The organism is Sporosarcina sp. FSL K6-3508 (assembly GCF_038615825.1).
Lineage (GTDB): Bacteria > Bacillota > Bacilli > Bacillales_A > Planococcaceae > Sporosarcina > Sporosarcina newyorkensis.
The window spans coordinates 2737501-2852843 of record NZ_CP152016.1 but is presented as its reverse complement, the minus strand read 5'-3'; the positions used below and the strand labels follow the sequence as shown (position 1 = coordinate 2852843).

General features: G+C 41.8%; 111 protein-coding genes (1 of these 111 running past the window's edge). 60 read left to right on the top strand and 51 right to left on the bottom strand.

Going from position 1 to position 115343, the window contains the following annotated elements; all coding sequences use genetic code 11:
- Nucleotides 1-3192, top strand: the 3' portion of a protein-coding gene (locus MKX97_RS14235; RefSeq protein ID WP_342536274.1) for a chromosome segregation protein SMC. 12 nt of this gene lie to the left of the window's left edge; 3192 of the gene's 3204 nt are visible here — the last part of the coding sequence; the start codon falls outside the window, past its left edge; its stop codon occupies nucleotides 3190-3192.
- A gap of 40 nt (nucleotides 3193-3232) precedes the next feature.
- On the opposite strand, the gene MKX97_RS14230 is transcribed toward MKX97_RS14235, so the two are convergent.
- Complete coding sequence (locus MKX97_RS14230; protein ID WP_009498570.1) at nucleotides 3233-3445, bottom strand: hypothetical protein; 213 nt, start codon at nucleotides 3443-3445, stop codon at nucleotides 3233-3235.
- 116 nt (nucleotides 3446-3561) lie between these two features.
- On the opposite strand from MKX97_RS14230, the gene MKX97_RS14225 reads away from it, so the two are divergent.
- The 5 genes from MKX97_RS14225 (at nucleotide 3562) to MKX97_RS14205 (ending at nucleotide 9249) form a co-directional block, all read left to right on the top strand.
- A complete protein-coding gene (locus MKX97_RS14225; RefSeq protein WP_221838297.1) occupies nucleotides 3562-4194 on the top strand; it encodes an alpha/beta hydrolase in 633 nt (210 codons plus the stop codon).
- Nucleotides 4195-4295: 101 nt separating this feature from the next.
- Nucleotides 4296-5090 carry a VLRF1 family aeRF1-type release factor gene (locus MKX97_RS14220; RefSeq protein WP_078818452.1) on the top strand — a complete coding sequence of 265 codons (795 nt, stop codon included), beginning with the start codon at nucleotides 4296-4298 and terminating at the stop codon, nucleotides 5088-5090.
- Between the two features lie 135 nt (nucleotides 5091-5225).
- Nucleotides 5226-7583, top strand: coding sequence for a penicillin acylase family protein (locus tag MKX97_RS14215; protein ID WP_342536273.1), 2358 nt, complete (start codon nucleotides 5226-5228; stop codon nucleotides 7581-7583).
- 137 nt (nucleotides 7584-7720) lie between these two features.
- The gene (locus tag MKX97_RS14210) at nucleotides 7721-9016 is read left to right on the top strand and encodes a purine/pyrimidine permease (RefSeq protein ID WP_342536272.1); all 1296 of its coding nucleotides are present in this window, start codon (nucleotides 7721-7723) and stop codon (nucleotides 9014-9016) included.
- A gap of 11 nt (nucleotides 9017-9027) precedes the next feature.
- Entirely contained in the window at nucleotides 9028-9249 is a 222-nt protein-coding gene (locus MKX97_RS14205) for a hypothetical protein (RefSeq protein ID WP_078818449.1), read from the top strand.
- A gap of 56 nt (nucleotides 9250-9305) precedes the next feature.
- On the opposite strand, the gene MKX97_RS14200 is transcribed toward MKX97_RS14205, so the two are convergent.
- Together MKX97_RS14200 and MKX97_RS14195 are read right to left on the bottom strand one after the other, a co-directional pair.
- Entirely contained in the window at nucleotides 9306-9461 is a 156-nt protein-coding gene (locus MKX97_RS14200; RefSeq protein WP_176132597.1) for a hypothetical protein, read from the bottom strand.
- A 1-nt stretch (nucleotide 9462) separates the two neighbouring features.
- A complete protein-coding gene (locus MKX97_RS14195) occupies nucleotides 9463-9639 on the bottom strand; it encodes a hypothetical protein (RefSeq protein ID WP_340760227.1) in 177 nt (58 codons plus the stop codon).
- Between the two features lie 151 nt (nucleotides 9640-9790).
- Here MKX97_RS14195 and MKX97_RS14190 point away from each other — a divergent pair, with 151 nt between their 5' ends.
- The 8 genes from MKX97_RS14190 to MKX97_RS14155 all read left to right on the top strand — a co-directional run bounded on the left by MKX97_RS14190 (nucleotide 9791) and on the right by MKX97_RS14155 (nucleotide 18270).
- Nucleotides 9791-10345: a DJ-1/PfpI family protein gene (locus MKX97_RS14190; RefSeq protein ID WP_342536270.1), complete on the top strand. Its 555-nt coding sequence runs from the start codon at nucleotides 9791-9793 to the stop codon at nucleotides 10343-10345.
- 245 nt (nucleotides 10346-10590) lie between these two features.
- Complete coding sequence (locus MKX97_RS14185) at nucleotides 10591-12903, top strand: penicillin acylase family protein (protein ID WP_342536269.1); 2313 nt, start codon at nucleotides 10591-10593, stop codon at nucleotides 12901-12903.
- Between the two features lie 110 nt (nucleotides 12904-13013).
- Nucleotides 13014-14036, top strand: coding sequence for an NADPH dehydrogenase NamA (gene namA / locus MKX97_RS14180; protein WP_342536268.1), 1023 nt, complete (start codon nucleotides 13014-13016; stop codon nucleotides 14034-14036).
- Between the two features lie 138 nt (nucleotides 14037-14174).
- Nucleotides 14175-14498, top strand: coding sequence for a PadR family transcriptional regulator (locus MKX97_RS14175; RefSeq protein WP_078818445.1), 324 nt, complete (start codon nucleotides 14175-14177; stop codon nucleotides 14496-14498).
- A complete protein-coding gene (locus MKX97_RS14170; protein ID WP_078818444.1) occupies nucleotides 14495-15361 on the top strand; it encodes a permease prefix domain 1-containing protein in 867 nt (288 codons plus the stop codon). The genes MKX97_RS14175 and MKX97_RS14170 overlap by 4 nt, the downstream gene beginning before the upstream one ends.
- A 15-nt stretch (nucleotides 15362-15376) precedes the next feature.
- A complete protein-coding gene (locus tag MKX97_RS14165) occupies nucleotides 15377-16405 on the top strand; it encodes a hypothetical protein (protein WP_342536267.1) in 1029 nt (342 codons plus the stop codon).
- A 188-nt stretch (nucleotides 16406-16593) separates the two neighbouring features.
- The gene (locus tag MKX97_RS14160; RefSeq protein WP_342536266.1) at nucleotides 16594-17400 is read left to right on the top strand and encodes a DUF2935 domain-containing protein; all 807 of its coding nucleotides are present in this window, start codon (nucleotides 16594-16596) and stop codon (nucleotides 17398-17400) included.
- A 138-nt stretch (nucleotides 17401-17538) separates the two neighbouring features.
- Nucleotides 17539-18270 carry a YqcI/YcgG family protein gene (locus MKX97_RS14155; protein WP_342536265.1) on the top strand — a complete coding sequence of 244 codons (732 nt, stop codon included), beginning with the start codon at nucleotides 17539-17541 and terminating at the stop codon, nucleotides 18268-18270.
- A 34-nt stretch (nucleotides 18271-18304) separates the two neighbouring features.
- Here MKX97_RS14155 and MKX97_RS14150 read toward each other — a convergent pair whose 3' ends face one another.
- The 3 genes from MKX97_RS14150 to MKX97_RS14140 all read right to left on the bottom strand — a co-directional run bounded on the left by MKX97_RS14150 (nucleotide 18305) and on the right by MKX97_RS14140 (nucleotide 21019).
- A complete protein-coding gene (locus tag MKX97_RS14150; RefSeq protein ID WP_078818440.1) occupies nucleotides 18305-19123 on the bottom strand; it encodes an STAS domain-containing protein in 819 nt (272 codons plus the stop codon).
- A 69-nt stretch (nucleotides 19124-19192) separates the two neighbouring features.
- On the bottom strand, nucleotides 19193-20218 hold the full coding sequence (locus MKX97_RS14145; protein ID WP_342536264.1) for a nitronate monooxygenase: 1026 nt from the start codon (nucleotides 20216-20218) through the stop codon (nucleotides 19193-19195).
- A 117-nt stretch (nucleotides 20219-20335) separates the two neighbouring features.
- On the bottom strand, nucleotides 20336-21019 hold the full coding sequence (locus MKX97_RS14140; protein ID WP_342536263.1) for a hypothetical protein: 684 nt from the start codon (nucleotides 21017-21019) through the stop codon (nucleotides 20336-20338).
- Between the two features lie 126 nt (nucleotides 21020-21145).
- Between MKX97_RS14140 and MKX97_RS14135 the strand changes: the two genes are divergently transcribed.
- Both MKX97_RS14135 and MKX97_RS14130 read left to right on the top strand, forming a co-directional pair.
- Entirely contained in the window at nucleotides 21146-23338 is a 2193-nt protein-coding gene (locus MKX97_RS14135) for a YhgE/Pip domain-containing protein (protein WP_342536262.1), read from the top strand.
- A gap of 77 nt (nucleotides 23339-23415) precedes the next feature.
- Nucleotides 23416-23748: a hypothetical protein gene (locus tag MKX97_RS14130; RefSeq protein WP_078818437.1), complete on the top strand. Its 333-nt coding sequence runs from the start codon at nucleotides 23416-23418 to the stop codon at nucleotides 23746-23748.
- A gap of 75 nt (nucleotides 23749-23823) precedes the next feature.
- On the opposite strand, the gene MKX97_RS14125 is transcribed toward MKX97_RS14130, so the two are convergent.
- Entirely contained in the window at nucleotides 23824-24231 is a 408-nt protein-coding gene (locus MKX97_RS14125; RefSeq protein ID WP_009498544.1) for a YugN family protein, read from the bottom strand.
- Between the two features lie 140 nt (nucleotides 24232-24371).
- Between MKX97_RS14125 and MKX97_RS14120 the strand changes: the two genes are divergently transcribed.
- On the top strand, nucleotides 24372-25391 hold the full coding sequence (locus MKX97_RS14120; protein WP_342536261.1) for a YsnF/AvaK domain-containing protein: 1020 nt from the start codon (nucleotides 24372-24374) through the stop codon (nucleotides 25389-25391).
- 86 nt (nucleotides 25392-25477) lie between these two features.
- Nucleotides 25478-25702, top strand: a complete 225-nt coding sequence (locus MKX97_RS14115; protein ID WP_221837031.1) for a hypothetical protein — start codon at nucleotides 25478-25480, stop codon at nucleotides 25700-25702.
- A gap of 193 nt (nucleotides 25703-25895) precedes the next feature.
- Here MKX97_RS14115 and MKX97_RS14110 read toward each other — a convergent pair whose 3' ends face one another.
- A complete protein-coding gene (locus MKX97_RS14110) occupies nucleotides 25896-26393 on the bottom strand; it encodes a TspO/MBR family protein (protein ID WP_340760201.1) in 498 nt (165 codons plus the stop codon).
- A gap of 51 nt (nucleotides 26394-26444) precedes the next feature.
- Nucleotides 26445-28028, bottom strand: coding sequence for an amidohydrolase (locus MKX97_RS14105; protein WP_342536260.1), 1584 nt, complete (start codon nucleotides 28026-28028; stop codon nucleotides 26445-26447).
- 150 nt (nucleotides 28029-28178) lie between these two features.
- Between MKX97_RS14105 and MKX97_RS14100 the strand changes: the two genes are divergently transcribed.
- Both MKX97_RS14100 and MKX97_RS14095 read left to right on the top strand, forming a co-directional pair.
- Nucleotides 28179-28481, top strand: coding sequence for a DUF1805 domain-containing protein (locus tag MKX97_RS14100; protein WP_340760197.1), 303 nt, complete (start codon nucleotides 28179-28181; stop codon nucleotides 28479-28481).
- Between the two features lie 281 nt (nucleotides 28482-28762).
- On the top strand, nucleotides 28763-29458 hold the full coding sequence (locus MKX97_RS14095; protein ID WP_342536259.1) for a polysaccharide deacetylase family protein: 696 nt from the start codon (nucleotides 28763-28765) through the stop codon (nucleotides 29456-29458).
- A 202-nt stretch (nucleotides 29459-29660) separates the two neighbouring features.
- On the opposite strand, the gene MKX97_RS14090 is transcribed toward MKX97_RS14095, so the two are convergent.
- Both MKX97_RS14090 and MKX97_RS14085 read right to left on the bottom strand, forming a co-directional pair.
- Nucleotides 29661-29897, bottom strand: a complete 237-nt coding sequence (locus MKX97_RS14090) for a hypothetical protein (RefSeq protein ID WP_078818431.1) — start codon at nucleotides 29895-29897, stop codon at nucleotides 29661-29663.
- Nucleotides 29898-29931: 34 nt separating this feature from the next.
- Entirely contained in the window at nucleotides 29932-30123 is a 192-nt protein-coding gene (locus tag MKX97_RS14085) for a hypothetical protein (protein ID WP_342536257.1), read from the bottom strand.
- 653 nt (nucleotides 30124-30776) lie between these two features.
- Between MKX97_RS14085 and MKX97_RS14080 the strand changes: the two genes are divergently transcribed.
- Nucleotides 30777-34613: an AAA domain-containing protein gene (locus tag MKX97_RS14080; protein WP_342536256.1), complete on the top strand. Its 3837-nt coding sequence runs from the start codon at nucleotides 30777-30779 to the stop codon at nucleotides 34611-34613.
- A gap of 18 nt (nucleotides 34614-34631) precedes the next feature.
- Nucleotides 34632-35372, top strand: a complete 741-nt coding sequence (locus MKX97_RS14075) for a hypothetical protein (RefSeq protein WP_342536254.1) — start codon at nucleotides 34632-34634, stop codon at nucleotides 35370-35372.
- A gap of 340 nt (nucleotides 35373-35712) precedes the next feature.
- Here MKX97_RS14075 and MKX97_RS14070 read toward each other — a convergent pair whose 3' ends face one another.
- Entirely contained in the window at nucleotides 35713-35892 is a 180-nt protein-coding gene (locus MKX97_RS14070; protein ID WP_078818426.1) for a hypothetical protein, read from the bottom strand.
- A gap of 198 nt (nucleotides 35893-36090) precedes the next feature.
- Here MKX97_RS14070 and MKX97_RS14065 point away from each other — a divergent pair, with 198 nt between their 5' ends.
- The 3 genes from MKX97_RS14065 (at nucleotide 36091) to MKX97_RS14055 (ending at nucleotide 38233) form a co-directional block, all read left to right on the top strand.
- Entirely contained in the window at nucleotides 36091-36786 is a 696-nt protein-coding gene (locus MKX97_RS14065) for a DUF421 domain-containing protein (RefSeq protein ID WP_078818425.1), read from the top strand.
- A gap of 158 nt (nucleotides 36787-36944) precedes the next feature.
- Nucleotides 36945-37433 carry a general stress protein gene (locus tag MKX97_RS14060; protein ID WP_221837040.1) on the top strand — a complete coding sequence of 163 codons (489 nt, stop codon included), beginning with the start codon at nucleotides 36945-36947 and terminating at the stop codon, nucleotides 37431-37433.
- Nucleotides 37434-37672: 239 nt separating this feature from the next.
- Nucleotides 37673-38233 carry a hypothetical protein gene (locus tag MKX97_RS14055; protein ID WP_078818423.1) on the top strand — a complete coding sequence of 187 codons (561 nt, stop codon included), beginning with the start codon at nucleotides 37673-37675 and terminating at the stop codon, nucleotides 38231-38233.
- Between the two features lie 27 nt (nucleotides 38234-38260).
- Here the strand turns inward: MKX97_RS14055 and MKX97_RS14050 are convergent, their stop codons facing one another.
- The gene (locus MKX97_RS14050) at nucleotides 38261-39010 is read right to left on the bottom strand and encodes an HAD-IIB family hydrolase (protein ID WP_342536252.1); all 750 of its coding nucleotides are present in this window, start codon (nucleotides 39008-39010) and stop codon (nucleotides 38261-38263) included.
- Complete coding sequence (locus MKX97_RS14045; RefSeq protein ID WP_221837045.1) at nucleotides 38979-40196, bottom strand: glycosyltransferase; 1218 nt, start codon at nucleotides 40194-40196, stop codon at nucleotides 38979-38981. The genes MKX97_RS14050 and MKX97_RS14045 overlap by 32 nt, the downstream gene beginning before the upstream one ends.
- 146 nt (nucleotides 40197-40342) lie before the next feature.
- Here MKX97_RS14045 and MKX97_RS14040 point away from each other — a divergent pair, with 146 nt between their 5' ends.
- The 3 genes from MKX97_RS14040 (at nucleotide 40343) to MKX97_RS14030 (ending at nucleotide 44069) form a co-directional block, all read left to right on the top strand.
- Complete coding sequence (locus tag MKX97_RS14040) at nucleotides 40343-41623, top strand: CDP-glycerol glycerophosphotransferase family protein (protein ID WP_342536250.1); 1281 nt, start codon at nucleotides 40343-40345, stop codon at nucleotides 41621-41623.
- A gap of 253 nt (nucleotides 41624-41876) precedes the next feature.
- Complete coding sequence (locus tag MKX97_RS14035; protein ID WP_078818419.1) at nucleotides 41877-43235, top strand: sodium-dependent transporter; 1359 nt, start codon at nucleotides 41877-41879, stop codon at nucleotides 43233-43235.
- Nucleotides 43236-43409: 174 nt separating this feature from the next.
- On the top strand, nucleotides 43410-44069 hold the full coding sequence (locus MKX97_RS14030) for a 3D domain-containing protein (protein ID WP_245799535.1): 660 nt from the start codon (nucleotides 43410-43412) through the stop codon (nucleotides 44067-44069).
- A gap of 90 nt (nucleotides 44070-44159) precedes the next feature.
- On the opposite strand, the gene MKX97_RS14025 is transcribed toward MKX97_RS14030, so the two are convergent.
- Nucleotides 44160-44786: a superoxide dismutase gene (locus MKX97_RS14025; protein WP_078818418.1), complete on the bottom strand. Its 627-nt coding sequence runs from the start codon at nucleotides 44784-44786 to the stop codon at nucleotides 44160-44162.
- A 253-nt stretch (nucleotides 44787-45039) separates the two neighbouring features.
- Here MKX97_RS14025 and MKX97_RS14020 point away from each other — a divergent pair, with 253 nt between their 5' ends.
- The 7 genes from MKX97_RS14020 (at nucleotide 45040) to cax (ending at nucleotide 54088) form a co-directional block, all read left to right on the top strand.
- Nucleotides 45040-46977 carry an alkaline phosphatase family protein gene (locus MKX97_RS14020; protein WP_342536249.1) on the top strand — a complete coding sequence of 646 codons (1938 nt, stop codon included), beginning with the start codon at nucleotides 45040-45042 and terminating at the stop codon, nucleotides 46975-46977.
- Nucleotides 46978-47181: 204 nt separating this feature from the next.
- Nucleotides 47182-48207, top strand: a complete 1026-nt coding sequence (locus tag MKX97_RS14015; protein ID WP_078818416.1) for an ABC transporter ATP-binding protein — start codon at nucleotides 47182-47184, stop codon at nucleotides 48205-48207.
- Nucleotides 48182-49201, top strand: coding sequence for a dipeptide ABC transporter ATP-binding protein (locus tag MKX97_RS14010; RefSeq protein WP_221837058.1), 1020 nt, complete (start codon nucleotides 48182-48184; stop codon nucleotides 49199-49201). Before MKX97_RS14015 ends, MKX97_RS14010 begins: the two co-directional genes overlap by 26 nt.
- Nucleotides 49198-50820, top strand: coding sequence for an ABC transporter substrate-binding protein (locus MKX97_RS14005; RefSeq protein ID WP_342536248.1), 1623 nt, complete (start codon nucleotides 49198-49200; stop codon nucleotides 50818-50820). Before MKX97_RS14010 ends, MKX97_RS14005 begins: the two co-directional genes overlap by 4 nt.
- Before the next feature lie 88 nt (nucleotides 50821-50908).
- Nucleotides 50909-51913, top strand: a complete 1005-nt coding sequence (locus MKX97_RS14000) for an ABC transporter permease (RefSeq protein ID WP_078818413.1) — start codon at nucleotides 50909-50911, stop codon at nucleotides 51911-51913.
- 17 nt (nucleotides 51914-51930) lie between these two features.
- Nucleotides 51931-52827, top strand: coding sequence for a nickel transporter permease (gene nikC / locus MKX97_RS13995; RefSeq protein ID WP_078818412.1), 897 nt, complete (start codon nucleotides 51931-51933; stop codon nucleotides 52825-52827).
- Nucleotides 52828-53041: 214 nt separating this feature from the next.
- The gene (cax, locus tag MKX97_RS13990; RefSeq protein WP_342537513.1) at nucleotides 53042-54088 is read left to right on the top strand and encodes a calcium/proton exchanger; all 1047 of its coding nucleotides are present in this window, start codon (nucleotides 53042-53044) and stop codon (nucleotides 54086-54088) included.
- 51 nt (nucleotides 54089-54139) lie between these two features.
- On the opposite strand, the gene nspC is transcribed toward cax, so the two are convergent.
- Genes nspC through speD form a run of 6 tightly spaced genes read right to left on the bottom strand, consistent with a single transcriptional unit; the run spans nucleotide 54140 to nucleotide 60493 of the window.
- Nucleotides 54140-55276 carry a carboxynorspermidine decarboxylase gene (gene nspC / locus MKX97_RS13985; protein ID WP_342536247.1) on the bottom strand — a complete coding sequence of 379 codons (1137 nt, stop codon included), beginning with the start codon at nucleotides 55274-55276 and terminating at the stop codon, nucleotides 54140-54142.
- A 10-nt stretch (nucleotides 55277-55286) separates the two neighbouring features.
- Entirely contained in the window at nucleotides 55287-56486 is a 1200-nt protein-coding gene (locus MKX97_RS13980; protein ID WP_342536245.1) for a saccharopine dehydrogenase family protein, read from the bottom strand.
- 16 nt (nucleotides 56487-56502) lie between these two features.
- Complete coding sequence (gene speB / locus MKX97_RS13975) at nucleotides 56503-57363, bottom strand: agmatinase (protein WP_342536243.1); 861 nt, start codon at nucleotides 57361-57363, stop codon at nucleotides 56503-56505.
- Entirely contained in the window at nucleotides 57353-58204 is an 852-nt protein-coding gene (speE, locus tag MKX97_RS13970) for a polyamine aminopropyltransferase (RefSeq protein ID WP_342536242.1), read from the bottom strand. The genes speB and speE overlap by 11 nt, the downstream gene beginning before the upstream one ends.
- Nucleotides 58201-59676: an aminotransferase class I/II-fold pyridoxal phosphate-dependent enzyme gene (locus tag MKX97_RS13965; RefSeq protein ID WP_342537512.1), complete on the bottom strand. Its 1476-nt coding sequence runs from the start codon at nucleotides 59674-59676 to the stop codon at nucleotides 58201-58203. Before MKX97_RS13965 ends, speE begins: the two co-directional genes overlap by 4 nt.
- Nucleotides 59669-60493: an adenosylmethionine decarboxylase gene (gene speD, locus MKX97_RS13960; protein WP_342536241.1), complete on the bottom strand. Its 825-nt coding sequence runs from the start codon at nucleotides 60491-60493 to the stop codon at nucleotides 59669-59671. The genes MKX97_RS13965 and speD overlap by 8 nt, the downstream gene beginning before the upstream one ends.
- A gap of 388 nt (nucleotides 60494-60881) precedes the next feature.
- Between speD and MKX97_RS13955 the strand changes: the two genes are divergently transcribed.
- Complete coding sequence (locus MKX97_RS13955) at nucleotides 60882-61289, top strand: PaaI family thioesterase (RefSeq protein WP_342536240.1); 408 nt, start codon at nucleotides 60882-60884, stop codon at nucleotides 61287-61289.
- Between the two features lie 68 nt (nucleotides 61290-61357).
- Here MKX97_RS13955 and MKX97_RS13950 read toward each other — a convergent pair whose 3' ends face one another.
- The 4 genes from MKX97_RS13950 to MKX97_RS13935 form a co-directional block, all read right to left on the bottom strand.
- Complete coding sequence (locus MKX97_RS13950; RefSeq protein WP_078818406.1) at nucleotides 61358-61513, bottom strand: DUF1540 domain-containing protein; 156 nt, start codon at nucleotides 61511-61513, stop codon at nucleotides 61358-61360.
- Between the two features lie 198 nt (nucleotides 61514-61711).
- The gene (locus tag MKX97_RS13945) at nucleotides 61712-63445 is read right to left on the bottom strand and encodes an AAA family ATPase (protein ID WP_342536239.1); all 1734 of its coding nucleotides are present in this window, start codon (nucleotides 63443-63445) and stop codon (nucleotides 61712-61714) included.
- A gap of 305 nt (nucleotides 63446-63750) precedes the next feature.
- Entirely contained in the window at nucleotides 63751-64263 is a 513-nt protein-coding gene (locus tag MKX97_RS13940) for a GDYXXLXY domain-containing protein (RefSeq protein WP_176132594.1), read from the bottom strand.
- 16 nt (nucleotides 64264-64279) lie between these two features.
- Nucleotides 64280-65353: a DUF2157 domain-containing protein gene (locus MKX97_RS13935; RefSeq protein ID WP_009498500.1), complete on the bottom strand. Its 1074-nt coding sequence runs from the start codon at nucleotides 65351-65353 to the stop codon at nucleotides 64280-64282.
- A 323-nt stretch (nucleotides 65354-65676) separates the two neighbouring features.
- Here MKX97_RS13935 and MKX97_RS13930 point away from each other — a divergent pair, with 323 nt between their 5' ends.
- Together MKX97_RS13930 and cysI are read left to right on the top strand one after the other, a co-directional pair.
- Nucleotides 65677-67497: an assimilatory sulfite reductase (NADPH) flavoprotein subunit gene (locus MKX97_RS13930; RefSeq protein WP_040759814.1), complete on the top strand. Its 1821-nt coding sequence runs from the start codon at nucleotides 65677-65679 to the stop codon at nucleotides 67495-67497.
- 24 nt (nucleotides 67498-67521) lie between these two features.
- Nucleotides 67522-69249 (top strand): assimilatory sulfite reductase (NADPH) hemoprotein subunit, encoded by a 1728-nt coding sequence (gene cysI, locus MKX97_RS13925; protein ID WP_078818404.1) that lies wholly within the window; start codon nucleotides 67522-67524, stop codon nucleotides 69247-69249.
- A gap of 260 nt (nucleotides 69250-69509) precedes the next feature.
- Here cysI and MKX97_RS13920 read toward each other — a convergent pair whose 3' ends face one another.
- From MKX97_RS13920 to MKX97_RS13895, 6 genes are all read right to left on the bottom strand, one after another.
- Entirely contained in the window at nucleotides 69510-70178 is a 669-nt protein-coding gene (locus MKX97_RS13920) for an NAD(P)-dependent oxidoreductase (RefSeq protein WP_342536237.1), read from the bottom strand.
- Nucleotides 70159-70920: a sirohydrochlorin chelatase gene (locus MKX97_RS13915; protein ID WP_342536236.1), complete on the bottom strand. Its 762-nt coding sequence runs from the start codon at nucleotides 70918-70920 to the stop codon at nucleotides 70159-70161. The genes MKX97_RS13920 and MKX97_RS13915 overlap by 20 nt, the downstream gene beginning before the upstream one ends.
- The gene (cobA, locus tag MKX97_RS13910) at nucleotides 70917-71693 is read right to left on the bottom strand and encodes a uroporphyrinogen-III C-methyltransferase (RefSeq protein WP_342536235.1); all 777 of its coding nucleotides are present in this window, start codon (nucleotides 71691-71693) and stop codon (nucleotides 70917-70919) included. Before cobA ends, MKX97_RS13915 begins: the two co-directional genes overlap by 4 nt.
- Before the next feature lie 12 nt (nucleotides 71694-71705).
- Entirely contained in the window at nucleotides 71706-72302 is a 597-nt protein-coding gene (gene cysC, locus MKX97_RS13905) for an adenylyl-sulfate kinase (protein ID WP_221837077.1), read from the bottom strand.
- Nucleotides 72303-72314: 12 nt separating this feature from the next.
- Nucleotides 72315-73457, bottom strand: coding sequence for a sulfate adenylyltransferase (sat, locus tag MKX97_RS13900; RefSeq protein ID WP_342536234.1), 1143 nt, complete (start codon nucleotides 73455-73457; stop codon nucleotides 72315-72317).
- A 67-nt stretch (nucleotides 73458-73524) separates the two neighbouring features.
- Nucleotides 73525-74235, bottom strand: a complete 711-nt coding sequence (locus MKX97_RS13895) for a phosphoadenylyl-sulfate reductase (protein ID WP_009498491.1) — start codon at nucleotides 74233-74235, stop codon at nucleotides 73525-73527.
- 1013 nt (nucleotides 74236-75248) lie between these two features.
- Between MKX97_RS13895 and MKX97_RS13890 the strand changes: the two genes are divergently transcribed.
- From MKX97_RS13890 to MKX97_RS13880, 3 genes are all read left to right on the top strand, one after another.
- On the top strand, nucleotides 75249-75965 hold the full coding sequence (locus tag MKX97_RS13890; protein WP_009498490.1) for a YebC/PmpR family DNA-binding transcriptional regulator: 717 nt from the start codon (nucleotides 75249-75251) through the stop codon (nucleotides 75963-75965).
- Between the two features lie 285 nt (nucleotides 75966-76250).
- The gene (locus tag MKX97_RS13885) at nucleotides 76251-76547 is read left to right on the top strand and encodes an antibiotic biosynthesis monooxygenase (RefSeq protein ID WP_340760128.1); all 297 of its coding nucleotides are present in this window, start codon (nucleotides 76251-76253) and stop codon (nucleotides 76545-76547) included.
- A gap of 332 nt (nucleotides 76548-76879) precedes the next feature.
- A complete protein-coding gene (locus MKX97_RS13880) occupies nucleotides 76880-77350 on the top strand; it encodes a peptide-methionine (S)-S-oxide reductase (RefSeq protein WP_221837080.1) in 471 nt (156 codons plus the stop codon).
- Nucleotides 77351-77407: 57 nt separating this feature from the next.
- Here the strand turns inward: MKX97_RS13880 and MKX97_RS13875 are convergent, their stop codons facing one another.
- Nucleotides 77408-77782: an SLAP domain-containing protein gene (locus MKX97_RS13875; RefSeq protein WP_009498487.1), complete on the bottom strand. Its 375-nt coding sequence runs from the start codon at nucleotides 77780-77782 to the stop codon at nucleotides 77408-77410.
- A 202-nt stretch (nucleotides 77783-77984) separates the two neighbouring features.
- Between MKX97_RS13875 and MKX97_RS13870 the strand changes: the two genes are divergently transcribed.
- The 3 genes from MKX97_RS13870 (at nucleotide 77985) to MKX97_RS13860 (ending at nucleotide 80440) form a co-directional block, all read left to right on the top strand.
- A complete protein-coding gene (locus MKX97_RS13870) occupies nucleotides 77985-78452 on the top strand; it encodes a low molecular weight protein-tyrosine-phosphatase (RefSeq protein ID WP_342536233.1) in 468 nt (155 codons plus the stop codon).
- A complete protein-coding gene (locus tag MKX97_RS13865; RefSeq protein ID WP_342536232.1) occupies nucleotides 78449-79150 on the top strand; it encodes an RluA family pseudouridine synthase in 702 nt (233 codons plus the stop codon). The genes MKX97_RS13870 and MKX97_RS13865 overlap by 4 nt, the downstream gene beginning before the upstream one ends.
- A gap of 75 nt (nucleotides 79151-79225) precedes the next feature.
- Nucleotides 79226-80440: a carboxylate--amine ligase gene (locus tag MKX97_RS13860; RefSeq protein ID WP_342536230.1), complete on the top strand. Its 1215-nt coding sequence runs from the start codon at nucleotides 79226-79228 to the stop codon at nucleotides 80438-80440.
- A 219-nt stretch (nucleotides 80441-80659) separates the two neighbouring features.
- Here MKX97_RS13860 and MKX97_RS13855 read toward each other — a convergent pair whose 3' ends face one another.
- Complete coding sequence (locus MKX97_RS13855) at nucleotides 80660-82396, bottom strand: methyl-accepting chemotaxis protein (RefSeq protein WP_342536228.1); 1737 nt, start codon at nucleotides 82394-82396, stop codon at nucleotides 80660-80662.
- Nucleotides 82397-82692: 296 nt separating this feature from the next.
- On the opposite strand from MKX97_RS13855, the gene MKX97_RS13850 reads away from it, so the two are divergent.
- Complete coding sequence (locus tag MKX97_RS13850) at nucleotides 82693-83736, top strand: peptidoglycan bridge formation glycyltransferase FemA/FemB family protein (protein WP_340760115.1); 1044 nt, start codon at nucleotides 82693-82695, stop codon at nucleotides 83734-83736.
- A 38-nt stretch (nucleotides 83737-83774) separates the two neighbouring features.
- Nucleotides 83775-84959: a DEAD/DEAH box helicase gene (locus tag MKX97_RS13845; RefSeq protein ID WP_009498481.1), complete on the top strand. Its 1185-nt coding sequence runs from the start codon at nucleotides 83775-83777 to the stop codon at nucleotides 84957-84959.
- A gap of 223 nt (nucleotides 84960-85182) precedes the next feature.
- Here MKX97_RS13845 and MKX97_RS13840 read toward each other — a convergent pair whose 3' ends face one another.
- The 4 genes from MKX97_RS13840 to MKX97_RS13825 all read right to left on the bottom strand — a co-directional run bounded on the left by MKX97_RS13840 (nucleotide 85183) and on the right by MKX97_RS13825 (nucleotide 88529).
- Nucleotides 85183-85950, bottom strand: coding sequence for a GNAT family N-acetyltransferase (locus MKX97_RS13840; protein WP_342536227.1), 768 nt, complete (start codon nucleotides 85948-85950; stop codon nucleotides 85183-85185).
- 540 nt (nucleotides 85951-86490) lie between these two features.
- On the bottom strand, nucleotides 86491-87240 hold the full coding sequence (gene map, locus MKX97_RS13835; RefSeq protein ID WP_009498480.1) for a type I methionyl aminopeptidase: 750 nt from the start codon (nucleotides 87238-87240) through the stop codon (nucleotides 86491-86493).
- 95 nt (nucleotides 87241-87335) lie between these two features.
- A complete protein-coding gene (locus tag MKX97_RS13830) occupies nucleotides 87336-87677 on the bottom strand; it encodes a hypothetical protein (RefSeq protein ID WP_009498479.1) in 342 nt (113 codons plus the stop codon).
- Between the two features lie 114 nt (nucleotides 87678-87791).
- Entirely contained in the window at nucleotides 87792-88529 is a 738-nt protein-coding gene (locus MKX97_RS13825; protein ID WP_009498478.1) for a hypothetical protein, read from the bottom strand.
- 232 nt (nucleotides 88530-88761) lie between these two features.
- Between MKX97_RS13825 and MKX97_RS13820 the strand changes: the two genes are divergently transcribed.
- Complete coding sequence (locus tag MKX97_RS13820) at nucleotides 88762-89307, top strand: GNAT family protein (protein ID WP_009498477.1); 546 nt, start codon at nucleotides 88762-88764, stop codon at nucleotides 89305-89307.
- A 648-nt stretch (nucleotides 89308-89955) separates the two neighbouring features.
- Here MKX97_RS13820 and MKX97_RS13815 read toward each other — a convergent pair.
- From MKX97_RS13815 to MKX97_RS13805, 3 genes are all read right to left on the bottom strand, one after another.
- Nucleotides 89956-90531, bottom strand: coding sequence for a carbonic anhydrase (locus MKX97_RS13815; protein WP_009498475.1), 576 nt, complete (start codon nucleotides 90529-90531; stop codon nucleotides 89956-89958).
- A 107-nt stretch (nucleotides 90532-90638) separates the two neighbouring features.
- A complete protein-coding gene (locus MKX97_RS13810; protein WP_009498474.1) occupies nucleotides 90639-90779 on the bottom strand; it encodes a hypothetical protein in 141 nt (46 codons plus the stop codon).
- Nucleotides 90780-90886: 107 nt separating this feature from the next.
- Entirely contained in the window at nucleotides 90887-92122 is a 1236-nt protein-coding gene (locus MKX97_RS13805; RefSeq protein ID WP_342536226.1) for an aminopeptidase, read from the bottom strand.
- A 182-nt stretch (nucleotides 92123-92304) separates the two neighbouring features.
- Here MKX97_RS13805 and motA point away from each other — a divergent pair, with 182 nt between their 5' ends.
- Both motA and motB read left to right on the top strand, forming a co-directional pair.
- The gene (motA, locus tag MKX97_RS13800; RefSeq protein WP_040759806.1) at nucleotides 92305-93120 is read left to right on the top strand and encodes a flagellar motor stator protein MotA; all 816 of its coding nucleotides are present in this window, start codon (nucleotides 92305-92307) and stop codon (nucleotides 93118-93120) included.
- Nucleotides 93104-93871, top strand: coding sequence for a flagellar motor protein MotB (motB, locus tag MKX97_RS13795; protein WP_009498471.1), 768 nt, complete (start codon nucleotides 93104-93106; stop codon nucleotides 93869-93871). Before motA ends, motB begins: the two co-directional genes overlap by 17 nt.
- 28 nt (nucleotides 93872-93899) lie before the next feature.
- Here motB and MKX97_RS13790 read toward each other — a convergent pair whose 3' ends face one another.
- Together MKX97_RS13790 and MKX97_RS13785 are read right to left on the bottom strand one after the other, a co-directional pair.
- The gene (locus MKX97_RS13790; protein WP_009498470.1) at nucleotides 93900-94121 is read right to left on the bottom strand and encodes a DUF1128 domain-containing protein; all 222 of its coding nucleotides are present in this window, start codon (nucleotides 94119-94121) and stop codon (nucleotides 93900-93902) included.
- A gap of 83 nt (nucleotides 94122-94204) precedes the next feature.
- The gene (locus MKX97_RS13785) at nucleotides 94205-95560 is read right to left on the bottom strand and encodes a sodium:alanine symporter family protein (protein ID WP_340760097.1); all 1356 of its coding nucleotides are present in this window, start codon (nucleotides 95558-95560) and stop codon (nucleotides 94205-94207) included.
- A gap of 219 nt (nucleotides 95561-95779) precedes the next feature.
- Between MKX97_RS13785 and MKX97_RS13780 the strand changes: the two genes are divergently transcribed.
- Both MKX97_RS13780 and MKX97_RS13775 read left to right on the top strand, forming a co-directional pair.
- Nucleotides 95780-96220, top strand: a complete 441-nt coding sequence (locus tag MKX97_RS13780) for a YtxH domain-containing protein (protein WP_078818392.1) — start codon at nucleotides 95780-95782, stop codon at nucleotides 96218-96220.
- A gap of 35 nt (nucleotides 96221-96255) precedes the next feature.
- On the top strand, nucleotides 96256-97203 hold the full coding sequence (locus tag MKX97_RS13775; RefSeq protein WP_009498467.1) for a YihY/virulence factor BrkB family protein: 948 nt from the start codon (nucleotides 96256-96258) through the stop codon (nucleotides 97201-97203).
- Nucleotides 97204-97322: 119 nt separating this feature from the next.
- Here MKX97_RS13775 and MKX97_RS13770 read toward each other — a convergent pair whose 3' ends face one another.
- The 5 genes from MKX97_RS13770 to MKX97_RS13750 form a co-directional block, all read right to left on the bottom strand.
- On the bottom strand, nucleotides 97323-99227 hold the full coding sequence (locus tag MKX97_RS13770; RefSeq protein WP_342536225.1) for a heavy metal translocating P-type ATPase: 1905 nt from the start codon (nucleotides 99225-99227) through the stop codon (nucleotides 97323-97325).
- A 230-nt stretch (nucleotides 99228-99457) separates the two neighbouring features.
- Nucleotides 99458-100990, bottom strand: a complete 1533-nt coding sequence (locus MKX97_RS13765) for a fumarate hydratase (RefSeq protein ID WP_342536224.1) — start codon at nucleotides 100988-100990, stop codon at nucleotides 99458-99460.
- A 23-nt stretch (nucleotides 100991-101013) separates the two neighbouring features.
- Complete coding sequence (locus MKX97_RS13760) at nucleotides 101014-101184, bottom strand: SE1561 family protein (RefSeq protein ID WP_171805944.1); 171 nt, start codon at nucleotides 101182-101184, stop codon at nucleotides 101014-101016.
- Between the two features lie 378 nt (nucleotides 101185-101562).
- On the bottom strand, nucleotides 101563-102363 hold the full coding sequence (gene pdaA / locus MKX97_RS13755) for a delta-lactam-biosynthetic de-N-acetylase (RefSeq protein ID WP_009498463.1): 801 nt from the start codon (nucleotides 102361-102363) through the stop codon (nucleotides 101563-101565).
- Between the two features lie 112 nt (nucleotides 102364-102475).
- Nucleotides 102476-103372: a TIGR01777 family oxidoreductase gene (locus tag MKX97_RS13750; RefSeq protein WP_078818388.1), complete on the bottom strand. Its 897-nt coding sequence runs from the start codon at nucleotides 103370-103372 to the stop codon at nucleotides 102476-102478.
- Between the two features lie 93 nt (nucleotides 103373-103465).
- On the opposite strand from MKX97_RS13750, the gene recX reads away from it, so the two are divergent.
- Both recX and MKX97_RS13740 read left to right on the top strand, forming a co-directional pair.
- Nucleotides 103466-104278, top strand: coding sequence for a recombination regulator RecX (gene recX, locus MKX97_RS13745; RefSeq protein WP_342536222.1), 813 nt, complete (start codon nucleotides 103466-103468; stop codon nucleotides 104276-104278).
- Complete coding sequence (locus MKX97_RS13740; protein WP_342536221.1) at nucleotides 104268-104600, top strand: YfhH family protein; 333 nt, start codon at nucleotides 104268-104270, stop codon at nucleotides 104598-104600. The genes recX and MKX97_RS13740 overlap by 11 nt, the downstream gene beginning before the upstream one ends.
- Before the next feature lie 37 nt (nucleotides 104601-104637).
- Here MKX97_RS13740 and MKX97_RS13735 read toward each other — a convergent pair whose 3' ends face one another.
- Nucleotides 104638-105621, bottom strand: coding sequence for a metal-dependent hydrolase (locus MKX97_RS13735; protein WP_342536220.1), 984 nt, complete (start codon nucleotides 105619-105621; stop codon nucleotides 104638-104640).
- Between the two features lie 364 nt (nucleotides 105622-105985).
- On the opposite strand from MKX97_RS13735, the gene mutY reads away from it, so the two are divergent.
- The 4 genes from mutY to MKX97_RS13715 all read left to right on the top strand — a co-directional run bounded on the left by mutY (nucleotide 105986) and on the right by MKX97_RS13715 (nucleotide 110225).
- Nucleotides 105986-107032 (top strand): A/G-specific adenine glycosylase, encoded by a 1047-nt coding sequence (gene mutY, locus MKX97_RS13730; RefSeq protein WP_342536219.1) that lies wholly within the window; start codon nucleotides 105986-105988, stop codon nucleotides 107030-107032.
- A gap of 72 nt (nucleotides 107033-107104) precedes the next feature.
- Nucleotides 107105-107428, top strand: coding sequence for a gamma-type small acid-soluble spore protein (locus tag MKX97_RS13725; protein ID WP_040759802.1), 324 nt, complete (start codon nucleotides 107105-107107; stop codon nucleotides 107426-107428).
- 201 nt (nucleotides 107429-107629) lie between these two features.
- Nucleotides 107630-108178 carry a DUF402 domain-containing protein gene (locus MKX97_RS13720; protein ID WP_009498455.1) on the top strand — a complete coding sequence of 183 codons (549 nt, stop codon included), beginning with the start codon at nucleotides 107630-107632 and terminating at the stop codon, nucleotides 108176-108178.
- A gap of 301 nt (nucleotides 108179-108479) precedes the next feature.
- Nucleotides 108480-110225, top strand: a complete 1746-nt coding sequence (locus tag MKX97_RS13715; protein ID WP_342536218.1) for an ABC transporter ATP-binding protein — start codon at nucleotides 108480-108482, stop codon at nucleotides 110223-110225.
- A gap of 52 nt (nucleotides 110226-110277) precedes the next feature.
- On the opposite strand, the gene MKX97_RS13710 is transcribed toward MKX97_RS13715, so the two are convergent.
- Together MKX97_RS13710 and MKX97_RS13705 are read right to left on the bottom strand one after the other, a co-directional pair.
- Nucleotides 110278-111360, bottom strand: coding sequence for an aromatic acid exporter family protein (locus MKX97_RS13710; protein ID WP_342536216.1), 1083 nt, complete (start codon nucleotides 111358-111360; stop codon nucleotides 110278-110280).
- A 61-nt stretch (nucleotides 111361-111421) separates the two neighbouring features.
- Complete coding sequence (locus MKX97_RS13705; RefSeq protein WP_009498452.1) at nucleotides 111422-112723, bottom strand: glutamate-1-semialdehyde 2,1-aminomutase; 1302 nt, start codon at nucleotides 112721-112723, stop codon at nucleotides 111422-111424.
- A 175-nt stretch (nucleotides 112724-112898) separates the two neighbouring features.
- Here MKX97_RS13705 and bcp point away from each other — a divergent pair, with 175 nt between their 5' ends.
- From bcp to perR, 3 genes are all read left to right on the top strand, one after another.
- On the top strand, nucleotides 112899-113372 hold the full coding sequence (gene bcp / locus MKX97_RS13700; RefSeq protein ID WP_078818382.1) for a thioredoxin-dependent thiol peroxidase: 474 nt from the start codon (nucleotides 112899-112901) through the stop codon (nucleotides 113370-113372).
- Between the two features lie 11 nt (nucleotides 113373-113383).
- A complete protein-coding gene (locus MKX97_RS13695) occupies nucleotides 113384-114328 on the top strand; it encodes a D-2-hydroxyacid dehydrogenase (RefSeq protein ID WP_342536215.1) in 945 nt (314 codons plus the stop codon).
- Between the two features lie 137 nt (nucleotides 114329-114465).
- Nucleotides 114466-114909, top strand: a complete 444-nt coding sequence (gene perR, locus MKX97_RS13690) for a peroxide-responsive transcriptional repressor PerR (RefSeq protein WP_078818380.1) — start codon at nucleotides 114466-114468, stop codon at nucleotides 114907-114909.
- Between the two features lie 32 nt (nucleotides 114910-114941).
- Here the strand turns inward: perR and MKX97_RS13685 are convergent, their stop codons facing one another.
- On the bottom strand, nucleotides 114942-115310 hold the full coding sequence (locus MKX97_RS13685) for a YgzB family protein (RefSeq protein ID WP_009498447.1): 369 nt from the start codon (nucleotides 115308-115310) through the stop codon (nucleotides 114942-114944).
- Nucleotides 115311-115343: the final 33 nt, after the last annotated feature.

Sequence of the window (115343 nt, the reverse complement as noted above, 5' to 3'; positions counted from 1 at the left end):
CGATTACGGTATTCGGGTATTCGAGATTACGATGCGGAAGAGATGATTTTAGAAAATGCGAACGAACATATTCTCATCACAGGACCCAATGGTGCGGGAAAGTCGACCATCTCATTTTGCATGGGTGCGGTTCTGCGTTCCAGTAAGGTCGAAATCGAAGGTTTGAAGTCGCAAAATATTTCGGAAGACGAGACATGGAGAGCGGCGATCCATTTTTTATTCAAGAACGAAGGGTTATCTCGTATTGATGGCCCTCTTTTCATTGAATTCCGTCTAATATGCGAGCAACCGCCGAAGCAGCCAATCAAACTGCGCTACGAAGTTCATGACGGCGATGAAATGGAACAGCTGGAATTGCGGCAAACCTATCGCTCAGGTGACGCCAATAAAAATAATCTCAGTGCATATAAAAGAGAGCTGCAATTCAAATATAAAATTCATCCCGATCTATACTATTTAATTTGGTACCAGCAAGAAGTTAACCAATTTTCGGTCATGGCTCCTGAAGAACGGTTCCGTATCTTTAGTGAAATGCACGGTATTGATCGGATTCAAAAAGATTGGGAGACGAGTCTGGAAATTGTAAAAGAGGCACGGGAAGCTTATGTCATCGCAACGAATCAACAAAAGCAACATGAGTTTACTTTATCAGTCGCCAGAAACAATAAAGATCGCTTCAAGAACAATCAAAAACGAATTGTTGAGAATGGGATGCTGTTTGCATCAACCACTTATGCACTTCAATTAGGTGCTGAGAATGAACGCAAAGAGGTCGAAAAATATATCGAAGAGCGCAAACTGGAGTTAGAGGAAGTAGATGATCAGGCACAGGAATTCGTTGAAAAACTAGAAGAAAAGAATTCAAATACTCAACAGTTACAGGAGAAACAACAAGAAGTGGGGGAGCTGCTGGAAGAATCCAAAGTACAATCCAATGAGCAAGAAGAAAAAATAGAAGAAGTGAGGGAGGAAGTCGACACCTTACAAAGTGAATTAAGTACTCTGCAAGAAGCGTATTCGAAATTACCTTATCCAGAAGTAGAAACAAGGAATCGACTCGCTGCGGCGAACGACCAAGTTGAGACGTTAACGAGAAAAGAGGAACAGCTCAAGCCGCTGACTGACAAAGCAGGGCATTCAATAGAAGAGTACCGGCAAAGACAATCAAAATTACAAGCAACTATTGAACAGTGGGAAGAAAATAGTCAGATTCACACAGAAATAATGAATCGCTATTTGTCGAGCTATCAATTAGAAAAAGATCTTGCTGACTTAAACCATTCCTTACAAGAAAGAAAACAGCTGCTAGAACAGAAACAGGCTGAACATCGCATATTCAAAGACGAATTGGCAATGTTGGAAAAGAATCAAATTGAATCTGAGCGGCAGCAAGAAGCCATTCGCCATATGAAAGAACAAAATATCAAAGCGTTCACTTTACGTCATTTCATTAAGTTGATGGACCGAACACCAATTGAAAATGAGCGTCTTTTCGATACAATTAAATACACCATTTTTTACGATGCGGCAAGCTGTCAGCCGATCAATGATCTTTATCATGTCTCATTGAAAAAACTCATTCCGAATCGGGTTATTATAGATTTACCTAATCTTGGTTTGCAAATGCAAGAAGGGCTTTCTCAAAAAGAACAAAATCATGCAACACGTGTTCTTTGGTGGATTGAACAGTTTTTTACTTCGGAACAGCCAACGATTCAAAAAAATTGGTTGGTCGATACGCGTGGAACAAGGGGTCCGCAAGAACGGAATACGTATATCTTAAGTAAACGAGCTTTGGAAGAAAGAAAAAAGTTTCTTATACGGAAAATTGAAGAAATGCAAAAGGAAATTGATACACTCTCTCTGCAGTCAAATGAAGACAATGAAACTTTTCGTGTATGGAATGCGGATGTTCAAAAAGTAAGGGAAGCAGAAGCCTTTCTTTCGTTAAAGGCAGACCAGCAATACCGTATCGAACAGCTTGTGCAGTTGAAAACAGAGCAAATTCATTTAGTTGTACAGAAAAAAGAATATGAAACAGAAACGAAAGAGATTTGGAAGGAGAAGATTAAACAAGAGGGCGTGGTCAGTGTATTGCTAGAATACTTGGCAGTCTATGAACAATTCGGCCAGCACTCTGAAAAAATTGAACGTTTACAGAAACAACAACAGTTGTTAAAGCATTTAAAACAAGAGCTAATTGTATTACGAAATAAAGTTGAAGCATATGAAGATGAATTGGATCGTCTTCAAGATAGTTTAAGACAACTGCAAAGAGAGATTATCGACTTGAAAGATCAAGCAGAAGCAAATCAACGAACAAAAAAGCAGATTGCCAATCAACTGTCTGAAAAAGAAGATGAACGAATCGCATTGTCCAAAGACGAGACGAAGCAAAAAGAACAATTGAATGATCTCAGATTACTCGTGCCGGAATTAGTGGATCAAGCTTTAATGGAAGAACAGCTGCAAGAATCCAAATATACTCTCACAGTCAAACAAAACCAGGCGATGGTTGGTTTTGAAAATGCACGTAATGAACAGGGAATCGATCAGAACGCGATAGAAAATTTTCTGACGTTGGAACAAGAGGTGCTACGCAAGGAAGAGGAGTTGCATTCAGCGAAGAATCTTCTGGAAGAAAACGAAGAACGTGCTATTCAAAATGAACATCGATTGGAAACAGCGATTGAGATGCAAGTAACGAAGATCAACTTACTCTTCCAGCAATATATGGGAGAATTTCAATTCGAAAGTCAAATTAAATTTGAGAAATTTACGGATAAAAAAGACAGGCCGGTCTTCAAATTATTTATTTATGTGCGTAAAGAAGGGCATCTGGGAAAGTTTGAGGATGTGAGCTTAAAAGCCAGAGGCGGGCGAGTGGGTAAAGGCGTTTCAGGGGGAGAAGAATCATTAAGTTCTTTATTATTTGCGCTCTCACTTCTCCAAAATTTAGAGAACCAGGCAGGTTTTATAGTTCTGGATGAATTTGACAGTGCCTTGGATGAAACACGAAAAGCTACGGTTTTTAAAATGTACGCCAATAAATTGCAAAGAAAACTGATTATCCTTTCTCCAAAAGCACATGATAATGACTACTATAATCAATTCTCTAAAGCGTTTATTATTTCTCATGACCCAAAGGAAATGAAAAGTAAGGTCAGGGGAGTTCAAATCCGTAAAAAATAACTGCCGCTAACTGAAAATCAGTAGAGCGGCAAGTTGCCGATCATCTTTTGTTGGAAGATTGATTCTTATCATGATTTGTTTTGTTATTTTTGTTTTTGGCCTTTGCATCGAATTCGGCGGATAATTCTTCATTTAAATTGTCGTTCGGATTATTGTTGTTACTATTGCTGGCGTCTTTACTTTTGTTTTGATACGTATCTAATGGATTGTGAGTTCGTTCATTCATTGTTTTCTTGTTGTTTTTATTCCCCATGACGGCACACCTCCTAAAGAGTACTATGGACAGAATCAGGCGTTTTATTCTAGAGGATGTCGCTTCCATAGGTATTCGGAAAAATTATAGTGGATAAATATTAAAGAGGTGATCGCGTGAATGATCAAGTTCTTTTGCTTCATGGTTTCAATAAAAATTCTCGTGATATGAAGACACTTTCTACTTATTTAGAAGAACAAGGCTATCATTGCCGCTCCCTCAATCTTCCGTTAACACGTCTTGAATTTGATAAGTCTGTCCTTTTAGTGGAACAAGTGTTGAGTGAAATGGCGTTGCATAAGGATGCAAGAATTCACTTGGTTGGGCATAGTACAGGCGGGTTGTTAATACGAAAAGTTCTAAAAGAAACTGATAACCTGGCAGCGATCGGTCGATGTGTCCAAATTGCTACACCGAACCATGGCAGCCAACTTGCGTATGTTGCAAGCAAAATAGTCGGTTACACACAATATTTCAGAACGTTGCGCTCCCTGCATACCACCTATATAGAACAATTGAATTTATCAAATGATCCTCCTTGTCCTATTGGAGCAATTGCCGGGACACGAAATCATTTATGGCTCGGAAAATTACTGGAAGGTGATAATGACGGACGCATCGAATTAGCTTCCGTTCAGTATCCTGGATTAACGGATTTTATTTCAGTGCCTTATGGACATAAAGAAATCCACCACCAAAGGGAAGTTGCAGATCTGACTGTGCGCTTTTTAAAGCTGGGACAATTCTGACCTTTCAAATGTGCACATATAGAGTTTGAAAAAAAGTACTCTTGTAATTCCACGCTCAGTGGGCATGCTATAACTGAGGGAATGATGAGGAGGATGATCGGATGAATGTAAGCGAAGAATTAAAAAAGCTGAAGGCGTTTCGCTGTGATGATCGGTGTGTACTATCGGTGTACTTGAATACGAATCCTGCAGATCCTGACCAGCAACAAGCTGCTTGGAGAATTCATCTGAAGTCTGGATTGAAGCGGCTGGATGAATATCTTGTCGCTTCTGGTGATGAAAAAGAGTTGACTGCTTTTCGCTTGGTGAAAGACAAAGTCATGAAAGAAATTGAGCATAACCAGGGAGAATTGGCGAAAGGAGCCGTAATTTTTGCGGCGGCCGAGCCGGAGATTTGGTCTGTTCATTTTGTCCAAGTAGCAGTCAAAACAAGTTTTCATTGGGAAAATCATGCGATGACGGACGAACTGGAGTATATGTTAAAAGCATACCCTGAGTCAGGAATTGTACTCCCAAGTTACGGAGAGGTCCGAATTCTGGACACTGCGATGGGAAGGATCCGAGATGAGACGGTTTATGAATTTGACTCCGGTCTTGACGTCTGGAAAGAGCAGAAAGGGGTTAAGTCTTCAATCCAGCGTGGCGTAGGAGGACATACAGACGAATTTGACCAGCGTCTAAGAGCGAACCTTGGACGTTTCTATAAAGAGATGGGATCAATCGTCGGGAAAATGAAATCCAAAAGGGGCTGGAAGGAAGTTCATGTTGCAGGTGAGGCAGAACTCGCCAAAAGTTTTGCTTCCACCTTGCGAGAGAAACCAGAAAGTTGTATACACAAGAACTTCGGCAGAACGAAAAACGATCAAATCATCCAAAAAATCTTTGAATCCCGCTAATGATTTACGACATACTGCTTATTCATGACATAAGCAGTATGTCTTTTTTATTTTAGCGCTGTTCCCATTATTAAAGGAATATACAAATAATTCTAGAATACTATCATAGTATGATAGTTAAAAGGGGGATGGAAAATGGGGCGCGGAAGAAAGATCACATTATGGAGTATCAGTTTGTTGGCGTTAATAGCTGTTATTTTTGCTATATTTGCAAACGCTTACATATCGAAGTCGAAACCTTTAATCGCCGGTGAGCATCAGGTGACATTTGTGGATCAAGATGTAGTGATCACACGAGATAAGGATGGTGTACCACATATTAAAGCACAGTCTGATGAGGATCTTTACCGTGCGCAAGGATACGTGCAAGCGCAAGACCGCTTATTTCAAATGGATTTAGCCCGTCGACAAGCGAGTGGCCGGTTAGCAGAAGTGATAGGGGAGGAAGCTGTTGCTAATGATAAGCTCTTCCGCACATTTAGTTTGCGGGCAGCCGCAGAAGCTTCATATGATGGCTATAGTGATCAAGCAAAAGAGGTGTTGAACTGGTATGCAGAAGGTGTCAATGCATTTATTAACGAAGCGAAAGACACGCACAAGCTATCCTATGAATTTAAACTTCTTGGGTACGAACCAGAAACCTGGACTCCGGAAGATTCATTAACGATTGGCAAATATATGGCCTATGACTTGGGCGGTAAATGGCAGCCGCAAGCATTTCGACATTGGGCTCTGAATGCCTTTTCTGAGGAGAAAGCAAAAGAGTTATTCATTACGTATCCTGAAAACGCAGAGTCAATCATGGCAGCAAATAAAGAGAACCAAGTGGAAGTAGCGGGAAGATTTCTCCCGGAATTATCACCTCCTGAATTCAATGGCAGCAATAACTGGGTTGTCTCAGGAGAAAAGACTGCTTCTGGCATGCCACTCCTGGCGGATGACCCGCATCTCGGGTTGAGTACGCCTTCCATCTGGTATCAGATGCATTTGCAATCACCCGATCAAAATGTAGGCGGTGTAATTTTTGCGGGAATACCGGGAATTATACTAGGCCACAATGAAGAGATTGCATGGGGCGTCACAAATGTCGGTCCTGATGTACAAGATCTTTATATTGAGATCCCGCATCCAAGTGAAAAAGGAAAGTTTCGCTACGACGACAAATGGGAGCAAGCTGAAGTCCGTGACGAAACAATTCGGGTTAAAGACGGCAAAGACATTCCATTTGAAGTCGTGGTGACCAGACATGGTCCGATCATTTCAGATGTAATTTACAAAGAGGAAGATCCGGAAGCTTTGTTTTCGATGCAATGGACGGCACTTGAGCCGACAACGGAATTGGAAGCCATTATGAAGATGAATAAAGCGGCCGATTGGGAGAGCTTTGAGAAAGCCTTAGAGAACTTTCATGCACCTGCACAGAACTTTGTTTTCGCCGCAAAAGATGGAACAATTGCATACAAAGCGAACGGTCGAATCCCTATACGTAAACAAGGTGATGCGCAATTAGCTGTGCCTGGCGCTTCTTCCGAATATGGTTGGGAAGGGTATATTCCATATGACGAACTTCCGCGCGTAGTGAATCCAGATGAGGGATTCATCGCAACGGCAAATAATGAAGTAGTTGATGATTCGTATCCTTATCATATAACGAAATTTTGGGCGCAGCCTTACAGATATGAACGGATTGCAGAAGTGCTGAGAGAAGGTGATGAATTCACGGCAGAAGATATGATGAAGCTGCAGATGGACCAAAAGAATCTTTACGCAGCAGAGTTTTTGGACTCGATGATTGGATCAGTTGAAAAGAAAGACCAAGACGGAAACTATCAAGGGAGTATAAAATTACTGAAAGATTGGGATCAAGTCGATTCGAAAGAAAGCAGTGCACCTCTTATTTTCCATAAATGGATGAGACAGTTGCAGTTTGAGATGTTCCAGGATGACATGCCGGAAGATGTCTTTGCATTGATGCCAGGTAAAGGGCAGATTACAGATGAACTTTTACGCAAGGGTTACAATGGCGAAGCAAGCGTCTGGCTGAATGAGCAAAAAGGCGTTGATCAATGGGTGTATTCCTCCTTCATGAATGCGATCAAAGAAATTGAAGCAGATTTCGGTAATAAGCCGGAAAAATGGCAGTGGGGTGATTTTCATCAATTAACTTTTCCTCATTCGTTGGCTAGTGCATCGCCGATATTCGAGAAGCTGTTAAATCCCAAAAAGCAACCGATTGGCGGATCGAATATAACGGTGCAGGCGGCTGCTTTTAAAGATGATGGATCAGTGAACCATGGGGCGTCTTGGCGATTTGTAGCGGACTTGAATGATCTGTCGAAGACGTATCATATTGTCGGACCGGGACAAAGCGGGCACATGAAGTCCAAGTGGTTTCATGATCAGGCAGAGGATTGGGCGTTAGGTGATTTCCATGAGACGATTTTGACAGGAGAAGTGTCAAATGGACGCGTGTTGACATTGAAGGCTGAATAAAACAGCAGACACAGACGGACAGCCGAAAATGGCTGTCTGTTTGTGTCTGACTGTTGTAAAACTAAAACATAATGGCTGCTTGCGTGGTATACTGAAATACATCAAAATTTGCACGGTTACATCGGGGGAATTATCAAATGAAACATCTAGCAGGCGGCATCCAATGGACAGTCTTTCTTATCGCATCCTCTATTGCAGCACCTATAGCAATTGCACACGTATTCGGCATGGATGCGGTAGCAACCTCACTATTCATGCAGCGAACCATTTTCGTACTCGGCATCGCCTGTCTCATTCAGGCATTTTTCGGTCACCGTATGCCAATTAACGAAGGGCCTGCCGGATTATGGTGGGGAATTTATGTAGTGTATGCCGGTATGGTTGGCATCTTTTATTCCACTTCAACAGATGCACTGCAAGCATTGCAAAGCGGCATGCTCTATAGTGGTGTTCTATTTATAATTTTGGCAGCTACCGGAGTCATCACGAAAATGAAGGCACTCTTTACTCCTGCGATTACATTTACTTATTTATTGTTGCTGATTTTACAGTTAAGTGGAACATTTATTAAAGGCATGATGGGCGTGGAGGAAGCGGGAGATCATTTAGATCCCATAATTTTAGGCGGAAGTTTCGTCGTTTTATTGATTACGTTCATTGCGATGGCCAATAAACGACCAACTGTTTCGAAGTATGCAGTGTTGATTTCCATTCTATTCGGGTGGGGACTTTTTCTGTTGCTTGGGAAGACACCTACTGTTGCGAAAGTTTCGGATCAATTTATTCAATTACCGCAACTATTTGTTTATGGGAAGCCTGTATGGGATGGCGGTGTACTCGTTACAGCCATTTTTATCACATTCCTGCTAGTTGCAAATATGCTGGCGTCGATCCGCGTTATGGAGCATTTATTGACGCATTCGTTCAATATCACACCGCCTGATCGGCTGCGCCAAGGAGCTTTCGCTTCAGGGTTCATCCATCTGATCGCTGGTTTGTTTTCCGCTATTGGTTCCGTGCCGATATCTGGATCAGCAGGGTTTGTAGGTACGACACGTATGCATTCAATCAAGCCGTTCATTATTGGGAGCGGGCTTCTTGTCCTCATGACGTTATTTCCTAGTGTCATGGCCTTTTTCGCCGCTTTGCCTGCTCCTGTTGCCTATGCCGTGACGTTTGCAATCTTTACCAAAATGGTCTCGATGGCATTCAATGAACTGGATGCAGATCCAGAAAAAGAGCGTGCACGGCAGGCTGTGGCGTTCGGTCTGATGGTCGGTGTCGGGACCATGTTCGTGCCGGCTGAAAGCTTATCAGAACTTCCGGCCATAATCGCCTCTACTCTTTCTAACGGGTTGATTACAGGTACGATCTTAGCTATTTTAATTGAGCAGTTTATGATACGTCGTAGTAAGAAAAAAGCGAACCATTAGGAGGGAATGCCGTGAAGTTTTTTGAGTGGGAGATCGAAATGAATCCAAAGATGAAACCTTATATGGATATGGAGAATCGCCGGGTTGCGATTTTAACGAAAGAAGATGATGAAATTCATATGACGATGGAGTTGGATGAGCAAGATCGTTTAGTTTTTCACCCGCGTTGGAACTGTAATGTTATTCTGCTCGGTGAAAAGCATATCCGATTGACACTGAATCAAGAAGAATAAAAAATCAAAAGCTTGTCACACCATACATTCGGGTGACAAGCTTTCTTAGATCCGAATTACTTCGTTTGATTGGAACTGCTCTGCTTTTTTCTTTCTTCTATACGTTGTGTAAGCATCTCATTGATTTCATTGTAGCTTGGACCAGATTCTGCATTTAGCCTCTTTACTTCCTCGATGTCTGTACCCGCCACTGTATACTTTTTCTTTTCCATTTCATCGACTCCTTTTATTTTCAGTTTTACGATATGTTTCTTTCAACGCTTCCCGGTACTCTTTTCCTGTCGCATTTTCACGCACCCGCGCGGCCTCTGCTTCACTTGCTTCGAAATCCAAACCGATTTCTGTATTAATCGTTTCTTTATGAAAAAGATGGCGTATATTTTTATCCATATTGATCCCTCCTTTTTCTAATATGGCTATTTCCGTTAGAAAAAATGTATGACTATAGGATTTTCATCAAAAGAAAGAGGATTCATTGTTGAAATGTCGAATCAAATGAAATAGGAACATAATTCAGAATTGAGAGAGAGAGGGATTGTAGATGAGCAAAAAAGTATTGATTCTAGGCGGAGATGCGGTTGAAGCATTGGAGATTTTCTATCCGTATTATCGTTGCTTAGAAGAAGGATTTGAGACTACGATTGCTTCCCCATCTGTAAAAAAATTATACACAGTTACTCATGATTTCATTGATGGAATGGAGACGTATGTGGAAAAGCCTGCGTACGGTTTAGATTCAAACATAGCTTTTGCGGATGTCAACCCAGCTGATTATGATGCATTAATCATACCTGGCGGCCGGGCGCCAGAGTATATCCGGCTGGATGAATCACTGCCAGGAATTGTGCGACATTTCTTTGAAGAAAATAAACCTGTTGCGGCAGTTTGTCATGCTGCACAAGTATTATCTGTGATCCCAGATCTTATGCAGGACAGAGAGTATACGGCTTATATCGCTTGCAAACCAGACGTGACTGCCACAGGAGCTACTTACATTGAGAAAGATCTTCATACAGAAGGGAACTTGGTTTCTGGGCATGCTTGGCCGGACTTGCCAGGTTTAATGAGAGAGTTTATGAAAATGGTAAATAAGTAAGTCTAAAAGACGTAAAACCCTTTCTACTGGGTTTTACGTCTTTTAAATGATTCTAAGGATAACTAGTTAAACTGAAAAACTTCCACGTCTTCTATGCTTCTTGTACGTCTCGCTAACTTCAACTGGCCGATTTTTAATAAATTTCTAATTTTAGCCGTTCCCGAACGCCAAAACTTGCATAAGGTAAATAAGGATACTGCTAACGTTCTTTCGGGCGATCGGTTCTTACTGAAGGAGGGCGTAAAATGTATAGATGGAAGAAGTTTCGTGAATGGCAGACAGCTTATTCTATGTTGCGGGCTCTTCCTACGACTAAAGGCACCATAAAAATTCATGGCTTAGTGAATTCGGTGCTGGTAGTACGGGATGAGCAGGGAGTCCCTCATATTGAAGCTAGAAATGAACATGATTTATATTTTGCACAAGGGTATGTGCAAGCGCAAGATCGGTTATTTCAAATGGACTTATTAAAAAGACAGTGTTCAGGCAGATTAAGTGAGATATTTGGGAAATCAACTCTTCATAGGGATCAATTCTTTCGAACAATCGGATTATACCGTGCTGCAGAAAAGTCACTTCCGCAGTATTCTGTCAAGACTAAAAAAATCTTGCACTCTTTTACACAAGGGGTGAATGCATATATAAAGGATGCGATTTGCAGACGCAAATTGCCCATTGAGTTTATTTTGCGTTCCTATCAGCCAGAAGAGTGGACACCGACTGATTGTATTGCAATAGGAAAACTGATGGCATTTAATTTAGGAGGGAACTGGCAAGGGCAAGCGTTCAAATACTGGGCATTGCATAATTTGTCTGAAGAAAAATGGAAAGACTTACTTCCCGAGACAGCAGGTGATTATGAAGAAGCGGCTGCGTATTGTATGGGTCACCCTTTAAATGTGGCGGCTATCTTTAAACACGCACCAATCGTAACTGACATAAATGGAGGTAACAGTTGGGTGCTGAGCGGAAAGAAAAGTAAGAATGGCAAGCCTATGTTGGCCGCTGATCCGAATTTTTCACTTGGAACGCCTGCTATTTTGTATCAAATGCATTTAAAGTCGTGTGAAGTGAATGTATGTGGGGTTATTTTTCCGGGAATGCCAGGTATTCTGTTGGGGCATAACGAGCATATTGCATGGGGAGCTGTGAATACAAGACCCGACGTGCAAGATCTCTATATTGAAAAAAGACATCCTGAAAAACCGTATACCTATTTATATAATGATGAATGGTACGAAGCGCACTTAATCAGTGAAGTCATTCAGATAAAAGGAAGTCCTCCTGTACTATTTCAAATTCAAGAGACGAGACACGGACCCGTGTTCTTTGAGTTTCTGCAGGACCTGTCCCATACAGCTTTGTCATTGCGGTGCACTGCAATGGAACCAACAAAAGAAATCGAAGCGATAATCGCAATAAATTCAGCGACGAATTGGGGAGAATTTGAAAAGGGGCTTGAAGACTTTCATGCACCTGCCCAGAACTTTGTCTATGCTTCAATTGATGGGACGATTGCTTACAAGGCAAATGGGCGTATACCAGTCCGGAAGAAAGGTAATGGCTTACTCCCGGTGCCGGGTTGGAACGATGAATTTGAGTGGGATGGTTTTATACCGTACGACAAACTTCCACGTATGGTGAATCCTGTAGAAGACTTCATTTCTACAGCGGAATTGGAAGTAGAAGAAGACTACCCCTATCACATAAGTCATGCATTATCGCGACCTTATCGACAGCTGCGCATTCAAGAAGTGTTGCAAGCTGGAAGCCACTTTACAGTGCAAGACATGAAACGACTGCAAATGGATAAAATGAATTTGTACGCAGCTGAGTTCATCCCTCTTTTTCTGGACTGCTTGCGGCCGATGAAAAAGACGATGCCAATTCGGCGGGCATTGGGAATATTGGAGAAGTGGAAATTTGAAGACCGCGTCAATGAGGCGGCTCCTCTTTTGTTTCATTTGTGGATGAGTGAAATCCAGAAGCTTTTATTGGAGAAGGAGATTCCTGAAGAGGCACTGCGCTTATTTGACGGCAAGGAACAAATAGTAGAATGTATGCTGTTTCAAGCACTGCAGAAAAAGTCTGAATCAGTGTGGGTTACACAAGCAGGCGGAATTTCTGAGGTGCTCTATCAGGCACTCAACAAATGCTTAAAGCGTGCGGAAGTTCAGTACGGGAAAAACATGAAGGAATGGAAATGGGGCGATTATCACCGGTTGTATTTTGAACATCCTTTCAGTAAAACAAGTACTTTTGCTAAGGAACTTTTTAATCGAACGAAGCCTTTGCCTGTTGGAGGAAGCCAAGTGACAGTCCAATCGGCTGGATTTAATGAAGCAGGGACTGTTCATCATGGCGCATGCTGGCGGTTCGTAAAGGATTGGTCTAACCGGTTTAACGCGCATCATATTGTGGGGCCTGGGCAATCGGGACATGTGAAAAGTCAATGGTATGCAAACCAGCTGTCTGATTGGATGTATGGAAATTATCATATAACAGAATTGAAGATGGCGGAGTCCACTTATTATTTACGTTTAGTACCAAAGGGATAAATGGTCAGTAAGGGAGACATTCTATCCAGAAGGATAGAGTTCTCCCATCATATAAAGTTAATGGAACTTTGATATACTTTGTATATCAGCTAAATAAGGAGGATCATTTCATGGCAACTTTATTTACACCTTATACAATTCGTGGCGTGGAGTTCAAGAATCGTATCGTCATGTCACCGATGTGTATGTACTCTTCTCACAATCAAGACGGAAAAGTAGGGGATTGGCATAAGGTTCACTATCCAACCCGTGCAGCGGGACAAGCTGGTCTAATCATAGTAGAAGCTACCGCTGTTCAACCGGAAGGCAGAATTTCCAATGAGGATCTAGGGATTTGGTCAGATGATCATATCGAGGGATTATCCGAACTGGTTCGATTAATAAAAGGGTATGATGCCCGTACAGGTATTCAATTAGCTCATGCCGGTAGAAAATCGACAGTAGAAGGGGATATCTATGCGCCAAGCCCCATTCGATTCAGTGAGCAGTACAAAACCCCGGTTGAAATGACTAGAGAGGATATTAAAGAAACGATTGAGTCCTTTAAAGCAGCAGCCATCCGTGCCAAGCAAGCAGGATTCGACGTCATAGAAATACATGGTGCCCATGGTTATTTGATCAATGAATTTCTATCGCCATTATGTAATACCCGTGCAGATGAGTATGGAGGTTCGTCTGAAAATCGATACCGACTCTTGAGACAAGTTATTGACGCAGTTCGATCTGTGTGGGAGGGACCTTTATTCGTCAGAATTTCTGCTGAAGAATATGCGGAAAACGGCATGGATACCACACAATATATAGAGATGGTACGTTGGATGAAAACTCAAGGCGTCGATTTAATAGACGTCAGCTCGGGTGGTGTAGTGCCTGCAGCCATCAATGCCTTCCCAGGCTATCAAGTGCCGTACGCAGATCAAATTCGAAAAGAAGCAGATATTCCAACAGGGGCAGTCGGTTTGATTACTTCCGCTATTCAAGCAGAAGAAATTTTACAAAATGGACGAGCTGATCTAGTCCTGCTCGCCCGTGAATTACTGCGAAATCCTTATTGGCCGTACAGTGCTGCAAGTGAACTGGGCGTCAAAATTGAACCTCCTGCGCCTTATGAACGCGGTTGGACATTTTCTTGAATATAGGAGACTCAAATTTTATTCAATAACACATTCGCTGCCTTACCGAAATGAATAAGATATCGGTAAGGTGTTTTTTTGTCATCTACATTGTAATGCGATGTACATCGTGTTATGATGCGAAAGAGGTGAAGCATTATGGATCAGGAAATGATGAAAGGCAGTATCGATTTAATTTTGCTGTCGTTGATTGCACAGCGGGATTTATACGGCTATGAAATCGTCAAGGTTTTAAAAGAATTAAGTAATGATACGTACGAAATGAGTGAAGGAACTTTATATGCTGCTTTAAAGCGTTTGGAGAAAAAGGGTTGGGTGGAGTCTTATTGGCAAGGAACAGAAGGAAGCAGAAGGAAATATTATCGACTGACGGATGAAGGCGGAGTTGCGTTAGGAAATAAGCAAGAAAATTGGGAGTGGATGAACGCTCTTGTCCGCAAAAGTTCAGAAGGTTTGACATGACGGAAGTATTCGAACGATTTGTAAAAGGTATTGTGAGACAGACTGATAGCAATCACGAAGAAAGTATGGATTTAAACGAAGAATTGCTTAGTCATCTGCACTGTTCCTACGAAGACTTACTCAATGAAGGTTATTCCAAAGAGGAGGCGATGAAGATGGCAATGATGAATTTCGGCGATGAAAAAGAGGTCGGAAAACAGCTTCAGCAAGCGATGTATCCGTATCGCAGGGGGATGATGCTGATTCTTGCAAGTGCTTCATTAATTTTTGCCTATAGCGTTTACTTGCTGGATTTGTTCATGAACGGTGATGCCCATTTGATCTGGCTCGTGCTGGCAGTGCTTGTTGCTACATCGATTTTAACGGTCATATTGCACCCTGTCCAATCGTTAAACCGCCGTTTGTGGATGAACGGTCTGCTGATTAGTCATATCTTTATTTTCTCTTATGGCAGCTTAATGTCAGCTTACTTGGATCGCCCTTATTCCACAATTTCAGGCTTCTTTTCCTATGCCCTTGTATTGCTGGCGATTATACTAGTGTATCGCACGACGATCTATGACTTTCCATCTTCTAAACAGCTATTGCAGAAAGATGCGAAATGGATCCATTTTATTAATATTACGATGGGCATTGTACTGATTTTTATCACGTTATTTTTGCTGTGGGCATTTTTGTTGTTTTCAGAGGGGTTGCAAGCTTCATTATTATTGCTCTTGCTGCCGATCGGTCTGTGGATGCTATTGTATGCGGTTCAAATGCGCTTACTGGCTGCTCAACGTAAAAAAATAGCCTACACTATTGCAATCACGCAGCTTTTATTGATTGGCGTTACTCTAGTAATCTGGGTGTATGGAATATAGAAGGAGGGATACACTATGAAAAAGTCGCTAGTTTTCTTACTAGGTTCCATTGCGTTCCTGACTGCTCTATTCGTTGTACTCGGATTTGTATTCGACAAGGATGAAAATCAAAAACAAAATGGTCTGACTGAAGTTTACAGTGTGTCATCGGATGGTAAAATCGCCTATGTCGTCTATGAAAAAGGGCAAGCGAATTTATATATGACTCTTCAGGAACAGCCACTTATCCAGTTACCAGTTGAAAAAGAGATTGTAGATTTGACGTTTTCCGAGGATGGGAAGCGGTTAGCTTTCGCGGTTACTAATAAAGATCGGGAACAAGATGCGGAGACAGATATCCATGTCGTACAGTTGGATTCATTGGAAGATGAGCAGATACTCTCGGTAGATTCACTTATTACAGAAGTAGCGTTTGATCCGAAAAATCCAGAGTTGCTGTTTTATTTGCAAGCTGCAACATTTACGAATTATTCGCCGGTCGCTTCGAAGCATCCACATGACTTTGACGTGCATAGTTATCATTTGAAAGAACAAACACATACACAATATACTGATATGAAAAAATATAGTATGGCATCCTTGCAAGTTTCTTCTAAGGATAAATCAGTATTTGTGCAAATGGATGATGATGAAAATGTTGAGTCGGCAGATGAAGTATTTTCATCCAGTCAGCGTATCTTCGAGATTCCACTAGATGATCCGGATGGAAAGTCGATAATTAGCAGTCCGGTCCAAGAGGAAGATATTTATGATTTCACTCTAGTACCCGAACGGCAAGAAATTATTTATCAGGCAGTAGCAGGGACCGGAGAAAACGGCATTTTTGAATATGAATTATTTGCTTTTAATTGGAAAACGTATCAAACGGAGCAGCTGACTGCGTTGAAAGAACATACTACAAAGCCGGTACTGGGTCCCGATGCAAAGATCTATTTTATGGTAGACCGAAATTTTGCTGGACGGTCACCAGATTATCATCTATATAGGATGAATATGGATGGCAGGAACGTAGAAAAAGTACCATTAGAATCTGTTGGTAAATGATTTTCATAAACACCCTCTGTCCTTTCATAAACTGTAAAGACTATTTATTTTTATTCAGCAAAAGACTCCTGATGAATAAAAATAAAGCCTCCGGCGGATGTCACAGATTTTGAAAGGAGTCAATTGTGCCAAAATAATTCAAAATCTAGACCCAATCACGCCGAGGCGTAATTGATGGGGGTGTTTTGTTGTCGAAGGATTACCAAGAAGAAGCATTGTTTGAATTGCATTTTTGGTTGCAAATACTAGGGGACCATGCACGGTTCATTCATGACTCTCTCGCACCAGGCGAAGCTGAACGTATTCAACAAGCGAATACATTCATCCAGTTATTTGACCAATTGCTTACCGAATCGAAACGGCCAATGGACAATCCAGCTCTGCAATCATTACTGCAAACTTCAAAAACCGCCAGCGAACAAATACGACTTTTCAAATTGCAGCTCGTGGCAGCACAATTAGTGGGTGAAATCAAAATCACCTTAACTCCTTCATTCATCAATCATATGGTCAATGAAGTAGAGGAAGCCATCCGTCTCTTTAAATACCTGGCTCAAGGGGAGGTACCGCCGCCTGTTCATCCGCTTCACCATGACTTATTGTGGTTGTTGGATGCAGCTGGTCACGCAGGAGCCATTGATGCGAATTTGGATCGAGTCGAGAAGTCGTTGAAAGAAAAAGGGCAGAAATTCACGCAGGAATGGGAAGCTTTCTATTTAAAAGCAGTGGAGATGGCTGGCTTTTTGAGAACAAATGTCACTCAATTTCCTGCATTGGCCAAATTTCATCAGGATATCAATTTAGAGATGACGATTTTTAAATCATTTTTACGTGAGCTGGAAGAATGGGAAATGAACAAGGAAATCCTTGGCTCGTTTACGGCTCTGATGGCGGATCATATGGCAAGAGAAGAGTGTTATTACTTGATAAAACTCTCTGAAACCACGGATATTGCGAAACCTTCATGTGATCCGAGTAAGCCAAGAACCAACTAAACTATTCTTCAAACAAAATAGACAGCATGGGAGAGATCCTATGTTGTCTATTTTTTGGCGACCAAGAGCTAGGTTTTGATTTTCGAGAGTAAGGGTAAAGAAGTTAACAGTATAGTTTGCTTGAAGGAGGTTAAACCATTGATCCAGACATCAGATGCTTTATTGACAAAAGAGGACTTTACGGAACGGGGTGATTTGCCGGATTGGTTGCTGAGAGAGTATCAGACATTTCACCAAACGGTTACGGATCGGACGTTTCCTTGTTATTTTGGAATGAATGGTGAGAAGAAGGGCGAATTGCGATACGGTTATATTACACAAGATGACTGGTCGAACTTGCCGAAAACTATGGAATTATTTTTGGAGTTATTCGAGAATCCGAAGCATAAGCGTCATGGACTCTTTGTTTTCGTGGAGCCATTTCCGAATGAAGGTACGCTAGAAGAATACCGTCAGCAATTTTGGGATATTCTGCAATATTTACATACAGCCGATGAAAAAGAATGGCCGCAAGATGCACCACGTGATCCAGATCATCATTTATGGGATTTTCATTTTCATGGCGAGCCGATTTTTGCCTTCGGCAATGCACCTGCCTATAAGCAAAGAAGAACGCGAGACTTAGGCAATTCTATGGTAATCGGCTTTCAACCACGAAAGATTTTTAAGGGGCTTGAAGGAACTGAAAAAGGCGGCATCAACTCACGCGAAAAAGTAAGAGAGCGTGTAGAACTATGGGACAAGTTGCCGAAACATCCAGATATCAGCCATTTCGGTGATCCGACACATAATGAATGGAAACAATTCTTCATCGGGGATGACTGCGAACCGATAAGAGGGAAATGTCCTTTTAGCCATAAAGAAATGTAAGAAAAAGCGATACCTCAAAAGGTATCGCTTAAAATCATTGGAAATACATATCTAATGCTTGTTGTAAGGTACCCCATGTCTTGGTTTGCGAATCGAAAACAACTCCTAACGCTACAATGTTACGGACTACGTCAGGCTTGAGACCCGTAATGACGACATTGCATCCCATCATTTTAGCCCCTTCAATCATTTTCAAGAATTGATCCACCACTTCTGTTTTCATGTCTCCAATCCCTGACAGATCAATGATTAAGGTATGGATATGTTGCTTCGATATCTTCGTCAATACTTGTTCTTCCATCACTTTCGCACGAAAATAATCAATAGTACCGATTAGCGGTAAAATACTGACAGTTGAGTTGATTGGAATAATGGGTACGGATAAATTTTCTACGAGCTTACGCTGCTCACGCAAAAGCATGTCTTTGTAAGTTGAGTAATTAATGAAAAATTCATTGAGAAATCGATCGACTTGATTATTTACATTTTTCTCCAATTCGAATAGATCATAGTTCGTAATATTATATTGTTCAATCATTCTCTGAATGTTGATCCACAATGTTCGGCGAATTGCCTGAACCCATTCCAGTTTTAGGTCAACAGTCAATGAGTGGGTAGCCCATGCAATCCCTTCTTTTTTTGCAAATAAGCTTAATTTCTCTTCTTCTTGCCAAATCACAAAATGTACAAGTTTAAATGCATTATTAATTAGGTCAATATTGCCGATTTGCAAGATCTCTTTTACTCGATCCTTCACATTGACAGCCTGTTTCAATAATTCCTGTTGAAACTCTTCTTTATGTTCATCTAAAAATAGTTCTGCTAATTTTTTGTCAAATGGACTATTGGTCATTAAGTTCACCTCAAAAGAAACTTTAGGTACGTGAATGCGTTATCCTGTTAAAACCTGTTTTTTAGAGAGTTAAAGAAGAGAAGTAGAAAGAGTCAATGCTTGGATTACTTCTTTAACACTCCCGGCACTGCAACGATGAACATTTATCCCAGCCCAAAGCGACATGTATTCTGGCTTCTTTTCTTTTAATGCAGCACTTCTAATAGGTTTTGTTAAATCATTTTGATATGGATAGGGGGCGATCGGTTTTCCTTCCATCTGTTCAATAAATGTATTGCGAATTCCGCGAGCCGTCTTTCCGGAGAAGGCTTTGGTGAAAACGGTACAATTCTCAGTGGTGTTAAGAACCGCTTTCTTATAATGAGTATTCGCACCGCTTTCTTCCGTCGCAAGTAGAGCAGTGCCAACTTGCACAGCTTCTGCTCCATTCGAAAGTAAATGGTGGATGTGAGCTTGCATAGAAATGCCACCTGCCGCGATTAGTGGAATTTGAACAGTACTCACAGTATCTGTGAGAAGTTTAGCTAATGGCAGCATGTCTCCTTCACCGTTAAATGCTCCCCGGTGGCCACCTGCTTCACTACCTTGAAGCACTACAGCGTCCATTCCCGCATGCTCAGCCAGTCGAGCTTCTTGCACAGTTGTCGCTGTGCCAATTAAAAATATGTCATGCTCTTTCAGTTTTGTAACGATGTTTTTTTGAGGCAGACCGAATGTAAAGGAGCAAACAGGAACTTGTTCGTCTACAAGCACTTGAATTTGCCCATCAAACTCACTGGATGAAAATGACGGCTGCCATTCTGAAAGGCCGAGTTGTTGTCTGATAGGTTTTAACGAGTGGTAAGCTTTTTCGATTTGTTCCTCATTCACGATGTTCATTTCGGGCACAAATAAATTCACTTGAAAGGGCCGATCTGTTAGTTGCTTAACTTCTCGAATAAACTGGCGTGTGTCCTCCGCAGTAAGATATCCCGCCCCGATTGATCCTAATGCCCCCGCCTCTGAACAAGCAGCGACAAATTCTGGCGTCGTTACTCCTGCCATGGGTGCTTGAATGATGGGATGCTCCATAAAACGTGTGAATAGATGTTGCAAAGGATATCTCCTCCTGAAATATTCGTAATCTTCATGCTACTAATAAGTTTACCAAATATGAAGGGAAGAAGACAATTGGGAAATGTGAATTTGTTGATATATTAAAGAAATCTCTAGTTAGTAATTTAATGCTTTCATTTCAGCTTCGAAAATTTCCTTCAAGCGCTCCGATGCTGTTGTCCCATAATTGATATACCCGGTTTCTGGCCAATAGAGGGAGCGGGTCATAGAACCATCTGTCAATTCAATGCCGAAGAAAACGCGTTTCCCTTCGGTTGTTCGACCAGCTTCCTCGTATGGAAGTAACAGCAATTCATCAATGAATTCCTTCGTATGCACCTCTGAAAACTCTCCAATGAATGATAAATCTTCTTCACTTTGCAAAATTACTCGATTTACTTTTCCTTCTATATCTAAGAAATCTTCAACTTTTTCAGCTTTTCCAGCTTCTGAAACTTCATATATTTTATCGTTCGCCAGAATACGAAAAGCGGGATCATAGCCTTTTATTTCATACAGTTTGGTTCCTTTCGGTAAGTATGCAGCATCTCCATTTTTTGACGTATGGTTCGCGCCCGCATGACCATCCAACGTATATGTGACTTCTCCTAGTACTCTTTCCGTTTTCCATACCTTATCCATCTCGTTCGTTTCATAATTCGCGGTATAAGTCGTGTCGTTCCAATTCACAAAATCTACCCAGTCAATGACAGATGATTGAGATGAAGGCAACATTTGAGCAGGCTTGCCAGAACAGCTCGCTAGTAATAAAACTCCTATAAGGAATAACGCTTTCTTCATTTCGCAACACTCCTTTGAAACGTAGACGGAGAATTTTATATAAAGTTACACAGATCTTCCATTGAATTGCCGAGTTATGGGTATAGTAGCTAATAACAGTATGCAGCAGAAAAGAGGAGATCCTTCATGAAAGTAAGTTGGAATATTTTTAAAATGGATCTGAAAAATATAAGTAAGAACTGGGTAGCAGCCATTCTAATCGGCGGCTTGGTATTTTTGCCATCATTATATGCCTGGTTGAATATCTACGCGGCATGGGATCCATATGCGCGCACCGATCAATTGCCGGTTGCAGTTGTAAATGAAGACAAAGGCGCTTTAGTGCGTGATGAGCAAATTGATGTTGGGGATGAATTGATCAAGACCTTGCAAGACAACAAAGACATGGATTGGACATTTACGACTAAAAAGGAAGCGATGGACGGAGTAGAATATGGTGACTATTTTGCCGCTATTTTTATTCCGGAAGATTTTTCAAGCAAACTGGGAACAGTCATTTCCGGAAAACCACAAAAAGCAGAAATCGAATATTATGTTAATGAAAAATTGAATTCCATTGCACCGAAGATCACGGAAAAAGGTGCTTCCGTCATTGTTGAAAAGGTGAGCAGTCGGTTTATCTCCACTGTAAACGGCGTTGTGCTTGAGATGTTCAATGACCTCGGTATCGAAATCGAAAAAGACTTACCGGATATCAAGAAATTCGAAGCCTATGTTTTCGATATCCAAAAGCAATTACCGAGTATTCATCAAACATTGGAAGGAATTGTTGGGGACGCAAATTCAGCACAAAAGATTATTAAAAAAGCACAAAAGATGATGCCTGAAGTACAGCAAACAACTTCTGAAGGCTTGCAGACTATCAATGACACGATCAGTCAGCTGACGGTAGCCCAAAAACGTTTGGAGTCGGCTTCGCCTCGTATCAAAGCCGATCTTGAAAAAGTATCTACCATAACAAAAGAGACAAATGCGTTTCTGAAAAAGGTCCAGCAGACCGAGCTTGACTTTACGGAGTGGAACCGAGTGAAGAAGGAACTGGATGAACGTGTTACAGGCAGTATAGGGAAGCTGGAAGGACTAGAGCAGGATCTCACAAATGTGAAAGAAATGGTTGAACAGTTAAACCAAGCAGACAGCGGAGAGCTGGAATCCTCATCTTCATCTCAACCGATTGACGCCGCGCTTGAGAAGGCAGGCAATCTAAAAGATCAAATTCAAGAAATTCAAAATAACGCCCGCACGATTGATGTGTTAGTACAAGGCGAAGAAGAGCGAATGAAAAACAGCATAAATGACTTACAGCAAATTGCCGAAAATACATCGATCCAAGCAGATTCCTTCCTAAAAGAATATGTAAATACGATTGAGCCGTTTGTACGTGAGGAAATTACCCAAGCATTGAAAACATTAAGGAATGCGAAGGGCCTGCTTCTAGAAGTGCAAAAAACGATACCAGAAGTTGAAAGGATATTAGTTAGTACAGACGGGGATTTGAATGAAGGAAAACAGCAAGTACAAAAAGCGTTGAATGAATATCCATATGTCTACGACAAAGTGAACCAATTGGCTAATCGTATTGAAAGCATACAGGCGGAAACGGATATTAATGAAATCATTGAGTTGCTGCAAAATGATCCGCAGGCAGAGAGAAGTTTTTTTGAAGAGCCGATAATACTGAATGAAAATAAGTTATTCCCCATTAAAAACTATGGGACAGGAATGACTCCATTTTATACGGTGCTTTCAATATGGGTAGGTTGTCTTTTACTTATTTCATTACTATCTACGGATATTCACCGGGAAGGACAATTTACATCGAGACAAATTTATGTAGGGCGTTTGTTTACATTCGGGCTCATCGGACTATTGCAGACGCTGATCGTAACCATTGGCGATATTCTTCTGCTCGGAGTGACGGTTAAAGAACCGTTACTGTTCATCTTGTTCGGCATGTTGATCAGCATGGTGTTCATGTCTATTGTCTATACGCTGGTGTCGGTGTTTGGCGATGTAGGGAAAGCGCTCGCTATCGTAATGTTAGTATTGCAAATTGCAGGATCAGGCGGTACGTATCCTGTCATGCTTTTACCGGAATTCTTCCAGTGGATCAATCCAATCTTGCCGTTTACTCATGCGATCGATTTGATGAGGGAGGCAGTAGGAGGAATTGTCTGGGCTCGTGCGACGAAAGATCTTATCATTTTAGTGAGTATAGGAATTTTCATGATTACGTTCGGTGTTTTATTCAAGAAAAAAGTAAATAAAGCGACGAATCGGCTGCTGGCAAAATCGCGGGAAACCGATCTATTTCATTGAAATTCAGATGTAACTGAAGGAGTTTCAATGGAAATCAACAGGGAAAGATAAGTAAAAGAGTAAAGTGAGGGATCAGTATGAAGCGAACCGAAAGTTTAGATGAATTCTTGACATTTGCAAACGCTGCTGAACAACAAGGGGAGACTGGTAATGTATGGGTGCAGCAGGCGAATTATGCGGCAGAAGAACCGATCATGTCGGATGAGGATGTAGCTGGAAGAGAGCCATTGCAACGGTTGCGTGTTTTATTGGAAGCAGGGGAACAACCAATATATTTTGAATCTCTTTTTTATTCCGCTGCCGAACTAGAGGAATTGACAAGTGAATTACAACCTGTTTTTGAACAGTTTTCGAAGGAAGTCCTTGATGCTAAAAGAATGAATGAAAAAGTGCAGGCATTGAACGAGTAGGAAGCAGGCTAATAAAACAGCATGAGGAAGCCCCTTCACTGAATGGTCAGTGAAGGGGCTTCCTCTTTCTTGTTTTTATTCCAAATACTGAAGTATTTCTTCGATTGCCAGTTCACCTGCAGTTTCCCATCGACTTTTATCGCGAATTTGTGCATCGCGGTCAAGTGGTTCTTGGAACTGATTGAATGAACCGCTCACTAATGAACTGCTGTCTCGATCAAGCCCAGTATTGACGACATGCTTGATGACATACGGTTTTTTGAATTTGATTGATGTGTGATAATCATCCAATTCGCCTTCATCCACCTCGAATGGAACGCGCAAGTAAATGGTCTCCCCGCCCTCTTTATGAAGGATTGAATCAAAACATCCTTTATGATAATCCCAACCACCGCCGAAATGATAGCCGTGCTTGCACACTTGATCGCGAAGGACTCCGAAATTGGCGAGTTTACCTTCAATCATTGTTTCCAATTCCAGCATTTAATCACTCCTTTTTATTAGAATTCCTATGTACCGTGGTTTTTATACATTTTGAAAAATATGCATTCAAATGTTTCTTAATTTGTCAAGGGGGTAAAACAAGATTACGACAGGTTATTAAAACTTAGGAGGAGATTTACATGAATAACAAACGATATATAGGAATGTATTTTAACGAAACAGAATTGATGAATCGTGTTCAGGAACTGAAAAATGAAGGATGGCCTGAGGAGAATATTTATGTCGTAGTGAAAAATGATGATCAGCTGACTATGTTGAGAAGTCGTACAGACGCAGAAGTCAAGTCGGCGGATGGCTCTTGGTGGGACCGTTTTATGGGCTTCATTTCTGGAGAAGACCATGTACACCGAATGGTCGATAATTTGGACTTCGGCCCAGGAGAAACGGAACGCTATTATCAAGAAATTGACCAAGGCGGCATGTTGCTCTATGTCGACAAAGGAGAAGCAAACCGTCAATACTTGGATAACACGCACATCTATGGACTAAATCGAAAGAGTACTGATATTAACTTAGGTGCAAATGGACTGAGCGTAACAGATCAAGAATTGAACGGTGGAGATCCGGCTTATCGTCTGAATAAAACCTTGCCGAATCAAAACCTGAATCACGACGATGAACTGGGACGCGTTGGCGCGGAAGCAGTCTTGGACAGACCTATCGATCAAACTGCCTACACAAAAGGAATAAACACATTATCGGATAACGCTACAGAAGAAGAACGGATGCGTCTGCATGAAGAACGTTTGCAGGTGGACAAGCAACGGATGAAGCGCGGAGAAGTTCACCTCGAGAAGGAAGTAGTGGAAGAACAAAGATCTGTAGATGTAAATGTGGCTCATGATGAAATTACGATTGAGCGAAGACCGATAGTAGATACTGAATTGAACGCAGACAGTCGATTCAGCGAAGACGGAACTTTATTTAAAGAAGATGAAGAGACAATTCGGATTCCAGTCACAGAAGAACATGTGGAAGTTACCAAGAAACCAGTTGTCACGGAGGAAATCATCTTGAAGAAACATCAGGTTGAGGAACCTGAAACCATCCATGAATCTGTGAAACGCGAAGAAGTGCGCCTTGATAAAGAAGGCGATGTAGAAGTCCAAGGAGACCCTCTGGATAAAGATCGTTTCTAATTAGCTCGTGCGATATTGCAAACATCTTGTTATTCTCTCTCCGAGTAGGGTAAAATAAAGATAAATAGCCGAGAAGGAGAGAGTGTATGCTGAAGCATCCAGGTATTGCCGCTGTGCTAAGTTTCTTCTGGACTGGCGTCGGACAGATTTATAATGGGCAGATAGTAAAAGGTATATTGCTCATTATCTTGCAAAGTATAAATGCATTGCTAATGTTTGTGCTCATTGGATTTATCACGTATCCAATTGTGTGGATATGGGGCATGTATGATGCTTATAAGACCGCAGAGCGCATGAACAGATCATACTGAATTTAAAAAAGGCTGTCCTGAAAGTGAAAGATCTTTCAGTGATAGCCTTTTTTAGGTATTTAGCCAAGCGAAGCAACGAGGTGCACAAAATTCTCCATCACCGCACTAAAACCGCCATCCTTCTTGCATAAACAAAAGCCGCTTGAAAAGTCACGTGAAAAACGACTTCTCAAACAGCTCTAATTTACGGCTCTCATCTATTCAATTTCCAAGTAGAATAATTTAAAGTTAAAGCGAACATCACCCAACCGATGTAAGGAATCATCAGCGCGCCAGCCGTTCGATCGGTTTTATTGAATTCATAGGCTGTCATAGCGATTGCTCCTAATAAAATAGTCATTTCAACTAACGCAGTACCCCGCAAATTCCATTTGAAATAAAGAAACGACCAAAGAAAATTGAGTCCCAGTTGTACATCATAGAGCGGGGTGGCAGAGTCTTTCTTCTGCAGCATTTCTTGTTTCTGCTCTACCCGGTAATTAGCCACTCCCATCACTGTATAAAGCGCGGTCCATGCGATTGGAAATACAGGACCCGGTGGAGAAAAAGTTGGTTTATCCAATTGAGCATATTGTTCTTGTGTGTTTCGATTGGCCAGCCAGCCGATGACCGACCCACCAACGACAGGAATAAGGATACTCTTGGTCAACCTTTTCCAATTCGACTTTCCATTGACACTAAGCAGTTCCAAGGTAAAACCTCCTTTTATAAAAGTTTTCCCTTTCCGTCCCGGAATAAACTATCACGGCTTACTTTTCTTGTTTTTGTACATCACTTCACCTGCCACGACCGTCATACGGACAGAAATTTCAGGTATGTGATCTGTTTCAACTGAAAATATATCCTCCTCCAAAATTGTGAAATCTGCATCGAAACCTACCGCTAACAGGCCGCGTGAATTCGCTTTTCCAATCGTCGCGGCAGCTCCTGAAGTGAAGAGCTGTACGGCTTCATAGCAGCTAAGTTTTTGATTTGGCAGATAGCCTTCATGCTGTTCGAAAGGCTGGCGCCGTGCAACTGCTGCGTGAATACCGAGCAATGGATTGGGGTCTTCGATCGGAGCATCAGACCCCCCTCCACAAATGAAACCTTTGTCAAGAAGACGTTTCCAAGCGTAGGACCAATCCAATCGATTGGGGCCGAGACGATTCAGCACCCAAGGAAAGTCAGAGGGAACAAAAGCAGGCTGGATATCTAAAACGATTGGCAGTTTAGCCATACGTTCCACTAAATCCTCACGAAGCATTAGGACGTGTATAAAGCGATCTCGTTTCTCTATCGGTGCAGGATATTTTTCGATGACATCCAATGCTTTTTCAACTGCTAGATCACCGATCATATGGATTGCAACAGCTTCATCATACTTGCGTGCGAGTTTAACACGTTCTTCTAATTCCTCATCTGTCAAGACAGCAGTTCCGACGTTATCCGGTTCATCTGTATAAGGGGTGCTAAGTAAAGCGGTACTGCCTCCAAAGGCGCCATCAATAAAAAATTTCATCTCACCTGGTTCGACCCATGGTTCTTTGTATGTAGCTTGATTGTCCATCATTTGTGGAAACACACTGAAATGACGTAGCAAATATGTTCGAAATTTCCGTTCCTCACCTAAGACATTTTTGAATGCGTTCAACGGAGTTTTATAATCGCCGTAGTATCCTAAGTCATCTGTCACAACACCTGTTAATCCAACAGAAAACAGATGGTCTACGGATGTTTGCAAAGCTTTTGTTACATAGGTTTCAGAAGGTTCAGGCAGTAGTTGTAAAACATATTGCATGGCGCCCTCTTTCAATAGTCCAGTAGGCTCCCCGTTGTCATCACGCACGATGACGCCGTCTACCGGGTCAGGTGTGTCTTTTGTGATGCCTGCAAGTTCCAAGGCTTTCGTGTTGACGACCGCAGCATGCCAGCATGTGCGTTTTAAGAGCATAGGTGAATTCGTCACATGATCTAGTTCGTAGCGTGTGAAGATTTTTTTGTCAGGAAAGTTATTTTCATTCCATCCTTCTCCTATGAACCACTCATCTTCAGGAAGATCAGGGTATGCACGCAGCAGCATGTCCATCATTTCATCCGATGAATCCGCACGGGAAAGGTCCAATCTAAGCAATTTCTCTCCCTGACCGATTATGTGCATATGATTATCAATAAAGCCTGGATACACGACCGCACCTTGTAAATCAACGGATTTCTCCGCTTGATCCTCTAACTCATCATAAGAGCCGATCGCCGTAATTTTTCCGTTTTCCGTTAGTAAAGCCTCTATTGTTTGTCCTTCAGTTTGCATCGTATAAAAAAGCGCGTTATGCCAAATCGTCTTCATTCCGTTCCCTCCTCGTAGCCTCTATAGTAAACCGATGGCCGCGAATGAACAATAGAACTGTTCAAGAGCTTGAGGTGGATTAACTAACTTATTGTGTAAGCAACTTTTCTGCATGTCTTTCATATATTGAATTGGAAAGGGGTGGATGAGTTGATTGACACTAAATCGATCCTGATTGATGGGAAGTCATTTCAAGCCGTGACGGTCAGACTGCCGAAGACGACGTTGCTGACAGTTTCGAATGACAAAGGATATATTATGTGCGGTGCGTTAGACGTCGGTCTGCTGAATAGTGTGCTGGCCGATCGAAAGATTATTGCAGGACGTGCGGTCGGAGTGAAAACGATTGAACAGCTGTTAGCGGCACCACTGGAATCAGTAACATTAGAAGCTGAAACATTAGGCATTACAGCAGGGATGAAAGGAACGGAAGCTCTTTTAAAAATGACATAAGGAAAGGGCACACTAATTCCATCATGAATTGGTGTGCCCTTTTTTATTGTTAAATTAACGTTTTAATGAATGCAATTCACGAATTCTCATAAGTTATAATAACACCGCGTAAATTTATGCGATGTTGTTAAAATCCGTGCGTATAGAAGGGTGCATACAAATGATTGTACAAAGAACGGTACAGATATGTTAAACAAAAAATGTATTCAAAATGGATTGGATAAATTACTATAAAAGAAGAACAAGATTACGTAAAGTTTAAAGGGGAGTATAATAAAGTTATGAAAAAGAAAATACTATTCATTAGCATAGCCATTTTATTAGTTTTTCTTTTACTATTTTGTACATATAAATTGATGAATTCTAGAACATTTCAATTATTTGGCGGATTAACAAGTAATGTAGAAACAAATCAGAAGGTAGTTGCTTTAACTTTTGATGATGGCCCAACTAAAAATGTTGATAGTATTCTAGCAGTGTTAAATCAGTACAATATTAAAGCAACATTTTTTCTTATTGGGAATGAAATTGAAATGAACCTAACAGAAGCTGAAAAAATTGTAAAAGCAGGACATCAGGTGGGAAATCATACCTATTCTCACCGACGGATGATTTTCAAATCTCCTTTCTTTATCAAAGAAGAAATTGAAGAAACTGATATTTTGATTAGAAGGATCGGTTATGAAGATGAGATAGACTTCCGGCCTCCAAATGGCAAGAAATTATTATTCTTACCTTATTATTTAAATAAGCAAAAGAGAGACACTATAACTTGGAATATTGAACCAGATAGTGCTGTTGATAAAATGGATTACGTGAAGCAAAATATAAAGAATGGTTCGATTATTCTACTGCATCCTATGTATGATGAGACTGGGGAACAGCTCAAATTAATCGAAGATATAATTAAGTTATTGTTAGATGAAGATTATGAGTTTGTTACGGTGAATGAACTTCAAAAATTAAAAGATGAATAATATATATAGTTAACTAACGTAGAGACTAAATTCAATTAGGTTGGTAAAATAGTATAAAAAAACGCTCAGAAAAAGATCTGAGCGTTTTTACTTGCTGTTTATTTTGCTAATTCACTCTTGAAATACTTCCTAGCGTAGGTTGTTATTTACACTATTTCAGCATTTTTTACCCCAACAAAACTTTTAGGAGATCATCTCGTGTTCATTCTTTTTCATATTTTTCTTCGCTGGAAGAGCGGTCTTTTGTTCTTCGTTGATGACGCTCTTCTTCTGCTTCCATTCGCACATCTTCTAATGGAATGGAATCCACGGTTTGCATATCCTCATGCATATCGTAAATACTTTCTTTGTCAGTCTTCAGATTTTCAGGGTTGTCCATATAAGGCCCTTTCGCATCGGGGCGATCTTTTTCCGTAAACACTTTTTTCTTTTCATTCATTAGCCATCGACTCCTTTATAGTCTTCTTCGATCATCAGCTAAGCAAATTGCCGAGTAGACCTTTTTTTCGTTCGCGCGGTTGGCTGTTTGTATGTGAGCGCTCACCACGCATCGGTGTGTCATTGAACTCATTAAACTGACGTGAGAGTTTATCACGTGAATCTTTGTTTCGCATCAAGTAAGCTGCACCCAAACCGAGCGCTGTTATAGCCATTCTTTTTTTCATAGTAAATTCCTCCTCATCGTAGTTGCTTATTCTCTGTTTTCCCGAATTCAATTGGAATAAACAATACAGTTTGATGACAAACAAAAGAAAGAGGGCAATCGTCTGTCGAGCTTGCCGACTTCCGACTGTCCTCTTCCATTCAAGCTTTATGCGGAAAATTTGATTGTTGCGACTATCCATACTGACGAAATTGTGTACACTCGCCGTATGCGTCTTACGCTGCTCAAACAAACTAAGAGCAGGTCTTTTACTTGCACTTACACAAAAAACTTCTTTTCGCACTACTTGGTAAACCTGTCTTTCTACGGAACCTTCAAAAACAGATTCCCAAACGAGAGTACCTTTTGCCAGTAAAGAAAATTTTCCGCCAAGGCTGTGCAGCTCTTCCAGAGTCAAAGGATCTACTTACTACTTCACACCTTTTCTTCTGTCAGTTTGCCTTGTTGGTATTTGTATACCCGGAAAAAATAAAGGTAAACATCTTTTTAAATTTTTTTGGAATTTTTTTTAAAGTTCTTTCTTGCTCGCGGTAACTTGGGTTTTGATCTATAATATAGGACTGAGGTGAGAGCTTTGAACAAGGAATTAACAGGGAAAAGCATGAACATCCATCTTGCTGTACAAGAGCCCTATAATAGAAAGAATTTCATTCGATGAATTCTATAAATACGACGGAAACTATTTCTTGCAGTCTTGAAATTACAAAAAATGCTCGTCAAGGTATAGAACAGTGGTTTTTGAATGAGCAGGCATTGGTCTCGTCTGAGTCTGCTTTCGATATACATATTGAAAAAAAACCAGCCAATCGACAAGGGAATCAATCCTATTCCCTGTTTTTTGATCCGGATACGAATAAAAAGTTCGCAAAAGAAGTCCAGCAGCGTGTAGCGGTGATGGAATGTGTACTGAAACCTGATGGCTTTGTCGCCACGGGCTTTCATGTCAGGGGAGCGAAAGAACCTGTCCAGACAAACCGGCGACTTCATACGGCGGTGAAATTCCGTTTGAATCGAGCGGGTGTTGCCTTGCCGATTCAGTTCTACACAAAAATGCGTGAATTGCCAATAGCGGAAGAGCGTTCGGAATACGTGAAGAAGCGAATTGAAAGTTGGGAAGGTTATCTGCAGATTGCCGAGAAAAACGCGGATGTAGAAGATATTTCCTGCACATTCACGCAAGCTAGTCTTACTAGTGATTTCACGAAGTTACGTCTTCATTGCAAAGACTTACAAACGAAAAATTGGAAGCAGCTCAGAGGCTTCAGTGTGAAATTACTGGAGCTATCGACTGAAATTGGCCAAATCGTCGATGTCCAAAAATCCCAAAAAATCATTGTAGTTGAACTGAATCAGCGATTTCAAAAAAGATCACGGCAAGAGCAATGGCTTCCGAAAAACAATAAAAAATTAGTGCTGACAAACTTTGCTGAACTGAGTCAAATCAGAAGGCTGCGAAAAGGATTTAAAGATTTACAAGACGGTCTGGCGGCGAATGCCAATTTAGAGAAAGTTTTATTTGAAGAACGACCTGTAGTAAAGATCAATAATAAAAATCCTGACCTCGAGTTCCATAATAATTTGAATGAATTTCAGAGGGAAGCAGTAACAGGTGCCATGAAGGCGCATGATCTCTTCGTTATACAAGGACCACCCGGCACAGGTAAAACGACAGTGATTTCCGAAATCTGCTATCAGAACGTTAAAGCAGGGTTGCGTACACTCGTCGCCTCCCAATCCAATCTAGCTGTAGACAACGCACTTGGCCGTTTGTTGACGGATCCCGCGACTCGTATATTGCGATACGGGCGCTCGGAAAGTATTGAAGAAGAAGGCAAGCGATTCATAGAAGAGAACGTGGCGTTGAATTGGCGAAATGAAACAATAGAAGCAGTGCAAGCGACTCGGGCCATTTATAAAACGAAGGATCATGAAATGCAACAACAATCCGATCAGCTGGAACGAATAATACAGCAGCAATCGGAAGCGGAAAAAGATTTAAAGGAAGAGCTTGTCCGGCAAAAGCTTCTTCGAGAACAAGTAAGTGAACTAAGAAGCAAGCGCACAGCTCAGCAACAATCTTTTGGACAGCTGTCTCAGCAACTTTCGGAACATCGGAGAACAGTCCAACAATTAGAACAGCAGCTGTCACAGAAGACGAGCGAAATTGTTCAGTTGCAATCCAAGCTGAACAGATTATCTGATACCGCCAAAGTAACGGAGCGGCTGGCGGTTTTACAAAATGGGCTGAGGAGATTAAGGCAAGCTCTACTTTATGTTGAGTTGCGAGGTAAGTTGCAAAATGCAACAGATTTATATCGGCAATTAAGAGTGCAACTAAAAGAATTACCGACTAAGGAAAGTTCATTGAAAGCAGCGCACGAACAAGTTATTCCTATCACTAAAATGGACATCCTGCAAAAAACACTTTCCGCACAGCAGATAGAACTACCCATCCACATCGTCTTACAGATTAATGAATTGCAACGCCTAATTAAAACAATTTCATCAGGCGGGTTTTCATACGAATTTCAAGAGTGGAAAGAGCTCTACGAACGATTTCAGACGGCAATCGAAAAAACAGAACAGCTTTTGCTGACACATCGTTATCCAATTGCCACGCTTGAAAAGCGCTCTACAGATCACTTCACTACACTTCCGGAAATGCACGAGATGATCGATCGACTTGGCAGATTCTTAGTTGACCCGACTACAAAAAGAATATTGCAAACGCCAGGCGCATCTTCAGCAAAAACAGAGATTTTAAAAAAGATAGCGCAAGGAATGTCATTGTTTTATGGAAAAGAAGAAATCGTACGGACTAAGGGAGCCGAAATCCAGCAACAACAAATACGAACGGTAAAACAGCTGTTTAGTGAAGTGAAAAATGAAGTACTACAATTTCTAAAAACACAACAGCGTGACATCGCCCAAAAACAGCTGCACTTGCAACAACAAGAAGCTGAATTGCTGAAGCAACAGGAAGACATTCAACAACAGCTGGAGGATTGGCTGAACGAGAATGACCCGCCTGAAGTCCAGTGGGAAGAGCAGCAGCTGTCTTACGAAATCAATGTAAATGAGAAAGAGGTTTTCGGTTGTCAGCAACAATTACAAGAAATTAACCAATCGACTGCATCTCTGCAAATCATGCAACAACAGCAACTGGAAACTGAAAAACAGTTAGAAGAACACCAACACCAACTTGAGATGCTAGAGGCCACTGAGCAACAACAGCAGCAAGAAAGCGAGAAGTTGCAAGAACGTATTGCCGCGCTGGCTGAACAAATGAATTCAGATGTCGAACACCAATTATCGCGAACTGTGAATGATCTCCGTGAGACGGAACACCAACTTCAGGAATTAAGCAAAGAGCGCCAACAATTGCCGGTCCTGCAGGAATTACAAGCACAGTGGGAACTCCTTTTGAAAGACGCCAATGACTATGACCTTGATGAAATACGCAAGCTTTATGTCGAACACGCGAATGTGATTGGCACTACGTGTGTCGCTTCCGCCTCGAAAAAATTCATGGAAGAATATCCAATGTTCGATGTGGTCATTATTGATGAAGTTTCGAAAGCGACACCGCCTGAATTGTTGCTGCCTATGCTGAAAGGGAAAAAAGTCATTCTCGTTGGCGACCACCATCAATTGCCGCCGTTAGTCGGACAAGAGACAATGGATGAGCTGGTGGATCAGCAAAAAGACGCGGAAGTCCAGCGTGAGATGAAAAAACTATTGAATGAATCTTTATTCGAAAGGTTATTCAGAACGCTGCCTAAGCAGAATAAAACGATGCTCAGCATCCAATATCGTATGCATGAACGAATCATGGAGACGATAGCACCTTTTTATAAGGAAGGGAATTACCAATTGCAATGCGGATTGCCCGATTCAGATCAAATGCGCGACCATCTACTGGAGAGCTCCATGTTCACACGAGACGATCATTTACTATGGTTGGACACACCGAATAAACCTTCATTTTACGAAGACAAAGTAAAAGGCGGAACAAGTCGGTTTAATGAATCGGAACTCCAAATTATCCGAAATACAATGCTTGAGCTGGAGCAAGCGACAGAACAGGCGAAGCTGGAAGGACGGATAAAAACAGAAGACAGAAAGAGTGTCGGCGTCATCAGCTTTTACGGCGAACAAGTGAAGCAAATTGATCGATTGATCCAACAGGAACTGCGGCCGAAACAGCTGCATTGCCGAACAGGCTCTGTTGATAAATTTCAAGGAATGGAAATGGACGTCGTCATTTTGAGTTTCGTCCGAAATCATGGAGACCCAAGTGGAGAGATCGGTTTTGCTAAGGACTATCGCCGGTTGAATGTGGCATTGTCCAGAGCTAGAGAATTGCTAATTATAGTAGGAAGTTCTGAAATGTTCACAATCAAAACGAAAAATAAGTCTACACGTGAAATGTACAGCCAGCTACAAGAAATTGTTGAGCAACATGGTCGTCTTGTAAAAATGGAAGGCTAAAGAAAGAAAGGTGAGCACGTGGACTCGCTGCGGAAGAAATTACAGAAAGAGTTACAGCAGCAACCCGACTTGCAAATAAAGCAGTCTGCCAGTTGGGGATTACCTGTACAGCTTGTAAAAGTACCATATTCGACAATCAAACGTACGACGATGGATATCTTGATGAAAATGATTTTACTGACAATACAAAAGTTAGATGTTACGGAGCCAAAAACCATTGCGGATTTTCTTGCGGTGGAGCCGTTGTTTGTAAAGGATTTATTCGAGAAGATGCAACGGACAAAAATGATACAGCAGCGAAAGGGAATCTTTGAACTGACGAAGATTGGGGTGGAACAGCTACAATCAGGGGTCTATGAGCATCCCCCTGAAAAAAATGAAAAGAACTTTTATTATAGTTTGTCTCACAGGGAGATAGTATGTGAAGAAAAAGAAAATATTCTTACTGCAAAAGTCCCGCCATTTCGTCTTGCAAAAAAACAAGTTCACGACGTTGAAAACCTCGATAGAGAACTGTTACGCATAGTGCTGCTTTCTGTTGAGACGGAAACGTCGGAAGGTTCCTTGCAAATGGTAGTGGATAAAATAGAAACACCTATTCAACTAGCGGATAAACTCATCCCTTGCATGGAGTTTTTAGTATACAATCGTGTCGAAAAAGTCTATTTTACGAGAGTTTGGAATACGCTCACGGAACAATGGGATGAAGTTCTTGAAAAGTATATAGAAGAAATGGATCCTCTTACACCACAAAGTTGAAAAGACTGTCCTGAAAGTTAGAAAACTCTTTTAGTGACGTCCTTCTTTTCTGTGATCAAGCAAGATTCACACCAATACTGCATGGCGCTACACCAAAACCATTCAGAACTGAACGAAACTACTTTAAGACTGCACATTTATTAAGCCAAACCGAACCAAACTACACTCTGAACGTACTAAACAGGCTTTACACCGCACATTTAGCCTTTTCCAGCAATTCAAAGAAAAAGATAAAATGCTTTCTCAACACAAAAAGGAGCACCCTGAAAAGTCGGGTGTTCCTTTTTGAATAGATGAATTTCATTTATCCCAAAATAGAAACGTGTAATACCAAGATGGATCAGGGCCAACGAGAAGATTTCCCTCGAGTTGCTCCCGAAGATTTGGGATCTCTCCGAAGTTCCGCTAATTCTTTTGCAATTTCTTCTTTCATATCGCCAGGCCTGATTTTTTGTTTCTTCGGCGTCTGCGGAAGAGAACTTGAAGCATTACTGCCCTTTGTATGTTCGTCTCGTCCCATGTTGATCGCTCCTTTCTAAAGTTGAAATCAATATAAGTTGGCTGTTCTTCAGAAAATTATACGAGTTGCTTTAAAAAGTAGAAAGCAGATTAATGGAACACAAAAGACTAAGCAAACTGAAAAAGGGGAATAGGCTTAGTAGCTTACTAGCTGGTTACTATGTTAGCTGCATTACGAATATAGTGAGGAGGACTTCAAATGGAATATGGATTAAACGCAGCAAAGCTCGCTGTTGGTATTTTAATGCTCATTTTCATTCTTCGGTTACTGGGGAAGAAGGAATTAGCGCAAATCACTCCATATGATGTAGTGTATTTGCTTGTATTCGGAGGGATTCTAGAAGAAAGTTTATATGATAAAAAGATTACTCTACTTCACTTTATCTTCTCTATTAGCGTATGGGCAGTCATGATCTACTTAATAGAAAGGTTGGCGATGAAATTCAATGTATTTCGCAAGCTGTTGAAAGGTTCGCCTGATCAAATTATAGGGGATGGCAAGCTCAATATGCATTTGATCAGTAAAAATCAGCTGGATATGGAACAGCTCCGTGAGATGTTGAGAAGGCAAGGGATTTTTTCACTGCGGGAAGTGAAGGATTTATACGTGGAGCCGAGCGGTGAATTTTCAATCAATCAATATGCACAATATAAGCCGGTTACCGCAGGAGATATGAAATTGAATATCCCTGAAGAAGATCCATCCGTATTGTTAATTGATCAAGGTAAAGTGAAACATGAAACACTGCAATTTATCGATAAGACTGAAGAATGGTTGCGTGAACAGCTAAAAGAAAAAAAGTATCCTGATTTAAAACAAATCCTGTATTGTGAATGGTCGAAAACAGAAGGTTTTTTTATTAGGACACGCCAAGAGATAATCGATAAGAAATAGTAGTTAGATAGTTAGACGGTACATTTTCTTTGATAATTCTTTATACCGATTCGAAGTAAATACGTATTTTTTTGTTTAGAAACTGGCGAACTGGGAATATAACTACTAAGCTTGTCGACGAGCTAAAAATTTTAAAAAATCGCTAGGAGGAAGTACTAATGGCTAACCGAAACAATCGCGACAATAACAACAAAGACAACAACAACAAAATGACTCTTGAAGAAGCGGGACGTAAAGGTGGAGAAGCTACCTCTAAAAATCATGACCGCGAATTCTACGAGGAAATCGGACGTAAAGGCGGAGAGGCAACAGCCGAGAATCATGACCGCGAATTTTATGAAGAAATTGGCCGTAAAGGTGGAGAAGCCACAGCCGAAAACCACGACCGTGAATTCTATGAAGAGATCGGCCGTAAAGGCGGAGAGGCACGTGCCGAACAGAGTAACAACAGTAATAACAACGGCAAAATGAGCCAAGAAGAAGCTGGCCGCAAAGGCGGAGAAGCGCGTTCAAAGAATCGAAGTAACAACAACAACGATGACAACGATAATGACAACAATGGCAAGATGAGCCGTGAAGAAGCTGGCCGTAAAGGCGGAGAAGCTCGTGCCAGACAGCGTAAAAATAATAACAGCGACGAGAAATAAGTTAAATTTTTCTCAACCTAATAATCTAACAAATAGGGTATTCTAGAATCGATTGAAACGATTCTAGAATACCCTTTTTTGTTGTCGGATAATGTAGAGCAACTTCTACTTGTGTCAATTTTACTACTATAAGTAAAAAAATATTGATTAATATCTTTTGGGGGTATATACTACTAGTATTATAGCGTTGTTGTTATATTGATAAAGTAAAAAGACAGATAAAAAAGGGAAGAACGAGAATGAACAATCAACTAGTGTCTGATCAATTGTATCAGTTGGTTTTTGCTGTTATGAAGAAAGTTCAAATGGATGTTCCAATTCGTGAAGTTCATGATGGTGTAAATATGAGTTATAACTTTATTGGCAAATATATAGGGTATGATACGAAGCGATTGGCAACAGCACATCAGGAGATGGCACCGTTTTGCACGATTGAAACATATGTGCAGACAATCACTTTGCATGAGCTTGGTCATGTGATGGATCAAGAGGCATTAGAGGCATCGTTAACAAAAACATTAGAATTTTTTACGATGAGGAAAAGTTTTACGATGAATCAAATATTTAAAGATCTTGACCTCCTTGGAATGCTCATAGAAGAAGATCTAATGAATAAGGTGTTCGAAGAAACGGCTTGGAAAAATGCAGCTCGTTTGAATGAGCAGTATGGCTTGATCGAAACTGAATGTTTTGAACAAATACGTAAAAATAGTCTCGCTACGTATGAAATGGTTTACGAAGAGGACTTATATTATTATGAAGAACTTAAACGGCAGGCGAACATCGAGCTGGCGTGTTAAATATAAAAAACCAATTGGTCAGTTTAGTTAACCAATTGGTTTTTTTATGCCTGAAAAATCATAAAAATAATCCCAAGCTTCTTGGATACCACCTGCAAAATTTGTGGTTGCCCGGTAAATTAATGGGTGTGTGGGGAGTTCATCCAATTCCTGCTGTGCATTTCCTACAATTACAGCTGGATAAGGTAATGAAAGCATTTGTGCATCGTTTCCTGAGTCTCCGGCTAACAAGACGTTAACATCTTGAGCCGCATATTGACGCAGCGCATAATCCACTGCAGCTCCTTTGCCGCTTCGTTCAGGTAACAGATCCACGTCCCGGTCGGAACTGAAGACGAAATGGTGTGGAATACCTTCGCTCTTTAGTCCCGTTTCAAAGAGATGGACAGACTCGGCATGTTCCGGCTCTACTGTAAACGAAATTCGTTTCGTATGGGGCAAGTCTTGCCGATGCAGAAAAGGAAATCTGCTGGCTACACGAAGAATACTTGAAGGTTGCCAGTTTTCATTTACCCAGTCATGCCACTTCGAATCTTCTTCCAGAGTAGTTGCCTCATAGATGGACGTGCCTACATCGGTGATCCACAAATCAGGTAGAGGAAGCTGTTCCTCCTCCATCAATTGTAAAGCAGAATCCAAATGTCTTCCTGTTACATAGATGAGTGCTGGTTCTACCTTAGACTCCTCATGAAATTCAAATAAAGCTGTGAGTGCTGCCGGATCACCTGCCAACGTGTTATCCAAATCAGTCGCCAGCAAGTACGATTTTTTCTTCATAATACGCTCCTTTGTATAAATTGGCCATTTTATAAGCCAGTACTGACCAGTTAAACTCTTGCTGTGCATATACGGCTGCACGTTGTCCAAGAGCTTTGGCATATGAAGGGTTGTGCAGAAGAATAGTCATTGCTTCTGCCAATTGTGCGGGGTTCTTATGTTTGACATGCAAGCCGGTTAACTCATGCTTCACTACATCTTGTAATCCGCCCACTTTTGAGGCAATTACCGGACTGCCGCATGCCTGAGCCTCGGCTGCTACCATTCCAAACGATTCGTAATAAGAGGGAACAATCGTTGCAACCGCATTGTTGAATAATTTAGCCAACTGTTGTTGACTTTGAGGACCGATAAATTTTACTCGATGTTCAATACCTTTGAGGGCCGTCCGCAATTTCTCGCTTCGAGGCAGTTGATTTAGAGGGTCCACGCTATCTTGACTCCCTCCAGCGATAAGCAGATTAGGGTGTGAAGACAAACGTTCTTTGCGAATTAGCAGTTTAAAAGCGTTTAGTAATGTATAGATACCTTTCGTTGTTTGCAGTCTGCCTGCAAAAGCAAAGTATGGCTGGACTTTCGGAATCCGTTGGGAAGGCTTGAATGCTTTGTCAACTCCGATTGAAATCACATGTGTAGTTGCAGGCTTGTCCACAAATTGCTGAATCAATTCCTTCTCTGTTTTCGATGTGGCAACTATATGGTCAGCGGTACTAAGTATCATTTTTTCTGTTAGTAACCGAAGTGCTTCCGAATTGCCCGTAGCTTTCTTCTTTGCAATGCCGAGCGAATGATTCGTATGAACCCAGGGTAGTTGATAATCCTCTTTAATAAAGGAACCGACTAAACCGGAAAGCCAATAATGTGTATGGATTAAATCGTAGGAGTATAAAGGAACTGAAGCAGCGAGCTCCCTATAAAAATCAGGCATTAGTTGAAATAGCTTGCTCTTTGGAACATATTTCTGCTCTCCCGCTGCAATTCGTATAACACGACATGCTTCACCGAAATGTTCTATTTGGGGAGTTGAAAGACTATTCCAATGTGTAGCAACATCAACGGAGTATCCTTCTTTTTCTAGTGCAAGTGCGAGCTGTTTGACGTAATTATTTTGCCCGCCTGCTTGTTCACTACCCAATGGCTCAAGGGGATCGCCGTGATCTGAGATGAATAATATTTTTCTTTTCAAGTCTTTTTCTCCTCTCTTATCTTGTATTCTTTAAATTTTTAAGTAGCTGTGCCTATCTTGTTATTCCCTGAACATGGTAAGTGAAACATGAACTGTTTAAATTTATCGAAAAAGGGTAAAGAAGAAGGAATAAAGGAGGCGATAGAATGAGGCTGAAAGACCACAATATAATTCTTGCATGTTGGTGTACTATTAAGATATGGATCGCCTATTTACTAGTAAAAATATTTTATAGAAATGACAGGGAAACCATTGTGTTGGTTGGAGGGAATTTAGGAGAAAAGTATGAAGATAACGCCGCTGTCTTCCATCAATATTTAGTGAATAATTATACAGAACAAATGAAAATATACTGGATGTATGATCCGAAATTCGACTACATAAATCAGCATGCGATTCCACACGCAGTCCCACTTGGCAGCTTTCGGAATTATTTATTGTTTTTCAGAGCAAGCTATACCGTCCATGGTCATTCAATTATTTATGACCTCGCGCCATTTATGGACCGTTATATTTTCCTTAACAAGAAGGCAGAGATGCTTCATATTAGCCACGGAATTGAATGTTTTAAAAAGATTTTAATCCAGAAAGAAGATGTTCCTTTACTGAAGAGATGCAATTATTTTAACTGTGCATCTAATTATGAGTATGAAATTAAACGGAATGAATGGAAGATGCCTGAGGAAAAGCTGATTATTACAGGGATGGCTCGTTTTGATCGTTTGCCTCCGAATGAACCTCCTGTGCATATGAAACGATTGATGTTGATGCTCACCTGGAGAGAATGGCTGTTTGATTTATCGGAAAAAGAATTTCAAGAGAGTGAGTATTTTCAAGCTACGGTCGGACTTCTGAAAAGTGAAAAATTGCAGTCCTTGCTTACTGATCATCAATTGGAATTGCGTGTTATTCTGCATCCATTCATGAAAAAATATGAAGACCAATTTCGGATGGATGGATATATGAATTGGCGTATGTCTTTTTTTAGTTTCGGAGAAATTTTGGTCATGGAAGAGTTAAATGAAGCGGATATGCTTATAACGGACTATTCCAGCATTTCATGGGATTTCCTGTATATGAATAAACCGATTATTTTCTATACCTTTGATCAAAAGGAATTTTTGTCTAATCGTGGTTCGTATTTGAATTTAGATAAGGATTTATATGGCTATAAGGCGAACACGCAGAATGAAGTTTTATCTTACTTATCACATGTTCTAAATGATAAAAAATATGATAATCCATATTTCGACAAGGCTGCGAACTATATTGATTTCTTCGATCAGCAAAACTGTGAACGCTTGGCGACTGAGTTATTCAGCAAGCACTATGTAACTAAACGGACGGGTTTTAAAGACAAACATGCCTTACCAGACGATTTTCCCCTTGTTTCCAATGAAGCAGTACAGTATAACTGTAATAAGTAGAAATCAATTACGCCTCGGCGTAATTGAGTCCGGATTTTGAATTGTGCTGGCACAATTAACTCCATACAAAATCTGTGACACCCACCGGAGGCTTAGGTCAACAGGATGTTGATCATGCAGGCGTTGTCACAGGATGTGGCGATCTTAGCCTGCGTACTTCTCTTGTTCAGCAGGCGCTTGAATACCCACTGAACAAGATATCACACACCACCTCTAAAGGTGGGAGTCTTCTGCTGAATAAAGATAAAGGGAAATGGGTGAGGCAGTGGATCAGCGTAAAGAACAATGGTCATCAAAACTTGGATTTATCATGTCGTCGGCCGGTGCGGCGATTGGCCTGGGGGCTATTTGGAAGTTCCCGTATGTAACAGGGATGAGCGGCGGAGGAGCATTCTTCTTGTTGTTTGTGGTGTTCACTATCTTGATTGGATTGCCGATGCTGATTTCAGAATTCATTATTGGACGAGGTTCCGGGAAAGAAGCGATCAGTGCCTACAAACAGCTGGCTCCTGCGAGTGCTTGGCCATGGATTGGCCGGTTGGGAGTCGCAGGTTGTTTTCTCTTGCTATCTTTTTATAGTGTTGTAGGTGGATGGGTATTCGTCTACAGCGGGTTATCGGTTACAGGCAAGATCATCAGCGAAGGGGCCTCCTACTCAGAGCAGTTTGGTTCAATTGTCGGTTCGCCAATCACTACATTAATCGGACTGTTGCTGTTTACGATTGTCAATGTATGGGTGGTTTCTTCTGGCATCCAGAACGGTATCGAAAAGGCGAATAAATATATGATGCCGTTGCTTTTTATCTTCTTTATTATTCTAGTTGTGCGTTCACTGACGTTGAACGGAGCAATGGAAGGTGTTTCATTTTTCCTGAAGCCTGACTTTTCGAGTATTACTAGGGAGTCGGTGCTATACGCTCTCGGACAATCATTTTTCTCTCTAGCCGTCGGTTTTTCATGTATGGTCACGTATAGTTCATACTTGAAAAAAGATGTCAGTTTGACGTCTTCTGCAACCTCTGTTGTAGGGATGAATATATTCGTTTCTCTGTTGGCTGGTTTGGCTATTTTCCCGGCAGTATTTGCATTTGGACAAGAGCCTGCAGCTGGTCCTGAATTATTATTCATAGTACTGCCGGCAGTCTTTTCTCAACTGCCGCTAGGGCAAGTGTTCTTGGCATTATTCTTGATTCTGTTTTTATTTGCAACATTGACTTCATCGTTTAGTTTATATGAAATCATTGTGGCAGCAATGACAGCGAGCGGAAAACGTTCGCGAAAGATGGTTACATGGCTGATAGGTATTGTGGTGTTTGTGGCTGCAATTCCATCTGCACTTTCGTCGAGTACTTTGTCAGGTGTCCTTCTGTTCGATAAAAGTATATTCGATGCGACGGATTTCTTGGTCAGTAATATTTTGTTGCCTTCAGGCAGTCTGTTAATTGCGATCTTCATAATACGCCGAATGGATCAAGTGTTAGTGCGCGAGGAATTTACGCTGATGAGCCAGAAATCTCAAGGCTATTATCCTTTATGGAATTTTCTGATGAAATGGATTGTCCCTTTAACGATTGTCGTTGTATTCTTGAATACCTTGGGAATAGTGAGATAGAAGAATAAGTTCTGAAATGTAAACAAGTGATGAAAACCAATTGGTTTTCATCACTTGTTTTTTGATTCGAGAATAATAAAATCTTTACAAGTGTAGTATATTCCGTCTTTTCGTATGAGAAGTAAATAGTTTGGTAAGACTGTGGGGAAATCTTAGAACGAAAGAGGGAGTAGCATGTTGAGGTTAACTATAAGTGTATTGGCAGTTATGATTTTATTTTTAAGCCCTGTAAATGTTCAGGCTGTGGAGCTTGGGATTGCGCCGGATGGAGAGCTATTGAAAGTAAGTCTTTTAGAAAAACAGAATAGTCCTGAAAAGACAGAAAGGTATACAGTAAAGAGTGGCGACACTTTATATCGGATCGCCTTTAATCAAGGTCTTTCGGTAGAAACATTGAAGTTATGGAATGGGATGACAACGGATAGTATTCATCCGGGCGATGAACTGATAGTAGTCTCGAATCCTAATAAACTTTCAGTGATAGATCAAGTAAAACAGAAGGAAACTGAGCCTGTACAGTCTGTCGCAGCAGAACAAGCGACGCCTAAAGAACTGACGATGACCGCTACAGCTTATACAGCTTATTGCGAAGGCTGTTCGGGCACGACGTATACTGGGCAAAATTTGCGGACCAATCCCGACCAAAAAGTGATCGCAGTGGATCCAGAAGTGGTTCCTATCGGTTCAAAAGTTTGGGTGGAGAATTACGGTGAAGCGATTGCGGGAGATATAGGAGGAGCAATTAAAGGCAATAAAATAGACGTATTCATTCCATCTTATGATCGTGCAATGGAATGGGGCGTGAAACAAGTTAAGATACGGATTTTGGATTGACGAAAAAAGGGGCTGCCCGATCTGTATTTCTGCAGATCAAGCAGCCCTAAACTGGAGTGTAGGGTAAAACTAGAAATAAAGAAAAGGAATTTAATTTGCCGCTGTTTTGCTTGCTTGCAGGAAACGTTCATTTACAACGTCCCAGTCAACCGTGTGCCACCAATTTTGAATAAATTCGGGACGACGATTCTGATATGCAAGATAATAGGCATGTTCCCATACATCGATCACGAGTAGCGGTGTTTTTCCATCTTTCAAAGGCGTATCTTGGTTTGGTGTGCTCATAATGGATAACTTGCCTTGATCCAATACGAGCCATCCATATCCACTGCCGAATCGCTGGATGGCCGCTTTGGACAGTAAGTCTTGAAAGTTATCGAACGTCTGAAAGTACTTTTCAATTTCTCGCTTAATGTCCGCTGTCGGTTCACCTTTACTTTTCGGGGTCATGGATTCCCAGAATAAGCTATGGCAATAATGTCCGCCGCCGTTATTTTGAACAGCTGTCCGAATGTCAACTGGAACCTGATCAAGATCAGTCAATAAGGATTCAAGAGATTTAGACTGAAGCTCTGTATGGTTTTCCAATGTAGCATTCAGGTTGTTGACATACGTTTGGTGGTGTTTGCCATGATGGATTTCCAATGTGCGGGCATCGATGTAGGGTTCAAGACCGTCAACTGCGTACGGCAAATCAGGAAGAATAAATGGCTTCAAATTTTCACCTCCAAAGAAACGATTTAGAAAGTTAAAAGTTGCCCTAAGGAAATAAAGTTTCCTTAGGGCAACTTTAATATAAAATCTAAAAGATAGCAAGACTTTTCATAGGCTGTCTCATAAATGAATCGAAAGAACTGGTAATTGTTTAATCTGAATTTAGATGAATTCAGTTACATTAGTTGAATATCCTTGTTAGCAAGTTTACCTTTTTTCTCGCAGGGAATAGTTTTATAAAGCGAGGGATATCTTAATGAACAAACGAATGATCTTCTATTTAACTGTAATATTAATTAGTTTGAGCCCTCTTGCTAACCAGTCTGCTGCTGCAAATAAAACGAGTGGAACAATAAGTGTGGTCTCATTTGATGGAATGGGTTATATGGATACACAGCGTTATAAGGAGAAAGGATTTATGCCGAATCTTGAGAAGTTCGAACAGGAAGCAGCCTTTGCAACAGATTTCGTCACAGTTATGCCTTCGTTAACGGCTCCCTCTCATGCAACTCTGGCTACAGGAGCTAGTCCGTCAAAGACAGGTATAGTTAGTAATCAATTTCATTCTACAGGTGAACAAGTGAAAGATGACCAGAGTGGATTCTCCCAAACTTTAGGTGTGACACCTGTTTGGAAAGAAGCTAGAAAACAAGGGGATGTTACAGCGACGGTAGCTTTTCCGGATTCAAATCCTGATAACGCTTCAGCGGCCACATATGCTGTTTATTCGGATGGTACGTTGGCGAAATCCAAATTGCATGATTTGGAATTTGCTCCGATTGATGATGGCCGGATAGATCAATTACCTACTGACGATTCCGCCGTTCAGGAAGCAGTAATTTCACTGGATATTAAGGATTTTCCGGCACAGCAGTTGTTTGTGTTAGCGGTGTCTAAAAATAAAGGGAAAGAACCATTGATATATTTATCGACGGATCAAAAAAAGATAGGAAAACAAGTTTTTTTAAAGGACTGGATAGCTGTTCCATTGAATCTCCCTTCGGTGGATAGTGCCGGATTCTATGTGAAATTTAAAGGGAATTCCCAAAAAATAGATGAACTGCAACTCTTCCAAGGAACCGTCATGGGAGGTATTTATAGAGGTCCAGAACAATTTGGGAATGAACTAGCTTCCGAATTCGGTTTCTATCCAGCGGCGGATGAAATCGACGCATTTGAAAGAGGAGATATTTCAAGGGAAGAATATGAACAGGCGGGGGAACGATTTATAGACTGGGTGACAGATGTCAGCTTGTATATAAAAGAACGATATGAACCTGACTTGTTATTTTATTATTATCCCCATGTAGATAACGAATTGCATAACTTTTTGCTGAGAGAACCTGCGCAGCCGGGCTATACAATAGAGAATGTTCAGGAAAAAGAAGCATATGTCAGTTGGGCGTTTCAACAGGCAGATCTAACTATTGGACGTATCACGGATGACCTCAATGACAATGATCATTTATTGCTTGTTTCCGACCATGGTTTGGAACCGATTCACACTAGACTTTCACCAAACAAAGAACTTGAAAAAGCCGGGTTGCTAGCAACAGATAAGAATGGAAAAATCATTACTTCCAAAACAAAAGCCTATGCGGAAGCAAGCGGTACAATTGCCCATGTCTATGTGAATTTGAAAGGACGAGAGAAAAAGGGAATCGTGGAGCCTGAGGAATTTGAAAATGTAAAGCGAGAGGCAATGAAAGTATTTCAAAATAGGGAAATGTTCTCTTCCTCCATCGCTAAACCTTCACCAGAAGGCGCACCAGTTTTCCAATGGTTAACTGGTCGAACTACATTTAACTACACTTATCCAACTTCGTCCATATTATCTAAGCAAGACTCGTCCAATTTGAATCCGTATGAAAAAGTGTGGGTAGAAGGGATGCCGGACTATGATGAAGTGAACAACGAAAATAGCGGAGATATCCTGCTATCTGCTGCCCCTGGATTTTTAATGGGGAAAGATGCAAAAACTGCAATTGAACCGACAAAGGAATTGGGAAGTCATGGTGGAAATCCCGAAAGAAAAAGCTTACGTCCTATACTTTACGCATTTGGTCCCATGATTGAATCTGGCGAAATGACAGAAAGGATTTCCATGACAGATATTGCACCAAGTCTATATGAATTATTAGGTTTGCAAACACCTGAATTTGTAGAAGGTAAACCAATTTGGAGTTTAGAATAATTATTCAATTAATAGAATATATATAAGTATTAGAAATCAATACTTTTATGAAACGCACAGGTAGAACGTTTACCTGTGCGTTTCATATATTTACATAACTTTTTAAGAAATAATATTTTTCAAAAAAGCATCTTGTGTTTAATTAGAAAAAAAGTATAATAGTGATTAATGAATCATTTCAGAAAAAAGAAAAAAGGTGAGCAAATGAGAGAAAGGCAGAAACTACTAGAAGTAAAAGATTTGCAGACGACCTTTTTCACAGATTCTGGGGAAATTCCAGCTGTAGATCATGTGGACTTTTATGTAAGAGAAGGTGAAGTCTTAGGAATCGTCGGGGAGTCTGGTTGTGGAAAGAGTGTAACATCTCTATCAATCATGCAGTTAGTACCGAATCCGCCGGGGAAGATTACCGGGGGAGAAATACTGTTTGAAAATCAGGATCTTTTGAAAAAGACGGAGAAAGAAATGAGAGAAATTCGTGGAAATGATGTCGCAATGATCTTCCAAGAACCGATGACTTCCTTGAATCCGCTCTTTACGATTGGTAATCAGATGGCTGAGGCTATTTCCCTGCACAAAAAGAACTGGTCGAAAAAGCAAATTAAAGATCGAGCGATTGAGATGCTGCGGCTAGTTGGATTACCGCGTGCGGAAGAATTAATGAAAGAGTATCCACACCAGTTATCGGGCGGTATGCGGCAACGTGTGATGATTGCGATGGCGCTCGTATGCGATCCGAAAGTTTTGATTGCGGATGAGCCGACAACTGCATTAGACGTAACCATTCAGGCGCAGATTTTGAAATTGATGCGTGAACTGAATGAGCGGATGAATACAGCTATCCTATTAATCACGCATGATTTAGGAGTAGTGGCGGAAACATGCGAACGGGTAGTTGTCATGTATGCAGGACAAGTCATAGAGGAAGCTCCGACACAGGAGATTTTCGAAAATCCTTGTCATCCATATACGCGCGGTTTAATACAATCTGTACCGGATATGCGGGATAAAAAGGAACGTCTATATTCGATACCTGGCAATGTTCCGAAGCCGGGCTCCATCAAGAAAGGCTGCAGGTTTGCAGCTAGATGTGAAAGCGCTTTCTCAAGATGTTGGGAAGAAACACCGGAACTATATAGAAACTCCGATGTTCACCAGACTAGATGCTTTTTATACGATGAACAAGAAGGAGTGACTAATCGAGATGAGCAAGCCACTGCTAAAAGTTGAGGGGTTGAAAAAGTACTTCCCCATACGTAAAGGCCTGATCGGCAAGACGGTCGGTCACGTCAAAGCAATTGATGATATTTCATTTTACGTCAATGAAGGCGAAACGCTCGGGATTGTTGGAGAGAGCGGTTGTGGAAAGTCGACAACAGGCCGAACGATTATGCGTTTATTGGAACCTACGGAAGGCGTTGTAGAGTTTGAAGGAAGAGACTTGAACTCGATGTCAGCGAATGAAGTAAGGAAAGTCCGGCGCGATATCCAAATGGTTTTCCAAGATCCCTATGCTTCCTTGAATCCTCGCCATACAATCGGAAAAATTTTAGAAGAACCTCTCATTGTTCATGGAGTCAGCAATGCAAAAGAACGACGTGAAAAAGTAGTTGAGTTTTTGAAGATTGTCGGACTCAGCGAGTATCATGCTAAGCGTTATCCCCATCAGTTCAGTGGTGGACAACGGCAGCGGATCGGGATTGCCAGAGCGTTGATGACCAATCCCAAATTAATTATCGCAGACGAACCTGTTTCTGCACTTGATGTATCGATACAGGCGCAAGTCTTAAATTTAATGCAAGATCTGCAAAAGGAATTTAACTTGACGTATATTTTTATTGCGCATGACCTGGGGGTAGTACGTCATATAAGCAATCGCGTTGCAGTAATGTATTTAGGGAAAATTGTGGAGATCACGGAAAGCGAAGAGTTGTATGCAAATCCTCTTCATCCATATACACAGGCATTGTTGTCTGCTGTACCGGTACCGGACCCAAATTATAAAAAAGAACAGATCATTATAGAAGGGGATATGCCAAGCCCGGCGAATCCTCCAAGCGGCTGTGCCTTTCATACGCGCTGTCCATTCAAAATGGATGTATGCACGAAAATAACACCAGTTTTAGCTGAGGAAAGTACCGGTCATTCTGTTGCCTGCCATCTTTATACGCAGGAAGGCAACGATGATATAGATAGAAAAAAACAACTGGAGGGATCTGTATGAGGAAAGGGAAACTGTGGTCGTTCGCTTTGATCATGCTTCTCGTTCTGTCAACTGCATTAGCAGCTTGTTCAGGCGGAGATGACAAAGAGGGCAGCAGCGATAAAGACGCTGCGGATACAGGTGGAAATGAAAACAAGACATTAGTGTTCGGACGTGGTGGAGATTCAACGTCTCTAGACCCGTCACGTGTAACAGAAGGGGAAACATTTAAAGTTACAGTGAATCTATTTGAAACATTATTGAATTTCGGTGAACAAGATACAACGGTTCAACCAGGTCTTGCAAAAGAATGGGAACCAAGCGAGGATGGTCTGACGTACACGTTCCAATTGGAAGAAGGGGTTAAATTCCATGATGGAACAGATTTAAATGCAGAGGCAGTCGTCAAAAACTTCGAACGTTGGGCAAACGGTGATGCGGATACATTCCCATACTATAACTCTATGTTCGGTGGATTCAAAGATGATGAAAATCATATAATCGAATCGGTAACAGCGGATGGAGATCATACGGTTGTTATTAAATTGAAACGTCCACAAGCACCATTCTTAAAAAATATCGCAATGAGCATGTTCGCGATCTCGAGCCCTACTGCATTTGAAAAGGGTGATGATGAGTACGAGCGTAATCCTGTTGGGACAGGCCCGTTTAAATTTGTAGAGTGGAAACCAAATGAAACGATTACAATTGAGAAGAATGAAGACTATTGGCAAGACGGACTTCCAAAATTGGATAAAGTAATTTTTAAATCCATTCCGGATAACTCTGCTCGTTTGAATTCATTATTATCTGGTGAAATTGACTTGGCAGACGGTATTAACCCGGCAGATGGCGCGAAAATTGAAGACAATGACAAGCTGCAGTTATTTGAGCGTCCTTCCATGAACGTCGGATACTTAGGATTAACAGTAACTCGTGAGCCGTTTGACAAGAAGGAAGTACGCCAGGCATTAAACTATGCAATTGATAAACAAACGATTATCGATTCATTCTTCGAGGGGCGTGCTGAAATTGCGAATAACCCAATGCCGCCATCCATTTCAGGTTATAACGAAGACATCAAAGCATATCCATACGACCCTGAAAAAGCAAAGGAACTATTGAAACAAGCAGGCCTTGAAGATGGATTTGAAATGGAACTATGGGCAATGCCAGTTCCGCGTCCTTACATGCCAGATGGAACGAAAGTAGCAGAAGTTATCCAGAGCAACTTGGCTGATGTTGGTATCAAAGCGAAAATTGTTTCCTATGAATGGGCAACATACCTGGAGAAGGCTGAAAAAGGGGACGCAGATGCCTTCATGCTCGGTTGGACAGGAGATAATGGAGACGCTGACAACTTCTTATATGTTCTTTTAGACGAGGATAATATCGGCAGTAACAACTATACGTATTTCAAAAATGATGAAACACACAAACTATTCTTAGAAGCGCAAACAGAAGTAGATGAAGACAAACGGAACGAACTCTATAAGCAAGCACAGGAAATTCTTCATGAAGAAGCTCCTTGGGTACCGCTTGCGCATTCCATTCCATTGTTAGGCGGAGTGCAAGAGTTAACTGGTTTTGTTCCGCATCCTACTGGCTCTGATTTATTATCTAACGTGGAATTTAAATAAGTAAGAAAGTATGAATAAAGAAGAGGGAGAAGCTCATATTCTCCCTTTCTTTGATTCATGGATATGATAAGCCGGAGGAGTGAAAGAGTTGTTCAATTACACGATTAAAAGGCTTTTACAGCTAATTCCTGTCCTGCTTGGTATGACATTTATAGTCTTTATGTTGATTCGTGCAATTCCTGGTAATCCAGCACAAGTTATTTTGGGACAGCAAGCGACAAAAGAAGCTGTAGAAGCATTGACTGTCAAACTAGGACTCGATCAGCCTTGGTATACTCAATACTTTAGTTATCTAGGCGGTATATTAAAAGGTGACTTGGGAGAATCGATGCGTACGCGTCTACCGGTTGCAGATGAAATCTGGCCCTATTTAGCGGCTACTTTGGAATTGGCACTATTCGCTATTATTATTGCTGTCATTGTAGGTGTCAACGCGGGAATCATCTCTGCGTGGTTCCAAAATTCCTGGTTTGACTACTCAGCGATGATATTAGCTTTAGTAGGAGTCTCCATGCCTATTTTCTGGTTAGGCTTAATGGGACAGTGGGCTTTTGCTATCGAGTTTCAATGGTTACCGACTACAGGCCGTGAAAACGTCCGGGATCCGGTTACAGCCATAACGCATTTATACATAATTGACACGCTCATACAAGGCAGGTTCGATCAGCTATGGGAAGTTCTGCGGCATTTGATCTTGCCTGGGTTAGCGCTTGCGACAATCCCGATGGCGATCATTGCGAGAATGACCCGTTCGAGTATGTTGGAAGTCATGCGTTCTGATTATATACGTACTGCGCGAGCGAAAGGGCAAAAAATGTTCTGGGTCGTTTACAAGCATGCTTTGAAAAATGCGATTATCCCTGTTTTGACAGTCATAGGTCTGCAAATGGGCCTGCTTCTAGGCGGTGCTATTTTAACAGAAACCATTTTCGCATGGCCGGGCATTGGACGTTATATTTATGACGCGATCAATTTTAGAGATTATCCAGTCATACAGTCTGGTATCCTGATCGTTGCATTTATCTTTGTCATGATTAATCTAATCGTCGACTTGCTATATGGATTGATCGATCCGAGGATTAAGTATGATTGAGGAAGGAGGAACAGTTCATGTCAGAATTAACGCCTAAGGTAGATGGAGTTGCAGAAGTGCAATTAGAAAAGACAACAGGACCTTGGCGGGAAGCTTGGATAGGTTTTCGTAAGAGTAAGGTGGCGGTCGTTGGAGCTGCCATAGTGCTCTTCTTTATCCTCCTCGCTCTATTTGGTCCATTAGTGACAAAAGAAGGAATCAACGAACAGCTAATGGCAGATCGGCTGCAGCCTCCTTCTTCAGAATATTGGTTTGGAACGGATGATTTCGGCAGGGATATTTTTTCGCGTATTATCCATGGCGCTCGGATTTCATTATCTGTTGGATTTTTCTCGGTAGTCGGGTCGATTGTTGTGGGCAGTATTTTAGGAATCGTGGCAGGTTACTACGGCCGCTGGATAGATACGATCATTTCACGGATCTTCGATATCATGCTCGCTTTTCCTTCGATTTTATTGGCTATTGCAATTGTTTCTGTATTAGGTCCAAGTTTGCGTAATGCACTCATAGCTATTGCGATTATCAATATTCCAAACTTCGGACGATTGATTCGATCCAAAGTGTTAAGTATTAAGGAAGACGAGTATATTACCGCGGCAAAGGCGATTGGAATGAAGGATTTACGGATATTGTTCTCGCACATTTTGCCTAACTCGATGGCACCGGTTATCGTACAAGGCACGTTAGCAATTGCCACGGCAATTCTAGAGGCGGCCGCATTAGGTTTCCTTGGTCTTGGAGCGGAAGCACCGTATCCCGAGTGGGGAAAAATGTTGGCGGACTCTAAGGACTATTTGCAAAATGCCCCTTGGACGATGATTTTTCCAGGTCTGGCGATCATGTTAACTGTTCTAGGATTTAATCTGATGGGCGATGGTTTACGTGATGCATTGGATCCGAAAATGAAAAGTTAACGATAAAAAATCTTTTCAAGTATGTATACTTGGAAAGATTTTTTGCGTTTTAGAATTGAATGCCCGATGATTCATTAGCTGGACTGTACATATAATGGGTGCAGTTTTTTGTTCCATACACTACTTTTACACATGAAATTTCGCTGCTCTCCGTTTGTCTGAAGAGAAATAGGGGAAAGATAATAGAAATTGTATTAGAGATGAGGTGGAGAAACTGAATAAAGTATTCACTGCTTTAGCTTTCATCGGTGTACCGTTAGTCTTAATCGGCTCTTATTTTCATTGGTCGGATTTGTGGATGTTTGCGCTTTGCTGTATAAGCATCATTGCATTGGCAGCTTTTATTGGCAGGGCGACAGAAAGCTTGGCAATTGTCAGCGGTCCACGGATTGGTGGTTTGCTGAATGCTACATTTGGTAATGCCGTTGAATTAATAATTTCTATATTTACACTGAAAGCGGGCTTGATTGGTATTGTGTTGGCCTCTTTGACAGGTTCTGTTTTAGGAAACTTGCTTCTAGTTCTGGGGCTATCCTTTTTTGCCGGAGGTTTGAAACATAAGCGCCAAAATTTCAGTATTTATGATGCTCGTTATAACTCGGCTATGCTAATCTTTGCGGTAATCGTTGCATTTGTAATACCGGAAGTGTTCACGATGACGATGGATGAGAGGACAACACTGAATCTCAGTATTGGTATTTCGGTAATTCTCATTGCACTTTATCTTGCAGGATTGGTCTTTAAATTATTTACTCACCGAGGAGTATTTGGTTCGGATACGCATGAGACAGACGAAGTACCGGAATGGACGAAAAAGAAGTCTATCCTTGTTTTATTACTTTCAACTGTTGCAGTGGCATTTGTATCAGAAAAGCTAGTGCATACATTTGGAACTCTAGGTGAGAAGTTTGGCTGGTCCGAACTATTCATTGGGGTTATTATCGTTGCGATTGTTGGTAATGCTGCAGAGCACTCATCTGCAATCACGATGGCCATGAAGAATAAAATGGATGTTTCCGTTGAAATTGCAATTGGCTCAACTTTACAAGTGGCAATGTTTGTCGCACCGGTATTGGTGCTGATCTCGTTGATGATGCCACAAGCCATGCCCCTCGTATTCACTTGGCCGGAACTGATCGCCATGATCACCGCGACATTGCTAGTTGTGAATATTTGTCATGACGGCGAGTCCAACTGGTTTGAAGGGCTGACGTTATTCGCCGCGTATGTGATTATGGGTATTGGGTTCTTTTTATTGTAAAATGAATCAGATATGAAAACCCCGGTTCGCTTATTGCGAATCGGGGTTAAATTAGGATAGTCGTCCTTTGAAATCTTCATAGCCAAATTGTTTAACAATTTTAGTTTCTCCTTCAACTGTATGCAGCGCGATGGACGGCAAATTCATCCCATTGAACGTATTGTTTTTCACCATCGAGTAGTGGGCCATATCGCAAAATACAAGACGATCACCGGTCTTTAAAGGCGAATCAAAAGAATAGTCTCCAATAACGTCACCAGCCAGGCAAGTAGGACCGCCCAAACGATACGTATAGGGTTTTTCATTCGGTAAGCTGGCTCCGATGATTTCAGGACGGTACGGCATTTCCAACACATCAGGCATATGACATGAAGCCGAGGTATCAAGAATCGCAATCGGCATGCCATTATGCAATGTATCGAGCACTGTAGCAACCAAGAAACCTGTATTGAGCGCAACAGCTTCGCCCGGCTCCAAATAGACGTCCAAGCCGTATTTATCCTTCATGAAATTAATCGAATGAATTAATGTTGCGATGTCATAATCAGCGCGTGTAATATGATGTCCGCCGCCAAAGTTGATCCATTTCATTTGTTTCAGATACGGTCCGAACTTTTCATCGACCACTTGAACGGTGCGCCATAATGTATCGGAGTTTTGCTCGCACATCGTATGGAAGTGTAGACCGCTAATGCCATCAAGTTGATCAGGCGCGAAATCAGCTAACGTCACGCCAAATCTGGAATGCGAAAAACAGGGATTGTACATATCGACTTCAATCTCCGAGTATTCGGGATTGATTCGGATGCCGCATTCAATATGTTTTTCACTCTTCTGGACTCGCCCTTTGAATCTCTCCCACTGTGCGAATGAATTGAAGACCAAATGATCGGAATAACGGAGGATCTCATCAAATTCATTTTCCTGAAAAGCAGGTGAATAGGTGTGGACCTCTTTACCCATTTCTTCATAGCCGAGCCGAGCTTCCAGCAAGCCGCTTGAGGTTACGCCATTTAAATAGTTGCTGATTAAAGGATATACTTCAAACATGGAGAAACCTTTTTGAGCGAGCAAGATTTTGCAACCGGTTTGATCAATGATGGATTTCATTTTTTGTAAGTTGTTTATGAGCAGCTGCTCCTCCACCACATAACTTGGTGAAGGGACTGCTTTCACATCGAAGTTCATGTCATTCTCCTCAGTCGATCAATGTCGGATTGAAATCTTCATGCCACGGCAAACCATATTCATTCAATGCTTCCATAAACGGATCAGGTTCGAATTCCTCGATATTGAAGACGCCAGGTTTTTTCCATTTACCAGTCAGCATCATCATGGCACCGATCATCGCAGGCACGCCTGTTGTATAGGAAATTGCCTGTGAGCCGACTTCTCGGTAGCATTCTTGGTGATCGCAAATATTATAGACGTAATAGGTTTTAGGTTCTCCATCTTTTGTTCCTTGATAAATACAACCGATGTTCGTTTTTCCTTTTGTACGCGGTCCAAGTGAAGCTGGGTCTGGCAGAACAGCTTTTAAAAATTGTAGCGGTACAATTTGCTGTCCTTCGAATTCAATGGGCTCAATAGATGTCATGCCTACATTTTCAAGTACACGTAAATGTGTTAGATACTTTTCAGAGAAGGTCATCCAGAAACGGATCTTTTCGATACCGGTAATATTTTTCGCCAATGACTCCAGTTCTTCATGATAGAGCAAATAGACATCTTTCGGACCGATTTCAGGTAGGTCATAGACACGCTTCACTTCGAGTGGCGCTGTCTCCACAAACTCGCCTTTTTCATAATAGCGGCCATTCGCAGTGATTTCTCGAATATTGATTTCAGGATTGAAATTTGTTGCGAACGGGTAGCCGTGATCGCCTGCATTGGCATCTACAATATCAATTGTATGGATTTCGTCAAAGTAATGTTTTAAGGCATAAGCAGAAAAAACACCGGTTACGCCAGGGTCGAAGCCGCTGCCAAGCAATGCAGTGATCCCGGCTTCTTCAAACTTTTCTTTATATGCCCATTGCCATTTATACTCAAATTTTGCTGTGTCGAGAGGCTCATAGTTCGCTGTGTCCAAATAGTCCACTTTCGTCTCTAGACATGCATCCATAATCGTTAAATCCTGATAAGGCAACGCGACATTGATCACGATATCTGGTTTGAATTCGTTAATCAATTCCACTAATTCCGCGACATTGTCGGCATCTACTTGAGCAGTTTGTATTTTTGTACGGCCGCCTTCTAATTTTTCTTTCAAGGCATCACACTTTGATTTCGTACGGCTTGCGATACAAATTTCCTCAAAAACATCAGGTACTTGACAACATTTGTGAACCACTACACTGGCTACACCGCCAGCTCCGATAATTAATGCTTTTCCCATTAAAAACACCACCAATTTATAATTTTTTATTAAGTGCAATTGTTAATTCCCGTACAACTTTACAAGCGACAGCCGTCGATACACCGCTTTGGTCGTAAACAGGGGATAGTTCATTGACGTCACATGCCACGATATTTAAATTGCTGACCGTCAGTATGGCTGACAGAAGATCCATAAAGCTGACACCTCCAGCTTCAGGCGTCCCCGTTCCAGGGAAGACGGAAGGATCGAGCACATCCAAGTCTATCGTCAAATAGACGGGTTTGCCTTGTAACTCTTTCACTGTATCTTCAAGTCCATCAAAATTAAATTTGTTCATAAAAACATGCTGTTTAGCAGCCCACTCGAATTCAGGGCGATCTCCTGAGCGGATGCCGTATTGATAAATCCGATTGTCTCCAAGAAGATCCCAAACTCTTCGAATGACGGTAGCATGCGATAGACGCTGGTCTAAATAGTCTTCACGTAAATCTGTATGAGCATCGAATTGAATGACATGCAGATCCGGGTAGCGCTTTGCCGCCGCACGAACAGCACCCAAAGTGACAAGATGCTCACCACCGATCATGCAAGGGATTTTTTGATCTTCTAAAATCTTTGCGGTGAATTGCTCGATTTGTTCCAATGCACGTTCCGTATTGCCGAAACTTAATTCTAAATCGCCGCCATCGAAGAGGGGGTAGTCCGTCAAATCTGCGTCTTGATAGGGACTATACGTCTCAAGACCGAATGATTCGCTGCGCATCACTTTGCTGGCAAAACGTGTACCAGGTCGAAAGGACGTCGTGGAATCAAATGGAGCCCCGAAAATAACGATAGAAGACTCTTGGTAATCAGCATCGAAACCAAGAAATGTTTCAATATTTTTATTCAGCATGGATTAACAGCTCCTTTACATAATTAGGCAATGCAAAAGAACCGACATGCAATTTAGTATTATAATAGTTTGTCTTCAATCCAAGCTCATTCCAAATATCCGCCTGCAAGTCATCAATAGGATGATATTTTTTGGATGCAAAGCCAAACAGCCAGTGGCCTGACGGATAAGTCGGTATATGGGCTTGATACACTTTGGAGATTGGAAAGAAGCCCATGATGCTTTTATGAGCACGCTGCATACCGCGTGCATCTTCTGCGTAGAAAGGACTTTCATGCTGATTCACTAAAATGCCTTCCTCATTTAGTGCTTTATAACAATTGCCATAAAATTCTTTCGTGAAGAGACCTTCGCCTGGACCGAATGGATCCGTAGAATCGACGATGATCAAGTCGTATGCATTTTCCTGTTGACGGACGAATTTCAGTCCGTCTTCGAAATATAGATTTACTCGTGGGTCTGTCAGCTGAGCAGCAGTTTGCGGGAGAAACTTCTGACAAACTTCCACTACTTGTTGATCGATTTCTACCATATCAATTTGTTTGATGTTTGGATATCTCGTCAGTTCGCGAACCGTGCCGCCGTCACCAGCGCCAATCACCAGCACTTTTTCAATCGCCGGGTTCGTTGCCATTGGAACGTGAACAATCATGTCATGATAAATGAATTCATCTTTTTCCGTCACCATAACATAGCCGTCCAGTGTCAGAATCCGGCCAAACTCTGTTGATTGAAATACATCGATTTTTTGAAACTCACTTGTTGCCGTATATAAATGCTCTTCTACACGAAAAGAAAAGCGTACATGCGGTGAATGATCTTCGGTATACCACAGGTTCATCGGTCAGCCTCCTTCACTACATTGATGATTTCTACATTTGGATCTTCGGTTCCCGTCAAGAAACAACCTTTTTCCTTGCAGTATTCGATATAGTCAATAATCTCTTTTGTCACACGTTCACCTGGTGCGACGATCGGTATGCCAGGGGGATAGCACATGACAAATTCACTGGCAATGCGGCCGACTCCACTTTGTAATGATACTCTTTCTTTGGGCGCGTAAAATGCCTGTTGAGGTGTTTGAATGATTTCAGGATTGATATATTCATGGTCGAATAAAGTGCTTGAGTCCCTTTTATAACGTCGTCTGATTTCAGTCAACGCAGCTACGAGTCGTTCCAAATCAAGCTTTCGATCACCGACGGAAATGTAAGCCAAGATGTTCGCCACATCGCCGAATTCGATTTGGATATCGTATTCATCGCGCAAAATATCGTACACCTCAATGCCCGCCAAACCTATTCCGCGCGTATGGATTGACAGCTTCGACTCATCGAAATCAAAGATGGTATCCCCATTGATCAATTCCTTTGAGTACGCATAGAAACCATCGATTTTATTGATTTCATCTCGTGTATATTGGGCCATTTCAATTACTTTATCGAAGATTTCCTGACCATGCAGTGCCAGGTTTTTTCGCGAGATATCGAGTGATGACATCAATAGGTAGGAGCCGCTCGTCGTTTGAGTCAAATTAATGATTTGACGTGTATAGCCTTCACTTACTTCATTGTTGATCAATAAGAACGAGCTTTGTGTTAGCGACCCGCCTGATTTATGCATGCTGACGGAAGCCATATCAGCGCCGACAGACATAGCCGATGCAGGAAGTCGGTCATTGAAATAAAAATGCGTGCCGTGTGCTTCATCCACCAGTACGAGCATTTCGTATTCATGTGCTAGTTCAGTAATTTCCTTTAAATTAGAGCAAATTCCGTAATACGTTGGGTTGTTGATCAGTATCGCTTTTGCGTCAGGATGTTCCAAGATGGCTTGTTTCACTTCTTCGACTGCCATACCGAGCGGAATACCAAGTGGGTCATTGACACCGGGATTGACGTAAACAGGCACGGCGCCGCTTAAGATTAATGCATTGATCGCGCTGCGATGGACATTGCGCGGCATGATGATTTTCTCTCCTGCTTTACAGGCTGTCATGATCATCGCTTGAACTGCAGATGTCGTGCCGTTAACGAGCAGGAAAGCATGTTTTGCGCCAAATGCCTCGGCTGCCAATATTTCAGCTTCCTTGATGACTGAAACCGGGTGGCATAAATTATCGAGTGGTTTCATTGAATTTACGTCGTGTTGCAGACAGGTTTCACCTAGGAACGCAGCCAACTCACTGTTACCGCGTCCGTGTTTATGTCCTGGTACGTCGAATGGGACGACGCGAGCAGCTTGATAGTGCTGCAACGCTTCCATGATAGGGGCTCTTTGTTGTGAATGTGTCACGATTTTCTCCTCACTCATTTTCATAAACGTTGGAACCGCTGAAAATTTCAATCATCTCTTTTCGTAAATTATGAGAGATTTGAAGCCGTTCCTTCGGTGGAAGTTCTGAAACATCTTTATTGAATAGGTAATCTTGCAGATCAATTTCTTTAATCAGCATTTTTGTATGGAAAATATTCGATTGGTACACATTAACATCAATCGCGTCGTACTTCTCCAAAGTCTTTCGATCAATAAAATCTTGGATGGAAGTCATGGCATGATCCATAAATAACTTTTTACCGTCGACGGATCGCGTGAAGCCTCGCACTCGGTAATCTGCTGTGATGATATCCGAATCAAAGCTGCCAATCAGATAATCCAGTGCATTCAGTGGAGAAATCTCTCCACATGTCGACACATCAATATCCACCCGGAATGTCGCAATTGAGTTATCAGGATGATACTCGGGATACGTGTGGACCGTCACATGACTTTTATCTAAATGGCTAACGACAGAATCTTTATCTGGAGGAAAAGGTATAGCTCCTTGATTGCAAGAAGGATCGATCTGTGAAGCAGGAAACTTTTCCTCCGAAATCATTAACGTGACACTCGCGCCTTGGGGATCGTAGTCTTGTTTGCTGACATTTAATACATGAGCACCGATCATTTCGGTCACATCATATAGAATCTTAGTCAATCGATCTGAATTATATTGCTCGTCAATATAGGCGATATACTCACTTTGCTCTCGTCTACTTTTCGCATAGCTTACATCATATATGTTGAAGCTAAGAGTTTTGGTGAGGTTGTTAAAGCCGTAGAGCTTCAGCTTATTTTCCAACCCTAACATCCGTCCTTTCTATTCGTATTGTTCAAATCTATGTGCATAAAAAAATCCCTCCCCAATCTACATGCGCGTGCACAAACATGACAGATTGGAGAGAGACCTTTACTCTGTTGGCTTGTATATAAAAGACGATATACGTTTAGAGGATATCCTCTAGTCTATTACATAACAGGTGATCAGCTTGGTGAAATACTCACAGAATTACTCTTCCTAAATTTAAAAAACTTATGAAATTGATTTCATTATAAAGGAAAATTGCAAAAAAACAAACCCTTTTTTTTGAAAAAAATATGACGATATTTTGTGTAATAACAAAAGTTATGAATTGTCGTACAAAGAAGATTGCGATATGGTATAGGGTAAAACATCTTATTCTTATGGAGGTAATTAAATGAACAATACGACAGTTGAATATTTGGGAAAAGTACGGCAAGATTTTGAAACGAGTCCATTTTGGAAATTTGCAGGTTTACAGACGAAAAAGCTGGAAGAGGGAGATGTGGAATTATATCTGCCGTACCGCCCAGAGTATGATAATGTGCGTGGTACAATTCACGGCGGTATGTATATGTCTATCTTAGACACGACGATGGGTATGCTTTGCCGATCACTTGGCTCGGATGATGTCATGACCATTCAAATGGCAACGCAGTTTCTGAAGCCGGTTGTTCAGGAGTCCGTCTATTCCAAAGCATCCGTGATCAATCGGAGCCGCAGTACGGCGTTAGTGGAAGGTAAATTGTTTAATGAAAACGACGAGTTGGTCGCACATTGTACTGCCACTTTTAAATTGAAATGACGGTGCTGTAAAGTTGGCGACATGAATGAAAAACAGCCAAGCTTGAATGCTTGGCTGTTGGTGGGTGGTCATCCTTTTGGAATAAAGGTCTGACAATCTGTTTCTGCGGAGTCTTTTGCTTTTTTTCCTTTTCTGGTCACTACTTTTATTTCTTCTGCACCACATTGGTTGCCGGATTCCCAGAAATGACAATTCGTCACTTCGCATAATACGTCTTTTGCCATTCGACACACCTCCCTTTTCATATTAATGCCCAGAAAGATTGAATTCATGCTGAACAATTAGAGTGAAAAGGCGTAATCAGATTGAGTGATTAGTGCGTTTGTATGATTTAGCGACTCTGAAATAGAATGAAAAACAGCTGCGAGCATTTCAAATGATCGCAGCTGTTGCAGATTATGGTGATTAAATTAGTAGGGGGATCAAACTAATACAACCGTCTCTTTAGGAGAAGGTAACTCTACAATTCGCTGAACTTCCTCGCCTTCGAGCGTTTCTTCTTTATAAAGAGCATTGACTAATTCCTCAAATTGATAGGCGTGTTCCTTAATTAAGGATTCGGTCTTTTGCGCCGCCTGATTAAAGAGCATTTGCATCTTCTCTTCTTTTTCGGCTTTATTGAAGATCAAAGAGAAACCATCTTGAAATAAGCCTGTATTCACCATACGGTCAAGAATGTCTTTCGCTTGTTCGACATCACCGCCAACACCGATACTATGCTCGCCTAAGTATATACGTTCTGCAATACCGCCAGCTAAAATCATACTCACTTGATCCAGTAATTCACTGGCTGTTGATAAATGCAGTTCTTTTTGAATAGGCGCCACATAGCCGAGCGCTTGTCCGCGAGGAATAATGGTCGCTTTTCTTACGGAACCTGGTTTGGTCAATGCGGCGATAAGCGCATGACCTGATTCGTGAATGGCAACTCGGCGCTTCGTTTCCTGATCATTCAGAGTGCGCGCTGTATTCCCGAGAATCGTCCGGTCTATCGCAAAATCCAAATCATGCTTTTCGATCAGCTTGCGCCCTTCTCTGATTGCGCGACGGCTGGCCGTTTCAAATAATCCGCTGATTTCAGCTCCTGAAAAACCAGATGTGCTCTCAGCAAGAGTATCTAAAGAAGCGGTGACGTTTGGCGCTAATGTTTTACCGTTTGTATGGATATCGATGATTTCCCGACGTCCTTTTGTATCGGGTAACTGCACGTTGAATGTGAAATCGATACGGCCGGGACGCAAGAACGCATCATCTAGCATATCTTTTCGGTTGGTTGCCGCGATGAACAGTACACCATCATTGTCATTACCGCCATCCAATTGAACAAGTAATTCGGTTAATGTTTTTTCAGATTCCTCACCGCCATGCTCTTTCCGTTTTCCGGCCAGCGCATCCACTTCATCAATAAAAATAACAGCAGGGCTTTGTTTACGGGCGTTTTGGAATAATGTCCGGACACGCGAAGCACCGACCCCTACAAATAATTCAGTGAAAGAAGCACCGCTTGAAGAATAGAAAGTGGCACCGATCTCCTTCGCCATTGCTTGAGCCAACAGTGTTTTGCCTGTTCCAGGGGGACCATACAGCAAAATCCCTTTTGGTAATTCAATGCCCATGTCTTTGGCAGTTCCTGGATTTTTAAAAATTTCCAACGTTTGCTGGATCTCTTCTTTCATTTCTTGTGGAAGACCGCCGATGTCCTCAAGTGTAATATCGGGCAGTGGTGTTGCTTTAGATGCCTGATGTTTCATGCCGGACGCTCCGATATTTAACTTGCCTTTTTTGTGGAGTAGGAACAATGTGACGAGAGCTGCCAATACTAATCCCCCAATGATCCATCCTCCAGCTGAACCGGCTGTTTTATATTGATAAGATATATTATATTTTTGCACTAGATCGTCCACTAACGTACTTTGTGGACGGACCATGGTGAAGTATGTCTGATTATCTAGTGTAAGGGAGAGTTCTCCATCAGCTGATTCATTCAGCGTCAGCGCAGCACCTGATTGCTCAGCAATCAATTTTTCCATCTCTGCAAAAGAGATTTCCTGCCCACCAGTTCCCTGTAAATAGTTCCATGTGACTCCTGCAGCGATCGCCGTGACAAAGAGGACTAAAATTAGAATCTTTGATGCTAATTTCGAGATAGGCTTCAAGGTCAGCTACAGCTCCTTTTCTAAGTTACTTCAAAGTATAATGAAAAATAGTAGTTTTGAACAGTACAAAAGCCTACGAAATAGTTACAAATTCTTTACGTTGTGAGTAAATACCTAGCAAGTTAGCGATTTATTACTAGGCGCTAGAATTGAAAAGGAGGTAAACGCGAAGAGTATACAATGAAAATCAGGAGATTCTCTTAGTGATCGTCTTTTTTCATGAACGGGAAAGGAGCGAACCAAAGCCTCCCATATAAAAAAGAGTCGCCTGAAAAGTCAGTTGGAAATGACTTCTCAGACACCCCTTATTTCTGAACAATATCCTGTAACACGGCATACCCGTTGTGTACTTTTATTTTTGCGATGAGCTGTCCTTCACGCGAAAGATCCTCTAGACGCTTGCCTGTATTTTCAGGGACATAGAAACGATCGGGCAGAAAGTTGGCGTAATAAGTCGTTTGCGGATTATATGGAGATTGACCGTAATAATGCATACGTCCCTTCAAAAATACCCCGCTATCGGGTTTTTCTGCAGTCACCATTTTTAGTCCGTATTTGTTTTTGTCTTCCTGCTGCAACACGGCATAGACAACCATCTTTCCGTATGATTCAGTTGAAAGTTCTTTCAATAAAGCTGGGTCCATGTCTTTCGCTTGAACTTCTTCCACAGCAAACTGTAAGCTGACATAATCTCCGTATAAAATATCACGAGGATCGACAGGCACGGTCTCCAATAAAATTGGCGTACCGACATTCAGTGTCCACAACGGTTTCCACGTCATAGACAAAAGTACAACGAGTGGAGCAATAAAGGCCATTAGAAATAGATTCCTTTTATTCTTCATGGCGCTTCACCGTCTCTCGTCGTGATTTTTCAAACCAGAATCCGAATGCGATCAAAAGCAAGCCGCCAATTATGAAAAATAAAGACTTTGGCATGAAGTCATATGTGATGTCTGTGTAATACCGATAAATTAACGCACAAGTGATCAAAATTGCGGGCAGGCTGTTTTGCTTCAAGAAATAAACCAATAGGATAATGAATAAAGCAGTGAATATATAAGGTGCAATGGTTTCCAACTGCCATTCTCTCCAAGAATAGGGGAAGGTCAGCATGATACCCACAGTACCAAATAGGAAAGAACCAATCCAAGATGACTCCGTACGGAAATGTTTGATAGGAAATAAAGCTATCAACAGACCACCGGTAAAGACGATCAACATGGAGATCCATTCGTCAAAATGGAATGCTTCCAGCGTATTGACAATAAATGCTGTTGCCAGCAAGGTCGACATGACAAAGAGTGAACTTTTCCTGCCAAACCTTTTTTCATTCATCCAAAATAAGATAGGAAGAAGTAATAGTAACCAATAAGGTCCGAAACTGCCAGGTTCGAAAGCTGTAAAACTATAGATTATTAAAAAAACACTTGCGAATACGGCAAGAAGTTGATCCTTCAGATAATAAGCGAGAGGAAGGATTCCGACAGCCCATAATAGAAAGTCCGTGTAGACAGTATGCTGCAAATGAAAACTTTGGCCAACTAGAAAAATGCCTGCACCATAAATAGCTGCTCCAATGTAATACATGCTGCGAGCTGTTCTTTCATAGTTTGGTTCCAATTTGTATCCGGCCGAATACGATAAAATAAATGCGATGACAATTAATCCGAATTTAGAAAATGGAATCAGTCCATCCCAGTTGCCGGCTATGAAACTTAATATGCCAACCCCTACCAATATAGCTCCGAAGACAAGCAATAAACGTACGAAATTCGTCGCGCCCTTTGGTTCGTAAAGTGCAAGTAAGTCTTTAGCATCCTCTGATTCTAGTTTTCCATGTTGCTCAAGAAAGTTGAATTCTTGTTTTAAGAAAGCGTACTGTGGTTTGCTTACTTTTCTCTTCACTCCTTTTCCCTCCTATCATGTCAGTACTAAGTAGACGTAATATTTTGTATAAAGTTACATCTGCCTAGCGCTTAGATTTTCTTAGGTTACTATCATACTGGAAAAACACACGGGAAGTTGAATGTTTTTTTAGTATACTTCGGGTGGAAATCCTGTCTAAAAAGTCTGAAATCCAACTCAATTCACTAAAAACCTACTTGACTAATAGGAATAATCATAATACAATGTAAACATCTTTTAACTGAAGTTGACAGGCTGGTTGGGTCTTGTCGATGAGATGATGACAAAAGAGAATACTATATTAGTTTGCGAGGGTGATGAATGTGGCGTTACAAGTAACGAACAGTCCTTTTAGTGAAGAGCAAGTAGAATTGCTGAATCGTCTGCTGCCTAGCATTACGGAAACTCAGCAAAATTGGCTGAGCGGCTATTTGACAGCGATCAGTGCGGCAACATCTCCGCCAAGCGGGAGTCATATTGCTGTTGTTGAACGTCCGGCAATAGAGGTGCCGACCGCAGTGAAAGAAATAACTATTCTTTATGGTTCCCAGACAGGCAATGGGCAAGGGGTTGCTGAACAAGCGGCAGCGAAATTAAAAGAACAATCCTTCGATGTGACGATCCAGTCAATGAGCGATTTCAAGCCAACTACATTGAAAAAACTTGAGCATTTACTTCTGGTAGTCAGTACACATGGAGAAGGGGACCCGCCTGACACAGCGTTGCCTCTATACGAATTCTTACATGGACGTCGAGCTCCAAAACTGGATCATCTTCAGTATTCCGTATTGGCACTCGGAGATAGTTCATATGAGTTTTTCTGCAAGACGGGGTCAGACTTTGATAAAAGACTTTCGGAGTTGGGAGCTACCCCGCTAGCGCCGCGTGTTGATTGTGATTTGGATTATGATGAGCCGGCTGCACAGTGGTTGGCAGCAGTGGAAGTCGCATTACAAATTCAGACTGGCGGACAGTCTGCGGCAGCTAGTCTAGAAGTCGAAAACACAACCTCCACTCAATATTCTCGAATGAATCCGTTTCGCGCTGAAGTACTGGAGAATATAAACCTAAACGGGCGAGGATCAAATAAAGAGACTAGACATTTGGAACTGTCATTAGAAGGTTCTGGTTTAGTATATGAACCAGGTGATAGTTTAGGAATTTTTCCTGAAAATAATTCCGAGTTAGTTGATAAAGTTATAGGTGAAGGGTCTTGGAACCCCGAAGAAACGGTAGAAATTAATTCGCAAGGAGAGCGTCGTGCACTCCGTGTTGCTCTATTAAACTACTTTGAGATTACTGTGCTGACAAAACCACTGCTTGAAAAATTATCGAACTACTCTGAATCAGAACGATTGAAACACCTACTGGAATCAGAGCAAGCGTCCGAATTGCGGACGTATATCGAAGGGCGTGATTTACTGGATGCACTTAAGGATTTCGGACCGATTTCAGCCTCCGAGCAACAACTGATCGGAATTCTGCGTAAACTGCCTGCAAGACTTTATTCAATTGCTAGTAGCCTACAAGCCAATCCGGATGAAGTACATCTTACTGTTGGAGTAGTTCGCTATGAAGCACATGGACGCAGCAGGCAAGGGGTCTGTTCCATTCAATGTGCGGAAAATCTTGAACCGGGCGATACGCTGCCTGTCTATGTGCATAAAAATGACAACTTCCGTTTGCCGACAAACCCTGAAACGCCGATTATCATGATTGGCCCAGGCACCGGTATCGCACCTTTCCGTTCATTTATTGAGGAGCGCAGCGAGACAGGCGCAGAAGGGAAGTCATGGCTGTTTTTTGGAGATCAGCATTATGTGACGGATTTTTATTATCAAACAGAATGGCAAAACTATGTGAAAGATGGGAGCTTGTCTCGTCTGGATGTGGCGTTTTCTCGTGATACCGAAGAAAAAGTATATGTTCAGCATCGAATGAAAGAGGCGAGTCAAGAATTCTATCAATGGATTGAAGACGGTGCTGTAATCTATGTATGCGGTGACGAGCAAAACATGGCAAAAGACGTTCATGCTACATTGCTGGAGATCCTTCAGCAGGAGGGCGGAAAAACGTTGGAAGAATCAGAGCAATTCATGACGCAACTGATTCAGGAGAAACGTTATCAACGAGATGTCTATTAAATCAAATGAAAGGGGAATGGTGAAATGGCTTCAACAACAAAACGAGTCCATATACAAGACGGACCGCCAAGTGATGTGGAAGAAATAAAAATTGAAAGTGATTACCTGCGGGGGAATCTGATCAATACGATGAAGGATTCAATCAGTGCTGGAATACCGGACGATGATAACCGGCTGATGAAGTTTCATGGTAGTTATTTGCAAGATGATCGGGACGTGCGGACAGAGCGTCAGCGTCAAAAATTGGAACCTGCCTATCAATTCATGATACGGGTCCGTACGCCAGCTGGCTTTGCTACGCCGAAACAATGGCTTGTAATGGATGAACTGGCACATAAATATGGTAATGGTACATTGAAATTGACAACTCGACAAGCATTCCAGATGCATGGGATTTTGAAATGGAATATGAAGAAAAACATTCAGGAAATGAACGATGCATTACTGGATTCGATTGCAGCTTGTGGAGACGTCAACCGGAATGTGATGTGTAGTCCAAATCCAAACGAATCACCGATCCATGCGGAAGTCTTTGAATGGTCGAAACGACTGAGTGAAGACTTATTACCGAAGACAAGTGCATATCATGAGATCTGGTTGGATGGCGAAAAAGTAATCGACAGTACGGAAGAAACCGAAGTGGAGCCAATCTATGGAGCAACCTATTTGCCGAGGAAATTTAAGATCGGGATTGCGGTTCCGCCGATGAATGATGTGGATGTTTTCTCGCAAGATATCGGTTTGATTGCGATTGTAGAGAACGGCAAGCTGAAGGGATTCAATGTAGCAGTAGGCGGCGGAATGGGTATGGCGCATGGTGACGAGCAGACGTACCCACAGCTGGCCCGATTGATTGGTTATATACCGGCGGATCAAGTCGTTGAAGTTGCCAAGCAGCTGATGATGATTCAGCGAGATCATGGAAATCGTTCTGTGCGCAAGTACGCACGTTTCAAATATACAATTGATGCACGTGGGCTGGATTGGCTCATTGGGGAACTCCATAGCCGTCTCGGATGGGAATTGGAAGAGGCTCGACCTTATCATTTTGATCACACAGGAGATCGTTATGGATGGGTCGAAGCGACGAACGATTGTTGGAATTACACATTTTTTGTGGAAAATGGCAGGATCCGTGATACAGAAGGTTATCAACTGATGACTGCTTTACGGGAAATTGCAGAAATCCATACAGGTGACTTTCGTTTAAGTCCAAATCAAAACTTGGTTCTTGGCGATGTGACGACTACGAATAAGAAAGAAATCGAGAAGATCATTGCTCGCTATGAATTGGAGTCTGCCACTTCGCAATCGTCTTTGCGACGTAATTCCATGGCGTGTGTCGCATTGCCGACTTGTGGCTTGGCAATGGCGGAAGCAGAGCGTTATTTACCTTCATTAATTACAAAGATCGAAGGCTTGCTGGATGAGGCGGGTCTTGGCGATGAAGAGATTGTGACACGGATGACAGGTTGTCCGAATGGCTGTGCACGCTCGGCGTTAGCGGAGATCGGTTTCATTGGAAAAGGGCCAGGTAAGTATAATATGTACTTAGGCGGTGGATTTGCCGGTGAACGACTGAGTAAAATCTATCGGGAAAACATCGGAGAGAAGGAAATTTTAAGTGAATTGCAGCCAATCCTGAATCGCTATGCGAAAGAGCGTGAAGCAGGTGAACATTTTGGGGACTTTGTCATTCGTGCCGGAATAGTGGCAGCGACTACGGATGGAACAAATTTTCATACAGTTTAATAGTTTGCAGAAAAACGAAGTTGTCCGAGAAGTCATTTTCACCTGACTTTTCGGGCTTTTTTATGGAGGGAAATATGTTTATTTCGGCCGGTCAGCGGAAAGAGAGAAGGTGCGGTGCATGGAAGGATTGGTTCTGTCTGGAAATGGCTTGGCTCGGTGTAACGGAACTTTGGTGCAGTGCGGAGAGAGTTTGGTTCGGTCCTGAGGTACTTTGGCGCGTTCCTCTGTTTATCTTACTGATTGTGCAAAAAAGGCTGTTACTAAAAGCCACATTGGACTTTCAGTACAGCCTCGTCTTGTAGTTCATGCTCTTTTGGAAATGCGTAATATAGTTCATTCATGAATTTCTGACGTTCTTCTTTATCATGTAAATAGATCGGTTCAATGGCTTCTGCCAACCAAGTTTTGCGATTTTCGCGCTTCGGGATATGTTGCTTCACGTAGTGGCGGACGTCTGCTAAGAAATCCAAATACTCTTCAAATCGTTCATCATACTGCTCTGCTATTTCTGAGCGGATTTTCTTTGCTAAAGAGGGGCTTGCTCCACTTGTTGATACACTGATGACCAGCTTTCCACGTGTTGTGACTGCTGGGATTTGTGCAGTGCCTAAAGAAGGGTTGGAGGCGTGGACTACTAGCTTGCCTGCATCTTTTAGTTGAAGGGCAAGCTGATCATTGACTGTTTCATTATTCGTCACGAGTATCGTTAAGAAAGCATTCTCAACGTCTTCCCATGCAGCTTCTTTCGGGACCAGTCTAACAGTCCCCTCACGTGCTAAAGTTAGCAGAGAAGGGTGGAAAGCGGGACTAACGACAGTGGGCCTGATCCCGAATCGCTGCAAATTAAGCACTTTATGATAGGCGACAGAACCTCCTCCAATTAAAGTGACGTTAGTATTCTTCAAGTTTTCAAGCATAACAGGGAACATATAATTCACGCTTCCTTTCTGCGGCTTCATCGGCACGTTCATTCAAAATCGTATGAATCTCTGGCGCGTAGCCTAACGCTGGACAAAAATGAATGGCAGTCGATGTGTTGATTTTTTTTAGAGTGCGTTCAATTGATTTCAACAGAATGCCTGTGAACAATAGATAGGGCAGGACGTATAAATTATCAGGTTTTTGTTCCAATAATCTTGAAATTTCATCTTCATAAAATGGTTCACAAGCAGCCAGATAGCCGACGCTGACATTACGCAAGCCGGTTTTCTCTTGAAAAAGACTTTGGATTCTCGCAAAGTCCTGTTTGGTTGCAGGATCGCTGCTGCCGCGTCCAATCAATAAGATGGAGGCATCTTCAGGAATCTGCTCCGTTGTTTCCTGCAGTCGCTCGATTAATACATCGATCATACGCTCATCTACACCGATCGGTTCACCATAATAAAGGGGAACTTCAGGATAGTGCATCATGATATCCTGTAATTTTAAAGGAATATCCACATTGGCATGACCTGCACGTAACAATAGGAAAGGAATAGCGACAATCTCCGTTGCTCCGCGTGCTATGCAGCGTGCAATCCCTTCTGAAATCGACGGATCAGCAAGCTCCAAGAAACACGCTTCCTGTATCGGTGCTGGATTCGTTTCCATGGTTTTCTCAATGAACGCCAAAGCAGCCTGCTGTCCTGACTTTACGCGGCTGCCGTGGCAAATATATAGGATTGCTCTCATACACTCGCCTCGTCTAAACAGCGTTCTGAACGAAATTCTTCAAACCATTGCAATTCATCACGCAATCGGACGACTTCTCCGATGACAATCATACTCGGATTCAGGACATTTTCTTCACGCGCTGTTTCGGTCATCGTCTCCAAAGTTGCAGTGACTGTATGCTGTGTTTCCGTTGTTCCCCAATGAATGAACGCAACCGGTGTCTCTGGATGTTTTCCATGTCGAATCAATTGCTTCTGGATGTAGGGCAGATTGCTGACACCCATATAAATGGCGAGTGTATCGATTCCTTTCGCAAGCGCTTGCCATTTATCTTCTTCCTCAGCACCTTCTTTTCGATGGCCTGTTACGATTGCGAAAGACGCGCTATAATCACGGTGTGTAACAGGAATGCCAGCATAGGCCGGAGCAGCGATTCCGGAAGTAATACCCGGAACCACTTCGAATTCAAGTTTATGCTGAACTACAAACGCCGCTTCTTCACCACCGCGCCCGAATATAAAAGGATCGCCGCCTTTTAGCCGAACGACTTGCTTGTCTTGCTTCGCATGTTTGACCAATAAGAGATTAATCATGTCCTGTTGAACGAAATGATGTTTCGGCAGCTTACCGACAAAAATCAGTTCAGCATCCGGTCGAGCATACTCAAGAATCTCTTGATTGATCAGCCGGTCATAGAGAATGACATCAGCTTGCTGAATCACTCTCATTGCTTTGACGGTCAATAGATCTGGATCACCTGGACCGGCGCCAACTAGCCAAACTTTTCCCATCCTCTTCACTCCTCAGTCAACCCATTTTTTTTCACGCAAATAGCTGATTAATTGTTCGACGCATTCTTCGACGGTAAAACGATCCGTTTCAAGTATTAGTTCAGGGTTTACTGGTGCTTCGTAGGGAGAAGAAATACCGGTAAATTCCGGAATCACCCCAGCACGTGCTTTCTCATAAAGTCCTTTTGGATCACGCTGTTCACACGCATCCAGTGGACAACTGATATAGACTTCCACAAATTCATCTTCTTTTACTAAACGTCGGACACTGTCCCGGTCTTCCTGAAAAGGGGAGATGAACGCCGTGAAGACGAGTTGACCGCTATCAATGAATAGTTTGGCGACTTCCCCGATTCTGCGGATGTTTTCCTTGCGCGCTTCATCTGAAAATCCGAGGTCTTTGTTTAAGCCATGACGTACATTGTCTCCGTCCAAGACATACGTATTTGCTCCCAAATCATGCAGTCGCCTCGCCGCTGCATTTGCTATCGTGGACTTCCCCGAGCCGGATAAACCTGTAAAGTAGAGAACCGCACTATGATGGCGATTTTTTGCCCGTTGTTCATCTTTTGTAACCAATTGTTCATGCCATACGATATTTTCCGTCATGTCGATATCTCCTCATTTTGCCAGTTCTTTTTGTTTCAAGCCTTTGATCAAAACATCCACTACTTCTTTGCGGCTGAATTCTGCGGGAGGGAGCACACCATTTTTCAGCATTTCACGCACTTTTGTTCCAGATAAAATCACATGGTGTTCACTCGAATGCGGGCATGTTTTCGCAGTCGCCATATTGCCGCAGGCTGTGCAATAGAAACTATGCTCAAAAAATAACAGTGTGATGCCGATTTCTTCGGCTGTGAAATTGGAGAAAATTTCCTGCGCTTCATATGTCCCATAATAATCACCGACACCAGCATGATCACGTCCGACAATGAAATGCGTGCAGCCGTAATTTTTCCTAACCAACGCATGGAAGATTGCTTCACGAGGTCCGGCATAGCGCATCGCAGCAGGGAAAACTGCTAATTTCACACGGTCTTCTGGATAATAATCGCGCAGTAACACTTGATAGCTTTCCATCCGGACATCTGCGGGAATATCATCTGATTTCGTTTCACCTACGAGCGGATTCAACAGCAATGCATCTACAATTTCAAGCGCTGTTTTCTGGATATACTCATGTGCGCGGTGAACCGGATTCCGTGTCTGGAAACCGACAATTTTCTTCCAGCCGTTTGCCTCAAATGCTTGCCGCGTTTCTGCCGGATCAAAATAAAATTCGACAAAGTTTCGCTGTTCAATTCGTTTGATCAGTTTGATGGGTCCCCCAAGATAGACGGATCCCCGTTCCAGCAGTTTGGCTACACCTGGATGTTTACGGTCTGTTGTTTTATATACTTTCTCGGCTTCCACTTCTTGGTCAGGTTCGAAAATATCTGTGATCGTAAGCGTCCCGTAAATGTCTCCTTCGTATTCAAGTAAAACGGTATCACCTACTGAATACAAAGAGCCATCTCCTACAGGCAATGTGATCGGCAAGCTCCAGACAGTGCCATCTGCTAATCTGATATCGTTTACGACAGAGTGATAGTCTTTAGAGGTCAAAAATCCTGTTAACGGACTGTAAGCCCCTGTCGCAATTAATTCCAGATCGCTAACTGCCGTTGCATCGATCGGAATTTTCTTGCGCAGTCCTTCAATCGAGAGAGAAGGCTCATATAAATTTACTAATCTGCCGCCATGCGGTTCTATATTTGTCATAATAAAAACACCTATCCTTTTATTTTATTAAACTTATCTAAATACTAGGTTTTATGGGTAAAAAAATTTAGGTTGTATGCAAGCCACATTCCGTTTTGCCGCTTCCAGTCCAACGTCCTGACCTCAAGTCTTCTTCACTGTATGCAGGCTTCGTACAATTAGCGCAGCCGATACTCGGGTATCCTTGGTCATGAAGCACGTTATAGTCAAGCTGTTGTTTATGGGCAAAGCGCCAAACATCTTTCCAAGTCCAATGAATGAGCGGACAAACCTTAATTTTTTTGAAGCGCTGATCCAAATTCAGGTATTCGGTTGCTTTGCGTGTTTCCGATTGTTCTCTGCGCAGCCCTGAAATCCATGCAGTGGAAGGTGCAATCGCTTTTTCCAAAGGTTTGATCTTCCGCAAGTCACAGCATTGATTCGGATTGGTTTGCCATAGGTCGGCACCGTATTGCTCAGTTTGTTCTTCGATTGTAAGAGCGGGTTGCTGCAAATGAATCTGGAGCTCAGGATAACGTTTTTTCACTTTATCAATCGTTTCATACGTTTCTTTGAAGTGATAGTTGGTGTCCAGAAAGATAATCTTCGCGTCTGCTTTCACACGTGAAATTAATTCGAGCAATACAATTCCTTCAATGCCAAAACTACAAGCATATACAAGTTGTTCGCCATACTGATCATATGCCCACTGCAACACTTCAGAAGCCCCTTTTGACTCAGAGTCCATTGGAAATTCCGGCAATGTCAGATCTTCTTTCCATGATTCAAATGTGACCATTCCATCCTCTCGCTCTCCTGTTATATTTCCTATAGTTTAACAGATTATTTAAAATAGTCAATACCAATTAGAATAATAGGGTATAAAATTTGTTTCGTAGTTTTAGTGTATGCAGGTGTTGTCATTGAAGTCACTCCGGCGCTTGCAGATGGGCTCCTGCGATGAGCCAGTCAGGAAGGAGGTCAGCCTGTCTGTTTCATTGCTCTGACTAAAGTTTGTGAGGCGCCTGCATTTGATGAGTGGAACTAGTTAGTTAATTTTACTTTGTCTAGGCTAATTCTGATAACTAAACAAGGTATTGGATTAGGCATAAGGAAAATAAATAAAGTGTCGTCATTGAACCCACTTCGGTTCTTGCGGATGGCTCCCGAGATGAGCCAGTCAGGAAATGCACCTGTCTGTCTCCTCACTCCGCCTACCGCTTGTAAGGCGACTACGTTTAGTAAGTGAAAGTAAGTAGATAGTTTTCTTTACACAAGCTAGCTCTAACAATTACAAAGTACCAGCTTGGGCGTCGAGATAATAAATTGAGTGTCGTCATTGAACTCACTTCGGCGCTAGCGGATGGCTCCCACGATGAGCCAGTCAGGAAGGTCACCTGTCTGTCTCCTCGCTCCGCCTACCGCTTGTGAGGCGCCCTCGTTTAGTAAGTGAAAGCACTTCATATTTCTTTTAGCGCATTGGCTCTTGGCTAATAAGCTGAAAGTTAAAGTTTTCTCATTTTTTAACCCCACACAATATTTTAACCCCACTAGCGAAGCAGCAACTGCGGGGTCGGCCGAAGCCATGAGACAGCTAGCGGTCTTTGCTAGTTGGCTCTTGGTGAGAGGCAATCCCCCAGCGGCGTAGCAGTGTCAATGTACAAACTTTATTCTATTCAGAATCCAAAATAAGCCGAGCGATGAAACAACAAATCAAGCATTTAAAGTTTTTTACTTTTCATGTCAAATCTCAATTGGTATACTAAAAGATAGAAGTAAACCATTTTAACTATAGGAAAGAGTGTGCACCGAATGGGCCGTAAATGGAATAATATCAAAGAAAAGAAAGCGTCTAAAGATGCGAACACAAGTAGAATCTATGCAAAGTTTGGCCGTGAAATTTATGTAGCGGCGAAATCTGGGGATCCCAATCCTGAATCTAACCAAGCGCTAAAGTTTGTATTGGAACGCGCCAAAACATATAGTGTCCCGAAAGCGATTATAGACCGTGCAATTGAAAAAGCGAAAGGCGGCGGCGATGAAAACTTTGACGAACTTCGCTACGAAGGCTTTGGGGTCAATGGCTCGATGGTTATCGTCGATGCGTTGACAAACAACGTTAACCGGACAGCTTCAGAAGTGCGGGCTGCCTTTGGTAAAAATGGCGGCAATATGGGTGTGAGCGGTTCAGTTGCGTACATGTTCGATCCGTCAGCTATAATCGGGGTCGAAGGAAAGACGGCAGACGATGTATTGGAATTATTACTTGAAGCAGATGTCGATGTTCGGGATATTGAAGTTCATGACGATCAAGTACTAGTTTATGCAGAACCTTCGCAGTTCCACGAAGTACAGGAAGCCTTTAAACAAGCAGGCGTTACGGACTTCACCGTAGCGGAATTGACCATGCTTGCGCAAAATGAAATTTCATTGGATGAAGAAGCACAGGCACAGTTTGAGAAAATGATTGATGCACTGGACGATTTGGAAGATGTTCAGCAAGTTCATCACAATGTGGATTTAGCATAATTAAGAAGCTGTCCCCAAGTTGTAATTTATTCAATTGTATCGTGCATAAAGGAAGTAATACAGTTTTAAATAGAAGTTATGACATGATTTAAATATTAAATAGCATCGTGCTTAGCGATGCTATTTTTATTTGTTTAAAGTCTTAGCTAATGAGTGGATTGACGGGAAATTTATATTTTAAAGTTTTTTTCAATAGAACTGATATAATTTGTAAAGTGAATAAAGGAATTCAATATTCCGACAAAAGAGCCAGATTGCAATAAAAATAAAATTAGGAGGTTCACTATGATTCTAGAAGCCGCAATGCTACAGGTAAGAGAAGGAATGGAATTGGAATTTGAAGCGTCTTTCCATAAAGCGTCACATATCATATCTTCAAGGAAAGGTTACATATCTCACGAATTGAATTGCTGTATTGAAGCGAAAGGAAAATATTTGCTGTTAGTAAACTGGGAGAGCTTGGAGGACCATACAATTGGTTTCCGACAATCATCGGAATACCAAGAGTGGAAAAGTCTTTTACATCATTTTTATAATCCTTTCCCAACAGTTGAACACTTTCAAAAGGTTGATCTTTCGTAATAGATGTTTTTAATTTTAACACCGCAAACGATCCATTTTGTGGAACAGGCTAGATAGGGGACATACAAAATGATACATGGTTTATTTGTAATTTTAGTATAGATTATGCCGATTTTCACTCTTACAAATGCTTTTTGGAGAAGACTTCGATTTGCAGGGACTTTGAGAATTCACAAAAAAATAAGGCATATGTATTGGCTCGCAGCGTAAAGTAATCCCCTGGTGCCGAAGTGTTCCTAAACTGTTCAATAGGCAAACTAACAAAAACCGATTGTTTATGATAAACCATTTACTTTGAATGAATGTTCTAGAAAAATAAAAGGGGAGTCAAAATGGAAGTAGTATATATTGCAGGTGGATGTTTATGGGGAGTACAGGCTTTTGTAAAAACTTTACCTGGAGTTATGTTTACGGAAGCAGGAAGAGTTAATGGAACAAGTCATACACTTGCGGATGATTACGATGGGTACGCCGAATGTGTAAAGACAGGATTTGATCCGACAATCGTAACGATCAGGGAATTAATGGGTTATTTATTCGAGATTATTGATCCATACAGTTTGAACAAACAAGGGCAGGATGTTGGCGAGAAGTATAGAACAGGGGTATATAGTGAAAAGCCTGAACACTTAAAGGAGGCGCAGGCATTCCTTAGTGAGAGAAACGATTATGACCTGATAGTTGTTGAAGTATTATCTTTTACAAATTATGTGAGAAGTGCAGAAGAACATCAAGACAGATTGGCTAGATATCCAAATGATTATTGTCATATTCCAGAAGAAATCTTACGTAAATATAAGTAAGTGGGATCAGGAAAAGATGACAAGCTAAAGTAAAGGACCGTAAACAACAGGTCCTTTTTATTTAACCAACAATCGCCAAGAATCAGATGGCTCGTCTACGCTCTGGACGTTTTCAGGCGAAAACACAAATGACCAAGGCGTCGCGGTGTATGGAGGAACGTCCAATGTGAGAACAAACTTATCCTGTGCAATTACCTCTTCTTGTTCATTCAGTACAGTGGCTGTTACTTCGCGAATGGAAAGCAGGCTCGAACGATTATTTTGTAAAAAGACCGTTGCGACGAAACCGCCGTCTCGTTTTCGTTTCATAAGAATAGGGCTCGCGGTAAACCCTTTGTGTACCGGTTTCTTTGTCTTGTATTGATGGATAAATGCTTGTTTTTGTTGATCGGATAATGTGTCCTCCCAAGTTTCCTCAAATACCACCTGCATAGTGCAGACCCCCTTTATTTCATAGTTATTCTCGAATATCGAGATTTTATTCCTATATTTACCGTATAGAGCTAAATTCTATTACTTTAGACGAAGTGAACTGAGACTAAGTTCCTTCTAGCAGTGTGGCGCTGAATGCTCTTTGTGAATGATGTATACTAGATACATATTGATTAACATAAATACTAAAGGAGAGAGGTTCATGATTCGAGTTTTATTTGTCTGTTTGGGGAATATTTGTCGTTCTCCCATGGCTGAAGGAGTTTTTCGTAAAATGGTGCACGATGAACAGCTGGCGGATCAAATTGAAGTAGATTCCGCAGGCACAAGTGATTGGCATATCGGAAAGCCGCCGCATAAAGGAACATTATCAAAGTTGAAGGAATACGAGGTATCTGCGGAAGGAATGGCAGGTCGTCAATTAACCATAGAAGATGCAGAGGCTTTTGATTATATTATCGGAATGGATACTGAGAATATAACGAACATTCGTGATCGATTCGGAGACACAGATCATCAGCGCATCATTCGTTTTTTGGATTTAACAAGTCATCAAAAAGATGTACCGGATCCTTATTTTACAGGTGATTTCCAAGAAACCTATGACTTGGTACTTGAAGGCTGCCAAGCGTTATTGGACCTTATCAAGAAAGAGGAACTTTTAAAATGAATATACCGATTTTATATGAAGACAATCATTTATTAGTGGTTGAAAAGCCGGTCAATATCCCTGTGCAAGAAGACCGCAGCGGGGATGTAGACGTACTATCTGCTCTCAAGAAAGACATTAAAAGGCGGTATCAGAAACCTGGAAATGTCTATCTAGGACTGGTGCATCGACTGGATCGTCCAGTTGGTGGGGTGATGGTATTTGCGAAGACATCAAAGGCGGCGTCTCGTTTATCCGATCAATTACGCAGAGGAACGATTGATCGGCAGTATTTGGCGGTCGTTCATGGAGTACCGAAGAAAAAACAGGCAACACTCCGTCATTTCCTCTTTAAAGATCGTCAAAAAAATCAAGTCTTCAGTGTTGATCGAAATTATCCTGAAGCGAAAGCCGCGAGCTTAGATTATCATTTGCTTGGGAAAGAGTCGAATAAAAGTATATTGAATGTCCGTCTTCATACCGGCCGTTCCCATCAGATCCGAGTCCAAATGGCGACAGAAGGTTTTCCGTTGTTTGGGGATCAAAAGTATGGAAGCAGGGTTAACAAACCTGGAGAGCAAATTGCGTTATGGGCACATACGCTGGAATTTGCACATCCAACAACGAAAGAAACTCTGCGTTTTGTCTCGAAACCTCCTAATCTTTATCCGTGGGAACTTTGGAATGACCGAGACCAAGTTTACCAAACTTATGGCTAGTTGTTACAGCAGTTTCTTGACTTACGAATTCGGGGCATCTACACTTAAATGGAAAAACGTCTGCTGGAGGAATTTATGAGCAAGCATCCTTTTATTCCGATTATTGTCGGAACGAATATTAACGCCTATAATATGGCGATTTCATTTCATGAAGAATATCAGATCAAATCGGTCATTGTCGGAAGAGAACCATTGCCTTTCACAAGTTATAGTACGATCACCGATGTCCAGGAACTTCATCCTGGTTTGCACGATCCAAAGGTTTTTGTCCAATTTTTGCGTGAAGTGGCAAAGAAATACCGTACGGCCGATCAAAAGCTTGTGCTAGTCGGTACGGATGATTTATATGTACGTTTAATCATTGAACAGCGAGAAGCATTACAAGAGGATTTCGTGTTTAATTACATCGACGAAGAGATTATGAACGCGGTGTATGTTAAGAAAAACTTCTACGAGTTATGCGCGGAGCATGGCATCGATACACCTTCTACGTATTATCATTCATGCCGGTCGGATGAACCGTTTACCGAGCAAGTGATGTTTCCGGTCATCGTCAAACCGAGTGACGGCGTGCAATATTATCGCCATCCGTTTGAAGGACTTCAGAAAATTTATAAGGTCGATACATATGAGGAAATCAACCGCATTATCCAGATGGTGAAAGCAAGTGGCTATACGGAAGACTTGATCATCCAAGATTTCATTCCTGGAGATGATACGTATATGTGGGACGCGGTCTATTATGCTGATCAACATGGTAAACCGCAGCTGATCACGTTTGCTCAAGTCGTATTGCAAGAGCGTGCGATGACAGCGATTGGAAACTATACGGCATTGATCACACGTTATCATGAAGAAATGATGTCGAAGCTGGCAAAATTCCTGGAAGCGGTCGGCTATGTAGGATATGGGAACTTTGACTTGAAGTATGATGAACGCGATGGCAAGTTTAAAGTATTTGAAGTGAATATTCGTCAAGGACGTTCAAGCTATTATATTACACAATGCGGACAGAACATGGCGAAGTATTTGGTGGATGATTTAGTTTATGGTATCGAAAAGCCATTGACTTATTTGGACGAACATTTCTTGTTTACTGTTGTGCCAAAAGCGGTTTTGAACAAGTTTGTTGATGAACCTTCTATACAAAAGGAAATCAGTTCATTGATCAGAGCAGGGAAGTATGGGAACCCGTTGTTTTATAAAAAAGATCGGCATATGAAGCGGAAGTTGTATTTGTTGATGAGACAGATTAATTATTATAAGAAATATAAGAATTCAAAAGATTAAATAAGAAAAATCTGCCCTAGAAGTCGATTCCACCTGACTTCTAGGGCTTTTTGTATGAGAAAACTGGCCTGATCAGCGGAGAGAGAAAAGTGCAGTATCTGGCTGGTTTGGTTCGGTCCAAGAGTGCTTTGGCGCGTACCTCTGAATTTCTTGCCAATCATGAAAAAAAAGCTGTTACTGAAAGCGTTTGGACTTTCAGAACAGCCATGTTTTATTTCATTAGCTAAATCTATCAACAAGATCATGCATTTTCTCGGCTTCGGTGTGTAGATCGAGTGAGGCGTGCATGATAGTGTTGATGGCGGCTTTCTGTTCGTCGATTGATGCGTTGACTTCTTCTGTTGCAGCTGCGGATTCGGCGGCAACGGAAGCGATTTGGTTAATGGCCTGTACAACGCTTTGTCGATTTTCATCCATATTGTTCATATCATTTTCCATTGTTCGGAGCAAATTCGTAATATTATTAATGGAATCCGATAATTGTTCAAACGCACTTTTGGTTTCTTGAATCGTGTCTGTTTGATTACTCGATAGATCGAGTGTGTATTTCATTTGATTTTCAGCAGATGTTGTGTCTTTTCGGATGTGCACTAACAAATCACGCACTCTTGTGGTCGCTTCATTTGTGTCTTCCGATAATTGACGGACTTCATTTGCGACAACAGCGAACCCTTTACCGTGTTCACCTGCACGTGCAGCCTCAATACTTGCGTTCAGTGCGAGTAAATTCGTTTGCTCAGAGATGGAAGAAATCGTCTGGACAATCGTCTGGATTTCGTTCATTCTCGACATCAGTTGTGAGAAGTTACCTTGCAGATCATGGATAACTACATTGAAGGTTTGAGAATTTTCTTCTAAGTTTACTGCCTTTTCCATTCCGGAATTTTGCAAACCGTTAATGTTGTGCATCTCTTTGACGACGTGTTCGTATTGTTCAGTCGCATTGGAAATAAGTGCAGATAAATGATCGACTTTCGTAATGGCGACTTCCGCTTCTTCCGCTTGCATCACTGCTCCTGAAGAGACTTCATTAATCGCGCTGTGGATCTCATCTGCAGATGCTGTCGTTTCCTCGGTGATAGCACTGAGCGTTTCGGAAGATTCCTTCATGCGCTCTGAGGATAATCTAGTGTGACCGACCATTTCGTTTAAACTGTTTTTCATTTCATTCACATTTTCAGCCAGATGACCTAACTCGTCACGAGAACGGATAGGAATATCCAAACCTGTCAGCTTACCTTCTGCTATTTCAGCGGTGATTAAGCGGATATTCTTAATGTATGATGTCAGGCGACCTGAGAAGATAGAGAACAAAGCAATACCGACGATGACAGAAATAACGACAGAGATTAATGTGTACCAAAGAACATTTTTCGCGCCTGCGTTAAAGTCCACTATATAAGTACCAGCCGCCACAATCCACCCCCAGTGAGGATCCTGTAGGCTATATGTGATTTTCGGTGCTTCAACATTCAAGTTGGTAGGTAACGGCCAATCGTATTGTACATACCCGCCTCCGCTTTTTGCTTCAGCAATGACTTCGCGAATGAAGTACCGGCCGTCTTTCGTTTTAGATTCATACAGACTTTCACCTTCCTTTTGCGGATGGACAAGCAAAGTACCTTCTTCATCCACTACGTAAAAGTAGAAGTTCTCGCCGTATTTTGCTGGATTATCTAAAGAGCGCGTTCCGCCTTCATCCAAGGGGGCTCCCATAATTTTTATTTTTGCTCGGTCCTGTGCTTCTTGCAAAGTGAGCGCTCCATTTTCTACCTGTACATTCAACTCGTCAATTAAATCAAGTACAGCATATGTACCGTTTTGGAGCCCCATTTCACCGACTTTTTCTAATTCCGACTTTGCAACAAAGTAGTTGACGATTCCGACTACAATTAATGGAATCAAAATAACTAAAGCTGCAAGCGCTATCAATTTGTTGCGTACTGAGCCTTTCATTGTGTATATCCCCCTTTTTTACAAAAAACATGAAACTTTTCTCCCTTATTCATAGTATAGGCTATTTTGGATAACAACGGAATAGCATATAACATTTGACATGTGAATTTTCAACGAATTCGGCTTGAGTTTCAATTCGCAATTCATTCGTCGCCCCGTTTCTTGACTTGAAAAATGCAGTAAGCTACACTTAATAGAGCTGTGGCTGTACCATTCTTTCAAAAATCTACACTTTTTTGGATAGGCTTGAAACTTGAATTGTACGGAGCTGCAGTAACGTAAGGAGTGTTCCGGAAGTGCCGATTTTGGATAAAAACAAAGCAGAAGATGTTAGAAGATATGAAACGTTTGTAAGAAATTCACCTTTTAGATCAATTACCCAGGATCCCAATTGGGCGAATGTCAAAGATGATTGGGGAAATGAGCAAGTATATGTTGAACGTGATGGTGAGATTGTAGCAGCGATGTCACTGCTGATCAAAAAAGTGCCAGGCGGATATTCATTGTTATATGCTCCGAGAGGTCCGATTTGTGATCTGCATGACAAGCAATTAGTAGAAGAGTTATTGAAAGAAGCCGATGTGATTGCTAAGAAATACAAAGCATTTGCACTGAAAATGGATCCTGAACAACTCTTTACAGAAGAATTGGATCAGATCTATCGCAATGCTGGTTACATAGTGCGCAACGAAGGGGCAGGGAAAGAGGATTTGATTCAGCCCCGATATAATATGATTGTAAAATTGACAGACGAAGATCCAGATTCTTTGATGTTGAAATTCCGGGGGCGTACAAGAAGTAAAATACGTAGTTCAGCACGCAACGGGGTGGAGGTTACTTACTCCCGAAGTGATGATTATCTAAAGAAGTTTTTTGAGATTTACGAAGAAATGTCTGTTCGAAATCAAATTTCAATCCGTTCATATGAATACTTTCTGAAAATGCGTGAAGCCTTCGATGACTTGCGGATTTACTTGGCTAAGCATGAAGACGACTATTTGGCTGGCGCTGTGACCATAAACTATAACGGCAAGCTATACTATCTGTATGCAGGTAGTTCCAATACAAAACGTAACCTAAATCCCAGTTATCTCATGAATTATGAAATGATGAAGTGGGGGCTCGAAATCGGAGCCGAACAGTATGACCTCGGAGGAGTATTTGTTCTCGATAGCGAACAGGACGGATTATATAATTTCAAAAACAGTTTTTGCCAAAAAGATGGAGTAACCGAATTTATTGGAGAAATTGATAAAGTATATAAACCATTCATCTACAACATGTTTGTAAAAGTGGTGCCTAAAATCCAAAAGATGAAAAAGAAGCTTCAAAAAAAATAACCGGTTGAACCCCTCAACTAAAGAAAAGAGTGAACCGAATGACTTTTTTAGATAAGCTGAATGAATCTTTGCGCACGAAATGGAAATTTAAGCAGCCCATGCCGATCCAGACGCTCATGATTCCCGAAATGTTGGCTGGTAAAGATATCGTGGCAGAGTCGCCGACAGGGACGGGTAAGACATTGGCATATGTCTTACCTTTGATCCAAATGGTTAATGGAGATTTGCCAAAGACACAAGCACTAATTATAACTCCTTCGCAGGAATTGTCGATGCAAATTGTTAATGTGATCCGTGATTTAGTGGAGGGAACTTCTGTAACAGTTACCCAGCTAATTGGCGGCGCAAATATGCAGCGTCAAATAGAAAAACTGAAAAAGAAACCAACGATTGTAGTAGGGACACCTGGAAGATTGAATGAACTTGTAAAAGAAAGAAAGTTGAAGATGTACGATGTTCATTATGTAGTTATCGATGAAGGCGATCAGTTACTTTCGCGCGAATACAGAGTGATGGTGAAGAGCTTGATTGAAGCAGCAAATCCTGAACATCAGCTTGCAGTCGTCTCCGCTACAATCACTGAGGAGATCGAACTCGTTGCCAAACGGATGATGAAAGATCCGATCCGCTTACAAGTCAATGCAGATGAAATCCCGGAGAGCGGACATGTTGTTCATTCCTACATCAAAGTAGATGATCGCAAGAAGACAGATGTTCTGCGCGGAATTTCTGCGTTATCTGGAGTCCGTGCCTTGACCTTTATGAACAATGTGGATCAGTTACGGATGAAAGAGTTAAAGTTGTTGTATAATGATGCACCAATCGCTGTTTTGTATTCCGATATGAAGAAGTTCGACCGACAGAAAACGCTTGAGGACTTCAGGGAAGGCAAGATTCGTGTACTCATCGCAACGGACTTAGCAGCTCGTGGCTTGGATATCGAAGGATTGACACATGTAATCCATGTCGATGTGCCTCATACTGTGGAGCAATATTTGCACCGTTCAGGACGTACAGGACGCGCAGGGGCAGATGGTGAAGTATTGACATTGCTCTCTTATGCAGAAGAACGAGATTATCGTAAGGTTACAAAAGGAATCAAGACTGTACAGAAAGTTTGGTACAGCGGAAATCTAGTCGAAGGTAACGCCAAAACGGTTGAAGAAATGAAAAAAGCTGCGCCGAAGACTAAGAAATCGAAACCTAAACAAAAAAAGAACTAATCAAACTGAGCATCGCGGTATTTCGCTAACGGGTTCGGTTGATGGGGAGAAAACACTAAAACGCATATCAATTTCTACCCTAATCAGCATATGATTCGCACCACAATTAACAGTATAAATAGCATTAAATAACGTACAGTGTCGTCTGTGCGTTTTTACTTGCCATAGTCTATTGTAGAGATTTGTTCGACAATCGCGCCCGTTAGCTAAATAAGAAGACCTCTTATTCAAATACAACCATTTCCCCAACATCTATAAAACCAAATCGCTTGTAGATATTTTTTCCGTCATCTGAAGCCTGTAATATGACTGGCTTTTGTTTATCCTTTGTTTGACTTAAAAGAAATTGAAACATCTCACTACCATACCCTTTACCTCTAATTGTTTCCTTTGTCATCACATCATAAATCCCGTAGCTATCCTTGCCTTTTATTAGTAAACCTGTAGTTACAGCTATTTCGTCTATGCAACCGATAAACATTTGAACGTCCGGACCTAACTTTACTTGTGAAAACTTATTAAAATAGCTTTCCAGTGCATCTTGTTCTGGCGTGCCTTCAAATAAGCTTATAAACACCTCTATATATTTTAAAAGTTCTTCATTATTTTTCACATTAGTAATCGTAAGCTGATGGGAAATTCTTTGACCAACATTAAGTGTATTTTCAAGTTTCATCATTACATTACGTTCTGCTTCTTTTAGGTCGTATTCTTGCATTAGTTTATTCCAATCCTCGGTTAAATACTGAGCATCAATCCAAATACTAAAGGGATATTCTTTATAAGTAAAATTATCGATTCCATGTCTAATCTTAACTGCATTTTTGATATTTGGAGATTTCGGTAATAATACATTGAATGTATCGGTAGGAATTTCTGTATTTGCTATGACGAAATCTTCTTCCTTTGTGAGTTCTCCACTAACTGCATGAGTAAATACTTTTAATTTTTCTTCCAAATTGTTTATTACTAATTGTTGATTTGTAATCATGTTTTTGCACCTCTCAATTTAATTTAGCGCTCTCCTCTTTATTATTAGGTCACTTCAATTCTAAAAAAACTGTGTTCACAGTATTTATATCCTCCCTTAATTTTCAGAAAACATTGAAGTGATTCATTTTCTTTTTTCAACAATCAATGGCTCCGTTTGTTGAATAAGCCGATTTCTTATATCTCTATTTTATCACAAAATCATTTGTTCCTTTCAATGTTTTCAGTCATTTCAAAGATAACTTTCCGACCTTCAATTAACATGCTTATTAGCATCATAATTAGCACTGTAATCCGCAATTGCACATAATTTTATGCGGTGCTGTGAATCACCATGCTAATGGCTATGCCAATTCACCTGAATTAGAAACCATAACGTTGATACAACAACAAAAATGGGGACACCAATTCATCTGCGAATTGCGTCCCCAATCGGTATGCTATTTAATGTTTTCTCCTCGTGTTCCGAACCCGTTAGTATTTCGCGCATGCTCTTTTTTATGAAAAAGAGAGCACTGCAGAATCGCAATGCTCTCGAATATTAATCAAGCTTAGTCAGGATAATTGGTTCGTCTTTCGTGACAATAATCGTATGTTCAATTTGAGCGACCAATGATTTATCCGGCGTAGCAAACGTCCAGCCATCATCCAGCTCAATTACATGCTCCGCTTTCTGCGAGATGAACGGCTCTACAGCGAGTACCATACCATCTTTCAGCAGTTCTTTATCCCACGGATCATAATAATTCAGAATATGTTGCGGTTCTTCATGAAGAGATGTTCCGATCCCGTGTCCTGTAAGATTTTTAATAACATGTAAGCCATGATCCTTTGCTTCTCGCTCCACTGCTTTTCCGATTTGATTCAGACTGGATCCTGCCTTCACTTTCAACAAAGCTCGTTCTAAAGAAGACTTTGCGACATCACATAGCTTTTGTTTAGCGTCATCGGGTGTACCGACTACAAAAGAAATGCCAGTATCCGCAAAATAGCCATCACGCGATCCGGAAACGTCTACATTGACCAGGTCACCGTCTTTAATGACATAGCTGCCCGGAATGCCGTGGGCAACTTCATGATTAACGCTGATGCAAGTATATCCGGGAAAGTCGTACTGATCGATAGGTGCAGAGACTGCTCCTTTTTCCGCAAATAATTTACCTGCTATTTCATCCAATTCTTTTGTCGTCATACCAGGCACAGTTGCTTCTTTCACTGCTTCACGAATCTCCGCCACGATCCGTCCAATCGCGCGCAACCCATTCAATTGTTCTTCGTTTTTTACAATCATGTTCACAAGTCCTTTCTTCCGTACAAATTATACAATCCATACTATATCATACTCTACTCATGAATTTTTAGTGATTTGCCCACAAAATCACTTGTCTATTTCAGTACTTTTATTCCTTGGAAAACATTCCAAATGAGCACGACAAGAAACAATAGGCTATATAAGACGATGAACATCAATGGAGCGAACCCCCAGAATAGAACATTGCCATCTAGCATTGCACCAGATTGAGTGTTGAATGAAAGGACGGAAAACGACAGTAAGACAAAGGCGGCAATCAATAAAGACATGGGAATGATATGAGAAATGAATGACTTTTTCGCGTGATTGCGAACATCAACTTCATCTGTCACAAAATATATAATAGCAGGCAGCAAAAGAGGCGCAAAAAAGATGCTGAAGTAACATAGGGAAGAGAGTAATTTTGTATTTGACATATGCGGTAACCTCCAATACTTTCCTCTATAGCATGATAGTTCATACTATAACCTATACCCAATTTTGCCAAATCATCACACAAAAAAACACAGCTGTTTGAGTTTGCAGCTGTGTCACAAATTTTGCGCTTTGGAAAATCGTTTCCCCATGATCAAGATGAATGCAATTACAGCCGAGAGAAATAAGGCTGCTGTAGAAACAAATAATTCATCTGTGCCATTCTTGATGGCAATCCCGATAAAAGACCAAATGACGATGAGATTAAACATATAATCACGATAATGATACATGAAGTGCAATGCAATTGCCGTAGCAAGACTTAAAAAGAACACAGTCCATAAAGGGTCACTCAAGCCAAAGCCGGACCAATCATGGAATTTGAAAGCATAGTAGGTATTGGCGATTACGGCGATGAAAATCCATCCTGTATAGGCGGAGATAGGTAACCGTTCGCGGTTTATACCATCCGTTTTCGGATAACTGAAATAGAAAACCAATAAGCAAATCAATAAACCAATTACACTGATAATTGCCCAATAATAATAGCTATAATGCCACAACAACAACCATGCTATATTTAAAAAGCAGCTGACACTAAAGCAGATAGTCCGTAGATTGGCAACCGACGAAGTCTGCCCAGCTGATGTTTTAGTAAATAAATATAACCAACTTACCATTAATAAATCCAGTACAATCCAGATGGAAAAAACATACTCTGCCGGCATGAACAGAACAGGTACTCGATTGGCGATTTCCCATGTTGTAAGCCCGTTCAGCGGAATCAAGTTTGCGGCGATATGAGTTCCAATCATGATGAGCAACGAAAGTGCCATCAAAGTTATTCTTAGCATGATAAAATCCTCCTGAAGAATAGTATACAGAGAATTTGTGATGATTGAAGCAGAAAGTATGAATTTTCCTTTACAAATGCGAAATGATGGCGTTCTATTGTCTTGTAGGGAAGAAAAATACTATAATAGTTAATAATGAATTCAGGTATACAGCATTGATTCTCCATTTCATTCATAACCTGAAGAGAATATACGGTTGAAACAGAATTCGTAGAAAAAGGATGAGGGGAATATGATATTACTGGAAGGAGAGCAGTGTTATTTACGGATACTGACGGAAGACGACGCCTATCAGTTCACCCAGCTGCTCATTGCGAATAAAGAGTATTGGACAGAATTCGAACCGCGGCACGACAATACGTACTACACCGTAGCCATGCAGCGAGACAAAATTCGTGAATCTCTTTATCAAATGCGGGACCGAAGAGAATATAATTTCGGAATTTTTGATTCCAAATCAAGCATGATTATCGGGCAGATTTCTTTGTACAGCATCAAGCGCTTGCCGTTTTCAAGTGGGTTTGTTGGCTATTCGATCGATCAAAGGGAGACGGGCCGGGGAATCGGTACGGAAGCAGTCCGCCTAATCAATGACTTTGCTTTTGAAAAAGTGAATTTGCATAGGGTCGAAGCCTATGTATCTCCACGCAATACAGGCTCCGTAAAAGTATTAGAGAAGGCAGGTTATCAACGCGAAGGCTTGCTGCGTCAACTTTTATTTATAAACGGAGTGTGGGAAGATCACTATATGTACACGATCTTGGAAAGTGATTATTGAAAGGGCAAGACCGCATGGCGGAAATGGATATCAAAAGTAAGGAACCGGCTCTTCGAATAGAAGGGAGCCGGTTCTTTCGGTATGAGGGTGGAAGAATTGGAGAGTGGCACCGTTGATCTACGTTCCAGGCGGCGCGGGGCGTGCGGTGAGCCTCCTCGTCGCTACGCTCCTGTGGGGTCTCACCTGTCGCGCTAATCCCGCTGGAGTCGCCGCCTTCCACTCCGATCAACTAGCGTATTTTCCTAGCGTTAGTGAGTTGACCCACCAATCATAAAGAGATAAATGCTCGATTTAACTTCTCTGAAGGATGGGGAATTTTTTGGCTAAGTATACAACTACACGTACTCCATACAGTGATTTCACAATATGCTACGGCTCACTATCTAGGGATTTGCGTGGAAGACGGGGCGACTCCGGGAGGATCAGCGTGAGTCTTGAGACCCTGGACTGAGCGCAGCGAAGGAAGCGGCTCAAGCCACGCCCTCCGGAAAGCGTCCCCGTCTGGAGTGCAAATCCCCGGATCGCAAGCCTATATTCGTTTTCTTCGCTTCTCTCTCTAACTTTTTGCTCTGTTTGTAACCTAAAAGAACCGGCCTCTTCTATAAAAGAAGAAGCCGGTTCTTTAGGTGTTGGTGAAATAGAGGAGGGTTAGGCTTTCTCCACTACATCGTAGCCGTTTTCAATAACATCGAGCTTGCCATTTGCAGGGTCGATAACGAGACCGTGTACATTGACGTCTTCCGGAATCAATGGATGATTTTTGATGGCATCCACACTCTTTTTCACGCTCTCCGTCACATCGCTGAATCCATGGAGCCAAGCTTCCATATCAATACCAGAGTACTCCAGTGTTTTGAAGATGGCGGGATCAATTCCACGTTCGATCATACTATCCACGACATGTGAAGTATCGATTGAACTCATGCCGCAATCATGATGGCCGATTACATATACTTCATCCGCCTGCAATTCATAAACTGCGACTAAAATGCTTCGCATAAGACCGCCGAATGGATGAGTGATGATAGCGCCGGCACTTTTAATAATTTTGGCATCGCCGTTTTTTAGATTCATGGCTTTTGGTAGCAGCTCAATTAATCTAGTGTCCATGCAAGTTAAGATGACGATCCGCTTATTTGGAAACTTCGTGGTAGCGAACTCTTCATATTTCTTCTCTTCTACGAATGCCTGATTGTAACTCATAATTTCGGATAATGATGTCATTTAATAACCCTCCTGGACTGTTTGATAAAAAAGAAAAGAGTTGCCGAGTAGGGCAACTCTAGTCGACATGTAAAGTCTGGACCCGAACGAATCGGGATATGAACGAATTAGTTTTTTGTTTCAGGTTTTGGATCAATAATCACTGAGTCAGATGAATCCATTGCGCCAGCCAAAAAGTGCATTGTAAACAATGACGCTAATCCAAGAACAACCATGTAACCGATAACTGTAGTATACATTAAGCCCATCTGTAAGCCCCTCTTTCCATATATGATCTGTTCTCTTACCTATTATACACGATTTTAGACAAGATTTTAAGGGCTTGGATGAAAATTTGAAGAAAATGTGACGAATTTTAGAAAGCCCAGTTTCCTTTTCGGAATATGGGTTCTACCGTCCCGTCCGGCAAAATACCATCAATATCCATGTTTTCAGAACCAATCATAAAGTCCACATGCGTCAAACTTTGATTCAAACCGTTTGCTTGCAATTGTTCGGAAGACATTTCTTTTCCTCCATCTAAACAGAAAGCATATGCACTTCCGATGGCCAAATGGTTTGAAGCATTTTCATCAAATAATGTATTGTAAAATAAAATATTTGAATTGGAAATAGGCGAGTCATGTGGAACTAATGCCACTTCACCTAGAAACTTTGCTCCTTCATCGGTATCGATTAACTGTTTAAGGATTTCTTCTCCTTGTTCAGCAGAAACATCCGTAATTGCACCATCCTTAAACGTGATTTTAAAACGGTCAATTATTGTACCTGCATAGCTAAGTGGCTTCGTGCTGGACACATAGCCATTTACACCCTCTTTCAAAGGAGCGGTGAACACCTCTTCCGTAGGCATATTAGCCATGAATTCATGGCCGTGTTGATTGATACTTCCTGCCCCGCACCATAAATGTTTGGTCGGCAATTCTATTGTTAAATCTGTATCGGGGCCTGTATAATGTAGTTTGTGATAATGTTTTCCATTCAAGTAATCTACTTTTTCATGTAAGTTTTCATCGTGTCGTTGCCAAGCTTCAACAGGATTCGGTTGATCTGCCCGCACCGCGCGCAAAATAGCATCCCACAAAGCGGGGACTTGATCCTCAGCTGAGTGATCAGGAAAAACTTTAGCGGCCCATGCAGGAGCAGCTGCCGCGATCACTGTCCAACTGAATTTATCTGCTTGCATCGCTTGTCGAAATTTACTGAGTGCAGTGCTGGAAGCTTTTTGATTGTCACGAATGCGATTCGGCTCAATGCCATTCAATAAATCTGGATCTTGCGAAACGATGGACATGAAAGCTGCGCCTTTGTCAGCAAGCTCTTCACGCTCCACCCTTTTCCAAGAAGGAAAGTCAGAAAACGAATCTGCTGGTGCTTTTTCGTAACGCAGACGAGTGACTACGTCATCCACCCAGTCAACGAATACTTGCCTAGCTCCTGCTTCATAAGCTTTTTCAACAATCAACCTGACGAATTGAGTAATCTCAGTGGAAGCACTAATAAATAGATATTGATCCTTCTGAATATTTACACCTACTTTAACTGCTAATTCAGCGTAATTGGAAAGTTGGTTTTGAAAATGATCCATCATGACATCTCCTTTTCACATAGTATGTCAATAGTATCAAGGGCAGATCGCCTTTCGCAATTATAAAGCAATAGACGGTTCGAGAAACGCCACAAAATCATCACGAATTGTCGTTCATTTACCCTAAAGAACATCGATAATTGACCGAAATAATAAGAAGAATGCAGTATTTGGAGGCTTTTAATATGGATTTATCCACGGTATTAGGATTAGTAATAGGTTTAGTCGCACTGCTTGTCGGGATGACGCTCAAAGGGGTAACACCTGATGCGCTGTTCAACATGGCGGCCATCCTGATTATCATCGGAGGAACTGTTGCAGCGGTCGTGATCGCCTTTCCTATGAGCGAGTTAAAAAGAGTACCTAAACTTTTCAAGATCATTTTCACTCAGCAAAAGCTTGCCTCTGATGCGGAGTTAATTCGTTTATTTTCTTCTTGGGCAGACGTAGCAAGACGTGAGGGTCTATTGGCACTAGAAGCGAAAACGGATGAAATTGACGACCCATTTTTGAAAAATGGACTTGGCTTGGCCATTGATGGACAAAACGCCGATTATATTCGAGATGTTTTGAGCGAAGAAGTGGAGGCTATGCAAGATCGTCACTCTGTTGGTGCGCTCATCTTTTCACAGGCAGGGACATATGCGCCGACACTCGGTGTTCTAGGAGCGGTTGTTGGACTGATTGCCGCATTAGGCGATATGAACAATATTGAAGCGTTGGGCTATGCGATTTCTGCAGCGTTTATCGCTACTTTATTGGGGATATTCACTGGGTATGTACTATGGCATCCATTCTCTAATAAGTTAGTACGGAAGTCGAAAGAAGAAGTCCGGCAGAAAACGATGGTCATTGAAGGAATCCTTTCTGTATTAGAAGGGGAAGCGCCGCGAGTAATTGAGCAAAAACTTGCATCTTATTTATCAGTAGAAGATCGAAAGAAGCTAGCTTCAGACAGCAATGATGGCAAGGGGGCTGGTCAGGTTGTCGAAGAAACGTAAGAAAAAAAAGCGTGAAATGGAACATATGAGTGAATCCTGGCTGCTACCCTACTCAGACTTATTGACTTTATTACTGGCGTTATTCATCGTACTTTTCGCCAGTAGTTCTATGGATGAAGGACGTTTTCAGCAGATGTCCGCAGTTTTCAGTGAAATATTCGAAAGTGGCAGCGGCATCATGAGTGAATCGGCTCCAACGAACGTTCCGGTTCCAGATGATTCGGTCGGAGAACAGAATGAGAACTCATCGTATCTGGAAGATCAGCAGTCGCTTGGTGAGATGCAGGATGATTTAGATGAATATATTGCTGTGAATGAATTGGAGAGTCAATTTGATACCGAACTGACGAATGAAGGCTTGCTTCTGACAATTCGCGATAGTGTATTGTTCAATTCTGGCGAAGCAACAATCAATCCTGAGTATATGGGATTGGCAAATGATATTTCACAGTTGCTCACGTTGGATCGTCCCCGACAAGTGATCATCACAGGACATACTGATGATATTCCGATCAACAATGCACAGTATTCATCTAACTGGGAACTGAGTGTTATGCGTGCAGTCAAATTTTTGAAAATTATCGTGGAAAGCAATGAAGTGGACCCGAATCTTTTCAGTGCAAAAGGGTATGGGGAATATAAACCAATTGTGCCGAACGATACGGCAGAAAATCGCAGTAAAAACCGAAGAGTCGAAGTGCTTATTCAACCACTTGTACTAGAAGATGGGACAAACGTTACGCCTCAATAAATAAAAAAGACTCCAATTGGAGTCTTTTTTATTTGCGCATAGAACCAAGTTCCGCTGCAATTGCCTGCATTTCATTTGGCGTAATATTTTCTCGCTTCATGACCATCTCGTACATATAGTGCAAGTCTTCATATTGCTCCGTACTGAAACTATCTGCTTTCATGGCATCGACATTAACCATACGCAGTTTTTCTTTAATTTTTTCAATCATATACGCAATATTCTCTGGTGTTTGAGTAGATAAGTCCATAGTGAAACCGCCTTTCTCTCCTTGTAATCTATGATTTCCATCATTTCACGAAAGCGATATACTGTCAACTGAACATTGAGTAATTACTTGCGCAGTTCTTCTCGTTCTTCGTCTATTTTCTTTTTAAACCGTCTTGTTTCCATCACAACAATTCCAGACAAACCAAGAAGCCCGATCAAGTTCGGAATCGCCATCAAACCGTTCAATACATCTGCTAAAACCCATACTACATCAAGCGATGCTGTTGCGCCAACATAGATAAAGCCAACAAAAATTACTCGATAGAAGAGGACGGCTTTGCGATTCGGCACGAGATATTGGAAACACTTTTCCCCATAATAACTCCATCCTAAAATGGTTGAAGTGGCGAAGAATACTAGCCCGATCGATACTAAGATGGGTCCGATTCCTCCTAAAAAGGAACCAAAAGCTTCAGCTGTTAAAGCCCCCGCGTCGATGGAACTGTCTTGCCATTTATTACTCATGACGATCGTAACACCTGTAATCGAACAAATAACCAATGTATCGAATAAAACCTGTGTCATGGACACGAGCGCTTGACGTCCAGGATAGTCGGTACGTGCTGCCGCTGCCGCAATTGGGGCAGAACCGAGCCCGGCTTCATTAGAGAAAAGCCCTCTCGCGACACCAAAACGTATGACCGCTCCAATTGCACCACCTGCGACCGCTTGCCCGGTAAACGCATCCGAGAATATCAAACCGAATGCTGCAGGTACTGCTTCAATATTCAAAACCATAACGATCGTTCCGGCAATGAAATAGAATAAAGCCATAATAGGCACGAAAAATGCAGTTACCCGACCAATCGACTTGATGCCTCCCAGAATGACGAGTGCACCAAATGCAACCAAAGCGGCCCCTGTAATATAATGTGGCACATCGAACGTATTTTTCATTACATCTGCCACTGCTTTTGACTGTGTTCCATTTCCGATACCAAAAGCGGCCAATGCACCAAAGAGTGCGAACAGGACACCGAGCCACTTCTGCTTCAATCCGTGTTCCAAATAATACATCGGTCCGCCGGCCATTAAGCCATTGGAATCCTTCACACGATATTTTACTGCGAGAATAGCTTCACTATATTTCGTCGCCATCCCGAAAAAACCAGCCAGCCACATCCAGAAAATAGCTCCTGGTCCTCCTGCAACGACCGCAGAAGCGACTCCGACGATGTTTCCGACTCCAACTGTGGCCGCCATTGCCGTCATTAATGCTTGGAACTGTGAGATATCCCCGTCTGCTTTCTTATCATGCTTTCTTGAAAATACTTGTTTCAAAGAATAAGGTAATAATCGCAATTGTATAAAGGTCAAACGTATCGTCAAATATATTCCGGTACCGATCAATAATATAAGCAACGGGGGTCCCCAAATTAGATCTGATGCGCTTGTCAAAAAGTTTGTAACTTTTTCCATTTCATCCCCTCCATCCGTTTCTATAGATTTTTATGATTTTCAAAGTGTTGCACATCAACTCCCTTTAGGGAATTCTATTAGTTCTATGTTATTGTTAATAATCCGAAAAATAGAACGGTTCGTCAAGCTTTTTTTCAATAAAGTGCCACAATCATTGTTTGGTAATCGGCTATATGGGTATAATGAATTGAAAGGTTAACGTGATAGGAGGCGAAATTCATGGGTTCTAACAAATTAGGTAAGTTTATTTTAGGTGGCGCATTGCTTGGGGCGGTTGTAAGCATGTTGGATCGTTCAACAAGACAAATGACGGTCACTTCCTTAAGGACTTCATACGAAAAAGCACTGTACTACAAAGAAAATCCAGATGTAGTGAAAAACCAACTTCAAGAAAAGAAAGATCAAGTGCAAACTCTTTATGAACAGGTGAAAGGTGATGTTGATTATATCAAGTCACAAGTGGATGAAATTAAAACACTGACACCTCAAGTGAAAGAAATGTTCACAGATACGAAGGAAGCATTCACTGATTCCAAATCTGAGTATGAGCAAATCATTCAAGATGAATCAACTGCGGCATCTGCCTCTTCTGCTCAGGAAGACACAAGCTTACCGCCGATGGTGCAAAAAAAAAACGCAGTACCAGTAGAGAATCACTAAATATTGAATCACTTAACGAAAGGGGGACACATGAAATGAAAAATCATGAAAGTGCCCCTTCTTCGAATTCTGAGGGTACGTCTAAGACCGAAAAAGTAAAAGGTTTTATTAAGGATATAAAAGACGGGGATGAAGATGACTTTAATCCAGCTACGACGAGCGGGTTTTTCAAGCAGCTCATTATTCGTATAAAAGAATTGGATATATCAGCTGCCGGTTCGCAATTAGCTTTCTTTTTTCTGTTGTCATTATTCCCTCTACTAATCTTTCTTTTTACGTTATTGCCTTACTTGCATTTAGATCAAAGCCAGATCTTCATATTTATACGTGAATATGCTCCAGAAAGTGTCTCAACCTTGATTGAGTCCACGTTGTCAGAAGTGCTGGAAAATCGTAATGGCGGCTTATTATCAATTGGTATCCTTGCAACGATTTGGTCGGCCTCTAAAGGTATGGGGGCTATAACGAAGGGGTTAAATCGGGCATATGATGTAGAAGACGACCGAAACTTTTTTATTTCTAGAGGATTGTCGATTGTGTTTACGATCATGTTGATTGGTACCGTCATAGTCGCTCTAGTATTGCCGGTTTTCGGTCAACCGATCGGGAAGCTTCTGTTCTCATTCATGGGATTGGAAGATTCATTTTTATCCATGTGGACGAAGATCCGTTTCCTTATTCCGCCATTCCTTATCTTCGCTGTTTTTTCATTGTTATATTGGCTCATTCCAGCTATCAAATTGTCCTATAAAAGTATCGTTCCAGGTGCTTTTTTTGCGACCGTGGGCTGGATTGTTACATCATTAGGTTTCTCTTTCTATATTAGTAACTTTGGAAATTATGCGAATACTTATGGCAGTATTGGTGGAATTATCGTGCTCATCATGTGGCTCTATCTATCAGCTATCATTCTGATGATTGGCGGGTTGATAAATGCAGTGATGACAGAGCGCTATGAACGTAAACGTCAAATGGCATCGTAAAAAAGCAGGGCTGGCCGAGAAGTCATTGTCATCTGACGTCTCGGGCGGCTTTTTTAGTTATGAGAACAGGCTGTCACTTAAGGACGATTCCATCCCCAGTGACAGCCTGTTTCAATTTGTCATTCTATTTTGTTCAACATGCGCAAACCGTTAAGGATGACGAGGATGGTGCTTCCTTCATGCCCGATCACACCAAGAGGGAGATCGACTACTTGCATGAAGTTGGATATGATCAGAATGGCAATGACAGCGATGGAGAAGAAAACGTTTTGCTTAACGATCCGTTGCATTTTTCTTGAGAGTTTGATTGCATAGGAAAGGCGATTCAAATCGTTTTGCATTAGCACTACGTCCGCGGTCTCTAAAGCGACATCTGTGCCTTCGCCCATTGCAATACCGGATGTTGCAGTAGCGAGTGCAGGAGCATCATTGATACCGTCGCCAACCATTCCAACCGTTTCATAATTCTTCAGCAATTTCTTCAGATGAACGACTTTCTCTTCAGGCAAACATTCAGCAACGTATGAATCCACTCCGACTTCTTCAGCGATCGCATGCGCCGTTTTTTCGTTGTCTCCCGTAAGCATCACGGTACGGATTCCAAGGGCTTTCAGTTCTTTGATGGAAGTCACAGCCTCTTTTCTCAACGTATCCTTCAGTGCAGCCAATGCTACAATACCGTGTTCATCTCTCATGAAAATAACAGTTTTTCCTTCATTGGCGAGTGCTTCGGCAATTCCATCCTCAAATGATTCCACTAAATCTATACCAACAAATCTTGGATTGCCGATTCGGATCATACCATTATCTGTTTCAGCTTTAATCCCGTAACCAGGCACGTCTTCAATATGGAGATTCCGTTCAGGTATGACCTCTTGCTCGTTGGCATACTGAATGATTGCCTTGGCTAACGGGTGGTTGGACAATGATTCAACACCTGCAAATAAAGCGAGCGCTTCTTTTGGATTGGTATCTTTTCGGACGATAAAATCCATTACAACCGGCTTGCCAGTGGTCAATGTACCGGTTTTATCAAAAGCAAAAGCTTTCAAAGAGCTTAAGTGCTCTAAGTGAAGCCCACCTTTAAATAAAACGCCTCTTTTAGCACCATTTGAGACCGCAGCCAAGGTTGCAGGCATAATGGCTGCCATCAACGCACAGGGGGAAGCGACTACCAATAGTACGATGGCACGGTAAAAGGTAGTCGTCCAATCCCAATTGAGTAAAAAATGCGGAAGAAACATCATAATCACGACTGCCGCCAAGACAATTTTTACATAAGTACCCTCGAATCGTTCAATAAATTGTTGAGAAGGGGATTTCTCACTTTGTGCGTTCTGAACCATAGCAATAATTTTTTGGAATAAGGTTTCAGAGCTGGGCTTTGTCATGGTCATTCGAATTGCCCCGCTAATATTCACTGTTCCCGCAAACAATTCATCATTTTCTTGCTTCGTCACAGGGATGGACTCTCCATTAATTGCAGACATATCTACGGAAGTAATGCCGCTGAGTACTTGACCATCCACTGGAATGCGTTCGCCTGGCTTGACGAGCAGGACTGCGCCGAGGGATAAAGATGCAGTAGGTACTTTTTGTTCACTGCCATCCTCTGTGATGAGCCACGCTTCCTCAGGTTGCATTTCCATTAGAGAAGAAATTTCCTTATGGCTTTTATTTAAAGTATACGTTTCAAGTGCACCGCTGATTGCAAAAATGAAAATCAGTATGGCGCCTTCCGCCCAGTAGCCGATAATGCCAGAGCCGATTGCTGCAAAAACCATCAGCATCTCGACATTCAGCTCTTTATTTTTTATCGTTTCTTCAATACCTTCCTTGGCTTTTGCATATCCTCCAATCAAAAATGCCAGGATATACAGCGTGATAGAGAAAGCTTCTGTGCCATTTTTACTCAAGAGCCATGCTGCCAAGATAAAAAGTCCGGATAATATGGCAGCGATCAATTCAAATCTCGCGGTCCAATCTACTTTTTCATCGAATTGTTCTTTTGCTGATGTTGTCATTTGAATACCTCCTAATTGATAATGAATTTCAATTTCAAATGTCTAATTAAAGCAGTAAAGTCGACTCTACCGGAGTAGAATCGACTTTTAAATCACAAACTAGAATGATTCTGAAATTATAATAGTTATTAACTATAGTATAGCACCTGCTCTGAAAAAATGTTACTAAAATGATCAATCTTTTTGTAAACACAAAAAAGCAGCGAATGAGATCATTCGCTGCTGGTTGATTAGTTAAATACTTTCTCTTTAAATTTTGAGAGCTTTTCTAATGAAGATTTGTCAATATCGGCATGTAGACTATTTCCGTGGGAGTCCATTGTTACGACTGCGGTGAAGTCTTCAACACGCAGGTGCCAGAGTGCTTCTGGTATTCCGAACTCAAGCAAATCAACGCCTTCTACTTCCTTAATGCAGTCTGCGTAATATTGGGCTGCTCCGCCAATCCCGTTCAAGTACACGCCGCCGTGTTCCTGGAGCGCCGCTAAAGTTTTAGGCCCCATGCCGCCTTTTCCGATGACTGCCCGAATACCAAACTTTTTCATGATGTCTCCTTGATACGGCTCTTCACGAATTGAAGTCGTAGGACCTGCTGCCTTAATTTCATATTTGCCTTCTTCATTCTTCAGAACGACCGGACCGCAGTGGTAAATGACTTGGCCATTCAAATCAACTGGTGCGTCATTGTCCATTAAATGCTTATGAATTGCATCGCGGCCCGTATACATGCGGCCGGAGATTTTCACGACGTCACCAACACGCAAGTCTCTAATTTCTTCTTCTGTAATAGGTGCTTGCAATTTCACTACACGTGCTGTGGACTTTGTTTCTTCAGCAGGTTGTTCAAATGCAATTTTTTCGCCTTCATTGTAATGCCAGTCTGTAATTTTTCCAGTCTCCGCATTGATGTCTACTGCCATGCGGCGATAAGCCCAGCAATTATATGCTACTGAAACATAAAAGCTCGCAGGAATCCGGTGCATAACACCAATTTTACAGCCAAGCAGCGTTGCTTCACCACCGAAGCCCATCGTACCTATTCCTAGATGATTTGCTTTTTCCAGTACATAGTCTTCCAACTGTGCAAGTTCAGGAATTGGATTGACGTCGGTTACATCCCGGAAGAGTTGCTCTTTTGCCAAATCGTAGCCGGATGAACGGTCGCCGCCGATACCTACACCGATGAATCCTGCTGAACACCCTTGTCCTTGTGCTTGATAAACGGAATGTAAGATACATTTACGAATACCATCTAAATCACGTCCAGCGCGTCCAAGTCCTTCTAATTCAGTTGGCAAGCTGTATTGGATATTCTTGTTTTCGCAGCCGCCGCCTTTTAGGATCAATTTCACTTCGATATGGTCTTGTTCCCATTGTTCAAACTTCACAACAGGCAAGCCGATCCCTAAGTTGTTTCCACTGTTATCGCCAGTCAAAGAATCAACTGCGTTCGGACGAAGTTTTCCATGTTCAGTAGCGAGTTCGATAGCGCGGATAATTGCAGCTTTGATCTCCAATTGGTTAACACCGACGGGAGTTTTGATCTTGAATGTTGGCAGACCGGTATCTTGGCAAATAGGTGAAAGTTTTTCATCTGCCATATTAATGTTCTTAGCGATAGTATCGAGACTCATAGCGGAGCTCGTACCTTTGTTTTCTTTTTCTTTTGCGGAAAGAATCGCACGGCGAACATCCTTTGGTAAGTTCGTAGATGTTTCGCAAATTAGATCATACATACTTTTCTCGATTGATTCTATGTACATCTCAAAATCCCCCGTTATTTATGTTATTTTTTATAACTATCCATTTGTTCTTCCAGCTCATCAAGTAACATGATCAGCCGATCGATCTCTTGGAGACCCGTCTTTTCTGGTTCGATCGCTTCTAATGTTTCAAGGAATTGATTGAACCGATTTTTCAGTTCTACAACTTGGTCTTTGTTTTGTGATGTGTCCATATGTCCACCTCTTTCCATCATTGATATCGTATATGAAAACGCCATCTTTTTCAATCTGATTTTTCTCATTCAATTACATGCATAGCGCACATCCATCATGCAGATTTTTAGTATTTCATAAGAAAGATTTATTAAATTCGAACAAAATAGTTTACAAGTATCTGAATAGGTGGTATAGTCAGAATAATCAAATGAAAAGGAGGTCGTAGTTATAGAAGCGAATCGAATCCTAGGTACGTAATAACGAAGGAGGGGATCCGTAACAGTCCGATAGAAGTAAATACATTGGATAACTACGAATGTAAAATGCAAATTGAAGAAGGACCGAATAGGTAGGGACCTTGTCTGTTGGTGAAGTTAAACAGACAAGGTCTCTTTTTATTGGGTCACAGAATTTTCCTTTTCATACTCTTCGACCAGTTGGTCAAGAGAGTGGAACTTATAGCCTTGTTTCTTTGCATCGCGAATGAAATCAGGCAAGGCTTGGGCATTATCTGGAGAGACAGTATGCATGAGGATGACTGCGCCAGGGTGTAACTGCTTCATTAATTCATTATATGCATAATCTTTTCCTTTTGGTTGATCCTTATGCCAATCAATGAATGCGACGGACCAGAAAATATGCCGGTATCCAAGGTCATTACCCTTCTGCAGTAATTTCGCATTAAAGACACCTTCTGGCGGTCGTGTATAAATGGTGCGCTTTTGTCCTGTAGTCTCGTATAGGATCTCATCAAGCTTACTCCATTCTTCTTCCATTTGCTGTTCGGATAAGTTGGCCATATTCGGGTGATCATAGGAATGATTGCCGATTCCATGTCCGTCCTTAACCATTCGTTTCACTAAATCACTTGCGCTTTTTACATAATGGCCGGTCAAGAAAAATGTAGCGGGGGCTTTTTCCTTCTTCAAAGTGTCCAAAATGCTCTCTGTGTAGCCGTTTTCGTACCCATTGTCGAATGTTAGATACACAACTTTCTTATCGCCTTTCCCTTTATAGAGTGCTCCATAATCATCGAGCAATTTATCCAATTCCGCTCCAGCCGAAGGAGGCACTCCATCTGTGGCTTTCTTGAATCCCCAATGGAATTCTTCTGCCTTTACAGCAAAAGGGTTGACTAAAATACCGACAACCAATAAGCATGAAGCCAATAAAATACCTGAAACGTGGCGAGCCATACAACATCACTCCTTTTAATAGAGCATGTGCGGTTTGGCTTTAAATATGTACTATGCAAAATTCGGAAAATGTTTGTCAGGGTGTTGTCAACATCCCAACAAACATTTCATTTCACAACAGATCTTCTAAAGCGGGCTTTAAAGATGGATATTGAAAAGTAAATCCATTTTTAAGGAGCTTATCTGGCAAAACATGCTGGCCTTGTAAGATGATCATGCTTTTCTCACCCAAAGTTAACTCCATAACGAAACTTGGGACGGGAAACCAATGTGGTCGATGGAGCACTTTTGCTACTGTTTTTCCGAAAGCATTCATATGCATCGGGCTCGGTGCTACAACATTGACAGGACCTTCAATCGCATTATTTTCCAATGAATAGATGATGGCGTTCGCAACGTCTTCAACATGTACCCAAGAAAACCATTGATTGCCTGAGCCGATTTTGCCGCCGGAGTATAATAGATAAGGCAACTTCATGAGAGGCAATGCGCCTCCATCTTTGCCAAGGACAATACCAAATCGAGTGAACACTGTTCGAACACCTAAATCGTTTGCATGGCTGGCAAGGCGCTCCCAATCATAAACTGTTTTAGCGAGAAAATTATCGCCGACCACTATGGATGATTCTGTGTACTCTTCAGTGAGCGATGGAGGATAGATTCCAATTGCGCTTCCATTTACTAATACACTTGGCTTTTCAGGCAGTGACCGCAGAATACGCAGCACCTCTTGAGTAGCTGTGATTCGGCTATCGTGGATTTGTTTTTTGCGCTCTGTTGTCCACCGGCCATCATTAATTGAAACACCTGCCAGATTCACAACAGCGTCGACTTGACCAAGCTCATTTTCAGGTGAAGCGTTGTCTGTTAGCCACTGAACGTACTGGACACCATTCTGTTCGAAAGACGGTTTGCGTGTCAATATGATCACATCATGACCACTTTCTCGAAGCTTTGCAGTTAATATGCTGCCGATAAATCCAGTTCCTCCTGTAATAACGACTCTCATACTAATTCCCCTCCAAACTCTGCAAAATTAATACACTATTGCTGACCATCACTGAAAGAAGCGGTATACTAATACTAAGTAGGTGATGGAGAAATGCCGCTAATTACCAAAATATCACAACAAAAACGAGATAGCGAACGTTATAATATTTTTATTGATGAACAATATGCTTTTAGCGTCCATGAATCTGTACTGGTGAAATTTGAGCTCACTAAGGGTATGACGCTGGACGATTGGGAGACGGACGAAATTGTCTATGCAGACCAAATTGAAAAAGCATTTAACCGTGCATTACATTTTTTGTCTTTCCGTATGCGCAGTGAAATGGAAGTGAAAAAGAAGCTTCTTGAGAAAGATTATGGAGAAGCGATCGTCCTTGAGGCGATCGTGAAATTGAAACGACTTGGATTCCTAAATGATGAGGCATTCTCTGAAGCGCTGGTCCGGACTGAAAAGAACAGTTCTTTAAAAGGACCGAGAGCGATTCAGCAATCCCTTCATAAGAAAGGTATACCCAAGGAACTTCAAACTCAAGCATTGGAGGAGTACACGATGGAAGATCAAATGGACAATGCACTGAAGCTCGCTGAAAAGACAATACGCTCCAACAGCCAACAGCCGCCGGCACAAGTAAAACAGAAAATCCAAAATACATTAGCAAGAAAAGGATTTTCATTTGAACAAATTAAACAAGTGCTTAATAGCGTGACCATCGAACGGGATGAAGATGAATGGACTGAAATCACTCAGAATTTTGGTGAAAAGGCGTGGAGACGCTATCAGAGTAAGTATTCCGGCGCTGATTTGAGACAGAGAGTGAAGCAATCGATGTATCAAAAGGGCATTCCACTTGCGCAGATTGATCTTTTTATTGAACAGAAAAGGAATGAAGAAGATGGAGACTGAAAAACATTACAGCGAAATGAATGAAAATGAACTGCGGAGTGAAGTCGCTTCCCTTATGGAAAAAGCACGAAAAGCGGAACAGATGGGCATGATCAGCGAGTATGCTGTACACCAGCGCAAAGCCGTCATGGTGCAATCCTATTTGGTTGATCCGGAAAGTATCAAGCCAGGTGAAATGTATCGTATTGAAGGAGACGACGGTATGTTCTTTCAAGTAGATTACTTGAAAGGGTTATTTGCATGGGGCTATCGTTTAGGTGGAGAGAAAGCAATAGAAGCATTGCCGATCGCCATGTTGAAAGACGTGAAAAGCGGGAAGTAAACAAAAAGAACGCTCATGCATAATGCATGGACGTTCTTTAATTGTTAGGAGCAAATTTTAATTTCTTGCGAAGTTTGTCTTCAGAGAAGATCCATCCGGTATAGGAATTCACTACCTCCAAATCTTGATTGACATGAGCTACTGCGACAAATGGATAATATCCTTTACTTCGGTAGCGCAAATCGATGAGACGGACTTCATAAAGATCGCCAACATGTGAAATCGACCAGCGATACAGAGGAGAAAAGGACACAAAGGCCTTTAAATTCGGATCTTCTAGAGCTGCCGAGACTTGTGGAGAAGCTGGCATTGGTTCGCGTTTAAAACGGTCGTATAATGTAATCGACCGTCCGTATGCGCGTCCGACATAATGATCGACTTCAGTGGTCGCTGCCACACGCCATTGAAAAAATTTCATAGTTGGGGCGATGAAAATCTCAGTAGCACCGGGCACTGTCTTTTTGACAGATCTTTTTACTGCGCTTTTGACGGCGAACCGCAGTAAATAATAGAAAAATATTACGATATATAAAGTGGACATTGTGGCTAAAGGATCTGTACCGAGAAACCATGCGAGAATCGCGATGACGTGCAGGCCGAAAAAAATTGGATCAAATGTATTGATGACCCCGATCGCTACCCATTTTTGTGAAAAGGGCCGCAGTGCTTGTGTGCCGTATGAATTAAAAATATCTACAAAGACGTGGATAAACACAGCTAGAATAGTCCATGCCCATACATGTAGAAACTCCGCTCCTGGAACAATGAGTGTCAAAAGGATCGAGATCAAGAGCGGCCATAACATGACGGCTGGAACGGAATGTGTAATTCCACGGTGATTGCGCAAATAAACGGCATTGTTTCGAAGCTTTAACACAGTATCAATATCCGGAATCAGCGAACCGACCATAATACCGGCAAATACCGCTCCCATAGTGGAAGGGTCATTCGCTACGGCAGTATCGGCCAGTGCTAGACCGCTAATCGCAACTCCCATGGCTATATGTGTACCTGTATCCAAATCATCACTCCTTTTTATCTTTATTCAGCAGAAGGCTCACACCTCTATAGGTGCTGAGATGAATTCGAATTTACTTCCTGTTCAGCGGGCATTCAAACGCCAGCTGAACAAGAGAAGTACGCAGGCTAAGATCGCCACATCCTGTGACAACGCCTGCATGATCAACATCCTGTTGACCTAAGCCTCCGGCGGATGTCACAGATTTTGAGAGGAGTGAATTGTGCAAGCACAATTCAAAATCTGGACGCAATTACGCCGAGGCATAATTGATAGAGGAAAGAGTCGTAAAATGTCTAAGTCTGTATTAATTATATACCCTATTTCACGAGAACTAAAAGTATTTGAATAAAGAAGCGAGGGCATTATGCAAATAATTGAACAAAAAAAGGCGTTCCAACAGGCTTTATTGTCCTGGTATGAAGCTGAAAAAAGAGATTTACCTTGGAGAAGAACGAATAATCCATATTATATTTGGATTTCAGAAGTAATGCTGCAACAGACGCGAGTAGATACAGTCATTCCGTATTATGAACGATTTATCGAAAAGTTTCCGACGATGCAAGACTTGTCAGAGGCGAAAGAAGAAGAAATCCTGAAAATGTGGGAAGGTCTCGGTTATTATTCACGTGTCCGCAATCTTCAATCAGGTGTAAGAGAAGTTGTGGAAACCTACGGTGGGGAAGTGCCGAATACTAGAGAGAAAATTTCGGCGCTCAAAGGAGTCGGCCCATATACAGCGGGGGCGATCCTTAGTATAGCTTATGGTGTTCCGGAGCATGCAGTTGATGGAAATGTCATGAGAGTCTTATCTCGCATATTGCTGATCGAAGAAGATATTGCTTTAGCTCGAAATCGAAAAATATTCGAACAGGCGGTTATGGAATTGATTTCCGAAGAAGATGCCTCTTCATTCAATCAGGCCTTGATGGAATTGGGTGCGGTCATCTGTACACCGAATCCACGTTGCTTATTATGTCCGGTTCGTGATTTTTGTATCGCATTTGAGGAAGGTGAACAACAGCAATTGCCGATAAAATTGAAAAAGCAAAAGAAAAAGCATGTCTCACTTGCTGCATTCGCAATTCAAAATGAAGAAGGAAAATGGTTATTGCAAAAGAGACCAGGCACAGGTTTACTTGCAGGACTTTGGGAGTTTCCGATGGTAGAACTTCAAGAGTTGGATGCAGTGGAGACGTTTGAAAAAGACACCGGGCTCAAGTTGAAAAAAGTAACAGAGCTCACGCGATTCTCCCATCTGTTCTCGCACATCACATGGGACATTCATGCGTATCGTGCTCAATTGGAGGATGTTACTTCTAAAGAGCCGCTAAACTTTTATACAAAAGAACAAATTGAAGCCTTGCCGAAATCAAAGCCTGTGATGAAAATTATAGAAAGTATTGATTGGTAAAAACTTCTTTGCCGTTTCTGAATAAATACGAGGACGCTGGACATCATAAGGGGCACGGAGGTGAATAAATCCATGCCTAAGCAACCAAATCGTAATGCTCAATCTGCATCACAAACAGATGCGAATCAAGTGCGTAAGCAGAACGCACAGTCTGCTAATCAGCAAACGATGAACGAAGAGTACGCATCAGAAACTGATGTGAACCAAGTACGTCAGCAAAATGCACAGTCTGCTGCGAACATGCAATCAGCATCTTCCAACATGCAATCATCTATGAATGAAGAATTTGCATCTGAGACTGATGTGAACGAGGTAAAAGAGCAAAACCGTCAAGCAGAAGCAAACAAGCAACAAGCTTCGGGTGCACGTGCGAACCAATTTAAAGGTTCCAAGTAAGTATGGACACCACCTACCGGTAGAAATGGCTATTATATGCCATTTCTACCGTTTTTTTTATGGACAAAACGAAGCAAGCACCCCGCAAAATTCAGGCAATTACAAAATAGATGGTTGAAACGTTTTAATTTTGGGAAGTCAGTTGGTATAATGAACAGATAGCAAGAGCGGTGGCATGAGGCTCAAAGGTGGTAGAGAAAATTGGCAATTCCAAAAGAAGGAGAAACGATACAGATCCACAGTTACAAACATAATGGCAAGATCCATCGTGTCTGGCAAGAAACGCTCGTATTAAAAGGAACCCGAAATATTGTCATTGGAGGAAATGAACGTACGCTCGTGACTGAATCAGACGGCCGAACATGGCTGACACGCGAGCCGTCCATCTGCTACTTTCATGCGGAAAATTGGTTCAATATCATTTGCATGTTGCGTGAAGACGGCGTCTATTATTACGTTAATATGAGTTCACCGTTTGTCTTTGACGAAAAGTCATTGAAGTATATTGATTACGACCTAGACGTGAAAGTTTTTCCGGATATGAGTTATTTGATTTTAGATGAGGATGAATATGCCGAACATAAACGTCAAATGAAATATCCAGAAGTGATCGATCAAATCCTGCAAGATAATTTAACCCAATTGCTGGGTTGGATCAAGCAAAGAAAAGGACCGTTTGCTCCTGACTTTATTAATGTATGGACCTCCAGGTTTGAGTTCTATAAGCAACTTCAGGATGAAAAACGTTAGACCTGCCTGCACTTGTGTGGGTCGGTTTTTTTATCTTTATTCAGCCGAAGCCTTCCCCACTGTAAGTAATGTGACATGAATCCGGTTCTATTTCTAGTTTTGTGGGTGTTCAAATGTTCGCTGAACAATAGAAGAACGCAGGCCAAGAGCGCCACGTCACGTGGCAATGCCTGCATGACCTACATCCTGTAGGCCTAAGCCTCCGGCGGATGTCACAGATTTTGAGAGGAATTAATTGTGCAGGCACAATTCAAAATCTGGACGCAATTACGCCGAGGCGTAATTGATTAGGAGGAACAGAATGGGTGAAAGTATCAAACGTTATCTACAATTCGTAAAACCGTATAATTGGCAGATTCTCTTTACTGTTCTTATCGGGGTCATTAAGTTTGCCATTCCGTTATTTTTACCGTTGCTGATCAAAATTGTCATTGACGACATCATAGGTGCACCTGCTATGTCCGATGCCGAGAAAACGAAGTATTTGTTTTATTGGCTAGGCGGCACGATTATTTTGTTCTTTCTGATTCGACCTCCTGTTGAATATTATCGCCAATATTATGCGCAGTATGTCAGCAATAAAATTTTGTTTGATATACGGCGATCGCTATATAGCCATCTGCAAAAGCTGGGTTTGCGTTTTTATTCGAATACACGTGCAGGTGAAGTGATTTCCAGGGTCATCAATGACGTGGAACAAACGAAAAATTTTGTGATGATCGGCTTAATGAACGTCTGGCTGGATTTGGCGACAATTATTATTGCGATTGCCATCATGCTGACGCTGGACGTGCAGTTAACTCTGGTCACATTGCTTGCTTTTCCTTTTTATGCGTTTAGCGTCAAGCATTTCTTCGGGAAGTTGCGTGAATTGACAAGAAAAAGGTCACAAGCTTTGGCGGATGTACAAAGTTATCTGCATGAACGGATAGCTGGAGTCAGCATTATTAAAAGTTTTGCCATCGAAGACAAAGAGCAAGAACGTTTTGATGAAGTGAACAATGCCTTTTTAGATCGTGCAATCGAACATACAAGATGGAATGCGAAGGCATTTGCCGTGGTCAATACAATCACTGACGTCGCACCGTTACTCGTTATCGGTTTTGCGGGGTATCAAGTGATCAACGGCTCGCTGTCAGTCGGTACGATGGCCGCATTTATTGCGTTCATCGAGCGTCTGTATTCTCCTTTGAGACGGTTGGTTAACTCTTCGACATCGCTGACTCAGTCATTTGCTTCGATGGATCGGGTGCTTGATTTGATGAATGAGAAGTATGATGTGGTGGATAAAGAAGATGCAAAGGTACTGCCGCCAATTAACGGAGAAATTCAATTCGAGAATGTGAGTTTTGCTTATGAGGAAGAAGAGGTGTTGAAAAACATCAGCTTGACGATCCGTCCGGGTGAGACCGCTGCGTTAGTTGGTATGAGTGGAGGCGGGAAGTCAACGGTCATCAGTTTGATTCCTCGCTTCTATGATGTCAATTCGGGAGCGATCCGTGTCGATGGATATGATATCAGAGATGTCAAAGTCAAATCCCTGCGTGATCAAATTGGTATGGTGCTCCAAGACTCCATTTTGTTCAGCGATTCGGTTAAAAGCAATATTCTGATGGGCAAGCCCGATGCGACGGACGAAGAAGTTGTGGCTGCGGCTAAAGCTGCGAACGCACATGACTTCATTGAGACGTTGCCTGAAGGGTATGATACACGAGTCGGGGAACGTGGTGTAAAATTATCTGGCGGTCAAAAGCAACGGATCTCGATCGCGCGTGTATTTTTGAAAAACCCGGCGCTGCTTATTTTGGATGAAGCAACATCTGCGCTCGACTTGGAAAGTGAAGCCTTGATTCAAGACTCGCTCGAACGACTGGCGCATGAACGGACTACTCTGATTGTAGCGCATCGTTTGTCGACTATTACACACGCGGACTGTATCTATGTAATTGATCATGGAGAAGTAAAAGAATCAGGAACTCACCAAGAATTGATGAGACGCGAAGGCGTATATGCCGGGCTCTACAATCGACAGGAATTGGGAGGGTAATTAAAAAGCTGCGATGGACTAAGAAACAGTCTATCGCAGCTTTTATCTTTAATTAATAAAATTCATCTTCTAAAGCAGCATTATCTTCATCTTCAAATCTTGATTGATAAGAAGTGATCAACATATCCAAATGCTCCAGCTGTTCTTCATAGTTCAACATGGAAGAGAGAATATGGAGTAAATGGTAGGCAGAGAATTCCTCGTCTTCTTTGGTGATGGCAATTTCCTTCGCGAAAATATCCATTACCTCTTGTCGCTGAATGAATTCATTATGCACTCCATCCTCATCGCGTTCTGCCTTTAACCTCCCGATGAATTTCAAGTGAAGCTGCTCATGGTAGACGAGCAATGCTTCGAGTCGTTCTTGCACCATCATACGGAAGTGATCAGGAAGATTGATAAGTTCGTTTTCGAAATTATGCAATCTCTTAAGCACATCGTAACTGCTGCGAGTTGTTGCAACCATCTGCCGATAGACAACAAGTTTTCGGGCTTTGGAAGCAGTGGTTTTTTTAATGTAGCTGCGTTCTTCCTTGAATAGCAAGTAGAGCTGGTCGATTTGAACGAGTCGTTCTTTCAGTTTGCCCAAAGACTTTTTTGTGGCAGAATGCTCAGAAGCCTGACGACCTGCGAGACGGGTCCAACGAATGATTTCATCCTGAGCTTGATGGATTGCCTGAAACAGTTTCGTTTCATACTTCGGTGGCATAAAGACCATGTTCACGATGAAAGCTGCGAGTACACCGACGAGAATAGTGGATACCCGGAGTAAGGCGAAGGTCAGGAAGTTATCGTCTTTTACCTCCATAACGGCAATCATTGTGACGAGCGCAAGAGAAATTGATTTCTCGAGACCAAGCTTCAACATGATGATCATAACAATCACTGCAGCTAATCCTACAACGACTAGTTGCGGACCAAAGATAAGTGTGAATGACACTGCTACAGCAGCGCCGATCAGATTCCCTTGCAATTGTTCGATGATCGTTAAGTACGATCTGTAAATAGATGGCTGGATTGCGAAAATCGCTGCTATCCCTGCAAACACCGCAGTTGGCAACTCAAGTAATTGAGCGAGAAATAGGGCAAATACAATCGCAATACCCGTTTTAAAGACGCGGGCACCAAGTTTCATTGGGTAATTCCTTTCCTGAATAAGCTCTTTTTTGCTACTTTACAATATAGCCGAGAAACGGTCAATCCATTGATTCGGCTAATGTTTTAAATGAACGATCTACCGCTTTTAAAGTTTCCTTCACATCATCTTCTGTATGGGCAGTAGTCAAGAACCAAGCTTCATACTTAGAAGGCGCAAGATTCACACCATTTTTCAGCATTTCTTTGAAGAAACGCCCGAAAATTTCTCCGTCTGTCGCTTCGGCTTGCTCATAATTTTCCACAGTGACATCGGTAAAGAACAATGTGAGTGCTCCACCTAATCGGTTGATGGTCATCTGGATGCCGTGCTTGTTCGCTAATTCCAAAATCCCGACTTCTAATAAACCGCCGAGGCGATCCATTTCGTCATAGACACCCGGTTCTTGCAAGACTTCGAGGCAAGCGATACCAGAAAGCATGGATGCCGGGTTTCCTGCCATAGTACCTGCTTGATAGGCGGGACCGAGCGGAGCAACTTGTTCCATGATTTCTTTTTTACCGCCATAAGCACCAATCGGAAGTCCGCCGCCGATAATCTTGCCAAAAGCCGTTAAGTCCGGCTGGAGACCGAGCAGTGTTTGTGCAGCTCCATAATGGAAACGGAATGCTGTGATGACTTCATCATACACCGTAAGTACTCCTTTATCGGCAGCAAGTTCATGAACGAGTTCCAAGAAACCTTCATTCGGTTCGACAATACCGAAGTTTCCTACAATTGGTTCAATTAAAATACAAGCTAACTCGTCTCCCCATTTATCCATCGCTTCTTTGTAGCTCTTTGGATCATTAAATGGAATTGTAATAACTTCTTTTGCAATGGAAGATGGAACACCTGCGGAATCAGGGGTGCCAAGTGTTGCGGGTCCGGAGCCTGCTGCGACAAGGACAAGGTCAGAATGTCCATGATAACAACCTGCGAACTTCATGATCTTCGTACGTCCAGTATATGCTCGTGCGACGCGGATTGTTGTCATGACGGCTTCCGTGCCAGAGTTGACGAAGCGGACTTTATCCATTCCGGGAATGGCATCCTTCAGCATTTTGGCAAATTTCACTTCATGGCGGGTAGGCGTTCCATATAAGACGCCTGTTTCCGCTGCTTTCGTAATGGCTTTTGTAATATGAGGGTGTGCGTGCCCTGTAATGATTGGTCCGTATGCGCCTAGATAATCAATATATCGATTACCGTCCACGTCATAAAAATAAGCGCCTTCCGCACGTTCCATGACAGTGGGAGCCCCGCCGCCAACCGCTTTATACCCGCGGGACGGACTGTTTACTCCACCTACAATATGTTCACATGCTTCTGCGTAGATTGCTTCTGAATTTTTTCGGTTCATCAGTGAATTCCTCCAAATCAATTATACGTTACCCATTTTAGCATTAATCACCAGTAAGTCTCCACCTTCAGCGTCGCGTTGCAGTAAATTGAAAAGCCTGTTCATTTCGGCTACGATAAGTATGGGTAATTTCAGAATAATGAACGTTTTCATCACACAGAGGAGGTTTTTTTGAATGGACAAGTTAGAAGGACTGCAGGCACCTGTATTCTCGTTGCCAAACGAAAATGGAGATATCGTTTCATTGGAACAATTTAAAGGGGAAAAGTATGTGGTGCTGTATTTTTATCCGAAAGATGCAACACCTGGCTGTACTACAGAGGCTTGTGATTTTCGCGATGCGGTCAATGAATTTGAAGAATTAAATGCAGTAATTTTAGGTGTAAGTCCCGATCATGAGGCTTCTCACCAAAAATTCATTGAAAAGCATGGGTTGCCTTTCTCTCTTCTGGTAGACGAGGATCATGCGGTTGCCGAGCAGTACGGTGTATGGAAGCTGAAAAAGAATTTCGGTAAAGAGTATATGGGGATTGAGCGATCTACATTCCTAATCGACCCGACAGGTACAGTAGTAAGAGAATGGCGGAAAGTGCGAGTGAAAGGGCATGTGGAAGATGCACTGGCTACACTTCAACAATTGACAAAATAGGGGGTTCGATTATGAAGGTATTATTCACGTTTAAGGTGAAAACGGCATTTAAAGAACAACTAAGCAAGGACTATCCGAATGTCGAATTCATCTATACAGCTTCTATTGAAGATGTTTCGTTAGAAGGCGTCGAAGTGATTGCGACTGAAGGAGTCGATCTTACGGAAGAGATTATCGAGCATGCTTCTGCGTTGAAATGGGTCATGGTGGCGGCAGTTGGGGTGGACGAACTCCCGTTGAATGCATTGCAGAAGAAAGGCATTATCGTCACGAATTCGCATGGTGTCCATAAGATGCCGCTGGCTGAATCAGTGCTGGCACATTTATTGTCGCTCGAAAGAGGTTTGCCCGGAATTTATGCAAGACAGACCGAAATGCGCTGGGAGTTGGATAAAATACCTGGTGAAGTGAATAGCTCGACAGCTCTGATCGTGGGGACTGGAGCAATCGGCGGGGAAATCGGCAGGTTGTTGCAGGCATTTCATGTACACACAATCGGTTGCAATCGGTCAGGACACGACAGCCCGTCGATGAATGAAACCATTTCATTTTCTGAAATCATGATGAAGTTACCGGAAGCGGACTATGTTATTTCAATTTTGCCAAGTACACCGGCAACAAGGTGGATTTATCAGGCTGAGCACTTTCAAGCGATGAAAAATTCCGCAATTTTCATGAACGTGGGAAGAGGAGACGCTGTCAAAGAACAGATTGTCGTCGATGCATTGGAAAATCAAGAAATCCGTCATGCGGTTTTAGATGTATTTGAAACAGAGCCTTTATCTGTGGACAGTCCGCTATGGAAACTGCCCAATTGCACGGTTTCACCGCATATGTCCAGTATATCCGATCAATACATCATACGTTCACTCGGCATCATGGAGACGAACTTGGATAAATGGTTGACGGGTGATAAAGAACTCATCAATCAGGTAGATCTGAAAAAAGGGTATTGATACTTTCGAGAAATAGTGAAAAAATATGGTCTGAAATCAAGGTTTTCAGCAGAAAAGTTGACAGTATGCCCCTTCATTGAGTAAACTAATTATAATGATTATAAAGAAGTAATCTTTATGAAGTGAGGTGCATTACGATGCCGGGAGTTTTCTTGAAAGATGCGCTTGTGACGTTGAAAGAAAGTGGTGTAAGAATTACTCCGCAGCGACATGCAATTCTGGAGTATTTAATCACTTCTCATACACACCCGACCGCTGATGAGATTTATAAAGCCCTTGAATCAGACTTTCCAAATATGAGCGTAGCAACAGTCTATAATAACTTACGTGTATTCCAAAATGCCGGCCTTGTGAAAGAGTTGACATACGGAGATGCATCGAGTCGTTTTGATTTTGTGACCCACGACCATTATCATATTATTTGCGACGAGTGTGGAAAAATAGTGGATTTCCATCATCCAGGGCTTGAAGAAGTGGAGCGCCTAGCTGCCCACGTAACAGGTTTCAAAGTGAATTCACATCGTTTAGAAGTGTATGGCACTTGTCCTGACTGCGGGGAAGCTCAAAACGAAGCAAAATAAAAAGAGTGTAACCCAATTGGGCTACACTCTTTTTATTTTGATGACTCTTCGTGGGACATCTTAGATTTATTATACGCCACGTCAAACTCTTTACCTTCTAATTCAGGATCAAGTGTTAATGGTTCACGGCAATGTCCGCACATATCTACACGACCGAGCATTTTTGTGTGTTTCCCACAATTTGGACATTTTATTCTAACGGCTCGTGTCGACAACGTACCAATCCATGCATATACAACAGTACTTGCGATAATAGCGAGTACCCCGAGGAACATGAAGATTAGCATCACAATTTCATTGGAACGGAAAAAGATCCCGATATACATAATGACAACTCCAATAAAAATGAGCGACAAGGCGAATGAACGAATGCGATTTATTTTATTTTTATAAGGTTTCATCTCTAGTTTCCTCCTAACACTATCCTTCCCTAA

Bases quoted from the DNA above. Each gene is read 5' to 3' on its own strand.
- MKX97_RS14230 (WP_009498570.1), bottom strand. From the start codon at position 3,445: ATGGGGAATAAAAACAACAAGAAAACAATGAATGAACGAACTCACAAT.
- MKX97_RS14220 (WP_078818452.1), top strand. From the start codon at position 4,296: ATGAATGTAAGCGAAGAATTAAAAAAGCTGAAGGCGTTTCGCTGTGAT.
- MKX97_RS14215 (WP_342536273.1), top strand. From the start codon at position 5,226: ATGGGGCGCGGAAGAAAGATCACATTATGGAGTATCAGTTTGTTGGCG.
- MKX97_RS14210 (WP_342536272.1), top strand. From the start codon at position 7,721: ATGAAACATCTAGCAGGCGGCATCCAATGGACAGTCTTTCTTATCGCA.
- MKX97_RS14200 (WP_176132597.1), bottom strand. From the start codon at position 9,461: ATGGAAAAGAAAAAGTATACAGTGGCGGGTACAGACATCGAGGAAGTA.
- MKX97_RS14195 (WP_340760227.1), bottom strand. From the start codon at position 9,639: ATGGATAAAAATATACGCCATCTTTTTCATAAAGAAACGATTAATACA.
- MKX97_RS14190 (WP_342536270.1), top strand. From the start codon at position 9,791: ATGAGCAAAAAAGTATTGATTCTAGGCGGAGATGCGGTTGAAGCATTG.
- MKX97_RS14185 (WP_342536269.1), top strand. From the start codon at position 10,591: ATGTATAGATGGAAGAAGTTTCGTGAATGGCAGACAGCTTATTCTATG.
- namA (WP_342536268.1), top strand. From the start codon at position 13,014: ATGGCAACTTTATTTACACCTTATACAATTCGTGGCGTGGAGTTCAAG.
- MKX97_RS14175 (WP_078818445.1), top strand. From the start codon at position 14,175: ATGGATCAGGAAATGATGAAAGGCAGTATCGATTTAATTTTGCTGTCG.
- MKX97_RS14170 (WP_078818444.1), top strand. From the start codon at position 14,495: ATGACGGAAGTATTCGAACGATTTGTAAAAGGTATTGTGAGACAGACT.
- MKX97_RS14165 (WP_342536267.1), top strand. From the start codon at position 15,377: ATGAAAAAGTCGCTAGTTTTCTTACTAGGTTCCATTGCGTTCCTGACT.
- MKX97_RS14150 (WP_078818440.1), bottom strand. From the start codon at position 19,123: ATGACCAATAGTCCATTTGACAAAAAATTAGCAGAACTATTTTTAGAT.
- MKX97_RS14140 (WP_342536263.1), bottom strand. From the start codon at position 21,019: ATGAAGAAAGCGTTATTCCTTATAGGAGTTTTATTACTAGCGAGCTGT.
- MKX97_RS14135 (WP_342536262.1), top strand. From the start codon at position 21,146: ATGAAAGTAAGTTGGAATATTTTTAAAATGGATCTGAAAAATATAAGT.
- MKX97_RS14130 (WP_078818437.1), top strand. From the start codon at position 23,416: ATGAAGCGAACCGAAAGTTTAGATGAATTCTTGACATTTGCAAACGCT.
- MKX97_RS14125 (WP_009498544.1), bottom strand. From the start codon at position 24,231: ATGCTGGAATTGGAAACAATGATTGAAGGTAAACTCGCCAATTTCGGA.
- MKX97_RS14120 (WP_342536261.1), top strand. From the start codon at position 24,372: ATGAATAACAAACGATATATAGGAATGTATTTTAACGAAACAGAATTG.
- MKX97_RS14115 (WP_221837031.1), top strand. From the start codon at position 25,478: ATGCTGAAGCATCCAGGTATTGCCGCTGTGCTAAGTTTCTTCTGGACT.
- MKX97_RS14105 (WP_342536260.1), bottom strand. From the start codon at position 28,028: ATGAAGACGATTTGGCATAACGCGCTTTTTTATACGATGCAAACTGAA.
- MKX97_RS14095 (WP_342536259.1), top strand. From the start codon at position 28,763: ATGAAAAAGAAAATACTATTCATTAGCATAGCCATTTTATTAGTTTTT.
- MKX97_RS14090 (WP_078818431.1), bottom strand. From the start codon at position 29,897: ATGAATGAAAAGAAAAAAGTGTTTACGGAAAAAGATCGCCCCGATGCG.
- MKX97_RS14085 (WP_342536257.1), bottom strand. From the start codon at position 30,123: ATGAAAAAAAGAATGGCTATAACAGCGCTCGGTTTGGGTGCAGCTTAC.
- MKX97_RS14080 (WP_342536256.1), top strand. From the start codon at position 30,777: ATGAATTCTATAAATACGACGGAAACTATTTCTTGCAGTCTTGAAATT.
- MKX97_RS14070 (WP_078818426.1), bottom strand. From the start codon at position 35,892: ATGGGACGAGACGAACATACAAAGGGCAGTAATGCTTCAAGTTCTCTT.
- MKX97_RS14065 (WP_078818425.1), top strand. From the start codon at position 36,091: ATGGAATATGGATTAAACGCAGCAAAGCTCGCTGTTGGTATTTTAATG.
- MKX97_RS14060 (WP_221837040.1), top strand. From the start codon at position 36,945: ATGGCTAACCGAAACAATCGCGACAATAACAACAAAGACAACAACAAC.
- MKX97_RS14055 (WP_078818423.1), top strand. From the start codon at position 37,673: ATGAACAATCAACTAGTGTCTGATCAATTGTATCAGTTGGTTTTTGCT.
- MKX97_RS14050 (WP_342536252.1), bottom strand. From the start codon at position 39,010: ATGAAGAAAAAATCGTACTTGCTGGCGACTGATTTGGATAACACGTTG.
- MKX97_RS14040 (WP_342536250.1), top strand. From the start codon at position 40,343: ATGAGGCTGAAAGACCACAATATAATTCTTGCATGTTGGTGTACTATT.
- MKX97_RS14035 (WP_078818419.1), top strand. From the start codon at position 41,877: ATGGGTGAGGCAGTGGATCAGCGTAAAGAACAATGGTCATCAAAACTT.
- MKX97_RS14030 (WP_245799535.1), top strand. From the start codon at position 43,410: ATGTTGAGGTTAACTATAAGTGTATTGGCAGTTATGATTTTATTTTTA.
- MKX97_RS14020 (WP_342536249.1), top strand. From the start codon at position 45,040: ATGAACAAACGAATGATCTTCTATTTAACTGTAATATTAATTAGTTTG.
- MKX97_RS14015 (WP_078818416.1), top strand. From the start codon at position 47,182: ATGAGAGAAAGGCAGAAACTACTAGAAGTAAAAGATTTGCAGACGACC.
- MKX97_RS14010 (WP_221837058.1), top strand. From the start codon at position 48,182: ATGAGCAAGCCACTGCTAAAAGTTGAGGGGTTGAAAAAGTACTTCCCC.
- MKX97_RS14005 (WP_342536248.1), top strand. From the start codon at position 49,198: ATGAGGAAAGGGAAACTGTGGTCGTTCGCTTTGATCATGCTTCTCGTT.
- nikC (WP_078818412.1), top strand. From the start codon at position 51,931: ATGTCAGAATTAACGCCTAAGGTAGATGGAGTTGCAGAAGTGCAATTA.
- nspC (WP_342536247.1), bottom strand. From the start codon at position 55,276: ATGAACTTCGATGTGAAAGCAGTCCCTTCACCAAGTTATGTGGTGGAG.
- MKX97_RS13980 (WP_342536245.1), bottom strand. From the start codon at position 56,486: ATGGGAAAAGCATTAATTATCGGAGCTGGCGGTGTAGCCAGTGTAGTG.
- speB (WP_342536243.1), bottom strand. From the start codon at position 57,363: ATGCTGAATAAAAATATTGAAACATTTCTTGGTTTCGATGCTGATTAC.
- speE (WP_342536242.1), bottom strand. From the start codon at position 58,204: ATGAACCTGTGGTATACCGAAGATCATTCACCGCATGTACGCTTTTCT.
- MKX97_RS13965 (WP_342537512.1), bottom strand. From the start codon at position 59,676: ATGAGTGAGGAGAAAATCGTGACACATTCACAACAAAGAGCCCCTATC.
- speD (WP_342536241.1), bottom strand. From the start codon at position 60,493: ATGTTAGGGTTGGAAAATAAGCTGAAGCTCTACGGCTTTAACAACCTC.
- MKX97_RS13955 (WP_342536240.1), top strand. From the start codon at position 60,882: ATGAACAATACGACAGTTGAATATTTGGGAAAAGTACGGCAAGATTTT.
- MKX97_RS13950 (WP_078818406.1), bottom strand. From the start codon at position 61,513: ATGGCAAAAGACGTATTATGCGAAGTGACGAATTGTCATTTCTGGGAA.
- MKX97_RS13940 (WP_176132594.1), bottom strand. From the start codon at position 64,263: ATGGCCTTTATTGCTCCACTCGTTGTACTTTTGTCTATGACGTGGAAA.
- cysI (WP_078818404.1), top strand. From the start codon at position 67,522: ATGGCTTCAACAACAAAACGAGTCCATATACAAGACGGACCGCCAAGT.
- MKX97_RS13920 (WP_342536237.1), bottom strand. From the start codon at position 70,178: ATGTTCCCTGTTATGCTTGAAAACTTGAAGAATACTAACGTCACTTTA.
- MKX97_RS13915 (WP_342536236.1), bottom strand. From the start codon at position 70,920: ATGAGAGCAATCCTATATATTTGCCACGGCAGCCGCGTAAAGTCAGGA.
- cobA (WP_342536235.1), bottom strand. From the start codon at position 71,693: ATGGGAAAAGTTTGGCTAGTTGGCGCCGGTCCAGGTGATCCAGATCTA.
- cysC (WP_221837077.1), bottom strand. From the start codon at position 72,302: ATGACGGAAAATATCGTATGGCATGAACAATTGGTTACAAAAGATGAA.
- sat (WP_342536234.1), bottom strand. From the start codon at position 73,457: ATGACAAATATAGAACCGCATGGCGGCAGATTAGTAAATTTATATGAG.
- MKX97_RS13895 (WP_009498491.1), bottom strand. From the start codon at position 74,235: ATGGTCACATTTGAATCATGGAAAGAAGATCTGACATTGCCGGAATTT.
- MKX97_RS13890 (WP_009498490.1), top strand. From the start codon at position 75,249: ATGGGCCGTAAATGGAATAATATCAAAGAAAAGAAAGCGTCTAAAGAT.
- MKX97_RS13885 (WP_340760128.1), top strand. From the start codon at position 76,251: ATGATTCTAGAAGCCGCAATGCTACAGGTAAGAGAAGGAATGGAATTG.
- MKX97_RS13880 (WP_221837080.1), top strand. From the start codon at position 76,880: ATGGAAGTAGTATATATTGCAGGTGGATGTTTATGGGGAGTACAGGCT.
- MKX97_RS13875 (WP_009498487.1), bottom strand. From the start codon at position 77,782: ATGCAGGTGGTATTTGAGGAAACTTGGGAGGACACATTATCCGATCAA.
- MKX97_RS13870 (WP_342536233.1), top strand. From the start codon at position 77,985: ATGATTCGAGTTTTATTTGTCTGTTTGGGGAATATTTGTCGTTCTCCC.
- MKX97_RS13865 (WP_342536232.1), top strand. From the start codon at position 78,449: ATGAATATACCGATTTTATATGAAGACAATCATTTATTAGTGGTTGAA.
- MKX97_RS13860 (WP_342536230.1), top strand. From the start codon at position 79,226: ATGAGCAAGCATCCTTTTATTCCGATTATTGTCGGAACGAATATTAAC.
- MKX97_RS13855 (WP_342536228.1), bottom strand. From the start codon at position 82,396: ATGAAAGGCTCAGTACGCAACAAATTGATAGCGCTTGCAGCTTTAGTT.
- MKX97_RS13845 (WP_009498481.1), top strand. From the start codon at position 83,775: ATGACTTTTTTAGATAAGCTGAATGAATCTTTGCGCACGAAATGGAAA.
- MKX97_RS13840 (WP_342536227.1), bottom strand. From the start codon at position 85,950: ATGATTACAAATCAACAATTAGTAATAAACAATTTGGAAGAAAAATTA.
- map (WP_009498480.1), bottom strand. From the start codon at position 87,240: ATGATTGTAAAAAACGAAGAACAATTGAATGGGTTGCGCGCGATTGGA.
- MKX97_RS13830 (WP_009498479.1), bottom strand. From the start codon at position 87,677: ATGTCAAATACAAAATTACTCTCTTCCCTATGTTACTTCAGCATCTTT.
- MKX97_RS13825 (WP_009498478.1), bottom strand. From the start codon at position 88,529: ATGCTAAGAATAACTTTGATGGCACTTTCGTTGCTCATCATGATTGGA.
- MKX97_RS13820 (WP_009498477.1), top strand. From the start codon at position 88,762: ATGATATTACTGGAAGGAGAGCAGTGTTATTTACGGATACTGACGGAA.
- MKX97_RS13815 (WP_009498475.1), bottom strand. From the start codon at position 90,531: ATGACATCATTATCCGAAATTATGAGTTACAATCAGGCATTCGTAGAA.
- MKX97_RS13810 (WP_009498474.1), bottom strand. From the start codon at position 90,779: ATGGGCTTAATGTATACTACAGTTATCGGTTACATGGTTGTTCTTGGA.
- MKX97_RS13805 (WP_342536226.1), bottom strand. From the start codon at position 92,122: ATGATGGATCATTTTCAAAACCAACTTTCCAATTACGCTGAATTAGCA.
- motA (WP_040759806.1), top strand. From the start codon at position 92,305: ATGGATTTATCCACGGTATTAGGATTAGTAATAGGTTTAGTCGCACTG.
- MKX97_RS13790 (WP_009498470.1), bottom strand. From the start codon at position 94,121: ATGGACTTATCTACTCAAACACCAGAGAATATTGCGTATATGATTGAA.
- MKX97_RS13785 (WP_340760097.1), bottom strand. From the start codon at position 95,560: ATGGAAAAAGTTACAAACTTTTTGACAAGCGCATCAGATCTAATTTGG.
- MKX97_RS13780 (WP_078818392.1), top strand. From the start codon at position 95,780: ATGGGTTCTAACAAATTAGGTAAGTTTATTTTAGGTGGCGCATTGCTT.
- MKX97_RS13775 (WP_009498467.1), top strand. From the start codon at position 96,256: ATGAAAAATCATGAAAGTGCCCCTTCTTCGAATTCTGAGGGTACGTCT.
- MKX97_RS13770 (WP_342536225.1), bottom strand. From the start codon at position 99,227: ATGACAACATCAGCAAAAGAACAATTCGATGAAAAAGTAGATTGGACC.
- MKX97_RS13765 (WP_342536224.1), bottom strand. From the start codon at position 100,990: ATGTACATAGAATCAATCGAGAAAAGTATGTATGATCTAATTTGCGAA.
- MKX97_RS13760 (WP_171805944.1), bottom strand. From the start codon at position 101,184: ATGGACACATCACAAAACAAAGACCAAGTTGTAGAACTGAAAAATCGG.
- pdaA (WP_009498463.1), bottom strand. From the start codon at position 102,363: ATGGCTCGCCACGTTTCAGGTATTTTATTGGCTTCATGCTTATTGGTT.
- MKX97_RS13750 (WP_078818388.1), bottom strand. From the start codon at position 103,372: ATGAGAGTCGTTATTACAGGAGGAACTGGATTTATCGGCAGCATATTA.
- recX (WP_342536222.1), top strand. From the start codon at position 103,466: ATGCCGCTAATTACCAAAATATCACAACAAAAACGAGATAGCGAACGT.
- MKX97_RS13740 (WP_342536221.1), top strand. From the start codon at position 104,268: ATGGAGACTGAAAAACATTACAGCGAAATGAATGAAAATGAACTGCGG.
- mutY (WP_342536219.1), top strand. From the start codon at position 105,986: ATGCAAATAATTGAACAAAAAAAGGCGTTCCAACAGGCTTTATTGTCC.
- MKX97_RS13725 (WP_040759802.1), top strand. From the start codon at position 107,105: ATGCCTAAGCAACCAAATCGTAATGCTCAATCTGCATCACAAACAGAT.
- MKX97_RS13715 (WP_342536218.1), top strand. From the start codon at position 108,480: ATGGGTGAAAGTATCAAACGTTATCTACAATTCGTAAAACCGTATAAT.
- MKX97_RS13710 (WP_342536216.1), bottom strand. From the start codon at position 111,360: ATGAAACTTGGTGCCCGCGTCTTTAAAACGGGTATTGCGATTGTATTT.
- MKX97_RS13705 (WP_009498452.1), bottom strand. From the start codon at position 112,723: ATGAACCGAAAAAATTCAGAAGCAATCTACGCAGAAGCATGTGAACAT.
- bcp (WP_078818382.1), top strand. From the start codon at position 112,899: ATGGACAAGTTAGAAGGACTGCAGGCACCTGTATTCTCGTTGCCAAAC.
- MKX97_RS13695 (WP_342536215.1), top strand. From the start codon at position 113,384: ATGAAGGTATTATTCACGTTTAAGGTGAAAACGGCATTTAAAGAACAA.
- perR (WP_078818380.1), top strand. From the start codon at position 114,466: ATGCCGGGAGTTTTCTTGAAAGATGCGCTTGTGACGTTGAAAGAAAGT.
- MKX97_RS13685 (WP_009498447.1), bottom strand. From the start codon at position 115,310: ATGAAACCTTATAAAAATAAAATAAATCGCATTCGTTCATTCGCCTTG.